General features: G+C 63.4%; 81 protein-coding genes (1 of these 81 running past the window's edge). 42 read left to right on the top strand and 39 right to left on the bottom strand.

The window, feature by feature from the left end; translation table 11 throughout:
- The first annotated feature begins 17 nt into the window (after positions 1-17).
- Both LB545_RS12005 and LB545_RS12000 read left to right on the top strand, forming a co-directional pair.
- Positions 18-1,166: a porin gene (locus LB545_RS12005; protein ID WP_140520696.1), complete on the top strand. Its 1,149-nt coding sequence runs from the start codon at positions 18-20 to the stop codon at positions 1,164-1,166.
- Positions 1,167-1,379: 213 nt separating this feature from the next.
- The gene (locus LB545_RS12000; protein ID WP_224705074.1) at positions 1,380-2,492 is read left to right on the top strand and encodes a pyridoxal phosphate-dependent aminotransferase; all 1,113 of its coding nucleotides are present in this window, start codon (positions 1,380-1,382) and stop codon (positions 2,490-2,492) included.
- A gap of 36 nt (positions 2,493-2,528) precedes the next feature.
- Here the strand turns inward: LB545_RS12000 and LB545_RS11995 are convergent, their stop codons facing one another.
- The gene (locus LB545_RS11995) at positions 2,529-3,533 is read right to left on the bottom strand and encodes a bifunctional helix-turn-helix transcriptional regulator/GNAT family N-acetyltransferase (protein WP_140520698.1); all 1,005 of its coding nucleotides are present in this window, start codon (positions 3,531-3,533) and stop codon (positions 2,529-2,531) included.
- Positions 3,534-3,699: 166 nt separating this feature from the next.
- Here LB545_RS11995 and LB545_RS11990 point away from each other — a divergent pair, with 166 nt between their 5' ends.
- The 6 genes from LB545_RS11990 (at position 3,700) to LB545_RS11965 (ending at position 10,051) form a co-directional block, all read left to right on the top strand.
- Entirely contained in the window at positions 3,700-3,984 is a 285-nt protein-coding gene (locus tag LB545_RS11990; RefSeq protein WP_140494632.1) for an acylphosphatase, read from the top strand.
- 69 nt (positions 3,985-4,053) lie between these two features.
- On the top strand, positions 4,054-4,704 hold the full coding sequence (locus LB545_RS11985; RefSeq protein ID WP_224705072.1) for a TetR/AcrR family transcriptional regulator: 651 nt from the start codon (positions 4,054-4,056) through the stop codon (positions 4,702-4,704).
- 66 nt (positions 4,705-4,770) lie between these two features.
- On the top strand, positions 4,771-5,934 hold the full coding sequence (locus tag LB545_RS11980; RefSeq protein WP_224705070.1) for an isovaleryl-CoA dehydrogenase: 1,164 nt from the start codon (positions 4,771-4,773) through the stop codon (positions 5,932-5,934).
- A 1-nt stretch (position 5,935) separates the two neighbouring features.
- Entirely contained in the window at positions 5,936-7,543 is a 1,608-nt protein-coding gene (locus LB545_RS11975; protein WP_224705068.1) for a carboxyl transferase domain-containing protein, read from the top strand.
- A 1-nt stretch (position 7,544) separates the two neighbouring features.
- Complete coding sequence (locus LB545_RS11970) at positions 7,545-8,108, top strand: O-acetyl-ADP-ribose deacetylase (RefSeq protein WP_140520702.1); 564 nt, start codon at positions 7,545-7,547, stop codon at positions 8,106-8,108.
- Entirely contained in the window at positions 8,090-10,051 is a 1,962-nt protein-coding gene (locus tag LB545_RS11965) for an acetyl/propionyl/methylcrotonyl-CoA carboxylase subunit alpha (RefSeq protein WP_140520703.1), read from the top strand. Before LB545_RS11970 ends, LB545_RS11965 begins: the two co-directional genes overlap by 19 nt.
- 153 nt (positions 10,052-10,204) lie before the next feature.
- On the opposite strand, the gene LB545_RS11960 is transcribed toward LB545_RS11965, so the two are convergent.
- Complete coding sequence (locus LB545_RS11960; RefSeq protein ID WP_140494645.1) at positions 10,205-11,326, bottom strand: branched-chain amino acid ABC transporter substrate-binding protein; 1,122 nt, start codon at positions 11,324-11,326, stop codon at positions 10,205-10,207.
- A 398-nt stretch (positions 11,327-11,724) separates the two neighbouring features.
- Complete coding sequence (locus LB545_RS11955) at positions 11,725-11,991, bottom strand: sel1 repeat family protein (protein WP_010915070.1); 267 nt, start codon at positions 11,989-11,991, stop codon at positions 11,725-11,727.
- Positions 11,992-12,436: 445 nt separating this feature from the next.
- On the opposite strand from LB545_RS11955, the gene LB545_RS11950 reads away from it, so the two are divergent.
- The 5 genes from LB545_RS11950 (at position 12,437) to LB545_RS11930 (ending at position 16,124) form a co-directional block, all read left to right on the top strand.
- Positions 12,437-12,778: a DUF2147 domain-containing protein gene (locus LB545_RS11950; RefSeq protein ID WP_140494647.1), complete on the top strand. Its 342-nt coding sequence runs from the start codon at positions 12,437-12,439 to the stop codon at positions 12,776-12,778.
- A gap of 207 nt (positions 12,779-12,985) precedes the next feature.
- Positions 12,986-13,144: a hypothetical protein gene (locus LB545_RS11945; protein WP_224705067.1), complete on the top strand. Its 159-nt coding sequence runs from the start codon at positions 12,986-12,988 to the stop codon at positions 13,142-13,144.
- 53 nt (positions 13,145-13,197) lie between these two features.
- The gene (locus tag LB545_RS11940) at positions 13,198-13,392 is read left to right on the top strand and encodes a hypothetical protein (RefSeq protein WP_140494649.1); all 195 of its coding nucleotides are present in this window, start codon (positions 13,198-13,200) and stop codon (positions 13,390-13,392) included.
- 101 nt (positions 13,393-13,493) lie between these two features.
- Positions 13,494-14,954 carry an AMP nucleosidase gene (locus tag LB545_RS11935; protein ID WP_224519193.1) on the top strand — a complete coding sequence of 487 codons (1,461 nt, stop codon included), beginning with the start codon at positions 13,494-13,496 and terminating at the stop codon, positions 14,952-14,954.
- Positions 14,955-15,113: 159 nt separating this feature from the next.
- A complete protein-coding gene (locus tag LB545_RS11930; RefSeq protein WP_224680932.1) occupies positions 15,114-16,124 on the top strand; it encodes an endonuclease/exonuclease/phosphatase family protein in 1,011 nt (336 codons plus the stop codon).
- A gap of 13 nt (positions 16,125-16,137) precedes the next feature.
- Here LB545_RS11930 and LB545_RS11925 read toward each other — a convergent pair whose 3' ends face one another.
- Positions 16,138-16,731 carry a DUF922 domain-containing protein gene (locus tag LB545_RS11925; RefSeq protein WP_140580869.1) on the bottom strand — a complete coding sequence of 198 codons (594 nt, stop codon included), beginning with the start codon at positions 16,729-16,731 and terminating at the stop codon, positions 16,138-16,140.
- Between the two features lie 139 nt (positions 16,732-16,870).
- Positions 16,871-18,550 (bottom strand): electron transfer flavoprotein-ubiquinone oxidoreductase, encoded by a 1,680-nt coding sequence (locus LB545_RS11920; protein WP_140517983.1) that lies wholly within the window; start codon positions 18,548-18,550, stop codon positions 16,871-16,873.
- A 220-nt stretch (positions 18,551-18,770) separates the two neighbouring features.
- Here LB545_RS11920 and LB545_RS11915 point away from each other — a divergent pair, with 220 nt between their 5' ends.
- The 3 genes from LB545_RS11915 (at position 18,771) to LB545_RS11905 (ending at position 21,249) form a co-directional block, all read left to right on the top strand.
- Positions 18,771-19,415: a hypothetical protein gene (locus tag LB545_RS11915; RefSeq protein WP_140517982.1), complete on the top strand. Its 645-nt coding sequence runs from the start codon at positions 18,771-18,773 to the stop codon at positions 19,413-19,415.
- 109 nt (positions 19,416-19,524) lie between these two features.
- On the top strand, positions 19,525-20,397 hold the full coding sequence (locus LB545_RS11910; RefSeq protein ID WP_140520708.1) for a uracil-DNA glycosylase family protein: 873 nt from the start codon (positions 19,525-19,527) through the stop codon (positions 20,395-20,397).
- 48 nt (positions 20,398-20,445) lie between these two features.
- Positions 20,446-21,249, top strand: a complete 804-nt coding sequence (locus tag LB545_RS11905; protein ID WP_140559443.1) for a helix-turn-helix domain-containing protein — start codon at positions 20,446-20,448, stop codon at positions 21,247-21,249.
- Between the two features lie 9 nt (positions 21,250-21,258).
- Here the strand turns inward: LB545_RS11905 and LB545_RS11900 are convergent, their stop codons facing one another.
- The gene (locus LB545_RS11900) at positions 21,259-22,161 is read right to left on the bottom strand and encodes a DMT family transporter (protein ID WP_224617863.1); all 903 of its coding nucleotides are present in this window, start codon (positions 22,159-22,161) and stop codon (positions 21,259-21,261) included.
- Positions 22,162-22,443: 282 nt separating this feature from the next.
- On the opposite strand from LB545_RS11900, the gene pepN reads away from it, so the two are divergent.
- Complete coding sequence (pepN, locus tag LB545_RS11895) at positions 22,444-25,089, top strand: aminopeptidase N (protein ID WP_140559442.1); 2,646 nt, start codon at positions 22,444-22,446, stop codon at positions 25,087-25,089.
- 101 nt (positions 25,090-25,190) lie between these two features.
- Here the strand turns inward: pepN and LB545_RS11890 are convergent, their stop codons facing one another.
- Entirely contained in the window at positions 25,191-25,604 is a 414-nt protein-coding gene (locus LB545_RS11890; protein ID WP_140520712.1) for a hypothetical protein, read from the bottom strand.
- Between the two features lie 243 nt (positions 25,605-25,847).
- Here LB545_RS11890 and LB545_RS11885 point away from each other — a divergent pair, with 243 nt between their 5' ends.
- Complete coding sequence (locus LB545_RS11885) at positions 25,848-28,172, top strand: PAS domain-containing sensor histidine kinase (RefSeq protein ID WP_140494675.1); 2,325 nt, start codon at positions 25,848-25,850, stop codon at positions 28,170-28,172.
- 44 nt (positions 28,173-28,216) lie between these two features.
- On the opposite strand, the gene LB545_RS11880 is transcribed toward LB545_RS11885, so the two are convergent.
- The 14 genes from LB545_RS11880 to LB545_RS11815 form a co-directional block, all read right to left on the bottom strand.
- The gene (locus tag LB545_RS11880) at positions 28,217-28,696 is read right to left on the bottom strand and encodes a DUF4179 domain-containing protein (RefSeq protein WP_140559441.1); all 480 of its coding nucleotides are present in this window, start codon (positions 28,694-28,696) and stop codon (positions 28,217-28,219) included.
- Positions 28,697-28,747: 51 nt separating this feature from the next.
- The gene (locus LB545_RS11875) at positions 28,748-31,708 is read right to left on the bottom strand and encodes a bifunctional [glutamine synthetase] adenylyltransferase/[glutamine synthetase]-adenylyl-L-tyrosine phosphorylase (RefSeq protein WP_140559440.1); all 2,961 of its coding nucleotides are present in this window, start codon (positions 31,706-31,708) and stop codon (positions 28,748-28,750) included.
- The gene (locus tag LB545_RS11870; protein WP_140559439.1) at positions 31,708-33,183 is read right to left on the bottom strand and encodes an ATP-binding protein; all 1,476 of its coding nucleotides are present in this window, start codon (positions 33,181-33,183) and stop codon (positions 31,708-31,710) included. The genes LB545_RS11875 and LB545_RS11870 overlap by 1 nt, the downstream gene beginning before the upstream one ends.
- An 8-nt stretch (positions 33,184-33,191) precedes the next feature.
- The gene (locus tag LB545_RS11865) at positions 33,192-33,866 is read right to left on the bottom strand and encodes a response regulator transcription factor (protein WP_181165141.1); all 675 of its coding nucleotides are present in this window, start codon (positions 33,864-33,866) and stop codon (positions 33,192-33,194) included.
- A 343-nt stretch (positions 33,867-34,209) separates the two neighbouring features.
- Positions 34,210-35,754 (bottom strand): Do family serine endopeptidase, encoded by a 1,545-nt coding sequence (locus tag LB545_RS11860; RefSeq protein ID WP_140494686.1) that lies wholly within the window; start codon positions 35,752-35,754, stop codon positions 34,210-34,212.
- Between the two features lie 135 nt (positions 35,755-35,889).
- Entirely contained in the window at positions 35,890-36,357 is a 468-nt protein-coding gene (locus tag LB545_RS11855) for a cytochrome c-type biogenesis protein (protein ID WP_140494688.1), read from the bottom strand.
- Positions 36,354-38,345: a heme lyase CcmF/NrfE family subunit gene (locus LB545_RS11850; protein ID WP_224705064.1), complete on the bottom strand. Its 1,992-nt coding sequence runs from the start codon at positions 38,343-38,345 to the stop codon at positions 36,354-36,356. Before LB545_RS11850 ends, LB545_RS11855 begins: the two co-directional genes overlap by 4 nt.
- A gap of 29 nt (positions 38,346-38,374) precedes the next feature.
- A complete protein-coding gene (gene ccmE, locus LB545_RS11845) occupies positions 38,375-38,818 on the bottom strand; it encodes a cytochrome c maturation protein CcmE (protein ID WP_140494692.1) in 444 nt (147 codons plus the stop codon).
- A 14-nt stretch (positions 38,819-38,832) separates the two neighbouring features.
- Positions 38,833-39,987 (bottom strand): c-type cytochrome biogenesis protein CcmI, encoded by a 1,155-nt coding sequence (gene ccmI / locus LB545_RS11840; protein ID WP_224705062.1) that lies wholly within the window; start codon positions 39,985-39,987, stop codon positions 38,833-38,835.
- A 127-nt stretch (positions 39,988-40,114) separates the two neighbouring features.
- Positions 40,115-40,552, bottom strand: a complete 438-nt coding sequence (locus LB545_RS11835; RefSeq protein ID WP_140494696.1) for a hypothetical protein — start codon at positions 40,550-40,552, stop codon at positions 40,115-40,117.
- Between the two features lie 187 nt (positions 40,553-40,739).
- The gene (locus LB545_RS11830; RefSeq protein ID WP_318012534.1) at positions 40,740-42,128 is read right to left on the bottom strand and encodes an ATP-binding protein; all 1,389 of its coding nucleotides are present in this window, start codon (positions 42,126-42,128) and stop codon (positions 40,740-40,742) included.
- A 28-nt stretch (positions 42,129-42,156) separates the two neighbouring features.
- Positions 42,157-42,822, bottom strand: coding sequence for a response regulator transcription factor (locus LB545_RS11825; protein WP_140494700.1), 666 nt, complete (start codon positions 42,820-42,822; stop codon positions 42,157-42,159).
- A gap of 71 nt (positions 42,823-42,893) precedes the next feature.
- Positions 42,894-43,184 carry a hypothetical protein gene (locus LB545_RS11820; RefSeq protein WP_140494702.1) on the bottom strand — a complete coding sequence of 97 codons (291 nt, stop codon included), beginning with the start codon at positions 43,182-43,184 and terminating at the stop codon, positions 42,894-42,896.
- Between the two features lie 173 nt (positions 43,185-43,357).
- Positions 43,358-43,765 (bottom strand): DUF3168 domain-containing protein, encoded by a 408-nt coding sequence (locus LB545_RS11815; RefSeq protein WP_140494704.1) that lies wholly within the window; start codon positions 43,763-43,765, stop codon positions 43,358-43,360.
- 256 nt (positions 43,766-44,021) lie between these two features.
- Here LB545_RS11815 and LB545_RS11810 point away from each other — a divergent pair, with 256 nt between their 5' ends.
- Positions 44,022-44,810: a 2-keto-4-pentenoate hydratase gene (locus LB545_RS11810; protein ID WP_140520722.1), complete on the top strand. Its 789-nt coding sequence runs from the start codon at positions 44,022-44,024 to the stop codon at positions 44,808-44,810.
- A 45-nt stretch (positions 44,811-44,855) separates the two neighbouring features.
- Here the strand turns inward: LB545_RS11810 and LB545_RS11805 are convergent, their stop codons facing one another.
- The 5 genes from LB545_RS11805 to LB545_RS11785 form a co-directional block, all read right to left on the bottom strand.
- A complete protein-coding gene (locus LB545_RS11805; RefSeq protein ID WP_140580854.1) occupies positions 44,856-45,662 on the bottom strand; it encodes an ABC transporter permease in 807 nt (268 codons plus the stop codon).
- 3 nt (positions 45,663-45,665) lie between these two features.
- Positions 45,666-46,499 (bottom strand): ABC transporter permease, encoded by an 834-nt coding sequence (locus LB545_RS11800; protein WP_140559435.1) that lies wholly within the window; start codon positions 46,497-46,499, stop codon positions 45,666-45,668.
- Positions 46,500-46,515: 16 nt separating this feature from the next.
- A complete protein-coding gene (locus tag LB545_RS11795) occupies positions 46,516-47,628 on the bottom strand; it encodes an ABC transporter substrate-binding protein (protein WP_140494711.1) in 1,113 nt (370 codons plus the stop codon).
- A gap of 69 nt (positions 47,629-47,697) precedes the next feature.
- Positions 47,698-48,792, bottom strand: a complete 1,095-nt coding sequence (locus tag LB545_RS11790) for an ABC transporter ATP-binding protein (protein WP_140494713.1) — start codon at positions 48,790-48,792, stop codon at positions 47,698-47,700.
- 159 nt (positions 48,793-48,951) lie between these two features.
- Positions 48,952-49,848 (bottom strand): LysR substrate-binding domain-containing protein, encoded by an 897-nt coding sequence (locus tag LB545_RS11785; protein ID WP_140494716.1) that lies wholly within the window; start codon positions 49,846-49,848, stop codon positions 48,952-48,954.
- A gap of 75 nt (positions 49,849-49,923) precedes the next feature.
- Here LB545_RS11785 and LB545_RS11780 point away from each other — a divergent pair, with 75 nt between their 5' ends.
- From LB545_RS11780 to LB545_RS11755, 6 genes are all read left to right on the top strand, one after another.
- On the top strand, positions 49,924-51,513 hold the full coding sequence (locus LB545_RS11780; RefSeq protein WP_181167740.1) for an amidohydrolase: 1,590 nt from the start codon (positions 49,924-49,926) through the stop codon (positions 51,511-51,513).
- A 28-nt stretch (positions 51,514-51,541) separates the two neighbouring features.
- A complete protein-coding gene (locus LB545_RS11775; RefSeq protein ID WP_140494721.1) occupies positions 51,542-52,474 on the top strand; it encodes a dimethylarginine dimethylaminohydrolase family protein in 933 nt (310 codons plus the stop codon).
- A gap of 204 nt (positions 52,475-52,678) precedes the next feature.
- Positions 52,679-54,832, top strand: a complete 2,154-nt coding sequence (locus LB545_RS11770; RefSeq protein WP_140494725.1) for a transglycosylase domain-containing protein — start codon at positions 52,679-52,681, stop codon at positions 54,830-54,832.
- Positions 54,833-54,965: 133 nt separating this feature from the next.
- Positions 54,966-55,550 carry a DUF1214 domain-containing protein gene (locus LB545_RS11765; protein ID WP_140517961.1) on the top strand — a complete coding sequence of 195 codons (585 nt, stop codon included), beginning with the start codon at positions 54,966-54,968 and terminating at the stop codon, positions 55,548-55,550.
- The gene (locus LB545_RS11760) at positions 55,543-56,112 is read left to right on the top strand and encodes a DUF1254 domain-containing protein (RefSeq protein ID WP_140672003.1); all 570 of its coding nucleotides are present in this window, start codon (positions 55,543-55,545) and stop codon (positions 56,110-56,112) included. Before LB545_RS11765 ends, LB545_RS11760 begins: the two co-directional genes overlap by 8 nt.
- A gap of 450 nt (positions 56,113-56,562) precedes the next feature.
- A complete protein-coding gene (locus LB545_RS11755) occupies positions 56,563-57,594 on the top strand; it encodes a hypothetical protein (protein WP_140672001.1) in 1,032 nt (343 codons plus the stop codon).
- Here the strand turns inward: LB545_RS11755 and LB545_RS11750 are convergent.
- The 3 genes from LB545_RS11750 to LB545_RS11740 form a co-directional block, all read right to left on the bottom strand.
- Positions 57,572-57,919, bottom strand: a complete 348-nt coding sequence (locus tag LB545_RS11750) for a DUF1491 family protein (protein ID WP_140494737.1) — start codon at positions 57,917-57,919, stop codon at positions 57,572-57,574. The two genes, LB545_RS11755 and LB545_RS11750, sit on opposite strands and share 23 nt — an antisense overlap.
- A gap of 71 nt (positions 57,920-57,990) precedes the next feature.
- On the bottom strand, positions 57,991-58,755 hold the full coding sequence (locus tag LB545_RS11745; protein WP_140671999.1) for a peptidoglycan-binding protein: 765 nt from the start codon (positions 58,753-58,755) through the stop codon (positions 57,991-57,993).
- Positions 58,730-60,475, bottom strand: a complete 1,746-nt coding sequence (locus LB545_RS11740; RefSeq protein WP_140555855.1) for a sensor histidine kinase — start codon at positions 60,473-60,475, stop codon at positions 58,730-58,732. Before LB545_RS11740 ends, LB545_RS11745 begins: the two co-directional genes overlap by 26 nt.
- Before the next feature lie 198 nt (positions 60,476-60,673).
- On the opposite strand from LB545_RS11740, the gene LB545_RS11735 reads away from it, so the two are divergent.
- The 3 genes from LB545_RS11735 (at position 60,674) to LB545_RS11725 (ending at position 61,886) form a co-directional block, all read left to right on the top strand.
- Positions 60,674-60,913: a hypothetical protein gene (locus tag LB545_RS11735; protein WP_140520734.1), complete on the top strand. Its 240-nt coding sequence runs from the start codon at positions 60,674-60,676 to the stop codon at positions 60,911-60,913.
- 95 nt (positions 60,914-61,008) lie between these two features.
- Positions 61,009-61,359, top strand: a complete 351-nt coding sequence (locus LB545_RS11730) for a DUF5330 domain-containing protein (protein ID WP_140517959.1) — start codon at positions 61,009-61,011, stop codon at positions 61,357-61,359.
- Positions 61,360-61,457: 98 nt separating this feature from the next.
- Positions 61,458-61,886 (top strand): SufE family protein, encoded by a 429-nt coding sequence (locus LB545_RS11725; RefSeq protein WP_140495047.1) that lies wholly within the window; start codon positions 61,458-61,460, stop codon positions 61,884-61,886.
- A 184-nt stretch (positions 61,887-62,070) separates the two neighbouring features.
- On the opposite strand, the gene LB545_RS11720 is transcribed toward LB545_RS11725, so the two are convergent.
- On the bottom strand, positions 62,071-62,496 hold the full coding sequence (locus tag LB545_RS11720; RefSeq protein ID WP_095089970.1) for a MucR family transcriptional regulator: 426 nt from the start codon (positions 62,494-62,496) through the stop codon (positions 62,071-62,073).
- A 429-nt stretch (positions 62,497-62,925) separates the two neighbouring features.
- A complete protein-coding gene (locus tag LB545_RS11715; RefSeq protein ID WP_140520957.1) occupies positions 62,926-63,294 on the bottom strand; it encodes an SH3 domain-containing protein in 369 nt (122 codons plus the stop codon).
- A gap of 116 nt (positions 63,295-63,410) precedes the next feature.
- Here LB545_RS11715 and LB545_RS11710 point away from each other — a divergent pair, with 116 nt between their 5' ends.
- The 3 genes from LB545_RS11710 (at position 63,411) to LB545_RS11700 (ending at position 66,769) form a co-directional block, all read left to right on the top strand.
- Complete coding sequence (locus tag LB545_RS11710; protein ID WP_140567669.1) at positions 63,411-65,525, top strand: S9 family peptidase; 2,115 nt, start codon at positions 63,411-63,413, stop codon at positions 65,523-65,525.
- A 67-nt stretch (positions 65,526-65,592) separates the two neighbouring features.
- Positions 65,593-66,219 carry a LysE family translocator gene (locus tag LB545_RS11705; RefSeq protein WP_140517957.1) on the top strand — a complete coding sequence of 209 codons (627 nt, stop codon included), beginning with the start codon at positions 65,593-65,595 and terminating at the stop codon, positions 66,217-66,219.
- 160 nt (positions 66,220-66,379) lie between these two features.
- On the top strand, positions 66,380-66,769 hold the full coding sequence (locus LB545_RS11700) for an SET domain-containing protein (RefSeq protein ID WP_140494748.1): 390 nt from the start codon (positions 66,380-66,382) through the stop codon (positions 66,767-66,769).
- Here the strand turns inward: LB545_RS11700 and LB545_RS11695 are convergent, their stop codons facing one another.
- The 4 genes from LB545_RS11695 to LB545_RS11680 form a co-directional block, all read right to left on the bottom strand.
- Positions 66,770-67,720, bottom strand: a complete 951-nt coding sequence (locus LB545_RS11695) for a cytochrome c (protein ID WP_224705059.1) — start codon at positions 67,718-67,720, stop codon at positions 66,770-66,772. It abuts the gene before it with no gap.
- 9 nt (positions 67,721-67,729) lie between these two features.
- Positions 67,730-68,167 (bottom strand): c-type cytochrome, encoded by a 438-nt coding sequence (locus LB545_RS11690; protein WP_140559431.1) that lies wholly within the window; start codon positions 68,165-68,167, stop codon positions 67,730-67,732.
- Positions 68,168-68,324: 157 nt separating this feature from the next.
- Positions 68,325-68,927, bottom strand: coding sequence for a superoxide dismutase (locus LB545_RS11685; RefSeq protein WP_140567666.1), 603 nt, complete (start codon positions 68,925-68,927; stop codon positions 68,325-68,327).
- A gap of 172 nt (positions 68,928-69,099) precedes the next feature.
- On the bottom strand, positions 69,100-69,978 hold the full coding sequence (locus LB545_RS11680) for a branched-chain amino acid aminotransferase (RefSeq protein ID WP_140494756.1): 879 nt from the start codon (positions 69,976-69,978) through the stop codon (positions 69,100-69,102).
- A 154-nt stretch (positions 69,979-70,132) separates the two neighbouring features.
- Between LB545_RS11680 and LB545_RS11675 the strand changes: the two genes are divergently transcribed.
- Together LB545_RS11675 and LB545_RS11670 are read left to right on the top strand one after the other, a co-directional pair.
- A complete protein-coding gene (locus LB545_RS11675; RefSeq protein ID WP_140494758.1) occupies positions 70,133-70,795 on the top strand; it encodes a haloacid dehalogenase type II in 663 nt (220 codons plus the stop codon).
- A 202-nt stretch (positions 70,796-70,997) separates the two neighbouring features.
- Complete coding sequence (locus LB545_RS11670) at positions 70,998-71,822, top strand: L,D-transpeptidase (RefSeq protein ID WP_140494760.1); 825 nt, start codon at positions 70,998-71,000, stop codon at positions 71,820-71,822.
- An 85-nt stretch (positions 71,823-71,907) separates the two neighbouring features.
- Here LB545_RS11670 and LB545_RS11665 read toward each other — a convergent pair whose 3' ends face one another.
- On the bottom strand, positions 71,908-73,446 hold the full coding sequence (locus tag LB545_RS11665) for a helicase HerA-like C-terminal domain-containing protein (RefSeq protein ID WP_224705057.1): 1,539 nt from the start codon (positions 73,444-73,446) through the stop codon (positions 71,908-71,910).
- A 282-nt stretch (positions 73,447-73,728) separates the two neighbouring features.
- Here LB545_RS11665 and LB545_RS11660 point away from each other — a divergent pair, with 282 nt between their 5' ends.
- The 4 genes from LB545_RS11660 to LB545_RS11645 all read left to right on the top strand — a co-directional run bounded on the left by LB545_RS11660 (position 73,729) and on the right by LB545_RS11645 (position 78,007).
- Complete coding sequence (locus LB545_RS11660; protein WP_140520739.1) at positions 73,729-75,171, top strand: methylmalonyl-CoA mutase subunit beta; 1,443 nt, start codon at positions 73,729-73,731, stop codon at positions 75,169-75,171.
- Positions 75,168-77,288 carry a methylmalonyl-CoA mutase gene (gene scpA, locus LB545_RS11655; protein WP_140517950.1) on the top strand — a complete coding sequence of 707 codons (2,121 nt, stop codon included), beginning with the start codon at positions 75,168-75,170 and terminating at the stop codon, positions 77,286-77,288. Before LB545_RS11660 ends, scpA begins: the two co-directional genes overlap by 4 nt.
- A gap of 111 nt (positions 77,289-77,399) precedes the next feature.
- Complete coding sequence (locus LB545_RS11650) at positions 77,400-77,621, top strand: AbrB/MazE/SpoVT family DNA-binding domain-containing protein (RefSeq protein ID WP_140494768.1); 222 nt, start codon at positions 77,400-77,402, stop codon at positions 77,619-77,621.
- On the top strand, positions 77,618-78,007 hold the full coding sequence (locus tag LB545_RS11645; RefSeq protein ID WP_140517949.1) for a type II toxin-antitoxin system death-on-curing family toxin: 390 nt from the start codon (positions 77,618-77,620) through the stop codon (positions 78,005-78,007). The genes LB545_RS11650 and LB545_RS11645 overlap by 4 nt, the downstream gene beginning before the upstream one ends.
- Before the next feature lie 9 nt (positions 78,008-78,016).
- Here the strand turns inward: LB545_RS11645 and greA are convergent, their stop codons facing one another.
- On the bottom strand, positions 78,017-78,493 hold the full coding sequence (gene greA, locus LB545_RS11640) for a transcription elongation factor GreA (protein WP_140494772.1): 477 nt from the start codon (positions 78,491-78,493) through the stop codon (positions 78,017-78,019).
- A 116-nt stretch (positions 78,494-78,609) separates the two neighbouring features.
- Between greA and LB545_RS11635 the strand changes: the two genes are divergently transcribed.
- Positions 78,610-79,986 carry a TIGR03808 family TAT-translocated repetitive protein gene (locus LB545_RS11635; protein ID WP_224705055.1) on the top strand — a complete coding sequence of 459 codons (1,377 nt, stop codon included), beginning with the start codon at positions 78,610-78,612 and terminating at the stop codon, positions 79,984-79,986.
- 11 nt (positions 79,987-79,997) lie between these two features.
- Here LB545_RS11635 and LB545_RS11630 read toward each other — a convergent pair whose 3' ends face one another.
- The gene (locus tag LB545_RS11630; protein WP_224705053.1) at positions 79,998-81,002 is read right to left on the bottom strand and encodes an asparaginase; all 1,005 of its coding nucleotides are present in this window, start codon (positions 81,000-81,002) and stop codon (positions 79,998-80,000) included.
- Between the two features lie 26 nt (positions 81,003-81,028).
- Entirely contained in the window at positions 81,029-82,195 is a 1,167-nt protein-coding gene (locus tag LB545_RS11625; RefSeq protein WP_140662987.1) for an acetyl-CoA acetyltransferase, read from the bottom strand.
- A gap of 188 nt (positions 82,196-82,383) precedes the next feature.
- On the opposite strand from LB545_RS11625, the gene betI reads away from it, so the two are divergent.
- The 4 genes in view from betI to betA are tightly spaced (at most 3 nt apart) and all read left to right on the top strand, a layout consistent with a single transcriptional unit that may run on beyond the window.
- Positions 82,384-82,974, top strand: coding sequence for a choline-responsive transcriptional repressor BetI (gene betI / locus LB545_RS11620; RefSeq protein ID WP_140624499.1), 591 nt, complete (start codon positions 82,384-82,386; stop codon positions 82,972-82,974).
- Positions 82,971-84,500, top strand: a complete 1,530-nt coding sequence (gene betC, locus LB545_RS11615) for a choline-sulfatase (protein ID WP_140559422.1) — start codon at positions 82,971-82,973, stop codon at positions 84,498-84,500. Before betI ends, betC begins: the two co-directional genes overlap by 4 nt.
- Positions 84,497-85,504, top strand: a complete 1,008-nt coding sequence (locus LB545_RS11610) for a threonine/serine dehydratase (protein WP_224705051.1) — start codon at positions 84,497-84,499, stop codon at positions 85,502-85,504. Before betC ends, LB545_RS11610 begins: the two co-directional genes overlap by 4 nt.
- A 3-nt stretch (positions 85,505-85,507) precedes the next feature.
- Positions 85,508-86,032, top strand: partial view of a choline dehydrogenase gene (betA, locus tag LB545_RS11605; RefSeq protein ID WP_140559420.1) — the 5' end (the start) only. 1,128 nt of this gene lie beyond the right edge of the window; the window shows 525 of its 1,653 coding nt (coding positions 1-525); it begins with the start codon at positions 85,508-85,510; its stop codon lies beyond the right edge, outside the window.

Below are 86,032 nucleotides of genomic sequence, written 5' to 3'. Positions count from 1 at the left end.
TGACTGGAGGTCAGAAAATGAACATCAAGAGCCTTCTTCTCGGCTCCGCTGCGGCCCTGATCGCAGTTTCCGGTGCGCGCGCCGCCGACGCCGTCGTCGTCGCCGAGCCGGAGCCCGCTGAATACGTCAAGATTTGCGACGTCTACGGCGCTGGCTACTTCTACATCCCCGGCACCGAGACCTGCCTGCGCGTCGGCGGCTATGTCCGTTACGACATCGGCGTGGGCGACACCGGCTCGTTCGACGGTGCGAAGGCTGCCGATCACCAGGATGGCGACGACCACAACACCTACTACAAGAACACGCGCTTCACGCTGAAGACCTGGACCGGCCAGGAAACCGAGCTCGGCACGTTGAAAACCTATACCGAGACCCGCTTCAACTTCGGCGACGACAATGCCTTCGACGAGCCGATCAACGCCGCCCACAACCGGGACGTCTCGCTGAACTTCGCCTGGATCCAGCTCGGTGGCCTGCGCGTCGGTAAGGACGAATCGGCCTTCGATACGTTCGTCGGCTACGCCGGCAACGTCATCCAGGATACGCTGGTTCCTTATGGTGACTTCGACACCAACGTCGTCCAGTACTACTTCGATGCCGGCAACGGCTTCTCGGCCGTGGTCTCGCTCGAAGAAGGCACCGGTACCGACACGATCGACAGCTATGTTCCGCATGTCGTCGGCGGCGTGAAGTACACGCAGGGCTGGGGCGCCATCACCGGCGTCGTCGCTTATGACAGCAATTACGAGGAAGTTGCCGGCAAGGTTCGCTTGGACGTCAATGTCAGCGACGCACTGTCGCTGTTCATCATGGGCGGCTACGGCACCGATGACAACCTCAACGACGATGCCGGCAATTTTGTCGAAGCCCATGGTCGCGGCTTCTACAAGGCGTGGGGCGGCAACTGGGCAGTCTGGGGCGGCGGCACCTACAAGTTCAACGAGAAGACCTCGTTCAACCTTCAGGTGTCTGCTGACGACTGGAAGAACGTCGGCGTTGCGGCGAACGTTGCTTATGACGTCGTTCCCGGCTTCACCGTCACGGCCGAAGTCGACTACCTCCATGCCGGCCGGTTTGACGATGCTGGCTTCGTCAACCCATCGTTTACGCCTGCCGATAAGAAGAACAGCGTCGGCGGTATGCTCCGCTTCCAGCGCTCGTTCTAACAGCTATCGCTTCGAATATCGAAACCCGGCGGGCAACCGCCGGGTTTTTCATTGGGGGTTTCGACTGCGCGATTCCGCAGCGGACGATGATTGCTCTGGGATGCATCAGGTGTTTGGATCAGGCGGGCGGCAACGATTGCTCATTGCGCGCAACTTGCACCCGCCTACTGACCGCGCTAGCAAGAAGCCCCTTCCCTCACGCGAGCTTTTGCCATGCGTCTGCGCCCTCCCCTTATGCCGCTCGTTGCAGCGCTTCCGTCGACCGTGCCGTTTGTCGGCCCCGAAGCGCAGGAGCGCGACCGCGGGCGTGCATTCCGCGCCCGCATCGGCGCCAATGAGAGCAGCTTCGGGCCGTCGCCGCGCGTCATCGCCCGGATGGCCGAGATCGCGCGCGACATGTGGATGTATTGCGATCCCGACAATCACGACCTGAAAGTGGCCGCGGCAGCGCATCATAATCTGAAGGTCGAGAACGTCGTGGTCGGCGAAGGCATCGATGGCCTGCTTGGCCTGGTGGCGCGCATGTATGTGGCGCCTGGCGATGCGGTGGTCACCTCGCTCGGCGCCTATCCCACCTTCAACTTCCACATTGCCGGTGTCGGCGGACGGCTTGTCACGGTGCCCTATGCGAACGACCACGAGGATTTGGAAGGGCTGCTGGCTGCGGCCGCCAGAGAGAAAGCGCCGCTGGTCTATCTGTCCAATCCGGACAACCCCATGGGGAGCTGGTGGGAAGCGGCCGAGCTGACGCGCTTCATCGAAGCGCTGCCGGAAACCACCATGCTCGTGCTCGATGAAGCCTATGGAGAATTGGGGCCGGCCTCCGCACTGCCGCCCATCGACGTCTCGCGGCCGAACGTCATCCGCATGCGCACCTTTTCGAAAGCTTACGGGCTTGCCGGCATACGCTGCGGCTATGCGGTCGCCGAGGCCCAGGTGATCAGCGATTTCGAGAAGATCCGCAACCACTACGGCGTCAGCCGCATGGCGCAGGTGGCGGGCGTCGAGGCGCTCGCCGACCAGGATTATCTGGATTCAGTGGTGGCGCGGGTGGCGGCAGGGCGCCGGCGCATCGCGCAGATAGCCGAACAGAACGGGCTGACGCCGCTGCCGTCGGCGACCAATTTCGTTACCATCGATTGCGGCCGCGACGGCGCTTTCGCGCTGAAGATCCTGCAAGGCCTGTTGGCGCGCGACGTCTTCATCCGCAAGCCGATGGCGCCGGGGCTCGATCGTTGCATCCGCGTCAGCGTCGGACTGGACCACGAGCTCGACATTTTTGCCGAGGAACTGCCCGGCGCACTGGCCGCCGCCCGTGGAAACTGAAAGAGCGTTGCCATAGCGGCGACACTTGCCGGCCCGTTAGAGATCGAGCTCCCAGTTCTGGCCGGTGAGTTCCTTGCCGAAACTGTGATGGCGCTCCTGTGAGACCAGTCTGAACCCGGCGCGCTCATAAATCGCGCGGGCGGCGACCAGAATGTCATTCGTCCACAGAACGAGCTTGATGTAGCCGCAGGCGCGCGCCTGGTTCACGCATTCCGCAACCAGGCGCTTGCCGATGCCCAACCCGCGCGCCGCAGCCTCGACATGCAGCAGCCGCAGTTTCGCGACCTCGTCGTCCTGGTGAACCAGAAACACCGCGCCAAGCGGGAGGCCGGCGCGTTCGGCGATCCAGCAGAAATCGCGCCCTGGCTTGAAATTGCGGATGAAGTCGGCTCCGATTTCGGCAACCAAGGCTTCGAACTCGATGCTCCAGCCATATTCCTCGGCATAGAGCTGGGCCTGACGCTGAACCACCCAGCCAATGTCGCCGACGCGATGCGGACGCAACGTCACGACGGGGGGCGCCGCCTGGCCTTCAGCCGCCGGATCGCCCAGCAGCTCCGCTGCCTTGCGCAAGGCGTCGCCGAGTTCGGCCAAGCGGTGGTCGGGCAGGTTCTCGATAAGCCGGGAAGTGTCGCGGTCCGCCGCGGCCTGCAGACCGGCAAGGGCGTCCCGCCCCCTTGCCGTCAGCGACAGGATACGCCTTCGCCGGTCGACCGGATCGGTCCGGGTCTCGGTCAGGCCTTCGCCGGCGAATTTTCGCAGGATCCGCGTCAGATAGGCCGCGTCGAGACGCAGTTGCCTGGCGATGTCGGAGGCGGCCGGGCCGACATCGATGTCGAATGTCTCCGAAAGGAAGCCTCGCTCGCCGGCGATTTCCGCCGCCGCCGGGCGATCCCGATGACCAAGCTCGAACAGGACGCGCGCCTCGGTGAGCGTGAACGGGCTCTGCGTCAAGGTCTCGTCGAGAAGGCCGACAGTGCGGGTGTAGAAACGGTTGAAGTGCCTGATATCGGCCACCAAAGCACTGCGTTGGTCCAGCATCTGCGTTCAGCCCTTGGGTGATGATAGCCACAGTGTTAGAAATTTAGTGGACTGAGTCAATTAAATTCGAGTTCGACTCGGGCCCCCTCCATCCTCGTTCGACCGGCCTGTTGCATTCCCCGTCGCCTGCGCCAGATTCCAGCAGACGAGCCTCGGGAGAGACGCAATGGCTGACGATCGCAAGGCAGTGCGTGTGCGGGCCCACGGCAAGGTGCAAGGCGTCGGCTACAGGATCTGGGTCCGAAGCCAGGCCGCCAGCCTTGGGCTTGCGGGCTGGGTGCGCAATGAAGCGGATGGCTCGGTGACCGCTGAGATTGCCGGCACAGGCGAAGCCGTCTCGACCATGATCGGCCGGCTTTGGAAAGGACCGCCGGGAGCGTCCGTTTCCGGGGTTGACGTCGAGGATGCGGTATCCAGCAATCCTGTTACCGGCTTCCGGATCGATGCCTGATGCGGCTTCGGCATACCTCTTGAATTAATTGAACGTTCGTTTTATTAATTCGCAACAAGGGAGGCTCTTTTGGCGCGCACGACAGGATCCGATGGCGGGAAGACCGAGGCGGCAGCCCGCGAGGCGGCGGTCAACCTGATCGCGCGGCTCGGCTATGAGGCGATGTCGATGCGCCAGCTGGCATCCGAAGTAGGCGTGCAGGCAGCCGCGCTCTATCGCTATTTCCCGACCAAGGAGGATTTGCTGTTCACGCTGATGCGCGAGCATATGGAGGAGCTGATCGCAGCCTGGAACGCCGCACGGCCCGCCGATGCCGATCCGGCAAGCCGGCTTTCGGCCTATGTCGAGAACCACATCGCCTTCCACATCGCCCGCCGCCATGCGACGCATGTTTCGAACATGGAACTGCGCAGCCTGTCGCCCGAAAGACTGACCCAGATACTGCGGATGCGCACGGCCTATGAGAAGGAACTGCGCGCCATTCTGCGTGACGGCGCCGAGGCAGGCGTGTTCAGCGTCGAAGACACCGGCCTCACCGCCATGGCGCTGATCCAGATGATGACCGGCGTCATCGTCTGGTTCCGGCCGGGCGAGCGGCTGTCGATCGCAGAAGTCACAGCGACATATCTTTCGATGACGATGCGGCTCGTCGGGGCGACGATCGACACCTACAGCGCCGCACGTCCGTTTGGACGCGCAAACGACGCTGTAGGATTTTAATTTTGCGCGTGATCCTTTCCGAAAATCCAAGTCGATTTTCGGGGGTCCTGCGGCAGGAGGAACCGGATGTATACGAACACGCTCAGCTTCGGGCATGACGAGGATATCGAGGCGTTGCGCCACCTGGTGCGGCGCTTCGCCCAGGACAGGATCGCGCCGATCGCGGCGGAAATCGACCGCTCGAACGAATTCCCGGCGCATCTGTGGGCGGAACTCGGCAATCTCGGCCTGCTTGGCATCACCGCCGATCCGGAGTTCGGCGGCAGCGGCATGGGCTATCTCGCCCACGTGATCGCCGTTGAGGAGATATCAAGGGCCTCGGCCTCGGTCGGCCTGTCCTACGGCGCCCACTCCAATCTCTGCGTCAACCAGATCAACCGCTGGGCAACGCCGGCGCAGAAGGAGAAATTCCTGCCGCCGCTTTGCTCGGGCGAGCGCGTCGGCGCGCTGGCGATGTCGGAAGCCGGCGCCGGCTCCGACGTGGTTTCGCTCAAGCTGCGCGCTGAAAAGCGCAACGACCGGTACGTGCTCAACGGCACCAAGATGTGGATCACCAACGGCCCGGACGCCGAGACGCTGGTGGTCTATGCCAAGACCGATCCGGAGCGTCATGCGCGCGGCATCACCGCCTTCATCGTCGAAAAGGCCTTTGCCGGATTTTCGGTTGCGCAAAAGCTCGACAAACTCGGGATGCGCGGCTCCAACACCGGCGAACTGGTTTTCGACAATGTGGAGGTGCCGTTCGAGAACGTGCTGCACGAGGAAGGGCGTGGCGTCGAGGTTCTGATGTCCGGTCTCGATTATGAGCGCACGGTGCTGGCCGGTGGCCCGATCGGCTTGATGGCCGCCTGTCTCGACGTCGCGGTCCCATACGTGCATGAGCGCAAGCAGTTCGGCCAGGCGATCGGGGAATTCCAGCTGGTGCAAGGCAAGCTCGCCGACATGTACACGACGATGACCGCCGCGCGCGCCTATGTCTACGCGGTCGCCGCCGCCTGCGACCGCGGCCAGACCAGTCGCAAGGACGCCGCAGGCTGCGTTCTGTTTGCCGCCGAAAAAGCAACGCAGATGACGCTTGACGCACTCCAGCTTCTGGGTGGCAACGGATACATCAACGACTATCCGACCGGCCGGCTGCTACGCGACGCCAAGCTCTACGAAATCGGTGCCGGCACCAGCGAAATCCGGCGATGGCTGATCGGCCGCGAGATCATGGCGGAGGGGGTATAGCATGGCCGTCCTCCGGACCCAGATCTCCCCTTCCTCCGATACCTTCCACACCAATGCCGAACGCATGCGGGCGCTGGTCGGCGATATCGCCGAAAAGGCCGCGAGCGTCGAGCGCGGTGGCTCGGAAGAGGCGCGCGAGCGACACGTCGCGCGCGGCAAGCTGCTGCCGCGCGAGCGGCTGGCGCAATTGCTCGACACCGGGTCGCCCTTTCTCGAGATCGGCCAGTTCGCCGCATGGTCGATGTATGGCGAGGACATTCCCTCCGCCGGCATCATCGCCGGTATCGGGCGCGTCGAAGGCACGGAAGTGATGGTCGTCGTCAATGACGCCACGGTGAAGGGCGGCACCTATTACCCGCTGACGGTGAAGAAGCATCTGCGCGCGCAGGAGATCGCGCTGCAGAACAATCTGCCTTGCGTCTACCTGGTCGACAGCGGCGGCGCCAACCTGCCCAACCAGGACGAGGTGTTTCCCGACCGCGAGCATTTCGGGCGCATATTCTACAACCAGGCCAACATGTCCGCCTCAGGCATCCCGCAGATCGCCTGCGTCATGGGTTCGTGCACGGCGGGCGGCGCCTATGTGCCGGCAATGTCGGACGAGACGATCATGGTGCGCAACCAGGCGACCATCTTCCTCGGCGGTCCCCCGCTGGTGAAGGCCGCCACCGGCGAGGACGTCAGCGCCGAGGATCTCGGCGGCGCCGACGTCCATACACGGCTCTCCGGCGTCGCCGACCACTACGCGCTCGACGACGAGCATGCGCTGGCCATCTGCCGGCGCATCATAAAGAACCTCAATCGGAACAAGACCGTAAGCCTTGCCGTCCAGAAACCGATTCCGCCGCTTCATCCGGCAGATGAGATCTACGGCATCGTGCCGACGGATCTGCGCCAGCCCTATGACGTGCGCGAGGTGATCGCGCGCCTCGTCGACGGTTCGGAGTTCGACGAGTTCAAGCAGTATTACGGCACCACGCTCGTCACCGGCTTTGCCCATCTTCACGGCATGCCGGTCGGCATCATCGCCAACAATGGCGTGCTGTTTTCCGAAAGCGCGCTGAAGGGCGCGCATTTCATCGAGCTATGCTGCCAACGCAAGATTCCGCTGGTGTTCCTACAGAACATCACCGGTTTCATGGTGGGGCGCAAATATGAGGCAGGCGGCATCGCCAAGGACGGCGCCAAGCTGGTGATGGCAGTCGCCACCGCCCGCGTGCCCAAGGTCACCGTGATCATCGGCGGCTCGTTCGGCGCCGGCAATTACGGCATGTGCGGGCGCGCCTATTCGCCCCGCTTCCTGTGGATGTGGCCGAACGCCCGCATTTCGGTGATGGGCGGCGAGCAGGCGGCGACGGTGCTGGCCATGGTCAAGCGCGAGGGCATCGAGCGCAAGGGCGGCGAATGGAGCGCCGAGGAAGAAGCGAAGTTCAGGAAGCCGATCCTGATGAAATACGAGCATGAAGGCCACCCGCTTTATTCCTCCGCAAGGCTATGGGACGACGGCATCATCGATCCGGCCAGGACGCGCGAGGTCCTGGCGCTCAGCCTCTCGGCGGCGCTCAACGCGGAGAGCGAGGAAACGCGCTTCGGCGTGTTCAGGATGTGAGATGGGCGAGGTGCAAGGCAGGATCCGCATTCACTTCGGCGACATCACCAAGCTGGATGTCGACGTCATCGTCAACGCGGCCAATTCCTCGCTGCTCGGCGGCGGCGGGGTCGACGGCGCCATTCACCGGGCGGCGGGGCCGGACCTCCTCGCCGAATGCCGCACGCTCAACGGCTGCAAGACCGGGGATGCGAAGCTGACCAGGGGCTATCGGCTGCCGGCCCGCTACGTCATCCATACGGTCGGTCCGATCTGGCAGGGCGGCGGCAAGGGCGAGGCGGAGTTGCTCGCCTCCTGCTATCGGCGTTCGCTCGAAATCGCCGCCGAGAAGGAATGCCGCTCGGTCGCCTTTCCGGCGATCTCGACGGGCATCTACCGCTATCCGAGGGATGAGGCGGCAGCAATTGCAGTCGGCGCCGTAAATAGCTTCTTGAGCCGAAATACGACGCCGCAGACCGTCATCTTCTGCTGCTTCGACGAACAAATGGCCGAACTATACCGTGAGGCCGTTGCTTCCTCGAGGCGAACGCAGTCTACGGAGGTTTCATGTTCACAAAGATCCTGATCGCCAACCGAGGCGAGATCGCATGCCGGGTGATCCGCACGGCGCGCAGGATGGGGGTGCGCACGGTTGCCGTCTATTCCGATGCCGATGCGAAATCCCTGCATGTCGAGATGGCCGACGAGGCGGTACATATCGGTGCTTCGCCTGTCAGCGACAGCTATCTGCGCGGCGACAAGATCGTCGCGGCCGCCTTGGCGACAGGCTCGCAAGCCGTTCATCCCGGCTATGGCTTCCTGTCGGAAAATCCTGATTTCGTCGACCAGGTGGCGGCCGCGGGGCTCACCTTCATCGGCCCGTCGGCGGCCTCTATCCGCGCCATGGGGCTGAAGGATGCCGCCAAACGGCTGATGGAAAAGGCCGGCGTGCCCGTCGTGCCGGGCTACCATGGCGAGGCGCAGGAGATCGTGATCCTGGCCTCCAAGGCACGCGAAATCGGCTACCCCGTGCTGATCAAGGCGCGGGCCGGCGGCGGCGGCAAGGGAATGCGCCGGGTCGAGCACCCCGATGAGTTCTCCGAAGCGCTGTCCAGCGCACGACGCGAGGCGAAATCCGCTTTTGGCGACGACCGTGTACTGGTGGAAAAATATATCGACAAACCGCGCCACATCGAGGTGCAGGTTTTCGGCGACAATTTCGGCAATGCCGTCCATCTGTTCGAACGCGACTGCTCGGCGCAGCGACGCCATCAGAAGGTTATCGAGGAAGCCCCCGCCCCCGGCATGACCGAGGCGTTACGCAAGGCGATGACCGAGGCGGCGGTGAAGGCCGCCAAGGCGATCAGCTACTGCGGTGCCGGCACCATCGAATTCATCGTCGATGCCTCGCAAGGCCTGACGCCTGACCGCTTCTGGTTCATGGAGATGAACACGAGGTTGCAGGTCGAGCACCCGGTCACCGAGATGGTCACCGGCACTGATCTGGTAGAATGGCAGTTGCGGGTCGCATCCGGCGAGAAGCTGCCGAAAACGCAAGGCGAGATAAAGCTAGCCGGCCACGCCTTCGAGGCGCGCCTCTATGCCGAGGATGCCGCAAGGGAGTTTCTGCCTGCGACCGGCACGCTGCATCATCTGAAATTTCCCGACATGGTTCCCCAAGGGGCCGCCATGCGTGTCGAAACCGGGGTGCGGGCCGGCGACGCCATTTCTCCCTATTATGATCCGATGATCGCCAAGCTGGTGGTGCATGGCGGGGACAGGCCGGCTGCGCTGGAGGCACTCGGCGCGGCGCTTGCGCGAACCGAAGTCGCCGGTTCGATCGTCAATACCGCCTTCCTCGCCGCGCTGGTGACCGATCCGGACTTTTCGGCGGGCGACGTCGATACCGGCCTGATAGGCCGCCACCAGCAGGCGCTGACCGAGATTGCGCCGCCGAGCGGCGAAACGGTCGCGGCCGCGGCCATAGCGGCCTCCGGGGCGGGCGCGCTGCCGGCATCGGACGATCCATGGTCGTCGCTTGCCGGCTACACGCATTTCCATGGCATGGCACGACAGATCCGGCTGAAGTTTGGCGAGGACGATATTCTGGCAAGGGTTTCGGTACGACCAGACCGGCGTTCCCAGGTGACGCTCCATGCACCCTATGACAGCGCCAATTCGCATGACCTTCGCGCCGTTCCTCGCCTCGCCCGCTGGCCAGGCCACATCACGATATTCGAAGGCGCGGCCGGCTATACGTTCGCGGTGCCGGACCCGTTGGCCAGAGGCGATGATGCGGCGGCGGCGTCAGGCAGTTTGCGCGCGCCGATGCCGGGACTGGTCAAGCTTGTGCGGGCGACAAAGGGCGATACGGTGATGAAGGGGCAACCGCTGCTTATTCTCGAGGCGATGAAGATGGAGCACACCATCGCCGCGCCCCATGATGGCGTGATCGCCGAGATCGCCACCGAGGGCGCGCAGGTTACCGACGGCACTGTGCTGGTGCGGTTCGAGGATATGCAAGGCTGACAGCCTCGCTGCCGGACGCCAAGCGTCCCTGTCCTGCCGGACAGAGAGAGGCGCCGTAGAATGTCGACCGCCGTTATATGTCCATGGCAAGACACACAGGCAGAAATGAAATGGCCGGGACGAGCCCGGCCATTTCATCGATATAGGCAGCGATTACGGCTGGATCGGCGCATACTTGCCGTCGTGCCACTGGTTGATGTCGTAGCTGGCGTTCTTGAGGTCGCCCTTCTCGTCGAAGGTGACATTGCCGACAACCGTGCTGATTGGCTGCCCGTTCTTCAGCGCCTCGGCGACCTTGGCCGGATCATCGCTGCCGGCACGCTTGATGCCTTCCGCAAAGGCCTGGATCGTGGCGTAGGAGAATAGCGTGAAGCCTTCCGGCACGAAACCGCCGGCTTTGATCTTCTCGACGGCTGCCTTGGCTTCCGGCTTTGCCTGAGGATCCGACGGGAAGACGAACATGGTCCCTTCGCCGGCCGGGCCGGCAACCTGCCAGAATTCCGGCGAGGCTATCGAATCCGGCATGATCAGCTGGAACTTGATGCCCTGTTCCGCCGACTGGCGCAGGATCAGGCCAGCCTCCGGGTGGTAACCGCCGAAATAGACAACGTCGGCCTTGAGGTCCTTGAGCTTGGTGACGAGCGCCGAATAGTCCTTTTCGCCGGCATTGATGCCTTCATAGTCCACTTCCTTCAGGCCGCCGGCATTCATCGTGGCCTTGACCGCATCGGCAACGCCCTGACCGTAGGCACTCTTGTCATGCAGGATGACGACGTTCTTGCCGGCATACTTCTTCGCGATCCAGGGGCCGATGAAGGCACCCTGCGCATCGTCACGCGTATAGAGGCGCATGATCGTCGGCCAGCCGGCCTTCGCTGCGGCGTCGGTCAGCACCGGGTTCGAGGAGGCCGGGCTCATCATCAGGGCACCGGCTTCGGCATAGACGGCGGAAGCCGGAATGCTCGAACCCGAGCAAGCGTGGCCGTCGATGAACTTGACGCCATTGGCGACGATACGGTTGGCGACCGAAACCGCCTGCTTCGGGTCGCACTGGTCATCCTCGATATCGAGCTTGATCTGGCGACCGTCGACACCGCCGGCAGCATTGATCGCGTCGGCGGCAGCCTGCGCGCCCTGCTTGAACTGATCGCCAATGGTGGCGAGCTGTCCGGTCATCGGACCGACCACCGAAAAGGTGATGTCGTCGGCATAGGCGACCGGCGCGCTCATCATCAGGCCGAAAATGGCCGCGTTCAAAATACTTAATTTTTTCATTGCGGTATGACTCCTCCACTCACGCGCGGCCGCCCCGGCCACGCTTCTTCCAGAGAGGCCGGACAATTTCATCCTTCGTGTGGCCTGTCTAGGCGCATTGGCGGCGCTCGATTAGGCCTGCGGAGCATCTCTGGAGCAAAAAGGCAAAAGCCGCGCCGGCCTTGTTCCGGCCGGTCGCGGCTTTGCCTGTCGAGCTGTTTCTCAAGCGCCCCCGCACTCGAACCCAACTCGCCTTCCCTGTCTTCCTGCTGGCCCTGATCTTTCCGAAACCGGATCATGGCCGCCGCGCCGCTGGCCCTGTCGGGCGTGCCGCGTTCTTGGTTTTGTCACGTGGCCGTCTTACCGCGGCCTTGTCCTTGCCTGGCGGACCAGAAGGCCGCCCTGCCTTATCTCTAAATTCAGTGCATCGTCATCCATTCGCGGGCTTCGCGCAGCGCCTTGGCGATCTCGACCTTCGACATCGCAGCCGACAGTTCCGAACGCAATTCCGCAGCGCGGGCCGAACCCTTGATCGCGGCGATGTTGAACCATTTGTGGGCGGCGACGACATCGGTCTCGCAATCGCGGCCCGTCGCATACATCATCCCCAGTTCGAAAAGAATGTCGGCCTGGGCAGTTGCCCCCATGGCGCCGAAGCCTGCTTCAAGCATTTCAAAACGTGCCATTTTTCAATCCTCTCTTCCGGCCCTGTCTGGCTCCCGAGAGCTGCCTCCGTTTGTCTGCCCGGGCTGCTCTTTCGATGCTTTCGAGAATGCCGCTCAGGCTTGAATCCGTCGTTAAATGGCGTGCTTAATTTGAGGAAAACAAAGCTAAAACAATAGGTAAACGTGGAAATTCGTTAAGGATACAAAGCCAGCGATTCAGCCGGATAGCGCCAAATTTGACGACAATTTTCGCGGGCGGAATCAACACTCTGCTAACCACGCGAAACAAACGCCGCGCATGCATGCATTCATTTCCCTGCCGACATTGCTTCCGTCGGCGCATCTGAATTGCCAAAGCTTCCGCTGCGGCACCGCTTTTGTTTTGCAGGGAGCTGGATTAGCTTACGTTTGCGTAAGCGGCAGACCGGCGAGGCGTAGCCTCCTGCCGGTATCCAAGGGAGGAAAGATGTTTCGAAAAGCAAGCCTGGCCCTGGCGGCCACTTTGATCCTGACCGGTCTGGCCTGGGCCGATCCGATCGAGGGAAACTGGAAGACGCAGGCCGGCGATACCGCGGCCATCGGGGGCTCGGGTTCATTTTCCATCACGCTGAAGTCTGGCAAATATGCCGGCAAGACCATCGGTTCGCTCAAGGCGTCCGGCGACAACAAATACACCGGCAACATAACCGACCCGGCAAACGACAAGACCTACTCCGGCAAGGCGACACTATCGGGCACCTCGCTGAAAATGAGCGGTTGCGTGCTCGGCGGGCTGATCTGCAAGAGCCAGACCTGGCACAAGCTCTGATCGACCCCATCCTTGCGACATGAAAACGGGGCCGGCAGGCCCCGTTTTCGTTTCATGATCCTGGCATGCTGTGCCGGCAGCCATGCTCCTTATGGCCAGCGCCGCCTCAAAATCCATCAACCGATTTGAACGGCAGATGAACGTCGGCATCAGAGCCGGTTCAGTCGTGCCCGGGCATTCTCCTGCGTATTGAAGGAGACACGACCAATGCTCGCCCGCCGCTTCACCATCGTCTGCCTGCTGGTGAGCCTGTTTGGAATGTTCTTCGCCATCCTCGTCGCCGAAGCGGGCCGTCCGGCCCGTTCCTGGAACGAGGCCAGTTCCAGAACCTGCCGCCTCGCCTGCCCGACCACCCTTCGCCCCTGAGACAGAAACCAAAGACCTGACCAAACCAAGACCTCGAAAGAAAAGCAAAGACCATGAACCGCATCGCCGCCAACCTCTTCAAAACCGTTCGGCTTCTGCCGCGGGCGGCGCTCATCCTGGCGTTTCTTGCCGCGCCGGTCCTGGCCGTACCGATGATGCGTGCCGATGCCGGTTCCACGATCGACGCGCCAGCACTGAAGAAGTCGGGCGTCGGTTTCGTGCTGCTGGTCAGCCTGCAGCGCGGATAAATTGCGCCTTCGATCGGGATACCCCTCCCAACCGCCTTTCCAAATCTCTATATTGAGCCATGGAAAAGCGAATCTATCCCCAAGCCATCGAATCTGTCGTCATGCCCGAGCCTTTTGGCCGGCAAAGCTTCGACACCGCAGAAAAGGCCGTCGCGGCGTTGCAAGCCCTTTATGACCGCAACACCAAGTTCCTGCGCGACTCCTTCGCGGCGCTTGCCGCCGGCGGCGACAGCAGCAAGCGCTACCGCGCCTTCTACCCGGAGATCGGCGTCACGACCAACTCGTTCACCCAGATCGATTCGCGCCAAGCCTATGGCCACATGCCGACGCCGGGGCATTTTTCCACCACCATCACCCAGCCGAGCCTGTTCGAAAGCTATCTGGTCGAGCAATTGCGTCTGATCATGCGCAACCACGGGGTCGCGGTCACGGTCTCGGAATCGACAACGCCGATCCCGCTGCATTTCGCCTTTCTCGAAGGCACCCATGTCGACGGAACCGCGGCCGAGCGTATCCAGCGGCCTATCCGAGACCTGTTCGACGTGCCAGATCTCGACGGTACAGACGACCAGATCGCCAACGGCACGTTCGAAGTGGCGTTCGGAGAACCAAGGCCGCTGGCGCCCTTCACCGCGCAGCGGATCGACTATTCGCTCCACCGCCTGTCGCACTATACCGCGACCACGCCGCAGCATTTCCAGAATTTCGTGCTGTTCACCAACTATCAGTTCTATATCGACGAGTTCGTGGCGCGCGCCCGTGACCTGATGGAGGATGGCGGCGGCGGATATGCCGAATTCATCGAACCGGGCAACGTGGTCACCAAAGCCGGGCAGAGCGCCCCGAGCGAAGGGGTGGCGCCGCAGCGCCTGCCGCAGATGCCGGCCTACCACTTGAAAAAGCCGAACCATGGCGGGATCACCATGGTCAATATCGGTGTCGGACCCTCCAACGCCAAGACGATCACCGATCATATCGCTGTGCTAAGGCCTCATGCTTGGGTGATGCTCGGCCACTGCGCGGGCCTGCGCAATACGCAGGCGCTGGGCGATTATGTGCTGGCGCATGCCTATGTGCGCGAGGATCACGTGCTGGACGACGACCTGCCAGTCTGGGTGCCGATCCCGCCGCTGGCCGAAATCCAGGTGGCATTGCAGGAAGCGGTGGCCGAAGTCACCGGCCTGTCGGGGTACGATCTCAAGCGCATCATGCGCACCGGCACTGTCGCCACCATTGACAACCGCAACTGGGAACTGCGCGACCAGCGCGGACCGGTGCAGCGGCTTTCGCAGTCGAGGGCGATCGCACTTGACATGGAATCGGCAACGATCGCGGCCAATGGCTTCCGCTTCCGCGTGCCTTACGGCACGCTCTTGTGTGTCTCCGACAAGCCGCTGCATGGCGAACTGAAGCTGCCCGGCATGGCGACCGAATTCTACAAGCGGCAGGTGGCGCAGCACCTCACCATCGGCATCAGGGCGATGGAAAAGCTTTCGGAAATGCCGATGGAGCGGCTGCATTCGCGCAAGCTCAGAAGTTTTTCGGAAACGGCCTTCCAGTAGCCGATCTGCGCGCCGCCAGAGCCATTCGCCGTCTTGCCGGCGATTCGCCATCTTGCCGGCAATTCGCTATCTTGATTGAGCCGCATTTTTGCCGATAACCGGGCGGGGACCATCGCAGGCAACTCATGCAGATCTGATCCGATGAAACGCAGTCGAGACATGGCGGCTTCACTGGTATTCATCGTGATGATGACGCTCTCGGTCGCGCTGGTGGCCGGCTTCTTAGGCGCGTTGCACCCGGCGCTCGATTCCTTTTCGCATTTCCGCATTCACCTCGCCGTGCTGATGGCGCTTTGCGCGCTGCCGCTGCTGGCGACATCGTTTCGCCTGCAAGCGGCCGCGGCCCTGGTTTTTGCCGTGGCCGCTCTTGCCACCGCTTCGACCGCCTTGCCCCGGCCGTGGCCGGTTCAGGCGGTCGCCAAACCCACCGACCAGGTAGTCTACAGCCTGCTGCAGATGAATCTGCGCTACGACAACCCGACGCCGAAAAAAGTGCTGTCACTGATCGGCCGGACCAATCCCGACGTCATCACCCTGGACGAGGTGTCGGCGATGTGGGCGACGGAGCTTGGCTACATCGCCAGCGCCTATCCATACCGGATCCTCTGTCCCTATCCCAACGGCGTATTCGGCGTCGCGCTGCTCTCGCGGCGGCCCTTTCTCGCCGGCACCGCGCCACATTGCGAGCGCCGGGGCGCAATGGCCGTTGCGACCATCGATTTCGGCGGCAGGAGCGCCGACGTCGCCGCCATCCATCTCAGCTGGCCGTGGCCGCGGGAACAGTATTGGCAGATCGGCGAACTCTCGGAGCAGCTTTCATCGCTCGGCCAAACCGCCATCATGGCCGGCGATTGCAACGCGGTGCCATGGAGCGCCGCGGTGCGGCGCGTCGCCGCTCTCGGCGGACTGACGGTCATGCCGTCGGCCGGGTCGACCTGGATTCACCGGAAGCTGCCCGACTTCCTGCGCCGCTATGCAGGCCTCCCGATCGACCAGGCGTTCAGCAAGGGCGGCGTGACCATTCTGTCGTCAACGCGACTGGAAGATACCGGCTCCGACCATCTTCCCGTACTCGTGGAGTTCTCGCTTCGCCCCGACGACAGGCTGCCCCATGACGAGCATGAGAGCGCGCTCGCGGCGAGCGACCTTGAAAACAATCCGCGCGGTTGATGCTTCGGCATTCTCAGGGTTTGGTCAACGCTTCGACAAGGTGCTCGACAGGCCCGCCGCCGCGATGCTCGCGCGCATCGAAAGCGTTCTGCCTGGCTTCGTATTCGACATAGATGGCCTTGATCCGGCGCCGCGCCTCGAGATGCGTGCCGGTGCAGAACCAGTTGTCCGGGCGCCGCAGGCCGGCAAGCGCGGCCTCGGTGGCCCGCATCATACGCCTCGCGATACCGCCATGCGTCTGCTCGTGCTTGCGAACGCCGATCATGAAACGGTCCCAACGTTCGCGCAGGACAGGGCTTGCCGACGAGAGCCGCGGGAAAGTGTAGGTCAGGTTGAGCGTCCCGTTGGCCTGCCGCAGATGGCAGGCACCATCCTTCCGGACAATATCGAGATCCCAATGCACGGCGTAACCGGTTTCGGCGATGGCGCGCGTCATATAGCCGTGCTTGGGTCCCAGCCGGTCCATCGCCTCGACAAGGGCGGCTCCGGTATTTCCAGCGACATCGTAGGTGCGGATGTGAACGGTGAGCTTTGTGCCCGCCGACGCGGCTGATGCGCAAAGCAGCATGAAGACCATGGCGAGCATCGTGGGGCTGGTCAGGCGCATGTCCGCCTCCTTTGTCGGAGCCGAGCAGACCACACTCGGCGGAAGGCTTCAACGGGCTTGATCGAGGCAGGCGGTCGACGGCGACAGACAAGTCCGCCGCTGCTCGCATGTTCTTCGTGACGGCTTGGCCCGGCACGGCTCACATGTTCTGATAGACCGGGCCTTCGCCACCTTGCGGCGGCACCCAGTCGATATTCTGGTTCGGATCCTTGATGTCGCAGGTCTTGCAGTGGACGCAGTTCTGCGCGTTGATGACGAAGCGCACGTCCTTGGCCGCCGGATCGGCAGCGGCATTGCCGTCCTTGTCGACCCATTCGTAGACGCCTGCAGGGCAGTAGCGCGTCGAAGGTCCGGCAAAGACGTCATGCTCGGAACGCTTCTGCAGCTCCATGTCCGCCACCAGCAGATGCACCGGCTCGTTTTCCTCGTGGTTGGTGTTGGACAGGAACACCGAGGACAAGCGGTCGAAGGTCAGCACGCCATCGGCCTTGGGATAGTTTATTTTCTTGTGCTTCGCGGCGGGCTCTAGCGTGGCGTAGTCGGCCTTGCCATGCTTCAGCGTGCCGAAGGGCGAGAAGCCGAACAAAGTGTTCAGCCACATGTCCAGGCCGCCGATGGCGACGCCGGCGATGGTGCCGAAGCGCGACCACAGCGGCTTGACGTTGCGCACCTTCTTCAGATCCTTGCCGATGTCTGTCGCCCGCCACGCGGCTTCGTAAGCGGAGAGCTCGTCATTGGCGCGGCCGGCGGCGATTGCCTCGGCGACATGCTCGGCCGCCAGCATTCCCGACAACACGGCATTGTGCGAGCCCTTGATGCGCGGGACGTTTACGAGCCCGGCGGCGCAGCCCATCAACGCGCCACCCGGGAAGCACAGTTTCGGCACCGACTGCCAACCGCCTTCGGTAATCGCGCGCGCGCCATAGCCCAACCGCCTGGCGCCCTCGAAAGTACCGCTGATCGCCGGGTGGGTCTTGAAGCGCTGGAACTCCTCGAACGGCGACAGCCAGGGGTTCTTGTAATTGAGGTGGACGACGAAGCCCACCGCCACCTGATTGTCGTCCAGATGATAGAGGAAAGAGCCGCCGCCGGTCTTGAGATCGAGCGGCCAGCCGAAGGAGTGCTGGACGAGACCCGGCCTGTGCTTCTCCGGCTTGACCTGCCACAGTTCCTTGAGGCCGATGCCGTATTTGCCCGGCTCGCGGCCCTCGGAAAGCCTGAACCTGGCGATCAACTGCTTGGCGAGCGAGCCGCGCGCGCCCTCTCCGATCAGCACATATTTGCCCATCAGCGCCATGCCCGGCGCGAAACCCGGGCCGTGTGTGCCATCCTTTTCGACGCCCATGTCGCCGGTGACAACACCGGTGACGGCGCCTTCCTCGTTATAGAGCAGGCCGGCCGCGGCGAACCCCGGATAGATTTCCACGCCGAGCGCCTCGGCCTTGGCGGCCAGCCAGCGGCAGACATTGCCAAGCGAGACGATGTAGTTGCCGTGATTGTTCATCAGAGGCGGCATCATCATGTTGGGCAGGCGGAAAGAGCCGGCGGGGCCAAGCACCAGGAAATGGTCCGCCGTGACCGGCGTTTTGAATGGATGGTCTTGTTCGTCGCGCCAGCCCGGCAGCAACCGGTCGATGCCGATTGGATCGACGACGGCTCCTGACAAGATGTGGGCGCCAACCTCACCGCCCTTTTCCAGCACGACCACGGAAAGCTCGGGATTGACTTGCTTCAGGCGGATGGCGGCGGCGAGGCCGGCCGGGCCCGCACCGACGATCACCACGTCGAATTCCATGCTTTCGCGTTCGATATCGCTCATCAACCCCTCCGCACTGGCTTGTCGCTATTGCGCGTATCTTGCTGGCTCATGCGCTGCATAGCGCATCAAGTCGCGACAGGAAACCGGCGCGTCTGTGACAACGCGGATTTGGCCAAAAAGTCGCGCATCGTGCCGAAGGACACCCGTTTTGCGCCGGCCTGCCCGCAACGCGTACGTTTTTAATTGTTCGACGGCTTGCTTATCGGCCATACTTCGCACCATGCGCATTCCTGGGCCAGCCGGCTTCTCATCAACGCGCTTCCCATCGACGCCCGGCAGGGCCTGCCGGGCGTTCCTTTCGGCCCTCCCCCTGCTGGCGCCGGTCCATGCCTTTGCAGACGAGGTGAAGGTCTGGGCCACCGGTGCCTACTCCTTCTCCGACGAGCTTGGCGGGTTCGAAATCACCGGCGCTTCCGGCACCGGCACCAAGGACGATCCGCTCGTCATCACCGAAGAGCTGAATTCAGCGACGCCGGTGACGTTGACCATCCGTGCAACCAAGCCGATCCAGGCGTTCGGCAAGGCGGGCGAGTTCGCCAACGGCATCATGTATTTGCGCTTGGACGTGCTCAACAACAGCGGCCAGGCCTGGATCGAATTCCAGTTCGAGCTTCAGGAGGTCCTGAATCAGCCGAGCGTCTTCGGCGACGGGCTTTCGTTCGACCAGCGCAACAAGACGCCTGACAATATCTGGTCGAGCAATTTTGCCGATTTCGACCGCGATTTTGAACCGTATGACCGTCTGCTGTTCAAGAACGGCAAGGTCGACCCGCTAAAGACCGCCAGGTTCGAATTCCTGATCACCGACTATACGCCGCGCTGGACCTTTTATCTGGTGCAGGACCCGCGCATACCGACGGGTTAGGTTGCGGTGAGCGTATGACGCTGCCACAGACAGGCCGTCATTGCCCGGTTGTGCCAATGTCCCCAATCACCAACTTGCAATATGCGACCAGTCGAACGATGGTGGCGCCATGACTGCCGCTTCCCCAAACAGCCGACCTGATATCGCCGAGCTGCTCGCCTTCTATGCCAGCGCGGGCGTCGACGAGGCGTTGGAGGACGCGCCGGTGAACCGCTTCGCGGAAGCCGCGCCCAAGCCGGCGGAGCGGATGCCGGCTGCCGCGCCGAGCGATAGCAGAGCACCGGAGCGGCCCGCCCAACCGCGTCTCGATGCGAGCGCCGTGCCTAACGCTCCGCCGGCGCGCCCGCCCATTTCGGCGGTACCCGACGAGGCGCAGGCGGCGCTGGCGCGTGAATTGGCCTCGGCTGCCTCGACGCTGGACGAGCTTCGCCAGCACATGTCGACTTTTGACGGCTGCAACCTGAAGTTCACCGCCAAGAACCTGGTCTTTGCCGACGGCAACCCGGATGCATCGGTGATGCTGGTCGGCGAGGCGCCCGGCCGTGACGAGGATATAGAAGGCCTGCCCTTCGTCGGCCGCTCCGGCCGGCTGCTCGACCGCATGTTGGCCGCGATCGGGCTAGACCGGACATCCGTCTACATCGCCAATGTCATCCCCTGGCGGCCGCCGGGAAACCGCACGCCGACGCCGCACGAAACCGAGATCTGCCGGCCGTTCATCGAAAGGCAGATCGAACTGGTCAAGCCGAAGGTGCTGGTCAATCTCGGCGGGCCCTCGGCCAAAACCCTTCTGAATACGAGCGAAGGCATCTTGCGGCTGCGCGGCAACTGGCGCGCCCACACGACAGCGTCCGGCGTCGTTATTCCGGCGATGCCGACGCTGCACCCGGCCTATCTACTGAGGACGCCGGCGCACAAGAAGCTGGCTTGGCGGGATTTTCTCGAGGTGAAGGCGAAGCTAAGAGCGCTCACCTCTCCATGACCTCGCGGGTAATTGAAATGCGCCTGCCGTCGCCCTAACCATGCCCTCATGATATCTCCTCAAACCTCCGCCGGCAGCCTCATCCGTGAATGGCGCACGCGACGCCGGATGAGCCAGCTCGACCTCGCCACGGAAGCCGATATCTCGCAGCGGCATCTGAGCTTCGTCGAGAGCGGGCGGGCCGCGCCGTCGCGCGACATGGTGCTACACCTGGCCGAGCAGCTTTCGATCCCGCTTCGCCAGCGCAACCAGCTCTTGCTGGCGGCGGGCTTTGCGCCGAGCTTCAGCGAAAGGCCGCTGACCGACATTTCGCTGGCACCGGCCATGGCGGCGGTCGAGACGGTGCTTCGAGGGCACGAGCCGTTCCCGGCGCTCGCGGTGGACCGGCACTGGAACCTCGTTTCGGCAAACGCTGCCATTGGGCCGTTCCTGGCCGACGTTTCCGAGCCCTCGCTGCTCAAGCCGCCAGTCAACGTGCTGCGGCTCAGCCTGCACCCTGGAGGTGTCGCGCCGCGCATCGTCAATCTCGCGGAGTGGCGGGCGCACCTGCTGGAACGCCTGAAGCACCAGAACGACGCGTCAGGCGATCCGGTGCTGATCGAACTGGAGCGTGAGTTGCGCGGTTATCCCTCCGGCCTGAAGAGTGGGCGGCCGGCGCGGGTCGAGCCGAGCGGCATCGTGCATCCGCTGCGGCTTGCCCATGGGGATCAGGTGCTGTCGTTCATCAGCACCATCACCGTGTTCGGCACGCCGCTGGACGTGACGCTGTCGGAGCTGGCGATCGAGTCCTTCTTTCCGGCCGACGAGCAGACGCGGACGGCGCTGGTAAGATTGGCGAAAGAGCGGGCCTAACGGTGCTGATCACCCCTGCGGCGGGGCGGCCTTGCGCGTGCGGGTGCGTTCCAGGCCGAGTTGACGTTCGCGCCAGATGATGAAGATGCCGGCGGCAACGACGATCAGACCGCCGGTCAGCGTGTTCAGCGTGGCGACATCGCCGAAGACGAGATAGCCGACCAAGACGCCGAGGATCATCGAGGTGTATTCGAACGGCGCCACCACCGATGCCTCGGCATGGCGGTAAGCCGAGGTCATCAGGATCTGGCCAAGGCCGCCGCAGAAGCCGGCGGCGACAAGAAGGACCGCCTGCCCCGGCGTCAGCGCCTGCCACCCAAACGGCAGCGACAGCAGCGCCATGACGCTCGCGGTGACCGAAAACCAAAGCACGATCGTGGCGGTGCGCTCGCTTTGCACGAGATTGCGCACGAGCAGCATGGCGACGGCCGAAATCGCCGCCGCTATCAATGCGGCGATGACGCCGAGCACCTCCTGGTCGTCGAGCGCCTCGCCGGAACTCAGGAGCGTCAGCTCCGGCCAGGAGATGATCAGCACACCGACGAGGCCGACGGCGACCGCGCTCCAGCGATAGACACGAATGGCTTCGCCGAGGAAAATCGAGCTGAACACCACCACCAACAGTGGCTGGGCGTAATTCAGCGTGATTGCTTCCGGCAGCGGCAACCGCGTCAGCGCGAAGAAGCCGAGCCCCATGGCGCAGACGCCGACGACGCCGCGCGCGATGTGGTTGAACGGACGGCTTGTACTGAAAGCCGTGCCGAGATTTCCCTTGAAAGCCAGAAAGGCAATGATCGGAAAGATAGCGAAGAAGGAGCGGAAGAAGACGATCTGTCCCGCCGGCACAGTGCCCGCCGCCTTGATGCAGGTCGACATGCCGACGAAGACCGCCACCGAGACGATCTTCAGCATAATGCCAGTGAGCGTGTTGTGCCCTACGGTATTGTCACTGTTGTCGCGGCCTGCTGTCACGCTCCCGCCGCTTCCCGCGTGGTTGCCCAGGTGCGCGCCGGCGTTGCCGGGCTCTCGATATGCCTGACGTCGTAGACGGCGGCCATGACTGCCTCGCGATGCTGGAAAGGAGGGTCTGAATAGACCTTGTCGCAGTTTTGTCGAGGCGCCGGTTCGTGTAAAGAGCGCGGACTTCAAATTTTTGGACGGGCAGGACAGGCCCGGAAAGACAGGAACCACGGAATGCGCACCGACACTGGCCAGGTCTTCAAACTCGAAGACTATCGCCCCAGCGACTATCTCATTCCGGAAACGAACCTTGAATTCCGTCTTTCGCCAGGCGCGACGATCGTCACGGCAATTTTGACCGTCGAGCGCCGGGATGGCGTCGCGGCCTCTACGCCGCTTGTGCTGGATGGCGACGGGCTGACGCTCAGGCGCGTCGAGATCGACGGCAGGAAAGCCAAGCCGACGGATTTTGCCGTGACGCCCGACCGACTGACCATCCTCAGGCCCCCGGCGGCGCGTCGCTTTCGGCTGTCGATCGAGACCGAGCTGGCGCCGTCGGGCAATGAAGCGCTGATGGGCCTCTACCGCTCAAGCAACGTCTATTGCACGCAATGCGAAGCAGAGGGCTTCCGCCGCATCACCTATTTCCTCGACCGCCCCGACATCCTTTCCGTCTACACCGTGCGGATCGAAGCCCGCCGCGACGAGGCGCCGCTGCTTCTGTCCAACGGAAACCGGGTCGACAAGGGCGATCTCGGCGATGGCTGGCACTATGCCATTTGGCACGATCCCTTCCCCAAGCCATCGTATCTGTTCGCGCTGGTCGCCGGCAATCTCGGCCGGGTCGCCGACAGTTTCGTCACCATGTCCGGCCGCACGGTCGAGCTCGGCATCTATGTCGAGCCCGGCAAGGAGAAGCTCGCCGGCTACGCCATGGATGCCTTGAAGCGATCGATGCAATGGGACGAGGAGGCATTCGGCCGCGAATACGACCTCGATGTCTTCAACATCGTCGCCGTGTCCGACTTCAACATGGGGGCGATGGAGAACAAGGGCCTCAACGTCTTCAACGACAAATATGTGCTGGCCGACCGGGAGACCGCGACGGACGCCGATTTCGCCAATATCGAGGCGATCATCGCGCATGAGTATTTCCACAATTGGACAGGCAACAGAATCACTTGCCGCGACTGGTTCCAGCTTTGCCTGAAGGAAGGGCTGACCGTTTATCGCGACCACGAATTCTCCGCCGACCAACGTTCGCGTGCGGTCAAGCGCATCGCCGAGGTGCGCACGCTGCGCGCGCATCAATTCCCCGAGGACCAGGGGCCGCTGGCACATCCGGTCAGGCCGCGCCGCTATCGCGAGATCAATAATTTCTACACGGCGACCGTCTACGAAAAAGGCTCGGAGGTGGTGCGCATGATCCGTACCATCCTCGGGCCTGATAGCTTTCGCGCCGGCATGGACCTCTATTTCGAGCGGCACGACGGCACGGCGGCGACGATCGAGGATTTCCTGACAGTGTTCGAGGAGGTGTCCGGCCGCGACTTGTCGCAATTCGCGCTCTGGTACCATCAGGCCGGCACCCCTAACCTGGCGGTGAGCTCGACTTATAACTGGGCGGAGCGGGAATTCACGCTGGAAATCGAGCAATCGGTGCCGCCAACCCCGTCGGAAAGCCGCAAACGACTGATGCACATACCGCTCGCCTTCGGTCTGATTGGCGCCGGCGGCGAGCCGGTCGCCTATGACGCGGTCGACGGCGCCAGCGTCGAGGACGGCATCATCCACATCCGCAAGCGCCGGCATGTGGTGCGCTTCTCAGGCGTCGCCGAGCGTCCGGCGATTTCGCTGAACCGCGGCTTCTCGGCGCCGATAACGCTTGCCGTCGAGCAGAAGACCGACGACCAGTTCTTCCTTGCCGGCCACGACAGCGACAGCTTCTCGCGCTGGCAGACCTTCAACACGCTGCTTACGGATGCATTGATCTTGGCCTTCCGCCAGATTCTCGACGGCGCCGAGCCTGGCTTCACCGCGCGGCTGACCGAGCTTGCCGGCAGGATCGCGAGCGACGAGACGCTGGAGCCGGCCTACCGGGCGCTGGCGCTTTCGCTTCCGGGCGAGACCGACATAGCGCGCGACATCGGCAAAAACATCGAACCCAACGCCATCTTCGCTGCGCGCGAGGCGCTGGCGCTGGCAATCGCCAGGGCTAACCGCGACGCGTTCGCCGGCCTCTACGAGCGGCTTGCCGACGCCGGCCCGTTCAGCCCGGACGCAGCTTCCGCCGGACGGCGGGCGTTGCGTAACGTCATGCTTGATTATCTCTCGCTGCTGTCAGATGGCGCCGGGCTTGCGGCGGAGCACTTCCGGTCGGCCACCAATATGACTGACCGCGCGGCGGCACTGACCGTGCTCGCGCACCGCCACCATGGTTCGCCGGAGGCAAACAAGGCACTGGCGGCTTTCGAAGCGACATATGCGTCCGACCCGCTTGTGATGGACAAATGGTTCCAGATTCAGGCCAGCGTACCCGGTCCGCAGGCGGTGGAGACGGTTCGCGCCCTGACCACGCATCCGGCCTTCTCGATGGCCAATCCGAACCGGGTGCGCTCGTTAATCGGCACATTCTCCAGTGCCAACCAGACCGGATTCCACCGCGCCGACGGCGAAGGCTACCGATTCTTCACGCAGACCGTGCTCGAGGTCGAAAAACGCAATCCGCAGGTGGCGGCAAGGTTGGCAACGGCGCTCCGGTCGTGGCGTTCGCTCGAACCTGGCCGGCAGGCCAAGGCCAGGGAAGCGCTGCTTTCGATTGCCAATGCCGAAAACCTGTCGGCGGATTTAAGCGATATCGTCGAGCGTACGCTGGCGTGAGCCAGACCCGAGCGGCCACCATGGTGGTCGGCGGCAATGCCAAGGCAACGCCACCGGCCCGTCAGGCTGTGCTTCTGCTGCTCGAACGGATTCCCGCCTCCCTACGCGGGTATCAACATGGCGATGCGATGCACGCCGACCTCGGCGCTCGTATTCGTCGCCTCGTCGGTCTTGCCCTTGGCGCAAGTGTATATGTCGCCTTCCTTGAGCTTGAACTCCTTGTCGGCCTTCTTGATCGTGAATTCGCCCGCAGTGATGGTGCATACCATGTCGTTGTCCATCACCATCGCCGGCGCATGTGTGCCGGGCTGAAACACGACATCGACGATTGAGATGCTTTTGTAGGCAGGAATGTCTGAGTTTCCCGTGCCTACCTCCACCACTCTGATGCCGGGCGCAATCTCCTTGCCCTCCTTCGGGCCGTATGTCCTCGTTTTTACCGACGCCGCCAGGGCGAACAAAGGCGTTACCGCTGCCGCTGACACGCCGAGAGCAATTGCAGTTCTGCGATTCATGCTTTCCTCCCGATGTGCAATCCCGCACGGAATATGCGTGATTTCTAATATTATTCCCTTTCCACGGTAATCGCCATCGCATGCCTCAGCTCGGTTGGCGGAAAAGCCGCTATTTTAGTCGATTTTTAATCTTTTTTCGCCGGACCACTGGACAAGGCGAATCACCTTTGATTCTTTAATGGCGATTCGGAAGTGCGGCGTTTACCGGATCATCAAGCATAGGCAAATCGGGGAGTGCCATTTATGGCGAAGGCGGACGCGTGGGGCGCGCCCGGAGGGATAGCTTTTGCGCGTCGCGAGACGCCGCGAGGCGACGGCCTTGCCGGGAATACGCGGCTCATCGCCGAACCGGCCTACAAGCGGCTTCTGGCGGCGGAGCCATTGCTGCGCCGATCGATACCGGCTCTCATCGTCATCTTCCTGATCGCGATCGCGGCGCTGCGCGTCCTGTCGCTGATGAACGAACGCGACGATATCGAGCGCAACGCCAAGGCGATCCTGATGCTGGCGTCCGGTCAACTGGCGAGTTCGCTGGCCACCACGTCCGACACCGCGCCGGGCGCCATCCAGGACCTGTTGGAAACGACCAGCCGCCAGGGCGCGATGAGCCGCGGCCACGTTCTTGTCATCACCGACAGCGCCTTCAAGATCACCGCGGTGACGCCGCGCTCGATGTCCTGGCAAGGCCGTTCGCTGGATAGCCTCGCCCAGGGCGGCCAGCCTCTGTTCATGTTCGGCGACCGCGCCGGAGTGATGGAGGTCGATATTGGCGGGCAGGACTGGTATGCAGCGGTCAGCCTGACGAACGGTCGCAAAGGCGCGGCAGCGGCGCTGGTGCCGCAGGACGCGGTTTTCGACGCCTGGCGCAAGACAGTCTCGCTGAATGTGACGCTGTTCGTACTGACGGCCGGCGTGCTGATCATCATCCTCTATGCCTATTTCGGCCAGGCGGCGCGCGCGCAGGCGGCCGACCGCATCTATCTCGAAGCGCATCAACGCATCGACATGGCGCTGGTACGCGGCCGCTGCGGCTTGTGGGACTGGGACATGGTGCGCGGCAAGATGTATTGGTCGCGCTCGATGTACGACATGCTGGGCTACGAGCCATGCGACACGATGCTGTCCTTCGGCGAGGTCGACGAGATCATCCATCCCGATGATGGCGACTTGTTCCAGCTCGCCAACAAGATCGTCGCGCGCGAGATCGATCATATCGATCAGGTGTTCCGGATGCGGCATGCCGACGGGCAGTGGGTATGGATGCGCGCAAGGGCGCAGGTCATGGATCCGGAAGCACCCGAAATCCAGTTGATCGGCATCGCCGTCGACGTCACCGAGCAGCGTCACCTGGCGCTTCGTTCCGAGGCAGCCGATTTGCGCCTGAGGACGGCGATCGAGAACATCAACGAGTCCTTCGTGCTGTGGGATGCCGCCGAGCGGCTGATCATGTGCAATTCCAAATACCAGAAGGACAATGGCCTTTCGGACCGTGACGTGATGCCAGGCGCCGTGCGCGCCACGTTGGAAGAGCGCATGCTCGCTTTCGCTTCCGATCGGCGGCTTGCCAACAGCAATGGACCGCAGGGCGGCGCGACGTTCGAACGGCAGCTGGCCGACGGCCGCTGGTTGCAGGTCAACGAACTCAGAACCCGCGACGGCGGCATTGTCTCGGTCGGATCCGACATCACCCAGATCAAGCTGCATCAAGAAAAGCTGGTCGACAGCGAGCGCCGGCTGATGGCGACCATACACGATCTCAGCCTCGCCCGCCGGGCCGAAGAGGAGCGCGCGCGCGAACTGGTCGAGCTCAACCGCAAATACATGAAGGAAACCGAGCGCGCCGAAGCGGCGAACCGGGCCAAGTCCGAATTCCTGGCCAACATGTCGCATGAACTGCGCACGCCCTTGAACGCCATCATCGGCTTCTCCGAGCTGATGGAACAGGGGCTGTTCGGCCCGCTGGGATCGGAGCGCTACGAGGAATACGCCACCGACATCAACAGCAGTGGCAAATATCTCCTGGGCGTCATCAACGACATTCTCGACATGTCGAAAATCGAGGCCGGCCAATTCTCGCTCGACCGCGAAGAGATCGATCTCGGCCCGCTGATCAGCGAGACGGTCAGGGTCGTCTCGCTGCAGGCCGCACAGAAGGCGATCACCGTGGAGACCCGCATCGCCGACGCGCTGACGCTGTTTGCCGACCGCCGAGCGATCAAGCAGATCGTCATCAACCTTTTGTCCAACGCAGTGAAATTCACCGGCCAAGGCGGCCACATATCGGTCAGGGCCCGCAATACCTCAGGGGCGCTGGTGCTGACGATCGAGGATAATGGCTGCGGCATCCCGAAGGAGGCGCTCGGCAAGCTCGGACGGCCCTTCGAACAGGTGCAGAACCAGTTCTCCAAGAGCCATGCCGGGTCCGGCCTCGGCCTCGCCATCTCGCGCTCTTTGGCCGAACTGCAAGGCGGTGCCCTGAAAATCCGCTCAACCGAAGGTGTCGGCACGATTGTGTCGGTGCGCATTCCCGTGAAGAAGGCGACGCCCGTGGTCAAGGTCGCGGCTTAAGCAACGGGCTCCGGCGATGTCGCCGAAGCCCGTGCCGGAAGGCGTTATTGCATGCTGCCGTCCTCGCCTTCGTCATCCCACTGACGGTGTAAGCCAAAGCGGCCGCCCTTTGGCAGTTCGCCCTTCTTGATCTTTCCGTCATTGTTCTTGTCGAGCAGGGCAAAGAGCTTCTTGTCGCGACTGGCGATGTCGTCCGTCGTCAGCGTACCGTCGCCCTTGTTGTCGTAACGCGCGATGATGCGCCTGGCCATGTGCTCGAAGCGGGCCTTTTCCAGCGCTGCGGCGAGCTGCTCCACCGTGAGCTTGCCACCATTGTCGGCGACCAGCTTCTTCAACCGCGAATCCATGACGCTTGAGAACTGGTCGAAGCTGATGGTGCCGTCATTGTCCTTCATCGCCTTGTTGAGGCGCATCATCGTGCGCTCACGCATGTTGGCGCTGTCGATGTTCTCGGCATAGGCCGCAGTGCCGACGGCTCCTGCCAACGCGATGAAGGCGAACGCGAGCTTGGTTGTCTTTCTCATGGTCTTCTCCTGTTGCATCGTCACCCCCGATGCGATCCGCACGGCCGTTGATCACGGCCGCCCGGCACGAAGCAGAAGGTTGAAATCCTTCCTGACCTTCCGCGACGTCTCCTTGAGATGTGCTTCCAGCACACCGAAATCCGGCAAGTCGGTGACCGCCAGAAGCAGATCCGAAAGCCCCGGCGGCACATCGTCCCGCTCGAACTGGCCGGTGAGGCAAAGCCTGATCATCTGGGTCAGCGCCAGATAGAGGCGGTAGGCCTCGCCAAGCTCCTCCCTGACATCGGCGGCTGCGAATTGTGGCGCAAGGCGCGACAATACCTCCGCGGTTGCCGTGACCCTGCGGCCGGACTCGACATTGCCCGTGACGACGGCCACCTGGGCGATGAATTCGAGATCGATCAGGCCGCCGGCAATGAGTTTGATGTCCCAGAGGTCGCGCGGCGGCTTTTCCTTCTCGATCATGGCGCGCATGTCGGACGCTTCCGCTTTCACCTTTGCTGCGTCGCGCAATTGCCCGAGCACCGCCGCAACGTCGGCTTCGACCTCGGCACAGAGCCTGGCATCTCCGGCAATGGCGCGCGCCCGCGACAGCGCCATGTGCTCCCAGGTCCAGGCCTCCTGGCGCTGGTATTTCTTGAAGGCGTCGACGTGGGTGGCCACTGGCCCCTTGTTGCCGGACGGCCGCAGCCGCAGGTCGAGTTCATAGAGCACGCCTTCCGCGGTCGGCGCGGAAACGGCCGAGATGAGGCGCTGCGTCATCCTGGTGTAGTAATGCGAGGGCGCCAGCGGTTTTTCACCGTCGGATTCCTCGGCGTCCGCATCGTGATCGTAGAGCAGGATGAGGTCGACATCCGACCCCGCCGTCAATTCACGGCTGCCGAGCTTACCCATGCCGAGCAGCGAAACCACGCCGCCGGCGATTGTACCATGGCGCGCCTCGAATTCGGCCATAACCGCGCGCAACGCGGCCTCAATGGTGAGGTCGGCCAGGTCAGAAAAGGCGCGGCCTGCGCGGGCCGGATCGATCGAGCCGGCGAGCAGCCGCACGCCGATCAGGAATTTCTGCTCGGAGGCAAAGATGCGCAAACGATCGAGAACGTCCTCATAGGCGCGGTCGCCTTCGAGGAAAGCGGTAAGCCGTGCCGATAGATAGCCACGATCCGGCAATTCGGTGAGAAGAGCGGGATCGAGCAGGCCATCGAACACATGTGGCCGGCGCGTGATGATCGCGGCCAGTCGTGGCGCGGCGCCCATGATCGTCGCCATAAGCTTCAGCAACGCCGGATTGGACTGGAGCAGCGAGAAGAGCTGGATGCCTGCAGGCAGGCCGGCGAGGAACTCGTCGAAACGGATCAACGCCTCATCGGCCCGACGCGTCTGGCCGAAAGCCTTGAGCAGCGCCGGCGTCAGTTCCGTCAGTCGCTCGCGCGCCTCAGCCGACTGGGTGACGCGGTAGCGACCGAAATGCCAGCCACGGATCACGCGGCAGATGTCGCTCGTTCGCTGGAAGCCGAGACCGTGCAACGTCTGCAGCGTATCGGGGTCGTCGACGTCGCCGGTGAAGACCAGATTGCCGATGCCTGCCGAAAGCTCCGGCGCGGTTTCGAACAGCGCCGCGTAGTGACGTTCGACCTGCTGCAGCGAGGCGCGGAAGCCCAGGGAAAAAGCAGCCGCATCGGCAAAGCCCAGCATGCGCGCGATTCGCTCCAGCCCTTCATCATCCTCCGGCAGGGTGTGCGTCTGCTCGTCGGCCACCATCTGGATGGCATGCTCGACCCGGCGCAGGAACCAATATTGCCGGGCCAGTGCGTCGCGTGCCTCGGCGGTGATCCAGCCGCGCGCGGCCAGTTGGCCGAGCATCGGCACGGTCTCGCGGCCTCGCAGTTCCGGGAAGCGGCCGCCGGCGATGAGCTGCTGCGTCTGGACGAAGAACTCGATCTCGCGGATGCCGCCGCGCCCGAGCTTGACGTTGTGGCCCTTGACCGCGATTTCGCCATGCCCCTTGTGGGCGTGGATCTGGCGTTTGATCGAGTGGACGTCGGCGATCGCGGCATAGTCCATGTATTTGCGCCAGATGTAAGGTTGGAGCTCCTTGAGGAAAGCGGTGCCGGCGTCCAGATCGCCGGCCACAGGACGCGCCTTGATCATGGCAGCGCGCTCCCAGTTCTGGCCGCGCGCCTCGTAGTAGCGCAGCGCCGCCTCGACCGGGATCGCCAGCGGGGTCGAACCGGGATCGGGACGCAGCCTGAGGTCGGTGCGGAAGACATAACCATGTTCGGTGCGGTCCTGCAGGATGCGCACCAGACGGCGCGTCAGCCGCGAAAACAGCTCCGTCGCATCGAGCGGATCGACGACGGCCGACGCTTCCGGGTCGAAGAAGACCACGAGGTCGATATCGGAGGAAAAATTGAGCTCATGCGCGCCAAGCTTGCCCATGCCGAGCAGGATCCAGCCCGACCGGTTCGAGGGATTGGCGGGATCCGGCAACTTCAGCTTGCCCTGGCCATGCGCGTCGCGCAGCAGAAAATCGACGGCGGCGCGCGTGCACGCATCGGCAAGGTCGCTCAACCGCCGCACCGTAAGCGAGGTCTCGGCCTCGGCGGCCAGATCGGCCAGCGCGATCAGGAAATGCGCATCGGCCTTCCATTGCCGCAGTTCCATCATCAATCTGGATTCGGAGATCGTCTCGGAGAACGATGCCCGGTCGATCGCCACGATGATCGCCTTCAGCCGGGCCTCGACCGGCTGGTCGAAAAGCCCATCCAATATCTGCGGCCGGCGACGCGCCATGTCACGCAGGAACGGCGACAGGTCGAAGACAGCGGCCAGGAAGTCCTGCGCCTCACCCGTTCCAGCCAGGAATTTCGCCAGCCGTGTCAATCCTTCTTCGCGTGCCAAGGTGGCGATCTCGGCCAGCTCCTGCCGGGCCCGGCTGTCGTCCAGAGGAGCAAGCCTTGCCGCGGGCTTCAACAGCCAGTCCTTCGCCGTCCGCTTTGCAGCCGCCGTCATCAATGATCCTCCCGCGCGGGAAAACTCATGACCACGGATAATCCGGGATTACCAGGCAACAGATCAAGCCGGCCATAGTGGAATGTCATGACCGCCTTTGCGAGGCTGAGGCCAAGCCCGGAACCTGGCTGGGAACGGCTCTTCTCGAGCCGCACGAACCGTTCGGTCGCCCGGGCGCGATCGGCATCGTCCGGAATGCCCTGGCCATTGTCGGCGACGACAAGCCTGATTTCGCCATGCGTGCGTTCGAGCGTCACGCGGACAGTCGGCTTGGAGGTGGAATCGGTCGAGTACTTGATCGCATTGTCGACGATGTTAGACAGCGCCTGGCCGATCAGCTCGCGGTTGCCGTCGACAAGGAATGCGCCATTGACCGCGGCTTCGAGCGAAACGCCAGCCTCTTCCGCCACCGGCTCGTAGAGTTCGACGACATCGCGCACGGCTGCGGCCAGATCGACGCGACTGGTGCTTTCGGAGGAATAACCCGCCTCCAGCCGGGAGATCATCAGGATGGCGTTGAAGGTCTTTATGAGCTGGTCGGACTCGGCGATGGTGCCTTCCAGCGCCTGGCGGTAGTCCGATGTCTTGTGCTTGCCCGAAAGCGTCGCCTCGGCGCGGTTGCGCAGCCGGGTCAGCGGCGTCTTCAGATCATGCGCGATGTTGTCGGAAACCTGTTTCAGCCCCTCGTTGAGCATGGCGATCCTGGCCAGCATGGCGTTGAGGTTCTCGGAAAGCCGGTCGAATTCGTCACCGGCGCCGGTCACCGGCAGCCGGCCCGAAAGATCACCGCCCATGATGCGGCGGCTGGCTTCCGAAACGCCATCGATGCGCTTCAGGGCGGCGCGGCCGACGAAGAACCAGATCAACAGCCCGCCCAGCCCCATCATGCCGAGCGCCAGCATCAGGGAGCGGCGGATGACGGCGCGGAACCGCTCAGGTTCGCCGAGATCGCGGCCGACCAGCATGATCATCTGGTTCGGCAGGCGCAGCACCAGCGCGATCGCATTGTGGCCCTTCTCACCTTCGGATCGGACCGCCGTATCGCCGGCTTGGGGCGTGGTCTGATCGGAAGGTGTGCTGCGCTGCCGGTCGAGCTCGCCTTCGCCGAAACGACGGTAGGAGAACGGCTCGGTCGTCCAGCCTTCGGTTTCGATGACCCCCGGCTCCAGGCTCTGCACGTTGCCGGTCAGGATCTGGCCGTTGGCGTCGGCGATCAAATAGAGATTGGCGCCGGGCTGGCGCGAGCGCTGCTCCACCACGCGCACCAGGACCGGCAGGCCGCCGCGCTGGTAGGCGCGGGCAAGGCCGAGCACCTCGTCGTTGATGGTCTCCTGCGTCTGCGCGGTCAGCATGCGCGCCGAAAGCGAGGTCATGTAGAGGACAAGCAGCACGGCGCAGAGTGCGAAGAGCAGGAGATAGAGCGCCGAAAGCCGCGCAGCCGTCGTCTTCATGATGGCAGGCACGGAAAGGGCCATGCCGCCGCCTAACCGGCCCTAAGCATGTAGCCGGCGCCGCGAATCGTATGCAGGATGGGCTTGTCGAAGCCTTTTTCGATCTTACCGCGCAGTCGCGAGACATGGACGTCGATAACGTTGGTCTGCGGATCGAAATGATAATCCCAGACATTTTCGAGCAGCATGGTGCGCGTCACCACCTGACCGGCATGGCGCATCAGATATTCAAGCAGGCGGAACTCGCGTGGCTGCAGCGTGATCTCGCGTCCGGCGCGCCTGACCGAATGCGAAAGCCGGTCAAGTTCGAGATCGCCGACGCGGTAGACGGTTTCGGCTTCCTTGGCGCTGGCCCGGCGGTTCAGCACCTCGACGCGGGCAAGCAGCTCGGAAAAGGCATAGGGCTTGGTCAGATAATCGTCGCCGCCGGCGCGTAGGCCGGTGACCCGATCGTCGACCTCGCCCAGCGCCGACAGGATCAGCACCGGCGTGGCGTTCCCCCTGGAGCGCAGGCCGGCGATGACCGAAAGGCCGTCCCGGCGCGGCATCATCCGGTCGATGACCATCACGTCGTAGTCGCCGGCATCGGCGAGCGCGAAGCCGGTCTCGCCGTCACCCGCGACATGCGCGGTGTGCCCGGCCTCGGTAAAGGCTTTCTGCAGATAATCCGCAGCCTCGCGATCGTCTTCTATGACGAGAATCTTCATAGGACCGTTATACGCGATTTCGCTGGAAGATTGAGTAGCCGGCATCTGCATTTTAGCCTTCGCCAAAGCGCATCGCGATCAAGATGATCCAGGCCGCGCGCGATAAAGTCTTGGTTCTCTGGTGTTACTGGCCCAGACATGCTGCCGGCATGCCGTTGCCACCAAAGCGCTCCGCTTGTTCACTCAGCCTGAGCGCATGGTCCGCGGGCGGAGTGCGGCAGCGGGCGATGGGAAGCCCGCTGCCGCCGGAGGGGAGCACGATGACTGACTAACGTGCTCGGCTCCATACTTCCCGTGCGGCGGCTCGGGGGTGTTTGAAACCACCGCACTGGAAAAGTCGTTGTCAGCCCTTGGCGACGGGCAGCGCCACGAAGCGGTTGTTGTCGTCGCGGGTAATCTGCATCAGGACGGCCTTGCGCCCGGATTTCACCGCTTCGTCCATGGCCTTGGTGACGTCGTCGGTGCCGTTGACTTCCATCGAATTGACCGCGGTGATGATGTCGCCCGGCTGGATGCCACGGTCGGCGGCATCGCTGTCGGGATCGACATCGGTCACCACCAAACCCTTGCCGTTCTCGGATTTGGTGACGGTCAGACCGAGATCGGCGAGCGTATCGGCCTTGGCCGGAGCCGCAGGCTTATCGTCGGCCGAGGCCTGCTTGTCGCTTGAAGGCAGCTTGCCGAGCTCGACCTTGACGCTCTGGCTCTTGCCGTCGCGCCAGACCGTGACGTCAACCGACTTGCCCGGCGAATAGGCGCCAATCAGGCGGGCGAGTTCCTTCGGCGAAGCAACATCCTTGCCGTCGACCTGGGTGATCACGTCACCGGCGGTGATGCCGCTCTTCTTGCCGGGGCCGTCGTCCTGAGCGCTGGATACCAATGCGCCGTTGTTGGACTTCAGGCCGAGCGATTCGGCGATGTCTGATGTGACCGGCTGGATCTCGACGCCGAGCCAGCCGCGCTGCACGGCACCGCTCTTCATCAGATCCTCGACGACCTGCTTGGCGGTCGAGGCAGGAATGTCGAAGGCGATGCCGACGCTGCCGCCGGAAGGCGAGAAGATAGCGGTGTTGATGCCGACCACCTGACCGCTGAGGTTGAAGGTCGGGCCGCCAGAATTGCCGCGGTTGACCGAGGCGTCGATCTGGATGAAATCATCATAGGGACCGGCGCCGATGTCACGGCCCCGCGCCGAGACAATGCCGGCGGTGACGGTGCCGCCGAGACCGAAGGGGTTGCCGACGGCCACGACCCAATCGCCGACCCGAACCTTGGAGTCGTCGGCGAAGTCGACATAGGTAAATTTGCCGCCACCCTCGACCTTGAGCACCGCGAGGTCGGTGCGCGGGTCGGTACCGACCAGCTTGGCGTCGAGTTCCTTGCCGTCATTGGTCACCACGGTGAAGGCGGTGCCCTCTTCGACGACATGGTTGTTGGTGACGAGATAGCCATCCTCGGAGATGAAGAAGCCCGACCCTTGAGCCACCGGGCGCGGCTCGCCATTACCGCGGTCACGATGCCCGAACCGGCGGTGGCCATCGTCGTTCTGGCCGCCCTGATCGCCAAAGCCGCGGAATTCCTTGAAAAAGCGGCGCAGCTGCGGATTGTTGGGCAAATTGTCGAAACCGTCCTGGTCGTCGGAGCCGTCATCGGCGGTGGGCTGGACCTTGGCCTTGACCTTGACGCTGACAACGGCGGGCGAAACGCGCTCGACGACATCGGCGAAGCTGGGGACCTGCGGCGCCTCGACGCGCACGGCATCGGCCAGAACGGGGCTGGTTCCGCTGGTCAACGCGCCAACGCCGATCGCGCCGGCAACGGCGACGGAAGCGACGGCAGCCAGGAGACGCTTGCGGGTGCGGGAATATGAATTGGGGGCAATATTCATGGGGTCTCGTATCCTCTTTTCGAAGGGACGCGCCTTGTCGGCATCCTGAGGAAGAGAATTAGAGCGGCGTACATTACGACGCCATTTCCGACGCATGAAACTTTGGTAATGTTGGCGAACGATCGCCGCCTGCACTCAATCGCGGCGCAGGATCGCCTCCAGTGCCGCCCGCTCATCGGCGGAGAGGGATTTTGTCGCCAGTGTCCGGCGCGATCTCGCGCTGAGCACGACGAACAGGCCACCGGCCAAAAGCAGGATCACCGGCGTGCCCCAAAGCAGAGCGTTGCGCAGGTCGAAGCGCGGCTTCAGCAGCACGAACTCGCCGTAGCGCGAAACCACATAGTCCATCACCTGCTTGTCGGTATCGCCAGCGACCAGGCGCTGGCGCACCAGAACGCGCAGGTCACGGGCAAGATCGGCATCGGATTCGTCGATCGACTGGTTCTGGCAGACCATGCAGCGCAGCCCTTCCGACAGCGCTCGCGCTCTCGCTTCCAGCGTCGGATCGGCAAGCATCTCGTCGGGCTTCACCGCCAGCGCCGTGCCGGCAAAGGACAGCGCCAGCACCATCACGAGCGACGCGATGGACAACTTCGCCTTCATGGCAGGCCCGCGGGGCTCATGGCGTCGGCCTGCTTGCGGCGGCGCGAGGGTGCGCCGACGCGCAGGCGCCTGTCCATCAGCGACATGGCCGCACCAACCATCATGACCAGGCCGCCGCCCCAGATCAGCGTCACCAGCGGTTTCCACCACAGGCGCACCACGACCGATCCGTCATTGCCCTCGTCGCCGAGCGAAATGTAAAGCTGCGAAAGGCCCATCGTCCTGATGCCTGATTCCGTCGTCGTCGTCTGGCGTACCGGATAGAAGCGCTTGGCCGAGCTGATTTCGCCAACCGGACTGCCGCCGACACCGATCAGTTGGAAGCGACCGCGATCCTCGCTGTAATTCGGTCCCTGCGCCGGATGGAGCCCGACGAAACGCAGAGTGTGGCCGGACAATTCGACGGTTTGCCCGGCATGCATCGACAGGATCTTCTCGGTGCCGAAGCAAAGCGTGCCGACGATGCCAAGCGTGGTCAAGCCAAGACCGAGGTGGGCAAGCGCTGTGCCGAAGACCGAGCGCGGCAGGCCGAGCAGGCGCCTGACCATGACCCTCGCAGCCACATTGCCGAACCCCGCCTTGACAGCGAGGTCGGTGAGAGCGCCGAGGATCAGCCAGACGGCAAGACCCACGCCAAGGGCTGCGAATACCGAAGCGCCGTCGATGAACAGGGCGGTTACCAGCGTTGCCAGAAGCGCCGCCGCGAAGGCCGCCATCAGGCGCTGCGCGACGGCGAAGACGTCGCCGCGCTTCCAGGCCAGCAGCGGCCCGAACGGAACCATGGCCAGCAACGGCACCATGAGCGGTCCGAAGGTGAGGTCGAAGAACGGCGCGCCGACCGAAATCTTGTCGGCCGAAAGGGCCTCGACCGCCAGCGGATAGAGCGTACCGACGAGTACGGTGGCGGTGGCCGTGGTCAGGAACAAATTGTTCAGCACCAGCGCGCCTTCGCGCGAAACCGGATGAAAGAGGCCGCCGGCCGTCAGCCTCGAGGCCCGCAGTGCAAACAGCGTCAATGATCCACCGATGAACAGCGTCAGTATGCACAGGATGAAGATGCCGCGCGTCGGATCGGTGGCGAAGGCATGCACCGAGGTCAGGACGCCCGAACGCACCAGGAAGGTGCCGAGCAACGACAGTGAAAAGGTCAGGATGGCGAGCAGCAGCGTCCAGATCTTCAGCGCCGAACGCTTTTCCATGACGATGGCCGAATGGAGCAGCGCGGTGCCCGCGAGCCAGGGCATGAAGGAGGCGTTCTCGACCGGATCCCAGAACCAGAAGCCGCCCCAGCCGAGCTCGTAATAAGCCCAGTACGAGCCCATGGCGATGCCGCCGGTCAGGAACATCCAGGCGACCAGGGTCCACGGCCGCACCCATCGCGCCCAGGACGCATCGATGCGTCCGTCGATGAGCGCGGCTACCGAGAAGGAGAAACAGATCGAGAAGCCGACATAGCCGAGATAGAGCAGTGGCGGGTGCACTGCGAGGCCGAGATCCTGCAGGATGGGATTGAGATCGCGCCCTTCGATGGGCGCCGGTGAAAGCCTGGCGAAGGGATTGGATGTTGCCAGTATAAACAGGAAGAATGTCGCGCCGATCGCACCCTGCACGGCAAGCACGTTGGCGCGTAGCGTCACCGGCAGGTTGGAGCCGAAGGCGGCGACCAGCGCACCGAAAAAGGTCAGGATCAGCACCCAGAGCAGCATCGAGCCTTCGTGATTGCCCCAGGTTCCAGTGATCTTATAGATCATCGGCTGCAGCGAATGGGAATTTTCCCAGACGCTGGCGACCGAGAAATCGGAGCTCGCATAGGCGCTGAGCAGTGCGGCGAAGGACAGCGCCGTCAGGGCAAAGCCGGTGATCGCGACGGGAGCGCCGACCGCCATCAGGCGCTGATTGTTGGTGCGGGCGCCAAACAGCGGCACCACCGTCTGCACCAGCGCCAGCGCGAAGGCCAGGACCAGCGCGAAATGTCCGGTCTCAACCATGATCGCCAACCCGGCTATATCGAGCCTGCCTATTCACTCTTGCTCTCCTGCCAAACGCCCTTGGCCTTCAGCCCATCGGCCACTTCCTTGGGCATGTAGCGCTCGTCGTGCTTGGCCAGAACGCTGTCGGCCACAAAGACGCCATCCGGGCCGAACGTGCCTTCGGTGATGACCCCCTGCTCCTCGCGAAATAGGTCAGGCAGGATGCCTGTATAGGTGACCTTGACCGATTTATGGGTGTCGGTCACAGAAAACGCCACTGTCGCCCCCTGCCCGCGCTGGATCGTGCCTTTTTCCACCAGGCCGCCCAGCCTGATGCGCTGGCCCGGCTGCACCGTCGCCGTGGCCAGATCGGCGGGCATGTAGAAATAGGACGCCTTCTGGCCGAGCGCATAGAATGTCAGGCCGGTGGCGGCGCCGAGGAAGGCCAGGCCGCCCGCGATCACCGACAATCGTTTCTGTTTGCGTGTCATTGTCCGGTCCAGCCCTATTGCGTCGCCGTCAGGCCGAGCGAAGCGGCAAAAGCGGTGAATTTCCTGGCTTCGTCACTGTCGGCTCCAAAGACGGCAATAGCTCGGCTCAACGCCTCGCGCGCCTGGTCGGCCTTGCCCAGCACGATGTATGAACGAACGAGCCGCATCCATCCTTCCGGGTCGCGCGGATTCTGCCGCAGCTTCTCGTCGAGCCCGGCGACCATGGTGTTGATCATGGCTTCCCTGTCCTGCGGCGACATCGATGAAGCGGCATCGATATCGCCCGCGGTCGCTCCGTTTGCCGGCTCGCTCGAAGCGACGCCTGCATTGTCGGCGCCGGAACTACCGGACTTGGCCAGCGCCTGCTCGATCGCGCCGCGCCATGGCGAATCCTTCGGCAGTGTGCCCAGCATCGCCTGCCAGGCCGCGGCCGCCTCCTTGCTGCGACCCTCCTGGGCCAAGGCCATGGCAAGGTAGAAGCTGGCTTTGGCATTGGCCGGGTCAAGCTTCAGGGCCGCTTCGAAAGCCTCCTGGGCATCCGCCGAAACGATGCCGCCGGCGGCGCTGGCGATCGCCTCGCCGAGACCGGCCCGGCGAACGGCGCTGTCGCCGTCGAGGCGAATGGCGTTGCGATAGGCGGTGACCGCGTCGGAAAAGCGCTGCATGCGCAGATAGACCGGCGCCAGCACGTCCCATCCCCTGCCGTCGGACGGATTGGCGGCAAGATGGGCTTCGGCGCGAGCCACAAGTTCGTCGACCGAGCTGTCGGCCGGATTCTTGGCCAAGCGCTCGCTGAGCGGCTGCGAGGGCAGATCAGGCGAGCCGATGTTGATGTAGAGGCCCCAACTGACCAGCGGCACCGCCAGCACGGCCGCGGTGGCGACAAGCCGCGTCGCGACGGATGTGCGTCCGACGGATGCGCTGCCGGCCTGGTCCGCATTGTCGAGGCGAAGGATGCGCCGGGCGATCTCGGCGCGCGCCTCATCGGCTTCGGCAGGCTTGATCAGGCCACGGGCGGCGTCGCGGTCGAGTTCGGACAGTTGATCGCGATAAACTTCCAGATCGTGCTCGCCGCTCGAAGACGCGCTTCTGGCGCCACCGGCCAGCGGCAGCAGCACCGCCAGGCTGGCGCCCAGCGTTAGGATTGCGGCTATGACCCAGAACAGCATGGTTCTTCCAATAACGTCAGAGCCTTGCCCTGCCAACACAAGCATACTGCGACGCTTTGACGGCGGGCGCGCCGCATATCCTTCATCGACATCAACCGGCCGGGTCCGAAATGGACCGGCTAGCCTGTCAGGTGAGCGGCGTCCAACTGCCATCGGCGTTGCGGCAAGCCGTTCCACGCGCCGTGACCCCTGCCCCGCCGGTAAAGACGGTCTGCGTGTACTGGCGGCAGTCCTGTGAGCCGACGCGGTAGGGCTGAGCCGGAACCACTTCGCCATAACGGGACGCCTGGGTGCCCTTCCACGTCACCTTCTGGCCGCTCGTGGTGTATTCGAGCGCCTTGTATTCAGCCTCCAGCGCGCTGCGCTTCTCGGCTTCGCTAAGGCCGCTGCCGACCGCCCCGCCGATGAGGCCGCCGCCCATCGCCGAAATGATCGTCGTGGCGACTTTGCCGCTGCTGGGTGGCGTGGAGGCCGGCGTCGCAGCGATGGTGGGAGCCTTGCCGCCCAAGGTGGTGCAGCCGGAAACGGCCATCAATGCGGAAACAAGCGCGACGCGAATCTTCATGCCAACAACCGGTTTTCTTGAGCTGGAGCCTGTCATGGATGAGCCGGGGGCCGCGTCATCGGAGAAGTCGGCGAGCCTATAATGTTGATATTTGTCGGAAATTTGGCCGTTGGGCCCGCTACGGAGCCAATCGGTGCGCCGCCATAACATGCCCAGCCCGTCAATGTCGATCGGCCGGGGAAAGGCATCACTGAAGGCTCCGCAATCGCACTACCGCCTTCAATCCGCCCATGCCGGACCGTTCGAGCAGCAGTATGCCTCCATACTCGTTGACGAGGTCGGCGACAATGGCCAAGCCGAGACCCGTGCCCGGCTTGGTCTCGTCCAGGCGTCGTCCGCGTTTCAACGCTTCGCGCGCTTTTTCCTCGGGTATACCCGGTCCGTCGTCTTCGATGGCGATCTCGAACATGTTGTCGTCCTTGTCACCCACGGGAACGACGGAAATCGAAACCGCGCTCTTCGCCCATTTCATCGCGTTTTCGAGCAGATTGCCGAGCAACTCCTCGAGGTCCTCGCGCTCGCCGGCAAAGACGATCTCGATCGGCGGCAGCGACAACGACAGGTTGGTCTGCGGATTGAGCTTCTGCAAGACCCTGACCATGCGCTGCACCAACGGCGCTATCGGCGTGCGATAGACGACGCTGTCGCGCTGCGCCGCGACGCGGGCGCGCTGGAGATAGTGATCGACCTGCTTCTGCATGGAAGCGGCCTGTTCGGCGATCAGTTGCCCCTTGGCGCCACCAAGCGCCCGCCCCTCGTTGAGCAGCACCGCCAGCGGTGTCTTCAGGGAATGGGCGAGATTGCCGACCTGAGTCCGCGAGCGCTCGACGATACGCCGGTTGTTCTCGATCAAGGCATTGGTTTCGTTGGCAAGCGGTTCAATCTCGGCTGGAAACTGGCCGTCAAGTCTTTGCGCGGTGCCTTCGCGCACCATGGCGAGCGCGTTCCTGACCCTTCGCAGCGGTTGCAGGCCGAGCAGGATGGCGATGGCGTTGATGGCGATCATGCCGACGCCGAACAGGGAAAGGTAGGTCAGGAGGCGGCGCTGGAAGGTGGCGATCTCCTGTTCCAGTTCGGTCTTGTTGCCCATGACGCGAAAGCGGGCGGCGCGGTTCTTGGCATCGAGAACGAATTCGCTCTCGAACACGACCAACTCCTCGCCATCGATGCCCTGCGCCGCGTAGCTGCGCTGGAAATTGGCGTTGAAGGGAACGTCCGCCACATCGGGCGACGGGATCGTCCTGGTCATCGACGATGAGTGGAGATTGCCGTGCACCCCTTCCGAGGCGGGTTCGACGGACCAGTACCAGCCCGAATTCGGTTCCGAGAAGCGGAGGTCGCCGAGATCCGGAGCGCCGGTGAGCGCGCCGGTGTCGGAAATGCCGATGGAGCCGATCAGGTTGAACAGATGCGCAGAAAGCAGGCTGTCGAAACCGCGCTCGCTGGCCTGGCGGTAGAGCGTGGTAATGAGGGTGAAAATGACGATGAGGGTCAGGATCGCCCAGACCGTGGAAAAGGCGATGACGCGGAACGTCAGCGAGCGCGGCCACAGGCGCAGCGAGAGCCGCTTGCTCACGGTTGGGTTGGTAGGGAGCGGTTTCGCCTTACGCCTCCGGCTCACGCATGCGATAACCCATGCCGCGCACGGTTTCGATCATGTCGATGCCCATTTTCTTGCGGAGCCGTCCGACAAACACCTCGATCGTATTGGAATCGCGGTCGAAATCCTGGTCGTAGAGATGCTCTACCAGTTCGGTCCGCGAGACGACCTCGCCCATGTGATGCATCAGGTAGGCAAGCAAGCGGAACTCATGCGATGTCAGCTTCAACGGCACGCCGGCGACGTCGGCCTTCGAGGCCTTGGTGTCGAGGCGCAGCGGCCCGCAGGTCAGTTCGGATGAGGCGTGGCCGGCGGCGCGGCGGATCAGCGCCCTGACCCGCGCCAGGACTTCCTCGATGTGGAACGGCTTGGTGACATAGTCGTCCGCGCCGGCGTCGATGCCGGAGACCTTGTCGCTCCAGCGGTCGCGGGCGGTCAGGATCAGCACCGGCATCTTGCGGCCGCCGCGCCGCCAGCGCTCGACCACGCTGATGCCGTCCATCTGCGGCAGGCCGATGTCGAGCACGACCGCGTCGTAGGGCTCGGTGTCACCGAGAAAATGGCCCTCCTCGCCGTCATATGCCCGGTCGACAACATAGCCGGCGTCGACCAGCGCATCCGATATCTGCCGGTTGAGATCCTTGTCATCCTCGACGACCAGTACGCGCATGCGAAGACCACTGCCTGTTGACCGATTGCTTCAGCTATAGGCCGATTCCGCCGGCCTGGGAAACGACGGGGTCAGTTCTGCGGGACGACGATCTCGGAGCGGCGCGGACGCTGCCCGTTCTTGCCCGGAACGAGCACGACGATGACGCAGACCGGCTGCCCGCCTCGCGTCGACTGCGAGGCCTTGGCAAGCGTCCCGCCATTCTGCTCGGCCACCTGCTGGCCGATCGCGTAGCAGTCGGCCGCCGCCACGACAATCGATTCATCCTGCGCGGCTGCCGGCGCAACGCTTGCCGGCACCGCAAGCAGCCCGGCGCAGAGCGCCAGGGTCGCGGTTCGGAAATGGGAGCGAAGCGTTCTCATGGCCAGCGTTGTAACGCATCGGCGCTGAACGTGAAATGAACGGTGATCGCCGCTGAAACCATGCTCGCCACCCCTGCAATGCGAGACAAACAAATTGAGATTTCACCGCCCAACCCGATGAAACCCATGAAGTTCCAGTCTAGACTCCGTTTCGTTCATATTGAAAGCTCGCGTCAGGCGTTTTCCTGGGTCAGCGCCCGAAAACGCAGCAGGCCGTGATGGACAAGCAGTTCCTCGTCATAGCGCGCCTCGCTGAATTCGAGCGACAGGCGTGTCTGGCCGCGAGCGCCGACCTCCAGCACCGCGTCGGCAAGGCGCGCCTCGATGGCATCCATGATGGCGCGCGTTTCGGCTTCGCCATGGGCCTTCGACCAGACATGCAGCGTAATAAGTTGATCGTCGCGGTTCTCGGCGCCAGTGTCCCAGTCAAAGGCGCAGGTCTGGCCGCATGTCACATAGGGAAAGGCGACGTTGTCGGTTGGTTGTTCGCGCAGTCCGGCGCCGCCCAGCAGAGCCGACAGGGACGGATCGCTTTTCAGCCTCAGGAACAGTGCCTGTTGCAAATCGCCGGGCGCCGTCATCGCTTCTCCCTCACCCGGTGCGCTATCGACCCTGCTTGCCAGAAGCTCTTCCGCACTCCAGACGCTTTGCCTTATATAGCCATTTACCGAACGAACACGATTGCCGATTCGTTGTCACGATGATGAATGTCGATGATCTCGAAAATACGACTTCCCGACAATCTCGTCAGCGACGATGAATAGCGGGTACCCTTTGCGAACCGCAAGCATCAGCAACGCCCGGCAGCGCCGCATTTCCTAATTTCAGGAGCTGATCATGCTCGATCCAGAAAAGGCCAGGGCCGCGTCGCGCCTCCTGGTAGGCCATTGGGACAAGGGCACCCGCCTCGACGCTATACCCGAGGAATTGCGGCCGAAGACGCGGGCCGAAGGCTACGCCATCCAGTCGCACGTCATGGATCGCTCAGTGGCTCCGCTCTTCGGCTGGAAGATCGCGGCAACCAGCCTGGCCGGCCAGCGGCATATCAACGTTGATGGCCCGATGGCCGGGCGCCTCCTCGCCGAGAAGGCGGTCGAGGTTGGAGGCTCCGTTTCCCTGGCGACAAGCAAGATGCGTGTCGCCGAGATCGAATTCGCGTTCCGGTTCGGCCGTCAGTTGCCGCCTCGCCCGGCGCCTTATGAAATCGGTGATGTAGTGGACGCCGTGGCGAGTTTGCATCCGGCGATCGAAATACCGGACTCCCGCTATGACGATTTCTGCGCTGTCGGCGCGCCGCAGCTCATCGCCGACAATGCCTGCGCCAATCTGTTCGTCATCGGCGAGGCGGCGGAAGACGATTGGCGTGACGTAGATTTCGCGAAGCACCCGGTGGCCGCTTCTGTCTCTGGAAGGTCGCAGCATATCGGATCAGGAGCAGCCGTGTTGGGCGATCCGCGTGTTGCGCTGACCTGGATCGTCAACGAATTGTCGGGGCTGGGCATAACGCTCCAGCCGGGGCAAGTGGTGATAACCGGCACCTGCGTGACGCCGATAAATGTCGAGGCCGGCGACGAAGTCATCGGCGATTTGGGCAGGTTCGGCCGGGTCTCGGTGCGCTTCTGCTAGCAGTTTTACCCCTGTGACAATCCCCTGAGGCAGACAGGCCCCCGGTCATTGTCCTCCACGCAGCCGCACCACAACGCTGCGCACTGCAAGCACCAGCACGGTGATGACGATCAGGATCACTGAAAGGGCCGCGATCGCCGGGTCGATATTGTCGCGCAGACCCATCCACATCAACCTGGGCAGCGTGATGGCGTTGACCGAGGTGATGAACAGCGTGACGCCGATTTCCTCCCAGGAGAGCACGAAGGACAGCAGTGCCGCGGTGACGATGCCGAATTTGATGTTGGGCATGATGATGCGCGTGGCGCGCTCCCAGACGCTGGCGCCAAGGCCACGCGCTGCGAGGTCGATACGGCGGTCAAGCTGGCTGAGGGAGACCAGGATCAGCACCGTGGCGAAGGGCACCGTCATCACCGAATGCGCCATGGCCACACCCAGCCAGGTGTCGTAGCCGAAAAAGGAACTGACGCCGGAGATCGAGGTGAGCAGGAAATAGAGCGTCACCGCCGAGACCACCGGCGGCACCACCATCGGCAACAGCACGAAGCCGACCAGAGCCGCGGTGAAGCGCGGCTGGAACATCCACACGCCAAGGCTGAAGCACAGTGCCAGCACCGTCGAGATAACACTGCTGACGATGCCGATCCTGATCGAGAGCAGGATGGACTGAAGCCAGCGCGGATCCTCGACCAGCGAGCGGTAGTGGCGCAGCGACAACTCGCCCGTTGGCATCGCCAGCATCCGGCTGGGCGTCAGCGAGACCGGGATCACGGCCAGCAGCGGCAGGAGCAGGAACAGCGCCACCATGACGGCGAGGGCAAGCGAGACGGGACCGGGGCGATAGGTCGGCATAGGCTACACCAATTGCTTCGGTCTGACGTAGCGGAAGAGCAGCGCCATCAGGATGCCGACGAACAACACCAGCACCACGCTGATGGCAGCACCCAGCCCCCAGTCCGGGCTCTGGAAGATGCGGAGATAGATCAATTCGGCGATCATGACGCTGCGGCCACCGCCAAGGATCGCCGGCGTAACGAAGAAGCCGAGCGAGAAGACGAAGACGATCAGCGCGGAGCCGATGATGCCGGAGCGCGTCATCGGCACGAACACCGTCCAGAAGGTGCGCATGCGGCTGGAACCCAGCCCGCGCGCGGCGAGCAGCACACGCTCGTCGAGGCTGCGCATGGAAGACGCCAGCGGAAAGACGGCGAAAGGAATGAGGAAGTGCGTCATGCCGACGATGACGCCGAATTCGTTGCGCACCAGCGTCAGCGGTTCGCTAATGAAGCCGATCGACTGCAGCCAGGTGTTGATCAGGCCGCGGTTGGAGAGAAGCGCCACCCAGCCGAAGGCGCGCGTCAGCACCGATATCCAGAACGGCACCAGGATGCAGAATTCGGCCAGCACCCGCTGCGCCGGGCTGCCGCGCACCCAGACCACGGTGATGGCGTAGGCAGCGGCAACCGACACAACGGTGACGATCGCCGCGATGCGCAGCGTGCGGACGAACACCGACTGTACCAGCGGGTCGGTTATCAGCGCGCCGTACTGGCCAAGCCCCGGCGTCGGCAGTGTGAAGCTCCACTTCACCACGCCGAGGAACGGCCAGGCATAGGCGAGGCCAAGGAACAGGAGCAGCGGCGCCATCAGCAGCGCCGCGCCCATCCTATCCGAGAGAACGCCTCTCATGTCAGCCCAGCGCCGGTCAGGCGGAGATGATCTTGGTATATTCGTCCAGCGCCGCCCCGTAATTCTTGGCGTACCAGTCCATGTCGAGCGGGATCTGCTTCTTCATGTTCTCGGGATCGACCGGGTTGATGCGCTTCTTGTCGGCGGGAACCAGAGCGTCGGCAGCCGGGTTGGCCGGGCCCTGACCGAGCTTGTCGAACATGACAAGCTGCTTTGCAGGGTCCTGCGCGCTGGCGATGAACTTCATCGCCGCGTCCTTGCCGCCGGGGTTGTTCTTCAACACGGCCAGTGCGCCGGGCGAAATCAGGCCCTGGTCCCAGATGAACTTGATCTGACCGCCCGAATCCTGCTCGATCAGCGAGGCTCGCGTCGACCAGACGATCGCCATCGAGGCTTCGCCGTTGAGCAACACGCTCTGGCTTTCCGCGCCGCCGCCCCAATAGGCGACGACGTTCTCCTTGAACGCGGCGATCTTGTCATGCGCGCGCTTGAGGTCGAGCGGATAGAGCGACGCCGGCGCGATGCCGTCGGCGAGAAGAGCCGCCTCCCAGCTCGACACGCCCCATTTGTAGAGGGAGCGCTTGCCGGGGAATTTCTTCACGTCGAAGAAATCGGCCATGCCGGTCGGGGCATTGCTGCCGTATTTCTGCGAATCGTAGGCGATCACATAGGAGAAGAAATAGGTCGAGGCGGCGTAATCCCAGCCGAAACCCGGCCGCATCTTCTTCTTGTCGACTATTGTGTAGTCGATCGGCTCGAGCATGCCTTGCGCGCCAAGCGTGATGGCCGAGAACGGGTCGACGTCGACAAGATCCCAGGTCGGCGCACCGCTTTTAAATTGTGCCGCGATGGCCCCTTCGGTCGGGCCGGAGCCATCCATCTTGACGGTGATGCCGGTGTCCTTGGTGAAAGCCTGGCCATAGGCGGCGTCGTAAGCCGTGATGGCGTCGCCGCCCCAGTTGACCAGCACCAGTTCCTTCGCGGCGGCGAAGGACTTGGTCGAGCGCAGCAGCAGCGGCGTGCCGGCAAGCACGAGGCCTGCAAGTTGCGTGAATTGCCGGCGCGAGATCTCACCGCGCCTTGTCCTTTCGGAGAGCGTTTCGATGGCCTGTTTCTTGGTATCGTTCATGTTAGTTCCCCTTTGTTTTCGTTGATCGAATCCGGAATCCGGTGCGGCGAATTCAGGCCGCGCCGGTGCTCATTGCCCTCCGTCCGGAAGGAGGAAACCCTTTTCCGCCGGCCAGGTCAGCCAGACGGAATTGCCTTTGCTGAGTGCCGCGGCCGCGACCTCGTTCGGCACAGAGACGGTCACCTTCGCACCTTGGCGTGTCGTAAGGTCGAGTTTGGTCGCCGCGCCCAGATAGGTCGATCCGATCGCGGTGGCAGCTATGCCGTTCTCGCCTGCCGCCGCCTCGCGCGCTATCGACATATGTTCTGGCCGGATCGCCAGGATGGCATTGCCATCCACTGCTTCGGCGTTGCCGCGCAGCTTGATTGCCCGGTCTTCGCAGAGCGCGGTCGCGCCATGGTCGGCGACGCGCACGCCCTTCAGCGGCAGCATATTGATCTCGCCCAGGAACTCGGCGACGAAGCGGTTGGCGGGCCGGTCATAGACCTCGTCAGGCGCTCCGACCTGCAACAATTTGCCATGGTTGAAGATGGCGACACGCGAGGACAGCGCCAGCGCCTCGCTCTGGTCGTGGGTGACGAAGACGAAGGTGGTGCCGGTCTCCTGGTGCAGGCGCTTCATCTCGGCCTGCATCTGGCCGCGCAGGCTCTTGTCGAGCGCCGAGAACGGCTCGTCGAGCAAAAGCACGCCCGGCTCGAACACCAGCGCGCGGGCCAGCGCCACGCGTTGTTGCTGGCCGCCGGAAAGCTGCGCCGGCAGCTTCTTCTCGTGGCCGAGCAGACCGACGCGCTCTATCATCTCGCCGACGCTACGCTTGATCTCGGCGGCAGATTTCTTGCGCACCTTGAGGGGAAAGGCGATGTTTTGCTCGACGCTCATATGCGGGAAGAGCGCATAGCCCTGGAACACCATGCCGGCGGCGCGCTGCTCGGCCGGCCGGTCGGTAATGTCGACGCCGTCGCTGAACAGGCGGCCCTCGCTGGGCTGCAGGAAGCCGGCCAGGATCATCAGGAAGGTGGTCTTGCCGGAGCCGGAGGGGCCGAGCAGCGTCAAAAACTCGCCGCGGCCGATATTGAGCGTCAGATTGTCCAGCGCACGGAACGAGCCGAAGCTCTTGCCGATCCCGTTCGCCTTGATCTCTGCGGCCCGGCCGGGTTGCTGCATCCTGCCTCTTCCTTGGTGGCTGGGGGAAATCGTAGGCAGCGCGAAGGCTCACCGCAACCGAATAGTTTTCGCCTGATCGGCAAATTTGATTCATCTATGGCGAATGCCGGCGACGCTGGAGCCGCGAAATTCACCTCTCCTGGGGGAGATCAGTTGATCTCAATATGTCCGCAACCTGTTCTCCGATAGCTTCGACCTCAACCATCCCCCAAACGCCTCCAGCACAGGGTGACCCGCCTTGGCGTGCTCGGAAACCAGGAAATAGGAACGCGGCGACGGGATCGAGGTCTCGAACGGCTTGACCAGCCGGCCCTCACTCAGCGCCCGGCGGCTGGTCAGCTCGTCCCCCATGGCGATGCCCTGGCCGGCAATCGCCGCCGAGAAAACGAGGTTCATGTCGGAAAAGAAGATGCCGCCCTCGGTGTCGGGGTTCTCGACCTTGGCCAGCGCCAGCCAGCGCGCCCAGTCCTCCGTATCGCCAAGATGCAGCAGGTTGGCGCGCAGGACGTCGGCGGGCTTGGAAAAGCCGCCCACTTTGTTGAGTAGCGTCGGGCTGCAGAGCGGCGTGAACGAGATATCGCACAGCAGTTCCACCACGCGGTTCGGCCAGTTGCCGACGCCAAAGGCAATGAAGGCGTCGGCGTCCGGATTGCTGACGTCGTCGAGCCGCCGGGGCGTCAGTATGCTCAGCGCCACGTCCGGATACATCTGCCGGAACTCGCCGATATGGGTGCACAAGAACAGCGAGGCGAAGCCTGGTGTGCATGAGACTGCGAAGGAGCCGCCGACCCCGGTGCCGGCGTTTTGCGCCACCGCGTCGCCGAGCACGGTCAGCGCCTTGCGCACGTCCGCGGCATAGCGCTGGCCGCGCGGCGTCAGCGCCACGCCCTTGCCGATGCGCTCCAGCAGATCGAAGCCGAGGTCGCGTTCGAGCAAGCGCAATTGATGGCTGACCGCACTGCGGGTGAGGTGCAATTCGTCGGCGGCGCGCCAGACGCTGCCATGACGGGCGAAACTGTCGAGGGCGCGCAGCGCCTGCGTCGATGGAATTCTCAAGAGGTGAACCGAATTTGCACGAACCGGGAAAACATATCACTTTTTGGCAAGCCGCTTCACTGCTTTCTTTGGCGCATGGAAAAACCGGTGACGACATCGGCGCAAGAAACCGCTCTTGCCTGCCTCGACGGCATCCAGCCGCTGCTGTCGGCCTGGACGCGCACCATCTTCGACTTCGGCGAGACCGCCTGGCGCGAGTACCAGTCGGCAGATTGGTATGTCGATCGGCTGAAGCGCGAGGGGTTTGCGGTCGAGGAAGGCTCCGCGGGCATGCCGACGGCCTTCTGCGCCCACTGGACCAATGGAGACGGTCCGACCATCGGCATGTATGCCGAATATGACGCCGTGCCCGGCAACTGCCAGAACGCTGCCACGGTGAAGCGGCCCCGCCCAGGGCTCGGCTCCGAAGCCGGCGGCCATACCGATCCGCACTCGGGCCTGGGCATGGCCAGCCTGGGCGGTCTGCTCGCCACAAAGGCCGCCATGCAGCGCCACGGCATTGCAGGCACGCTGCGCTTCACCGGCGAGCCGGCGGAGAAGGTGCGCGGCTCGAAACCGATCCATGCAGCCAAAGGCTATTATGACGGCCTTGCCGGCATGATCTCCTTCCATCCCTTCTACATGCTGCCGCTCTGCAACACTGCGCGCTGGGACACCCATTGCGGCGCTGCCTACGCGATGATCTATCGCTTCATCTGCGATGAGCCCGAGAATTGGGCACGCGCCGCCGGCGACGGCGCCCCGATCCCGCAGGCACATTCGGCGGTTCGCGCGCCCGGCGCCAACGACGCGCTGATGACGATGTACATAGCCTCCAAGGCGCTGCGCGATTCCATGCTGCCGCACCAGGGCGGCTGGTCGATCAGCGAGGCGATCCTGACGGCGGGCCAGGCCACCGCCGACAATCTGCCGGCAGGCCTTGCCGAGATCCAGTACATGATCCGTGTTCCGACCATCGCCATGGCCGAGCAGGTCACCGCCGTGCTCGACCGAAACGCCTCGGCCGCCGCCGCGATCAGCGGCTGCCGCTACGAACGGCACTGGGTTTCGAAGTCGCGGCCGGGGCTGGCCAATCATGCCATGGCCGGGATCGCCTATGAGGCGTTGGCGAGCGTCGGCCCGCCCCGCTGGGACGAGGCGGCGAAGAAGATCGCCCGCGAGATCCAGGTCAATGCCGGTGGGGTGGCGAGCGAAAACCCCTTCATCGACGAGCTGGAGCGGCTGATTGCACCACAGGAGGCAGAGGCGATCCTGCGCCGCGACCTGCCGCCGTCGCAGGTGAACTCGACCTCGGACGACTACACCGATATGAGCTGGCACGCGCCGACGGCGCGTTTCTATGTCGCCCGCCCTGCCCTGCGTTCGGCAAACGGTCATGTTTTTCCAGCTTGGGCGATGAACGCGCTGGGTGGCATCCCGGCGACCATCGACCCGATGGTCATCTGCGCGGCGAAGACCGTCGCGCTATCCGCCCTTCGCCTGCTGGAAGACAAGGCCGCGCGCGACATGGCGATGGACGAGTTCGTCACCCGAACCGGCGGCGGCATTGGCGGTTCGACCTGGATCGCCCCGCTCTGCGACTACGATCCGCCCATCAACTTCCGCTGGCCGGAATATGTCACCACGCCGCGCGGCCGCGACTGGTGGATACCAAGCAAGCAATGACCGCAAACGCCCATACGAGGAGAACCGCATGACCGTTCATGACCGCATCATCGCCGAGCCGTTTTCGCTGCAGCGCCGCAACCCGGCCGGCGGCACCAAGCCGCTGACATCATGGGGTTTCGCCAACGAGACCGACGTCTTGACCGACGTGCTGCTCGGCTCGCCCAATTTCCTGCGCCATCTCTCGACCAGCTCCCTGTCGCGCAAGCACCTGCGCGAGGCGCCCTGCAACATCCAGATCGCGCAGGCACAACACAAGGATCTGGTCGCGGCCTACGAGCATTTCGGCGTCAACATCCACTGGCACGAGCCGACGCCGGAGCTGCCGATGCAGGTCTACTCCCGCGATTCCAGCGTAATGACGCCGTACGGCGCCATCATCACCGCCATGGCCAATTGGTGGCGGCGCGGCGAGAATTACGCCGCCATCCGCACCTATGAAAAACTCGGCATCCCGATCTACGACATGGTCACCGCAGGCACCTTCGAGGGCGGCGATTTCAACGTCATCGAGGATGGCGTGGTGCTGATCGGCTGCGGCGGCGCCCGCACGCAGGAAGAAGGCGCCCGGCAGGTGCAGGCCTGGTTCGAAAAAGAGGGTTGGGAAACACGAATCGCCTTCATCGACGAGTACTATGTCCATATCGACCTGATGGTGGTGCCGATCGCGGAAAAGCTCACCGCCGTCTGCCTCGCCTGCACCGAGCCGGGGATCGTCGACTGGCTGAGGGGCAAAGGGCACGAGATCATCGACGTGCCGTTCCAGGACACGATGGCGCTCGGCTGCAACTTCATGTCGCTGGGCAAGGACAGGGTGATCGCGCCGACATCCAGCCAGTCGCTGATCGGTCAACTCAAGGCGCGCGGCTTCGAAGTGGCGGCCGTCGACATGAGCGAGATCTCCAAGACCGGCGGCGGCATCCACTGCATGGCGCAGGCGTTGAAGCGCGAGGCGGCCTGAGCCCGGAACGGCAACCCCATCTTCGCCCGCCTGATCAGCGTCAGGCGGGTGAATGGCGGTTTGTACCGCCCCCATCAACAAACCCTGCAGGTGTGTCCTCGCCACCCTTGTGGGCGTCCGCAAATGGATGAATAGTCAGGGCGGCGTCGCCCTGAAACTGCCCGCTTGGTTTTCAGGCCGCGCCATAGCCGTCCGGGTTTTTGAATGGTCAGTCCTGAACCACGCAAGAGAAGAGGTGCGATCGCCGCCCGGCTGCTGGCGCTCGACGCATGGATCGATTCTTCTCTCTACGAGATCGGGTTCAAGGCGCGCCAGTTCTGGGAGGGCGCGACGATTTTCTCCCGGCGTTTCCGCGTCAACGGCTGGCGCCGTGGCATCGTCGAGCTTTTGAGCGAAGGTTTCACGCTTGGCGCCGGCGGCATCGTCGTCATGCTGGCGCTGGCTATTCCCGCCTTCCAGGACACGGCCGGCGACTGGCGCGCCCAGGGCGACTTCGCCGTTACCTTCCTCGACCGTTATGGCGACGAGATCGGCCAGCGCGGCATCATCCAGCGCGATTCCGTGCCGGTCGACGAAATGCCGGACCACGTCATCAAGGCGGTGCTTGCCACCGAGGACCGGCGCTTCTTCGACCATTACGGCATCGACGTTCTCGGCCTGTCGCGCGCAATCTTCGAAAATGTGCGGGCAAACTCGGTCGTCCAGGGCGGCTCCAGCATCACGCAGCAGCTGGCCAAGAACCTGTTCCTGACCAATGAGCGCACCTTCGAGCGCAAGATCAAGGAAGCCTTCCTGTCGCTGTGGCTCGAAGCCAATCTGTCGAAGAAGGAAATCTTGCAGCTCTATCTCGACCGCGCCTATATGGGCGGCGGCACGTTCGGCATCGAGGCGGCGGCGGACTTCTATTTCGGCAAGAGCGTCAAGGACCTCAATCTCGCCGAGGCGGCGATGCTTGCAGGCCTGTTCAAGGCGCCGACCAAATACGCGCCGCACATCAACCTGCCGGCGGCGCGCGCGCGCGCCAATGTGGTGCTGTCCAATCTCGTCGATTCCGGCTTCATGACCGAGGGCCAGGTGCTGCAGGCAAGGCTGCATCCGGCCGATGTCGTCGACCGCGGCGAACAGAAGAGCCCCGATTATTTCCTCGACTGGGCCTTCGACGAGGTCAAGAAGATCGCCAAGCCCGGGCAGCACTCGCTGGTGGCGCACACCACCTTCGACGCCAACATCCAGAAGGCGGCAGAAGAGTCGGTGGAGTTCCACCTGCGCCAGTTCGGCAAGGAGTACAACGTCACCGAAGGCGCCGTGGTGGTCATCGAGACCAACGGCGCGGTGCGCGCGATCGTCGGCGGCCGCGACTATGGCGCCAGCCAGTTCAACCGCGCCACCAAGGCACTGCGCCAGACCGGCTCCTCCTTTAAGCCCTACGTCTATGCAACGGCGATGGAGCACGGCTTTACGCCGAATTCGATCGTATCAGGCGGGCCGATCAGCTGGGGCAACTGGTCGCCGCACAATTACGGTGGCGAGTCGGCGGGCAAGGTCCCGCTGATCGTGGCCATGGCCAAGTCGATCAACACGGTGCCCGTGCGGCTTGCCAAGGACTATCTCGGCATCGGGCCGATCAAGGCGATGGCGGAATCATTCGGCGTGGAATCGCCGCTCGAAGCGCACAAGACCATGGTGCTCGGCACCTCGGGCATGACCGTGATGGACCAGGCGACGGGCTACAGCGTGTTCGCGCAGAACGGCTTCGTCGGCTCCAGGCATGGCATCACGCAGCTCGTCACCCGCACCGGCGAGGTGGTCTACGATTTCGCCAAGGATGCGCCGCCGCCGCACCGCGTGCTGTCCGAGCAGGCGCTGAAATCGATGAACACCATGCTTGTCGCGGTACCGGCGATGGGTACCGCCAGGCGCGCGCAGATCCCCAACATCGTCGTCGCCGGCAAGACCGGCACGACGCAATCCTACCGCGATGCCTGGTTCGTCGGCTTCACCGGCAACTACACGGCGGCCGTCTGGCTGGGCAATGACGATTTCACCCCGACCAAGAACATGACAGGCGGCTCGCTGCCGGCGATGGTGTGGCAGCGGCTCATGGTCTATGCGCATCAGAACATCGACCTCAAGCCTATCCCCGGCATCGACAAGCCCTTCGTCGACGAGGAGATCGCGGCCAAGGCCGCGGAAGCGCAGAAGAAGAGCGAGGAACAGGCAGCGGCCGATGCCGCCGCCGAACGGCCGCCGGTGCTGTCCAGCCGGACGACACAGACGCTCAGGGACATGACCCACCTGTTCGAAACGGCGCGCAGGCTCGGTGCATCGGCTCCGCCCGAAACGCTGTCGGCGCTGTGATCGCGGCGCCTCTTCCCTTCTGCCTTCGGGAAGATGGAAAAGCCACACCTTGCGAATCCGCGTCCTGCGGCTTGCCACACGACCCCGCGCCGCGATATCCCCGAGCGGCAATTCTTCATGCGCCCGGCCTTTCATGCTCAAGAACGCCTTCCTGACGCTGCTTTCGCTTGCCATAGCCATCGGCGGCGGCGGCGCCAGCGTCTGGTATGCGCTGAAAATGCAGGACGGCGTCGGGGCGATCAGGATCGGCCAGTGGACCGCCTTTCCCGATATCGGCACACCCGCAGCCGACCCCTATTCCAAGGCCCGCGTGGCGCGCGAGGGCGTGCTCGCGCTCGGCCGCGCCGAAGGGCTGTCCTTTGTCGCCGAGGACGACGCAGCTGGCGGAGAACTCAGGCGCGAATGTACCTACACGATCGAAGGCGGATTTCCGACCGCCCGATTCTGGACCCTCTATGCCGCCGACCAATCGCTCAGCGTGGTCGAGACCGGCAAATCGCGGGTTGCCGCGCTTCAATCCTATGGCGTGCTGCGCCAATCCGACAATTCGGTGCTCATTTCCGTCGGCCATCACCCGATGCCCGGCAATTGGCTGCTGACCGACGGTTCCGGCAGGATGTATTTCGTTTTGACATTCTACGACACGCCGATCGCCAGCAGCACCGGCCTGTCGGATGTGTCGCTGCCCAAGATCACCAAGGTCAGCTGCGATGCGTAGTGTCTATGCCGCGACGCGCAGACTTCTACATGCCGTCCTGCTCGGCCTCGTCGGCGCCGGCATCGTGCATATCGTCGTGCTGCTTCTGGTGCCTGAATTCTCGGAACGCGATGCCTGGTCACGGCTGTCGATGGCGTCGGATCTCTACCGGATGACCCGGCTCGATGCCGAGGCGGGCGGCGCGCCGGTGGTGAAATCGGTCGACCCGCTGTTTTATGCGACGGCTTGCCGGTTCGACCTCGATGAGGGAATGGTGAGGATCAGGGCGCCGGGCAATGTGCCCTTCTGGTCGGTGTCTGTCTATGACCGCAACGGCCACAACATCTATTCATTCAACGACCACACGGCGACCGGGGGCAAGCTGGATGCCGTGGTGCTGACGCCGGCGCAGATGATCGACATACGCAGGGACCTTCCCGAGGAGCTTCAGGGAGCGATCTTCGTCGAAGCGCCGATCGACGAGGGCATATTCGTCATCCGCAGCTTCGTGCCGGACGACAGCTGGAAGTCGATCGTGTCGCGCTTTCTGGAGCAGAGTTCGTGCGAGCTGCAGGACTTTTAGACCGCGGCCCGGACAGTCAGCATCACAACAATCAAGGGCGGTGCCGCAGGGATGATTCCCGCCTCGGCCTCAAGAACGTTCAGTGGTGCGGCACTGGCGTGCGTGGCGATCCCGGCTTGTCAGGGCCGGCAGGCCGCGCTTCCCCCGCGGCGGACCGCTCATAGCGGATACCGGGAAAGATGATCACCGCCGCCGGTATTTCGGTGGTTTGCTTTGCTCGATTGGTCGGTGCCGTTCTCGGCACGAAAGACAGTACCATGCCCATGGTTCGCGTATTCCTCTCGGTTGCCCCGGAGCACAACGCAACGCCTCCAAATATCATTAAGGCCGGCAGAGGGTTAACGGAGCGCTAACGGATCCCAGCTAACTTGATCTTTGTTTTTGGCAATCGCGAAACCGACATGGTTCCGAGCATGGTCAAGCGTGTATAGAGTATCGGGCGTATCCCTCGTGTCATCTTCGGACTTCAGGCAAATCGCGGCAAGGACGGAATCAGGAAAGGCCGAAAGGCTGTTCCGCGCAGCGGTGTCTGCGTTCTGCTCGCTCACCCGGCCATCCCGCCGTGAAATTGGCCAGCTCGAAGATCTGACGCTGCCGCTGTTCGACAACGTGTCCGCCGAATCGCGCCGCTACGTGGCGGCGGCCCTCTCTGAATGCGAATATGCTCCGGCCGGGCTGGTGCGGCGCCTGTGCGAGGAGCCGGTGGGCATCGCCGCCCCCTTGCTCATCCGCTCGCGCGCAGTCAGTGACATCGACCTCATTGCGCTGATCGGCCGGCACGGACTGCCGCATGCGCGCGCGATCGCGCGCCGCAAGAACCTTAATCCGACTATCGCCGATCTGATCAGGGCACTGGAAAGGCCGACGCTGGTGCGGGTGCGCGATCCGGAAGCGGAAGCCTCTCCGGCACAAACCGCTCCCTCGAAGGCGCCGGCCGCCGACAGCGTGGCGAAGCAGCAGACGCCGGGCGTTGGTGCCGAAAATGCGCGGCGCAGACTGCGCTCCATGATGCGGACCGGCGAGGAGGCGCAGGCGGCGCAGGTCGATCCGTTCACCGGAGCCGACACCTATGCCAAATTGCGCGAGACGGCGCTGACCGGAAACGCCGCCTTCTTCCAGACCGCGCTCGCCGATGCGCTCGATATCGATTTCTCGACGGCCAGGTTGCTGACGGCGAACCAGAATTACATGCCGCTGCTGGCGGCGCTGCGCTCGCTCGACCTCAGCGAGGACCGGGCATTCCTGATCACGGTTGCCGTCTACTCCCGCGAGTTTCCGCATCCGCAGGCGATCCGCACCTTCCTCGATCGCTACCGGCTCCTGCACCGCGACGCGGCGCTGGACAAGGTGCGGGAATGGAAGGCCGTGACCCTGTCCGATGTGGTTCGCGACGCCGCCCCCACCAACAGCGCCAGCCGCGAGGCGTCGAACAGTGACGATGCAGCGGCCTTCCCTGGCCTCAGGACATCTTCACGGAAATAAGCTCCTCGACAGGAACAGCGCCGGCCTCGATCTCAACCACCCAGATGTCGGGATCGAATTTCTTCTCGCGTTCCAGCCTGGCGTCCAGCACCGAAGCATCGGCGGCGGTGGCGAGAAGGCTAAAGAAACGGTCGTCGGGCTTGGCCGAATCGTAGCTCGTCTGTGGCGCCGGCCCATAGAGAGCGATTTCACCAAGCCGGCTCCGCGTCAGAACGAACACGGCGCCGGCTTCGGTCGCGCCGCGCTTGACCACGGCGGCAAATCCGCCCGCGCCGAAAACCCGACGCAACAGGGCCGATACCCACAGATCCGTGGTCACGCGCATGAGAAAAGTCCGGACAGCATGCGGGCTATCTATCGGTATTTACACCGCTGGGCGAGCCGTTGTTTGCGCCGTCAGTTGGTCAGGCCGATCTCGCGCATCTTGACATAGACCAGTTCGTCGGGCTCGCCGGTCTGCGGCAGGCCGAACAGCGACTGGAATTCCTTGATGGCCGCCTTGGTACGGGCGCCGACGACGCCGTCGAGCTGCATGTCGTCATTGCCGAAGGCCTTGAGCCCGGCCTGTATCTTGACAATGCGAGGATCCGGCGCTTGGGAAGCCGTATCGGTCTGCAGCGACACTGGAACCGCCTGCGACACTTCGGGACGCGGTTGCGGTTTCGGCACGGCGGGGGTTTTCGGGGTCGCGCCCAGCTGATCGAGCAGCAGCGCGTCGATCTCGCCGGACGTGTTGAGCCCAACCTTCTGCTGATAGGCCTGGATCGCCTTGCGCGTGTTGGGTCCGGAAATGCCGTCGACCGTGCCGGCGTAGAAATCGAGATCCTTCAATATGCCCTGCACCTGCTCCACCACCGGATCGCCCTTGACCGGCGCCGGCGCGGTACCTGGCCGCACGATGTTGAAGGTGGTCTCCGGCTCATCAGCGGCCGCGTGCGGAACGCCCTGCATGCTGCGGGTCGCGAAGAAGGCGCCGGCATGCGGAAAAGGCTGGTACCACAGCGCATTCGCCGAAACGTAGAACAGCGTCACCAGGAATGCCGTCGACCCTCCCACCAGGACGGGATTGCGCGAAATCATGCCGCCGATGGCGACGGCTCCGTCCTGAAAGGCGTTGCTGCGGCGCTTGGCCGCCTTAGGCTGTTTTGCGGAGCGCGCCATTTCCGTCCCCTTTCGCCCTGGCCAGCGGCATCGTCAGCACCCCGGCCTTGTCCGCCGGCCGCCCTTTCGGCCCGTTCACCGGCAGGCTGATGGTGACCGTGGTGCCCTCGCCCGGCATGCTTTCGATCGACATGGTGCCTTCGTGCAGCGCCACCAGTCCCTTGACCAGCGACAGGCCAAGGCCGGTCCCCTCGAAACGACGGGTATAGTCGTTCTGGATCTGCATGAACGGCTTGCCGAGATTGGCGAAATCTTCCTCGGCGATGCCGATGCCGGTGTCCCGCACCCAGAAATGCAGGCGCGAACCGATCCGCTTGGCGCCGACGACGACATCGCCGCCATCGGGCGTGAACTTGATCGCATTCGAGACGAGATTGATGAGGATCTGCTGCACGGCGCGCCGGTCGGCGTTGATTTCGCCGGCGTCCGGCGCGATCTGCGCCTTGAGATCGATGTTCTTGGCCTGCGCCTGGAGCCGCATCATCTGCTGACACATGTCGACGGCTTCCATGAAGCGGAATGGCTCCGGTTCGGTCGCATAGACGCCCGATTCGATCCGCGACACGTCGAGAATGGAGGTTACGACGGCAAGCAGATGCTGGCCGGAATCGCGCACCAGACCGACATATTCCTTCTGCCGTGGATCCTTGAAGGCGCCGAACATCTCGTGCAGCAGCATGTCGGAGAATCCGATGATGGCATTGAGCGGCGTGCGCAGTTCGTGGCTCACCACCGCCAGGAAGCGCCCTTTCGCCACTTCGGCGGCGGCGGCCGCGTCATTGGCGGCGCCGAGGTCTTCGCGCAACCGGGCGACCTCGTCGTTCTCGCGCAGCACAAGCGTGAAAACGTCGCCCTGCTCCTGAGCACGCATCAGTTCGAGCGAAAACGGCCGATAGTTGTCTGCCGGGCCATTGCCATTCTGTCCATTGCCGTCCTGCGGCAGCCTGACGCGCAACTCCAGCCTCCGCGACAGCGCCCCGTCTCGCATGTCGGCCAAGGCACTGAGATAGGAGACGCGATCCGAGAGATGCACGCGATCGAAAAGCCCGGTTCCGCAAAGCAGTTGCGGGGGCAGTTTCAACAGCGTACGCGCCTTTGCCGAGGCATCGATAACCTCGCCATGGCGGGCGACGCGCAGGACCACCGCGTCGATCATGTCTTCCAGACGATCGCCGGTGTCCCCTACGTCGGCCGCAGCCGCCGTGTTGCGAACCGCCGATATACGCGGCACCAGCGTCAGCGCCCAGGCCAATGGCAGCAGCCAGTGCCACGCGGCGATCGGCACCGCGGCATGCGGGAGGACGGTTGCCGTCACAGGCTGCAACAGAATGGCGACGACGGCGCAGACGGCTCCCCACAGCGCCGCGCGGCGCGAGGCGCCGATCCACCAGGCTTCGAACGGCAGCGCCACGAAAAGCATCGCGACCGGAGAGCTCAGCCCGCCGGCAGCGGCAACAAGACCGGCGAGCGCAAGTCCCGCGATCGCCAGCGCGGCCCGGCCGGCCAGATCCATCCTGCCGGTCGCGGCCACCAGCAAGGCGATGAACCAGCAAAGACCAAAGGCCGCGAAGATGGCGGCCACGGTGACGGCTGCGCCCATGCCTGACGTGACGAGCGTGACGGCGGCACCGGCGGCAAAGAACGGAGCGGCCAGCATGGCGCCGATAAAGCGACGCTGACGCTCGCGGTCGTCCAGCCCAAGAATGGAGGGATGGACCATACGTTCACAACCGGCGGCCATTGCCCCAGGCAATTCAACGTATCTGGCCTTGATCGGCATCAACTCAACGCACCCGCACTCGTCGTGAACAGCTCTGCTTTTGCAGATCGTTTTGATTGACTCTGAAACTCGCACCCAGCCTTTAAAGAATGGATAAGGCAGGGCCGACCCAAGGCCCGGCCCACGGCGAATATCGGGATGGGAGCGCCCGAAAAGGCGGGCAAATGCCACCATAGTAAACGGAGGGTTATCCGCAGGGGCCGCCCGCAGCGTGGCCAGCCGCAGCGCACCGACCGCCTGATTTTGTGGAAAACGCAACAGAAACAAAGGAATATATGGCTGATGGATGATAAGAAAAATGGTTCCAATCTGAGACAAATCGACAGCAAAACGCTTCGTTTCGAATTTGCCTCAAATTTGAAGAAAATTCTCGGCTAACCCGCAAGCCGTCCTTTGCGCCTGTGTGCCAATATCCCGCCCACAAAAGAGGTCATGCTCATGGCTGCATGATCCGGTCACGACAAGAGGCGAGCATGTTCTTCCTGATGAGAATGGCTTTCTGGTTTTCGCTGGTGCTGCTGGCACTGCCGCTGGGCGTCGGTCCCGGCGAGCCGGGCCAGGAAAGCGTAGGACCGATCCAGGCCCTGTTCGCAGCCCGCGACGCGGTCGGCGACATCGCCGGTATTTGCGAACGCAAGCCCGATGTCTGTGAGACCGGCAAGTCGGCAATGCACACCATCACCGCAAGGGCCAAGGAGACAGCCAAGATCGCGGCCGCCATGCTGGACGACAAGTCCGCAGGCCCCGACATCTCCACAATGACCGGCAGCGTTCCCGAAGAAGTCGTCTTGCCCGAGACAGTCAACCTGCCGGTAAAGAATTAAGCCGTTTCGACGGCGCACCGCGGGCAGTCTGCCTCTCGACGCCCGCGGTGTTTTTGTTTTTCCGTGACGCGGCGACGGTGGATGACTATATCCCTGTCATGACGACCACGATCCAGACGATCCGCGACGACTTCTCATTCCTTGACGAATGGGAGGACCGCTATCGTTATGTCATCGAACTCGGCGAGGCGCTGCCGCCATTCCCGGATGAGGAACGCACCGCCGCCAACAAGGTGCCGGGCTGCGTCAGCCAGGTCTGGCTGACCACCGAACGGGGACCGGGCGGCGATCCGGTCATCACCTTCAGGGGCGATTCGGACGCCCATATCGTACGCGGGCTGGTGGCGATCATGCTGGCGCTGTTCTCCGGCAAGACCGCCAGCGAGATCCAGAAAATCGATGCGGAAGCGACGCTGAAGGCGCTCGGCCTGGACGAGCACCTGTCGCCGCAGCGCGCCAACGGCCTTCGTTCGATGGTCAAGCGCATCAGGCGCGACGCAGAGGCCGCACTCGAGCAGACGGCCTGATATCGCCTCCGCGATCAGCCGATCGCATCATACCGCGCACTGGTACCAGCGCTGTCCGGCCCGGCCGGCAAAGTAAAACGGCGCCCGAAGGCGCCGATGTCGATCGTTGAACCTTCCGTCCGGCTCTATCTATCGTTTGAGCCGCATTCTGCGATACCAAGTGTACTCACCTGGCAGCAAATGCTTAGCGGGCCTTGCGCTTGCGGCCGAGCCCCATCTTCTTGGCGAGCTGGGAGCGGGCGGCCGCGTAGTTCGGGGCAACCATCGGGTAGCTCGGGTCGAGGTTCCACTTTTCGCGATACTGATCCGGCGTCAGATCATAATGAGTCATCAGGTGACGCTTGAGCGACTTGAACTTTTTGCCGTCTTCAAGGCAAACGATGTAGTCGTCATGAACCGAGCGCTTCGGGTTCACTGCCGGCTTCTGCTTGTCGGCGGGCGGCTGTTCGGCGGTTCCGCCCACACGCCCGAGAGCAGCATGGACATCGGAGATGAGGTTCGGCAGTTCGCCGACCGGCACGGGATTGTTGCTGACATAGGCGGCCACCACGTCGGCGGTCAGCTCGATCAGCGCGTCGCTGTTTCTGGAAGGTGTTTCGACAATATCCATGGTCTTCAGGCCCCAACGAGAGTTAGTTTAGTGCGCCCTTTTTTACAGGCAAGGCATTGCACGAATTTTGTGCAGACAGAGCTTCTGCGATTCGTGTCGCGGGGGCATCAATGAACCTACCTAGCAAGTAAGTCAATTCGATCCTTGCACTATATTGAACGATGTTGATCAAATATTTTCGGATCAGCTTCAATCTTTCGTGCACGATGTAATTTTTCGATATTTCCCAGGCGAAACCAGCGACCGGTGACGCAGCGTTAGCTAACCGTTACATTCGCGCTAACTCACAAAGCATCTCCGAGTGCTTCGCTTTGCTTGGCGATCGCGCCGGCAATCTTGGTTGCTCACCCCCTTTCACAAAACCATAGGTTGCCCCACCTCGGCCATTGCCGGCCCTCACGCGTCGTGCAGCCGACCAGCTCGGATCACTCAATACGGGGCGATGTATTTGCCATAGGCCCACCCGGTGACAAAACCGCCGTTCTTCGCCGGATCATGCCAGACTTCGCACCAGCGATAGCGAACCGCCTGCTGCTGCTTCCATGCCGGCTGATTGGCGATGTCGAGCAGGTTCGTCCCGCCAGTGCATCGTCCGGTCATCTGCAAAACGGTGCCGTTCGGATATGCGGCCTGTTTCTGGGACGTGCCCGAGGGATATTTGCGCACGTTGAGCGTGTCGCCGAACGGCACGTTGGCCACTTGCCAAGCGGCGAATACGGTCGCATGAGATTGGCCGGCGATGGCCATAGTTGCGGAAACGACGGCGAGAGCCGCGACGGTGCGAGCATAGATATACATTATTTCTCCTCCCGGCCCGCTTTCTGGAGCCCGGCGCAGCAATAAGACCCGGCTCTTGAACCCGCGCTGATCGGCGTGTTCATTGGCCATTCAGGACATTTCCAAAGCGAGACGCAATGACCAAAACTTCTGCATTCCCGGATGTCACCCCGCCAACGCCCGAGAAGCGGCCGGTTTTCGACACGCATCACGGTATCACGCGAACGGACGACTATTCCTGGCTGCGGGCCGACAATTGGCAGGAGATGTTCAGGGACCCCGCATTGCTCGATGCGGGCATCCGCGCCCATCTCGAAGCCGAGAACGCCTACCAGTCGAAACTGATGGCCGACACGGCCGATTTGCGGAAGCGGCTGTTCAAGGAGATGAAGGGTCGCATCAAGGAGGACGATTCTTCCGTGCCGATGAAGGACGGACCCTACGCGTATGGCTCCTCCTTCAAACTCGGCGGCGAGCAGCCGCGCTATTTCCGCATGCCGCGGGACGGCGGCGCGCAGCATATCCTGCTCGACGGCGATGCCGAGGCCGAAGGCAAGGCCTATTTCCGGCTTGGCGGCGTCGATCATTCGGCCGACCATGGCAAGCTTTTATGGGCGTTCGACGACAAGGGCTCCGAATTCTATACGCTTCGGGTGCGCGACCTCTCCGACGGCAAGGAACTCGCGGACACGGTTCCAGACACCGGCGGTTCGGGGGTGTGGAACGCCGCCAATGACGGGTTTTTCTACACCCGGCTCGACCCCAACCACCGTCCCTCCAAGGTGCTGTTCCATGCGCTTGGGCAGGATCCGGCAAGCGACCGGCTGATCTATGAGGAAAATGATCCCGGCTTCTTCATGAATGTCGGCGGCACGCGCTCCAATGAATGGATCATGGTTGCCATCAACGACCACGAGACATCGGAATACCGGCTGCTGAGCGCGGGCGAGCCGTTTGGCGAGCCGAAGCTGGTGGCGGCGCGCGAGACCGGTCTTCAATACGAGATGGAGGAAGGCGGCGACATTTTCTTCATCCTGACCAACGCCGATGGGGCCAAGGACTTCAAGATCATGACGGCGCCGGCGAGCGATCCGATCCGCGCCAACTGGCAGGAACTGGTTCCGCACGAGGCCGGCCGGCTGATCCTGTCGGTGATCGGCTTCAAGAACCATATGGTCAGGCTGGAGCGCAAGGAGGGCCTGCCGCGCATCGTCGTGCGCGACCGTGCAACCGGCGAGGAACACCTGATCTCCTTCGACGAGGAGGCGTTTTCGCTCGGCCTGTCGGGATCCCTGGAATACGACACCGAGATCATGCGCTTCACCTATTCATCGATGACGACGCCGGCGCAGGTCTTCGACTACAACATGCGCACCCGCGAGCGCGTGTTGCTCAAGACCCAGGAGGTGCCGTCCGGCCACGACCCGGAGCGCTATGTCACGCGTCGGCTGATGGCGCCCGCGGCTGATGGCGAATTGGTGCCGGTCTCGCTCTTGTACCGCCGCGATACCCCGCTGGACGGCTCCGCGCCTTGCCTGCTTTACGGCTACGGTTCCTATGGCATCACGGTGCCGGCGGCCTTCAACACCAACTGGTTCTCGCTGGTCGACCGCGGCTTTGTCTTTGCAATCGCCCACGTCCGCGGCGGCAAGGACAAGGGCTATGGCTGGTACGATGACGGCAAGCGGGCGCACAAGATGAACACTTTCACCGATTTCATCGCCTGTGCACGCCATCTGGTCGCCGAACGCTACACTGTGCATGACCGCATCGTCGCGCAAGGTGGATCCGCCGGCGGCATGCTGATGGGCGCGGTCGCCAACATGGCGCCGGACTGTTTCGGCGGCATCGTTGCCGAGGTGCCTTTCGTCGACGTGCTCACCACCATGCTCGACGCCAGCCTGCCGCTGACCCCGCCGGAGTGGCCTGAATGGGGCAATCCGATCGCGTCGGCGGACGATTACCGGACGATCGCCGCCTACTCGCCCTATGACAATGTCGCCGCGCTCGGCTATCCACCGATCCTGGCGCTAGCCGGTCTCACTGACCCGCGCGTCACCTATTGGGAACCGGCCAAATGGGTGGCGCGGCTGCGCGAGCGCAAGACGGGCGACAATCCGGTCCTGTTCAAGATCAACATGGAATCGGGCCATGCCGGCGCGTCCGGCCGGTTTTCCCGGCTGGAGGAGATCGCCTACACATATTCATTCGCCTTGAGAGTGACAGGCAAGGCAACAGGGCCGCAGGGCTGAAGCGGTCATTGCCCTTCGGCCCCTGGCGTGACTTGATCGGCGACGAACGCCGAGGAGGATGCGAGCAATGATCGACCTGGCCACATTGACCACCTATGTCGCCGTGGTGCTCGGTTTTGTGTTTATTCCCGGCCCCGCCACGCTGCTGACGGTCGCGCGGGCAACGAGTTCGGGAACCAAAGCCGGCATCGCAACCGGCGCAGGGATCGCGGCCGGCGACGTGTTTCACACCTTCACGGCCATGGTCGGCATCTCGGCGATCGTCGCCGCATCGGCGGTGTTGTTCAGCGCCGTGAAGTATCTCGGTGCGGCATATCTCGTTTATCTCGGCATTCGCGCGATCATGGAAAAGACGCCGGCCGATCTCGCCGCCGGCAGGTTCCCAATCTCAGCGGGCAAGGCGTTTCGGCAAGCCATACTGACTGAGATGCTCAACCCCAAGACGGCGCTTTTCTTCCTCGCGTTCCTGCCACAGTTCGTCCGGCCCGAAAACGGATCGGTCATGCTCCAACTGGCGGTATTGGGGATCATCTTTGTTCTGCTGGGCCTCTTCAGCACAGTGGTTTTCGCGGTGAGCGCAGGCGGGCTTGGCACTTTCCTGCGTCGAAATCCCACGGTGTTAAAATGGCAGGGCAAGATTGTCGGCGGCATCTATTGCGGTCTGGGCGTGCGGCTGGCGCTTCAGCAGCGCTGACGCGAAACGGTGACCGGCGCGGCCTTCTCGGCGAGCCGGGCAATCATTGGTTTTTGAATTCCGTGTTGCTGGTTTTCGCTCGCAATTGCGATGCCCGCGCGCTACCCAAGGCGCGTTTTGTCCCGGGCCATGACAGCCCACAATCGCACAAGGGCCTGCCATGCTGCTCGTCGACGTCTATCTCGACAAATCCCCCATCCAGGGCATTGGTGTCTTTGCCAAGAATCCCATTTCCCGCGGCACGATGATCTGGAAGCTGGATCCGAGATTCGACCGGCTCATCGAGGTCGAGACCTATGAGAGCCAGACAGGACCGGTGAAGAGCTATCTCGATCGCTATGCCTATCCGGACAGGCGAGATCCGAACTACATCGTCTTCGAGGCCGACGATGCACGCTACATGAACCACGCCGACGAGCCGAATTGCGACGTATCCTCGCCGGAGGAAAGCTTTGCGTTGCGCGACATCGCGGCCGGCGAGGAACTGACCTGCAACTACAATCATTTCTTCGCGGCGGGCTTCGACTTCCTGGGCGATCGCCACCCGTAGTCAGCTCGCCGGTTTTTTGCGCGCCGGATAGCCGTTCGGATGCGGCGGAACCGCCTTGAGATAGGCCGCGATCGCCGCGCGGTCCTCGGGCGCCAGTTCGGCCATGTTCCTCTGCACGTCGACCATGGCCCCGCCAACGGAATCGAAATCGGGCGTGAAGCCGGTTTCGAGATAGTTGGCGATATCGGCCTGCGACCAGTCGCCGATGCCGCCCTCCCCGGAGGTGATATTGGGGACGATGCCGCTGCCTTCGGCGGCTGTGGCTCCAGCCAGCCACTCGCTCTTCTTTGTCCCCCCCGCAAGGTCACGCGGTGTGTGACATTCGCCGCAATGACCCGGTCCCTCGACCAGGTAGCGACCGGCAATCACAGGACCAGGCGCGCCTTCGGGCAGGGACACAACAGGCTGCTCGCTGAGATAGAGCCGTTTCCACAAGCCGATACCGCGACGGATGTTGAACGGGAAACTCAATGAATTGGCCGGCGCTCGGCCGGCAACCGCCGGCAGCGTCTTCAGGAAGGCATAGAGATCGGCAATGTCGGCGGGCTTCATGCGCGCGTAGGACGTATAGGGAAATGCCGGATAGAAATGCTCGCCCGACGGCGAGACACCCTTCAGCATGGCATTGGCGAGATCCTCGGCCGACCACGCGCCGATGCCGTCCTTGGGGTCTTGCGAAATGTTGGGCGGCACAAACATGCCAAACGGAGTCTTGAGTTCAAGGCCGCCGACAAGTTCGAGCCGCTCATCGCCTTTCGAACCGGGTTTTGCATGGCAGGAGGTGCAGCCGCCGGCATAAAAAATGCGCTTGCCCCTGGCCGCGTCACCAGGCGCGAGCTTGGCCAGGGTTTCCGCATCGAGCTTCACCGGCGCCGAAAGCGTCCACGCGGCAACCGCGCCGACGCCGCCGAGCACGAGTGCGGCGCCGACAAACTTCCTCAGCCATGCCATGGCCGGCGATTAGCCTTTCTTGACCCTGTAGCCCTTGTGGCAGGTGCCGCAGTCGGAGCCGATGACGCCGATTTGCGTCTTCAGGGAATCCACGTCGGCTGGGGCCGCGGCGACCGCGGCCTTGACGTCGGCAAGATACTTGTCTTCTGTCGCCTTGAAACCGGCCATGTCTTGCCAGATCTTCGGCGCCGCCGTGGTGTCGCCCGTGTCGCTGCCCGCCGGGAACAGGACGTCGGCGTCGAATTTTTCCGCGTTCGCCTGGAGCGCCTGCAGCGCAGTCAGTACTGCGGCGGCATCAAAGGGCTCCTCACCCTTGACCACTTTCGACAGGCCGCCGACGATCTTCCCGCGTTCCTTCATCAGGGCCTGGCGGTCGAGGATCGGGTCGGCAAAGGCCGCCGAACCGGCGAACGCGAGCATAGAGATGGCGACGACAAGCTTTCTCATTCAATTAGCTCCATGATGAGGGCATTTCGGGACAGGACGTTAACGGACGTGGCGGGAGGAATATTCCCTTCCCCCGACGATTTTGCAGACCTTTGCTGTGGGATCTCGGCACAGAAAAAGAAAAGCCCCGGGGGTGCCGGGGCTTTCTGAATCTCGATCAGGCTTTCGCTTTTTCGTAGAGTTCGAGAACATGATCCCAGTTGATCAGGCTGTCGACGAAGGCCTCGAGATATTTCGGCCGGGCGTTGCGATAGTCGATGTAATAGGAGTGCTCCCAGACATCGACGCCGAGGATCGGCGCCGCGCCATGGACGAGGGGATTCTCGCCGTTCGGCGTCTTCGAGATCGCCAGCTTGCCATCCTTGACCGAAACCCAGGCCCAGCCGGAACCGAACTGGGTCGTGCCGGCGGCGATGAAGTCGGCCTTGAATTTGTCGTAGCCACCCAGATCGCTGTCGAAAGCCTCCTGCAACGCACCCGGCAGCTTGTTGCCGCCGCCGCCCTTTTTCATCCACTTCCAGAAATGGATGTGATTGTAGTGCTGGGCGGCATTGTTGAAGAGGCCGGCATTCTTGCCGAACGACTGCTTGACCACCTCTTCTACCGACAGATCGCCAAGGCCGGCTTCGGCGGCAAGCTTATTGCCGTTGTCGACATAGGCCTTGTGGTGCTTGTCGTGGTGATATTCCAGCGTCTCTTTCGACATGTAGGGCTGCAAGGCCTCATAGTCGTAAGGCAGAGCGGGCAATTCAAAAGCCATGGAAGGTACTCCCTCAAGGAAATCCGGTGTCGATACCGGACTAAGATAGGTCTGGATTGGGTTCGGACAACTCCGAAAAGTGAAGCGCCGGGTGCTCTTTCTAAGCGGGTTCCGGAGAACTGTCACACAGTTTCCGGAAACCGGGCGCATTGCGACGAAAAGCCTGGACGGATCAGCCCGCCGACGTCGAATGCGCCCAATCCCAATAGAGCTCCCGCGCCTTCTTGGCCACCGGCCCGGGCTGCAGGCTGCGGTCCTCGATGCGCGTGATCGGAATGACCTTGGAATGGTTGCCGGTCGAAAAAATCTCATCCGCTTCGAGGAATTCACGCACCGACAGCGCCTTTTCCGTGGTCTTGAACCCGTACTCGCCAAGCAACGTCATCGTGCGCGAGCGGGTGATGCCCGACAGGAAGGTGCCGTTCGGCGCCGGCGTCAGGACGTGGCCGTCCTTGACCAGGAAGATGTTCGAGGTTCCGGTCTCGGCGACGTTGCCCAGCATGTCGAGCACCAGGGCGTTGTCGAAGCCGCGCATCTTGGCTTCGAGGATGGCGCGGCCATTGTTGGGATAGAGGCAGCCGGCCTTGGCGTTGGTCGGCATGGTTTCGATAGTCGGGCGCCGGAACGGCGAAACCGTCACGGAAAAGCCGGTCGGCGAGATCATCGGCGATTCGTAGAGGCACAGGCAGAAACGGGTCGAGGCGGGATCGGCCGGCACGCCCATATAGCCGCCGTGCTCGGCCCAATACATCGGCCTGATATAGACAGCCGTCTTGCCATCGAATTTCTTCAATCCGTCCCAGGTCAGCCCGACGATCTTCTCGGCCGTCATCGAAGGCTTGAGACCGAGCGCGATCGCCGAGGCATTCACGCGCGCGGCATGAAGGTCAAGATCGGGAGCGACACCCTCGAACCAGCGGGCGCCGTCGAACACGCTGGTGCCGAGCCACATTGCGTGGCTGCGCGGGCCCAAAACGGCGACATTGCCCTCGTACCAGTCGCCGTCGACGAAAGTCCATGTCGCGGAAAGTGCGGCAGCCGCCAGTGTCATTGCTTTGTCCCGTTCCGATCAATCTCGTGTTGCAGCATTGGATGACGCTTTGGCCGGCGTCGTCAACCAGCATCGGGGAGTTTTGTTGAGGCCACAGACGGCGCGCTGCAATCAAGACTTGCACCTTGCCCCGCCTCGCCTCAAAACTGTTGCCATGCAATACGCCGCTTATGTTTTCGACGCCTACGGCACACTGTTCGATGTTCATGCCGCCGTGCGCCGCCACGCCGACGCCATCGGACCGGACGGCCAGTTGCTGTCCGAGATCTGGCGCGCCAAGCAACTCGAATATTCCTGGGTGCGTACGTTGATGGGCGCCTATGCCGATTTTTGGCAACTCACCGAGCAGGCACTTGATTTCGCGTTGCACAAGGTGCCCTCTGCCGATCCCGGCCTCAAGGCGGCATTGCTGGATGCCTATTGGCGGCTGGACTGCTATGCGGAAGTGCCCGCCGTGCTGAAGGCGCTGAAGGCGTCCGGCGCCAAGCTGGCAATCCTGTCCAACGGTTCACCGGAAATGCTGGAGGCAGCCGTTAAATCCGCGGCGCTCGATCAGGTGCTGGACGATATCTATTCCGTCGATGCGGTACGGCGCTTCAAGACCGATCCGTCGGTCTACGACATGGTCACGACAGGCTGGCGCCTCTATCCGGGTGCGGTCTCCTTCCAGTCGTCCAACCGCTGGGACATTGCCGGCGCGACCAAGTTCGGCTTCCGCACCGTGTGGATCAACCGCTCCAACCAGCCGGAGGAGTATCGGGATTTTCCACCGGCCCTGATCCTGCCGTCGCTCGATGCCCTTGTCACAGGTGGCTAACGCATGCGGCCCAAAAGTAATCCTGGTTTTCGCTCCTGTGACCGTAGCGCCACAGTGGCGACGCGGTCACAGCTTCGCCTTTGTTTGTCCACCTTGAGGCCAGATTCGGAACCGCCTATCGCGCCCAAGTGTTGATCAGGCACCCTCGCAACGGTCGGCATATTCATGCTTTGTTGCGATTTCAGACTTAAAGAAGGCAACCATGTTCCCAGCCGAAATCGAATCCTATCGCCTGAGCCGTCGCGGCTTTCTCAATGCCGCAGCCCTGGGCGCCGCCTCGATCGCGGTTTCCGCATGCGCCACCACCGGGTCCGGGCCAGTCGAGCCACCGCCACCGGCCTATGTCGAGCCGCCGCTCGCCGACTACGTGACGATGTACGCCGCCGTCAGCGATGGCGGTTTCGAAGTGCCGGCCATTCCCGTCGACAGGATCGATCCGCAATTCCTGCGCCAGATCGTGCCCGACCCGACCGGCCAGAAGCCGGGAACCATCGTCGTCGATACGACCGGCCACTTCCTCTATCTGGTTCGTCCGGGCGGCCAGGCGATCCGCTACGGCGTCGGCCTCGGCCGCGCCGGCTTCGAATGGTCGGGCGATGCCGTCGTCCAGTGGAAACAGAAGTGGCCGAAATGGACGCCGCCGGACGAGATGATCGCCCGGCAGCCGGAACTGAGGCAATACAGCGCTGACAATGGCGGTATGCCGGGCGGGCTGAAAAACCCGCTCGGTGCACGTGCGCTCTATCTCTTCCAGGGCAACGTCGACACGCTCTACCGGCTGCACGGCTCGCCGGAATGGCGTTCGATCGGCAAGTCGGTGTCGTCGGGCTGCGTGCGCCTGATGAACCAGGACATTATAGACCTATATGATCGCGTGCCTTCGAAGACCCCGGTCATCGTGACCAGCGACGCCAGCCAGCCCATGGTGGCGACCGCGAATCACAAAGCCATCCCGATCGATGCCGGCGTGCCGGACGGATCGGTGCTGCTTGGCCCGGTGAAAGCGGTGAGCGACGCGATTTTCTGATGGGAGCGAGGGTGAATGCGGCGACTCGCCGCCTTCACCTCCACATCAGCCTATCCCTGCATGGCCGTTGCGCGATCGCGCTTCCCTATCTGCCCCTCGACAGACTCCCGAGTATCCCGCGCACGATGGCGCGGCCGACCGACGAGCCGACAGAGCGCACCACCGACTTGATCGCGGCTTCCGCCACCGTCTGGCGGTTGGACGGGCGCGGTTGAGGCGGGCGTCTGCCGCCGGGTTGCGGCGGCGGAGCATCATTGCCGAAGCCCGGAATGGTCCAGCGTGAACGGCCGGCGTCGGCCTGCTGTGCCTCGGCATCCGCCGCGTCCTTGGCCTTTTTCTGCAGCATCTCGAAAGCCGATTCGCGATCGACACCCTCATCGTACTGACCGATCACCGGGCTTTCCTGGATCAGCTTCCGCCGCTCGGCTGGGGTTATGGGCCCAAGTCGTGACGATGGCGGACGGATCAGCGTGCGCTGGACCATGGACGGGATGCCCTTGGCTTCCAGCACTGAAACCAGCGCTTCGCCGGTGCCCAGTTGCGTGATCACGGTCGCGCAATCGAAATCCGGATTTGGCCGGAACGTCTCGGCCGCGGTCCTTACCGCCTGCTGCTCGCGCGGCGTGTAGGCGCGCAACGCATGCTGGACCCGGTTGCCGAGCTGGGCCAGAACCTTCTCAGGAATATCCAGAGGGTTCTGCGTGACGAAATAGACGCCGACGCCCTTCGAGCGGATCAGACGCACCACCTGCTCGACGCGGTCGATCAGCACCTTCGGCGCGTCGTCGAAAAGCAGATGTGCCTCGTCGAAGAAGAAGACCAGCTTCGGCTTGTCGGGATCGCCCACTTCGGGCAGCTCCTCGAACAGTTCCGACATCAGCCAAAGCAGGAACGTCGCGTAGAGTCGCGGATTCATCATCAGCTTGTCGGCGGCCAGCACGCTGATGGCGCCGCGGCCGTCGCGGGTGGTGCGCATGATGTCGGCGATGCGCAATGCCGGCTCGCCGAAGAAATTCGCCGCCCCCTGCTGTTCCAGCACCAGCAGCGTGCGCTGGATGGCGCCGACCGAGGGTTTCGTCACATTGCCGTAGCGGGCGCTGATCTCTTCGGCGCGCCCGGCGATATTGGCGAGCAGCGCCTGCAGGTCCTTGAGGTCGAGCAGCAGCAGGCCTTCCTCATCGGCGATGCGGAAGGCGATGTTCATGATGCCTTCCTGGGCTTCGGACAAATTCATCAACCGCGACAAGAGCAGCGGGCCCATCTCGGAGATGGTGGCGCGGATGGGGTGGCCCTGTTCGCCGAACAGATCCCAGAAGATGACGGGGAATTCCTGGAAGTCATAGGGGTCGAGCTTGACCTGCTCGGCGCGCTTGACCAGGAAATCCTGCGCCGTGCCGATCATGGCTATACCGGAGAGATCGCCCTTGATGTCGGCGCAGAACACCGGCACGCCGGCATTGGAGAATCCCTCGGCCAATATTTGCAAGGTGACCGTCTTGCCGGTGCCGGTGGCACCGGTCACCAAGCCGTGACGGTTGCCATATTGCAAAAGCAGGTTTTCGGGACGCTGATAGCTGTCGTCGGGCTTGCGGCTGGCGCCGATGAAAATGGTGTCGTCAGCCATATGTCCGGTCTCCGCAACTGCTGTGTATAAAACCAGCCCTTCGCCCGAAGGTATAGTGGGGGCCTTGCACAGCGACAATGGCGATCGGCGAAAATGGCCTTTTTTGGAGCTTGCGGATTTTGCCCATGTTTGGCAATCGTTCATGCTTCGTGCTCGAAGGCTGGTGTACGCTCGAGGGATCGAATTCGAGTCTTGGAAGCGCATTGCATTGCGGTATCGCACCGGGACCCGTAGACTGAAGTGCTCCAGGCTGATGCGGCCGCATAGTGACGAGGACAGTGGATGAGCGCCGGAGCCTTGACCAGGGATAACGAAGTTCCGAATGCCGACCGGCAGCGATGGCTGGCCCTGGCTGAAAAGGCGCTCGCCGGCGCATCTTTCGAGGAAAAACTGATCTCGCACACCGATGACGGCATCCGCGTGGAACCGCTTTATGAGCGCGCGGCGGCGGCCGAGCCGATCGTGCGCGCCAACCCCGGATCGCCGTGGATCGTCAGCCAGCGCATCGACGATCCCGACATTGGTCGCGCCAAAGCCCAGGCGCTGGAGGACGTCGCGCAGGGCGCGACGGGATTGTCGCTCGTCTTCGAAGGTGCCCCGAACGCCTTCGGCTACGGCCTGCCGAGAACGGCGCAGGCGCTGGAGACGGTTCTGGACGGCATCCCGTTAAACCGCATCCAGATCCGGATCGACGCCCACCCATGGAGCCGCCCCATGGCCGACTGGCTGGTGGCGTTCCTTGGCAAGCGCCGCTCCGATCCGGCAAAGCTCAACCTCTCCTTCGGCATCGATCCGGCGGCGATCCTGGCCGGAACCGGCCGGTTGCGCATGTCGATCGAGGCGCTGCAGGAATCCATGCCGCAATCGCTGGCACATTTCTTTTCAATGGGCGTGCCCGGCGTGCTGCTCGAGGCGGATGGGCGGGTGTTCCACAATGCCGGCGCCACGGAGGCGCAGGAGCTTGGCATCATGCTCGCTTCGGCCGTCTCCTATCTCAGGATGTTCGAGAAAGCGCGGCAACCGCTCGTCTACGCAGCGCCCCATATCGGGTTTGCGCTGAGCGCCGACCAGGATCAGTTCCTGTCGATGGCCAAGGTCAGGGCCTTGCGCAGGCTGTGGGCTCGCGTCCAAGAAGCCTGCTCGATCCCGACTTCGACGGCCAATATTCACGCCGAGACGTCGTTTCGGATGATGACGGCATTGGACCCGGAGACCAACATCCTGCGCACGACGATCGCCTGCTTCGCCGCGGCGGCGGGCGGAGCCGATTCGATCGCTATCCTGCCGCACACCGTCGCGCATGGCCTGCCGGCGCCTTTCGCACGCCGCGTGGCCCGTAACGCGCAGTTGATCATGGGCAATGAAAGCCACATCGATCAGGTCGCCGATCCCGCCTGCGGCTCCGGTGGCGTCGAAGCGCTCACCGCTGGCCTCTGCGAAGCGGCCTGGTCCGAGTTGCAGGCGATCGAGGCCGAGGGCGGCGTGCTGTCCAGCCTTCAGGACGGACGCATACAGGAACGTGTTCGCACCGCCGCCGCCCAGCGTGCTGCCGCCTTCCGATCCCGCGAGCGCGCCATCGTCGGCGCCACGCTCTATCCGCAGAAAACCGAGCGCGCGGTCGAGACGCTGGCCGCGGAGCGGCGATCTGCCTTCACGGAAGGCATCGTCATGTGCGAGCCGCTGTTTCCGGTCCGCATCGATCAAGCGATCGGAGCCGCTTCTTGATTCCGGATTTCAGCCAGGTCGGCTGGGCGCCGCCTCGGCGGGCGCCGGTCGAGATCAAGGGCCAGCGGATGACGCCGGAAGGCCTTGCCGTCAAACATCTGTACAATCAGGGCGATCTCAAGGGGCTGCCGCATCTCGACACCTATCCGGGCATGCCGCCCTTCGTGCGCGGACCCTATCCGACCATGTATGTCCAGCAGCCGTGGACGATCCGGCAATATGCCGGTTTCTCGACGGCGGAAGAGTCAAACGCCTTCTACAGGCGCAATCTTGCCGCCGGCCAGAAAGGTCTGTCGGTCGCCTTCGATCTCGCCACGCACCGCGGCTATGACAGCGATCATCCGCGGGTGGCCGGCGATGTCGGAATGGCGGGCGTGGCCATCGATTCCATCCTCGACATGCGCCAGCTCTTCGACGGCATTCCGCTCGGCGAGATGACGGTGTCGATGACCATGAACGGCGCGGTGCTGCCGATCATGGCGCTCTACATCGTGGCGGCCGAGGAACAAGGGGTTGCGCAGAAGGATCTCGCAGGGACCATTCAGAACGACATTCTGAAGGAGTTCATGGTCCGCAACACCTATATCTATCCGCCGAAGCCCTCGATGCGGATCGTGTCGGACATCTTCTCCTACACATCCAGGCACATGCCGAAATTCAACTCGATCTCGATCTCCGGCTACCATATGCAGGAGGCCGGCGCGACGGCGGACCTGGAGCTCGCCTATACGATTGCCGACGGAATCGAATATGCCCGCGCCGGCGTCGCGGCCGGGCTCGACATCGACCGCTTCGCCCCGCGCCTGTCCTTCTTCTGGGCTGTTGGCATGAACTTTTTCATGGAAGTCGCCAAGCTCAGGGCGGCGCGGCTGCTGTGGTCAAGCCTGATGATGAAGAATTTTTCGCCGAAGGACGAGCGTTCGCTGTCCTTGCGCACCCACTGCCAGACTTCTGGCTGGTCGCTGACGGCGCAGGATCCCTACAACAACATCATCCGCACGATGATCGAGGCGATGGCCGCCACACAGGGCCATACACAATCGCTGCACACCAATTCCTTCGACGAGGCCATGGCGCTGCCGACGGATCATTCGGCCCGTATCGCCCGCAACACGCAGCTGATCCTGCAAAAGGAATCCGGCACCACGCGCATCATCGATCCGTGGGGCGGTTCGGCTTATCTCGAGAGGCTGACGCATGATCTGGCAGCGCGTGCGCTTGCCCATATCGAGGAGGTCGAGGCGCTCGGCGGCATGGCCGCGGCCACCGAGAAGGGCATTCCCAAGCTGCGCATCGAAGAGGCGGCCGCCCGCACCCAGGCGCGCATCGATTCAGGCGAGCAGGTGCTGGTCGGCGTCAACGCGCACCGGCCCGGTGCGGATATCGAAGTCGACGTCTTGAAGATCGACAATGCCGAGGTAAGAGCCCGGCAGCTATCGAAGCTGCAGCGGCTGAAGGGCACGCGCGACGTCGCGGTGCTCGAGAATGCGCTCGCAGCGCTCTCCCGCGCGGCCGAGAGCGGCGAGAACCTGCTCGAATTCGCCATCCACGCCGCGCGCGCCAATGCGACGGTCGGGGAGATTTCGCTGGCGCTGGAAAAGGTCTTTGGCCGCCACATCGCGTCGGTGCAGACGATTTCCGGCGTCTACCGCCAGGCGCTCGGCGACAATCCGGCCGTCGACCGGCTGCAGGAGAAGATCGGCGCGTTCGAAAAGAAGACCGGCGGCAAGCCGCGCATCCTGGTCGCCAAAATGGGACAGGACGGACATGACCGCGGCCAGAAGGTGATCGCCACAGCCTTTGCCGACCTCGGCTTCGACGTCACCGTCGGCGCCATGTTCCAGACGCCGGAGGAGATCGCGAAGCTCGCCCACGAGCAGGATGTGCACATTGTCGGCGCGTCGTCGCTGGCGGCGGGACATCTGACGCTGATCCCGGAACTCAGGGATGCGCTGAAGAGGCTCGGCCACAGCGACATGCTGATCGTTGCCGGCGGCGTGATCCCTCCGCAGGACTATGATGCCGTGCTGCAAGCGGGTGCGGCGGAAATCTTCCCGCCCGGTACCGTGATCCCGCAAGCAGCGGAGCGGCTGATCGACCGGCTGCTGGCGTCCTGAGTTATCGGCAACGAGTGTGTCCGGGCCTTCCTCCCATTCGTAAGTTATAATATCTGTTGCAACGGTGCGGCGGTCGAGTTATAATTGACGTTGCAACAGGAGCAATCCAGCATGAACACCACCATTCGCAAGATCGGCAATTCCGAAGGTGTGATCCTGCCCAAGGAGCTACTCGACCGCCTGAATCTCAAAGCCGGTGATCAGCTTCAGGTTCTCGAAACAGACAAGGACATCGTCCTCAAACCGGTCGACGATAGTTTCGAGCGGCAGATGGAAGCTGCTCGCAAGGTCATGGACAAGTACAAGGTCGCGCTTCAGAAGCTCGCCGAATGAACTGGGAGTTCCTGTCGCGCCGCGCGGTGGAGGCGATGCATGCCGAACAATTGCGCCGGCATGGCGGCGCACAAGGTTTGCGGGATGAAAATGCACTTGAATCGGCACTGGCCCGGGCCGAGAACAAGGCTAATTACGGCACTCCGTCGATTGCAGATCTTGCAGCAGCCTATGTCTTCGGCATTGCCAGAAATCATGCCTTTGTCGACGGCAACAAACGCACGGCTATTGTCGCCGCCGGCGCCTTCCTGATCGTCAACGGTCAGGTCCTGACGGCGGACAACGGCACGCTTTATGAATTCGTGATGGCTATCGCCGCCGGCGAGATCGATGAAGCGGGTGCAGTCGCGTTCTTTCGCGACCACATCGTGAAGACCGAGGACTGATGTTGGGGTTCAGCCGCCCGCGCTCAGCTTGACGATTTCCCATTCCTTGCCATTGACGGTGGCGACATCGCCGACCTTCTTGCCAAACAAAGCAATCGCCATTGGCGATACATGGGAAATGCTGCCTTTCGATGGATCAGCCTCGTCCTCGCCGACGATCTTCCAGTGCACCTTCTTGCCGTCGTCGGCTTCGAGCGTGGCGCCCATGCCGAAGCGGATGACGTCGCTCCCGGGCTCGGGCACCGAAAGCTCGGCACTTTCGCGCCGCGCGGTCCAATAGCGCAGGTCGCGAGATACCAGTGCGATGCGCTCGCGGTCTCCCCGCCGCTCGGCTTTGGCCAATATGTCGCGCAGATCGGCCAGATTCTCGTCGATCATTGCCAGGCCACGCTCCGTCACCAGGTTGCGGTGTTGACTGATCGGCCGTTCGCCGACGCCTGCGATGGCGTTTTCGCTGTCTTCCTCGCGGGTAAAGGCTCTGCTCATTCCTTGAACTTATGCCCGCCCTCACGACTTCACAAGTCATTGCCCTCGCCGGGGACGCAGGTGCCTGACTGGCACGAATCCTGCCACTAGACGGGCAAAAGCCAGGACCTGTGCCGATGTTGAACAGACGCAAGCTGCTTGTCCGGACAGCCGGTTTTGCCGTGTTCGGGCTTTCGCTGGGCAAGGCAGCCGCCGCGAGCTTGCCCGGCGTCGAGAAAGCCTCGATGCGCGGATCGATCAACGCCACCGAGCTTGGCGTGCAACCCGGCACCTTTGACGATCAGAGCAAGGCTTTCGCCAAGCTGCTGCGCGAGGCCAGCGATCGCGACATGCCGGTTTTCCTGCAGCCCGGCACCTATGTCGTGTCCAACCTGACGCTGCCCGGCCGGGTGCGCCTTACCGGCGTGCCTGGCGCAACGCGCATCGTCTATGGTGGCGACGGCCACCTGTTCATGGCCGAACAAGCCGATCACATCGAGCTCAGCGGCCTGGTCCTCGACGGCTCAAACCGCTCGATGGGCGACTACGCGCAAGGACTGCTCGATCTGCGCCGCGTGGCGCATCTCATCGTCGATAATTGCCAGATAACCGGCAGCGGCAAGAACGGGCTGGCGCTCGAGCACGCGGCGGGCCGGGTCGAGCGCACGGAAATATCCGGAGCGGCGGACGCCGGCATCTATTCGGTCGAGGCCGCAGGGCTGGCGATCACAGGCAACACCGTCTCCGACTGCGCCAATGGCGGCATCCTCGTGCACCGCTGGCAAGCGGCGGAGGACGGCACCATCGTCACCGGCAACCGGGTCGAACGCATCGCGGCGCGCGGCGGCGGCACTGGCCAGAACGGCAATGGCATCAATGCCTTCCGCGCCGCCAACGTGATCGTCTCCGGCAATATCGTTTCGGACTGCGCATTCTCCGCCATCCGCGCCAACAGCGCCAGCAATCTGCAAGTATCGGGCAACACTTGCATGCGTTCCGGCGAAACGGCGGTCTATTCCGAATTCTCGTTCGAGGGCGCCGTTATCAGCAACAACATCGTCGATGGTGCCGCCAACGGCATCTCGATCGTCAATTTCAACGAAGGCGGACGCATGGGTGTTTGCTCGGGCAACATCGTGCGCAACCTGTCGACATCAGGCCCCTACCCCGCCGACCCGCCGGGATTCGGCGTCGGCATCAGCGTCGAGGCCGACACCACCGTGTCCAACAACGTCATCGAGAATGCGCCGCTCTACGGCATGTCGATCGGCTGGGGACCGTATCTGCGCAACGTCGTGGCCACCGGCAACATCATCCGCAAAGCGGGCACCGGCATCGTCGTCAGCGTGGTCGACGGTGCCGGAACCGCCATCATCTCCGACAATGTCATCGACGGCGCACGCAATGGCGCCATTGTCGGGCAGCGCTGGGCCGACCCGGCCACGGGCGATCTCGCCGCGTCAGCCGACACCGGCTTTCCGCATCTGACCGTCGAGCGCAATCATGTCAGTTGAGAGCGTCCGGCTCAGGCCAGTGCCGCCGTCGGCCTGAGCGCACCGACCTTGGCGCCTATCCGGCTTTCGATGGGTGCATTCGCCATTTCGAGCAGCTTCGCCGCCAAAACCTCGTCCGCGCGCAGCAGTCGGGCGATGATTGCGGCCACCATGGATTCGGCGGCCCGGCCGGCACCATCATCGCATTTGAGTGCGATGCCGAGGCCAAGCTCGGGAAGCGCCGCGCAATGGACCCCTTCGGCGCCGCCCTTCGCAAATATTCGGCCAGGCGCCGCCTGCATCAGCGCGAGATCGGCGCGGCCTGTGCCGGCGACGAAGAACGGCTCGGCCATGCAAGCCGACAACAATCGCTTTGCCGCCCTGGCGCGCCCGGGCGCGAAGCCCCTGCCGGTCACCATGCGGGCAAAGCCAAGCGCAAAACTCCTGAGCGGCACCGCGTAGGTCGGGATCGAACAGCCATCGGTTGCGCGTTCGTCGGCGCCGTGGCGAGCTCCTGTCACCGCCTGCATGGCGTCGCGCACCATTTCCTGCAAGGCGTGATCCGCCCTGACATAGCCTTGAGGCTCGATGCCTGAATGGACGCAGGTGCAAAGAAAGCCGGAATGCTTGCCGGAGCAATTGTTGTGCAAGGCGTTCGGGGAACCGCCTGCGCGGGCGAGTGCGATCGTCGCGTCGTGGCTCGACGGCCAATGCGCGCCGCATTCAAGCGCCGACCCGTCCAGCCCGGCCCTGGCGAGCATCGACCGCGCCAGTTCGACGTGGGCCGGTTCGCCCGAATGAGAGGCGCAGGCCAGCGCCAGTTCGCGGTTACCGAAGCCGTAGGCATCGGCAGCACCGCTTTCGACCAGCGGCAGCGCCTGGATCGCCTTGACCGCGGAGCGCGGAAACACCGGCCTCGATGTGTCGCCAATCTCGAGAACCGGCCTGCCATCGGCGTCGAAAACCGCGACCGCGCCTCGGTGCGCGCTCTCCACGATGGCGCCACGCAGAACTTCGATCAGAACCGGATTTGTCATGTTGCCCCCGCGGATGCGGGTCGCTTTTACCGAATCCGATCGAGAATGGAAACGTAGTTGGCGACCGCCGCGCCGCCCATGTTGAAGATGCCGCCAAGCTTGGCGTTGGGCACCTGGATGCCGCCGGCCTCACCGACGAGCTGCATGGCGCTCAGCACATGCATCGACACGCCGGTGGCGCCGATCGGATGACCCTTCGCCTTCAGGCCGCCGGACGGGTTGACCGGCAGCCGCCCGTCCTTTGCGGTCGTGCCGTCCAGCGCCAGCCTCGCGCCCTCCCCAGGCTTCGCCAGGCCCATGGCTTCATATTCGATCAATTCGGCGATGGTGAAGCAGTCATGCGTCTCGACGAAGGAGAGATCATCAAGCGTCACGCCGGCATTCCTGAGCGCCCGGCTCCAGGCCTGCTCGCAGCCTTCGAAGGTCAGGATGTCGCGCTTCGACATCGGCAGGAAATCCTGCACGTGCTCATTGGCGCGGAAGGTGACGGCGCGGCGCATCTTCAGTGCCGTCGCTGTGTCGGTGAGGACGAGAGCGGCGGCACCGTCGGAGACCAGCGAGCAGTCGGTGCGCTTCAGCGGGCCAGCGACGAAGGGGTTCTTCTCGCTCTCCTGGCGGCAGAATTCGTAGCCGAAATCCTTGCGCATCTGCGCATAGGGATTGTCGACGCCGTTCTTGTGATTCTTGGCGGCAATCATGGCAAGCGCATCCGACTGATCGCCGTAGCGCTGGAAATAGGCTTGTGCGATCTTGCCGAAGACGCCGGCAAAGCCGGCCGGTGTGTCGCCATCCTCGGGCAAATAGGAGGCTTTCAGCAGGTTCCTGCCGATCTCGGGGCCGGGCGTCGTCGTCATCTGCTCGGCGCCGACCACCAGCACGATGCGGGCGGCATTGGCATCGATGGCGCGGACGCCTTGCCGGACAGCGGCCGAACCGGTGGCGCAGGCGTTCTCGACGCGCGTCGCCGGCTTGAAGCGCAGCCGGTCGTCGGCCTGGAGGACAAGGCTGGCGGTGAAATCCTGTGCGGAAAAGCCGGCGTTGAAATGTCCGAGCACAATCTCGTCGACGTCGTCCGGGCCAATGCCGGCATGGTCGAGCGCCTCGGTTGCCACTTTGACGATCAGGCTCTCCAATGTTTCGCCTTCAAGCTTGCCGAAGCGCGAATGCGCCCAGCCAACGATGCATGCGGTCATGGCAACCTCCATTTGCCGCGGATCCTAACACGTCATATCGCGGCCTGAGCACTCAATATTGTTCAACAATGAACCGTTTTCCAGTCCGCGGGATGAGCCAGAGCCGACAATCGGTTGTTGTTTGGGCTGAATTTTTGTTGATTGACCCGTCAATAAAAAATAATCTTCACCGAAACAATGGGAACAGCATGCCGAAAGTCGGAATGGAGCCACTGCGCCGCAAAGCGCTCATCGACGCGACGATCTCGGCGATCGGCGAGCGCGGCTCGCTTGACGTGACGATGTCGGAGATCGCCGGGCGCGCCGGCGTGTCGTCGGCGCTGGCCCATCACTATTTCGGCGCCAAGGATGAGCTGCTGTTCGCGACGATGCGGCATATCCTGGCCGAACTGACCACGGACATGCGGCGCGCGCTTCAATCCACCGGTTCCCCACGCGAACGCGTCTCCGTGGTGGTGGCCGTCAATTTCTCCGAGATCCAGTTCCGGGCCGAAACGATCGCCGCCTGGCTCGCCTTCTATGTCGAGGCGCAGAAATCGGCTGCGTTGCGCCGGCTGCTCAGGATTTATGCGCGGCGGCTGCATTCGAACCTGATGAGCGGGCTGGCCGGCATCCTGTCCCGAGCAGAGGCCGACCGCGTCGCCGAAGCGACGGCGGCCATGATCGACGGGCTCTACATCCGGCGCGCGCTCAAGGACGGCGTGCCCGATGCCGCGACCGCGATCGCATTGGTCGAAGACTATCTCGAAACGAAACTCAGCGGACGGCAGACGCAGTGACACGCAAGCACCCTAACTTCCTGATCGTCATGGTCGATCAGCTCAACGGAACTTTCTTTCCGGACGGGCCGGCTGACTTCCTGCACGCGCCGCATCTGAAGGCGTTGGCCGCCCGCTCGGCGCGCTTCCGCAACAATTACACCGGCTCGCCGCTCTGTGCGCCGGGCCGTGCCTCGTTCATGAGCGGCCAGTTGCCGTCGCGCACCGGAGTCTATGACAATGCCGCCGAGTTCGCCTCGTCGATCCCGACCTTCGCTCATCATCTGCGCGCCGCCGGCTACCATACTTGCCTGTCGGGCAAGATGCACTTCGTCGGGCCGGACCAGTTGCACGGCTTCGAGGAACGGCTGACCACGGACATCTACCCCGCCGATTTCGGTTGGACGCCGGATTATCGTAAGCCCGGCGAGCGCATCGACTGGTGGTATCACAATCTGGGTTCGGTGACCGGGGCCGGCATTGCGGAAACCACCAACCAGATGGAATATGACGACGAGGTCGTGTTCCTCGCCACGCAGAAGCTCTACCAGCTTTCGCGGGAGCAGGACGATGAGGAACGCCGGCCCTGGTGCCTGACCGTTTCGCTGTCACATCCGCACGACCCCTATGTCGCGCGTAAGCAGTACTGGGATCTCTACGAAAATTGCCAGGCGCTCGACCCGGAAACCAATTTCATTGCGTATGACGAACAGGATACGCATTCGCAGCGGCTGTATGTCGCCAGCGATTATCCGTCGTTCCAGATCACCCCTGAGCAGGTGCGCCGTTCGCGGCGTGGCTATTTCGCCAATATTTCCTATGTCGACGACAAGCTCGGCGAGCTTCTGGACGTCCTCAAGCGAACGCGCATGCTTGACGACACCACCATCCTGTTCTGCTCCGACCATGGCGACATGCTCGGCGAGCGCGGCCTATGGTTCAAGATGAGCTTCTTCGAGGGCTCGGCGCGGGTGCCGCTGATGATTGCCGGCAGGGGCGTTGCGGCCGGGCTGATCGAAGCGCCGGTTTCCAATCTCGACGTGACGCCGACGCTTTGCGACCTCGCCGGCATCGACATCGATGCCGTCGCGCCATGGACCGATGGCCAATCGCTGCTGCCTCTGATCGACGGTGAGCGGCGCAGCGCGCCTGTGCTGATGGAATATGCGGCTGAGGGTTCATACGCGCCTCTGGTGGCTATCCGCGAGGGCCGATACAAGTTCGTCCATTGCGAGCTCGATGCGCCGCAACTGTTCGATCTCCAATCCGATCCGCTGGAGCGGGAAAACCTCGCGGCAGATCCGGCCAACGAACCGCTGGTCGCGGCGTTCATGGACAAGGTGCGGGCGCGCTGGAACATGGCCGCCTTCGACGCTGCGGTGCGCGAAAGCCAGGCGCGCCGCTGGGTCGTCTATCGGGCGCTGCGCAACGGCGCCTACTACCCTTGGGATTTCCAGCCGCTGCAGAAAGCGTCCGAGCGCTACATGCGCAACCACATGAACCTCGACAATCTCGAAGAGAGCAAGCGGTATCCGCGAGGCGAATGATGACTACGCTTGTCCCCTCACTCGACCACCTGAAGCAAGCCTATGCGGTCACCGCCAAGGCGACGCAGATCACGCCGCTGCTGGAATCGGCGGCGCTCGCTAGGGAAACCGGCGCCGCTCGCGTCTTCGTCAAGGCGGAATCGCTGCAATGGGCGGGATCGTTCAAGGTTCGGGGCGCCTATTGGCGGCTGAAGCGGCTGTCGCCCGACGAAGCCAAGAAGGGCGTCGTCGCTTATTCTTCCGGCAATTTCGCGCAAGGACTGGCGGCTGCGGGCCAGGCGCTCGGCATTCCCGTCACCATCGTCATGCCGATCGACGCGCCGGCCGCCAAGCGCGACGCCACAGCAGGCTACGGCGCGCGCGTGGTGCTTACCGATCACGGCGAGCGCGCGCGTGAGGAAGTCGCCGCCGCCAAGGCGCGCGAGATCGCCGAGACCGAAGGGCTGACATTGCTGCATCCCTTCGACGATCCGGAAATCGTCGCCGGCCAGGCAGGTGCCGGGCTGGAGGCGCTGGAGCAGCTTTCTGCCAACGGCGCGAAGGCGGACGTGCTGTTCTGCTCGGTCGGCGGCGGCGGCCTGATCGGCGGCGTTTCGCTCGCTTTCCACTATCTGTCGCCGGCCACGGAAATCATCGGCGTCGAGCCCGAAGGTTTCAACGGCATGGGCGCCTCGTTGGCGCATGGCAGCATCGAGACCATGCCGCTCGCCCCGAATTCGATCTGTGACGGGCTGATGTCGCGGCGGCCCGGCGACGCGCCGTTCGCGGCGGTCAGAACCGCCGGCGTTCGCGGCATCACTGTCGACGACGCCTTGGTGCGGCGGGCAATGAAAATCGCCTTCGAGCGGATGAAGCTGGTGCTTGAGCCGTCCGGAGCTGCCTCGCTGGCGGCACTGCTCGGCGGCAAGGTGGATGTGGCCGGCAAGACCGTCCTTGTGGTGGCTACCGGCGGCAATGTCTCGCTCGCCGATTTCATCACACATGTGAACGATGGGCGCATATGAACAATGCTTGAAGCGGATTTCGTCATCATCGGCTCCGGCTCCGCCGGCTCGGCCATGGCCTATCGCCTGTCGGAGGATGGCAAGCACTCGGTCATCGTTATCGAATTCGGCGGCTCCGATGTCGGGCCGCTGATCCAGATGCCATCGGCGCTGTCGATCCCGCTCAATATGAGCCTCTACGACTGGGGTTTTGCCAGCGAGCCCGAGCCGCATCTCGGCGGCCGCGTGCTGGCGACGCCGCGCGGCAAGGTGATCGGAGGCTCGTCCTCGATCAACGGCATGGTCTATGTGCGCGGCCACGCCCGCGACTTCGACCACTGGGCCGAACAGGGAGCCGCCGGCTGGGGTTTCGCCGACGTGCTTCCCTATTTCAAGCGCATGGAAGATGCGGAGGGCGGCGAGGACGGCTGGCGGGGCCGTGGTGGGCCGCTGCACGTGCGGCGCGGCACGCGGAAAAACCCGCTCTATGGCGCCTTCGTCGAGGCGGGCCGCCAAGCCGGCTTCGAACTGACCGACGACTATAATGGC

Origin of the sequence: Mesorhizobium sp. BR1-1-6, assembly GCF_020165355.1 — a bacterium.
Classification (GTDB): domain Bacteria; phylum Pseudomonadota; class Alphaproteobacteria; order Rhizobiales; family Rhizobiaceae; genus Mesorhizobium.
This window is presented reverse-complemented; position numbering and strand designations above follow the sequence as displayed.

Excerpts from the sequence above, each read along its gene's own strand:
- LB545_RS12005 (WP_140520696.1), top strand. The coding sequence starts at position 18 with ATGAACATCAAGAGCCTTCTTCTCGGCTCCGCTGCGGCCCTGATCGCA.
- LB545_RS12000 (WP_224705074.1), top strand. The coding sequence starts at position 1,380 with ATGCGTCTGCGCCCTCCCCTTATGCCGCTCGTTGCAGCGCTTCCGTCG.
- LB545_RS11995 (WP_140520698.1), bottom strand. The coding sequence starts at position 3,533 with ATGCTGGACCAACGCAGTGCTTTGGTGGCCGATATCAGGCACTTCAAC.
- LB545_RS11990 (WP_140494632.1), top strand. The coding sequence starts at position 3,700 with ATGGCTGACGATCGCAAGGCAGTGCGTGTGCGGGCCCACGGCAAGGTG.
- LB545_RS11980 (WP_224705070.1), top strand. The coding sequence starts at position 4,771 with ATGTATACGAACACGCTCAGCTTCGGGCATGACGAGGATATCGAGGCG.
- LB545_RS11975 (WP_224705068.1), top strand. The coding sequence starts at position 5,936 with ATGGCCGTCCTCCGGACCCAGATCTCCCCTTCCTCCGATACCTTCCAC.
- LB545_RS11970 (WP_140520702.1), top strand. The coding sequence starts at position 7,545 with ATGGGCGAGGTGCAAGGCAGGATCCGCATTCACTTCGGCGACATCACC.
- LB545_RS11965 (WP_140520703.1), top strand. The coding sequence starts at position 8,090 with ATGTTCACAAAGATCCTGATCGCCAACCGAGGCGAGATCGCATGCCGG.
- LB545_RS11960 (WP_140494645.1), bottom strand. The coding sequence starts at position 11,326 with ATGAAAAAATTAAGTATTTTGAACGCGGCCATTTTCGGCCTGATGATG.
- LB545_RS11955 (WP_010915070.1), bottom strand. The coding sequence starts at position 11,991 with ATGGCACGTTTTGAAATGCTTGAAGCAGGCTTCGGCGCCATGGGGGCA.
- LB545_RS11950 (WP_140494647.1), top strand. The coding sequence starts at position 12,437 with ATGTTTCGAAAAGCAAGCCTGGCCCTGGCGGCCACTTTGATCCTGACC.
- LB545_RS11945 (WP_224705067.1), top strand. The coding sequence starts at position 12,986 with ATGCTCGCCCGCCGCTTCACCATCGTCTGCCTGCTGGTGAGCCTGTTT.
- LB545_RS11940 (WP_140494649.1), top strand. The coding sequence starts at position 13,198 with ATGAACCGCATCGCCGCCAACCTCTTCAAAACCGTTCGGCTTCTGCCG.
- LB545_RS11935 (WP_224519193.1), top strand. The coding sequence starts at position 13,494 with ATGCCCGAGCCTTTTGGCCGGCAAAGCTTCGACACCGCAGAAAAGGCC.
- LB545_RS11930 (WP_224680932.1), top strand. The coding sequence starts at position 15,114 with ATGGCGGCTTCACTGGTATTCATCGTGATGATGACGCTCTCGGTCGCG.
- LB545_RS11925 (WP_140580869.1), bottom strand. The coding sequence starts at position 16,731 with ATGCGCCTGACCAGCCCCACGATGCTCGCCATGGTCTTCATGCTGCTT.
- LB545_RS11920 (WP_140517983.1), bottom strand. The coding sequence starts at position 18,550 with ATGAGCGATATCGAACGCGAAAGCATGGAATTCGACGTGGTGATCGTC.
- LB545_RS11915 (WP_140517982.1), top strand. The coding sequence starts at position 18,771 with ATGCGCATTCCTGGGCCAGCCGGCTTCTCATCAACGCGCTTCCCATCG.
- LB545_RS11910 (WP_140520708.1), top strand. The coding sequence starts at position 19,525 with ATGACTGCCGCTTCCCCAAACAGCCGACCTGATATCGCCGAGCTGCTC.
- LB545_RS11905 (WP_140559443.1), top strand. The coding sequence starts at position 20,446 with ATGATATCTCCTCAAACCTCCGCCGGCAGCCTCATCCGTGAATGGCGC.
- LB545_RS11900 (WP_224617863.1), bottom strand. The coding sequence starts at position 22,161 with ATGCTGAAGATCGTCTCGGTGGCGGTCTTCGTCGGCATGTCGACCTGC.
- pepN (WP_140559442.1), top strand. The coding sequence starts at position 22,444 with ATGCGCACCGACACTGGCCAGGTCTTCAAACTCGAAGACTATCGCCCC.
- LB545_RS11890 (WP_140520712.1), bottom strand. The coding sequence starts at position 25,604 with ATGAATCGCAGAACTGCAATTGCTCTCGGCGTGTCAGCGGCAGCGGTA.
- LB545_RS11885 (WP_140494675.1), top strand. The coding sequence starts at position 25,848 with ATGGCGAAGGCGGACGCGTGGGGCGCGCCCGGAGGGATAGCTTTTGCG.
- LB545_RS11880 (WP_140559441.1), bottom strand. The coding sequence starts at position 28,696 with ATGAGAAAGACAACCAAGCTCGCGTTCGCCTTCATCGCGTTGGCAGGA.
- LB545_RS11875 (WP_140559440.1), bottom strand. The coding sequence starts at position 31,708 with ATGACGGCGGCTGCAAAGCGGACGGCGAAGGACTGGCTGTTGAAGCCC.
- LB545_RS11870 (WP_140559439.1), bottom strand. The coding sequence starts at position 33,183 with ATGGCCCTTTCCGTGCCTGCCATCATGAAGACGACGGCTGCGCGGCTT.
- LB545_RS11865 (WP_181165141.1), bottom strand. The coding sequence starts at position 33,866 with ATGAAGATTCTCGTCATAGAAGACGATCGCGAGGCTGCGGATTATCTG.
- LB545_RS11860 (WP_140494686.1), bottom strand. The coding sequence starts at position 35,754 with ATGAATATTGCCCCCAATTCATATTCCCGCACCCGCAAGCGTCTCCTG.
- LB545_RS11855 (WP_140494688.1), bottom strand. The coding sequence starts at position 36,357 with ATGAAGGCGAAGTTGTCCATCGCGTCGCTCGTGATGGTGCTGGCGCTG.
- LB545_RS11850 (WP_224705064.1), bottom strand. The coding sequence starts at position 38,345 with ATGGTTGAGACCGGACATTTCGCGCTGGTCCTGGCCTTCGCGCTGGCG.
- ccmE (WP_140494692.1), bottom strand. The coding sequence starts at position 38,818 with ATGACACGCAAACAGAAACGATTGTCGGTGATCGCGGGCGGCCTGGCC.
- ccmI (WP_224705062.1), bottom strand. The coding sequence starts at position 39,987 with ATGCTGTTCTGGGTCATAGCCGCAATCCTAACGCTGGGCGCCAGCCTG.
- LB545_RS11835 (WP_140494696.1), bottom strand. The coding sequence starts at position 40,552 with ATGAAGATTCGCGTCGCGCTTGTTTCCGCATTGATGGCCGTTTCCGGC.
- LB545_RS11825 (WP_140494700.1), bottom strand. The coding sequence starts at position 42,822 with ATGCGCGTACTGGTCGTCGAGGATGACAAGGATCTCAACCGGCAGATA.
- LB545_RS11820 (WP_140494702.1), bottom strand. The coding sequence starts at position 43,184 with ATGAGAACGCTTCGCTCCCATTTCCGAACCGCGACCCTGGCGCTCTGC.
- LB545_RS11815 (WP_140494704.1), bottom strand. The coding sequence starts at position 43,765 with ATGACGGCGCCCGGCGATTTGCAACAGGCACTGTTCCTGAGGCTGAAA.
- LB545_RS11810 (WP_140520722.1), top strand. The coding sequence starts at position 44,022 with ATGCTCGATCCAGAAAAGGCCAGGGCCGCGTCGCGCCTCCTGGTAGGC.
- LB545_RS11805 (WP_140580854.1), bottom strand. The coding sequence starts at position 45,662 with ATGCCGACCTATCGCCCCGGTCCCGTCTCGCTTGCCCTCGCCGTCATG.
- LB545_RS11800 (WP_140559435.1), bottom strand. The coding sequence starts at position 46,499 with ATGAGAGGCGTTCTCTCGGATAGGATGGGCGCGGCGCTGCTGATGGCG.
- LB545_RS11795 (WP_140494711.1), bottom strand. The coding sequence starts at position 47,628 with ATGAACGATACCAAGAAACAGGCCATCGAAACGCTCTCCGAAAGGACA.
- LB545_RS11790 (WP_140494713.1), bottom strand. The coding sequence starts at position 48,792 with ATGCAGCAACCCGGCCGGGCCGCAGAGATCAAGGCGAACGGGATCGGC.
- LB545_RS11780 (WP_181167740.1), top strand. The coding sequence starts at position 49,924 with ATGGAAAAACCGGTGACGACATCGGCGCAAGAAACCGCTCTTGCCTGC.
- LB545_RS11775 (WP_140494721.1), top strand. The coding sequence starts at position 51,542 with ATGACCGTTCATGACCGCATCATCGCCGAGCCGTTTTCGCTGCAGCGC.
- LB545_RS11770 (WP_140494725.1), top strand. The coding sequence starts at position 52,679 with ATGGTCAGTCCTGAACCACGCAAGAGAAGAGGTGCGATCGCCGCCCGG.
- LB545_RS11765 (WP_140517961.1), top strand. The coding sequence starts at position 54,966 with ATGCTCAAGAACGCCTTCCTGACGCTGCTTTCGCTTGCCATAGCCATC.
- LB545_RS11760 (WP_140672003.1), top strand. The coding sequence starts at position 55,543 with ATGCGTAGTGTCTATGCCGCGACGCGCAGACTTCTACATGCCGTCCTG.
- LB545_RS11750 (WP_140494737.1), bottom strand. The coding sequence starts at position 57,919 with ATGCGCGTGACCACGGATCTGTGGGTATCGGCCCTGTTGCGTCGGGTT.
- LB545_RS11745 (WP_140671999.1), bottom strand. The coding sequence starts at position 58,755 with ATGGCGCGCTCCGCAAAACAGCCTAAGGCGGCCAAGCGCCGCAGCAAC.
- LB545_RS11740 (WP_140555855.1), bottom strand. The coding sequence starts at position 60,475 with ATGGTCCATCCCTCCATTCTTGGGCTGGACGACCGCGAGCGTCAGCGT.
- LB545_RS11735 (WP_140520734.1), top strand. The coding sequence starts at position 60,674 with ATGGGAGCGCCCGAAAAGGCGGGCAAATGCCACCATAGTAAACGGAGG.
- LB545_RS11730 (WP_140517959.1), top strand. The coding sequence starts at position 61,009 with ATGTTCTTCCTGATGAGAATGGCTTTCTGGTTTTCGCTGGTGCTGCTG.
- LB545_RS11725 (WP_140495047.1), top strand. The coding sequence starts at position 61,458 with ATGACGACCACGATCCAGACGATCCGCGACGACTTCTCATTCCTTGAC.
- LB545_RS11720 (WP_095089970.1), bottom strand. The coding sequence starts at position 62,496 with ATGGATATTGTCGAAACACCTTCCAGAAACAGCGACGCGCTGATCGAG.
- LB545_RS11715 (WP_140520957.1), bottom strand. The coding sequence starts at position 63,294 with ATGTATATCTATGCTCGCACCGTCGCGGCTCTCGCCGTCGTTTCCGCA.
- LB545_RS11710 (WP_140567669.1), top strand. The coding sequence starts at position 63,411 with ATGACCAAAACTTCTGCATTCCCGGATGTCACCCCGCCAACGCCCGAG.
- LB545_RS11705 (WP_140517957.1), top strand. The coding sequence starts at position 65,593 with ATGATCGACCTGGCCACATTGACCACCTATGTCGCCGTGGTGCTCGGT.
- LB545_RS11700 (WP_140494748.1), top strand. The coding sequence starts at position 66,380 with ATGCTGCTCGTCGACGTCTATCTCGACAAATCCCCCATCCAGGGCATT.
- LB545_RS11695 (WP_224705059.1), bottom strand. The coding sequence starts at position 67,720 with ATGGCATGGCTGAGGAAGTTTGTCGGCGCCGCACTCGTGCTCGGCGGC.
- LB545_RS11690 (WP_140559431.1), bottom strand. The coding sequence starts at position 68,167 with ATGAGAAAGCTTGTCGTCGCCATCTCTATGCTCGCGTTCGCCGGTTCG.
- LB545_RS11685 (WP_140567666.1), bottom strand. The coding sequence starts at position 68,927 with ATGGCTTTTGAATTGCCCGCTCTGCCTTACGACTATGAGGCCTTGCAG.
- LB545_RS11680 (WP_140494756.1), bottom strand. The coding sequence starts at position 69,978 with ATGACACTGGCGGCTGCCGCACTTTCCGCGACATGGACTTTCGTCGAC.
- LB545_RS11675 (WP_140494758.1), top strand. The coding sequence starts at position 70,133 with ATGCAATACGCCGCTTATGTTTTCGACGCCTACGGCACACTGTTCGAT.
- LB545_RS11670 (WP_140494760.1), top strand. The coding sequence starts at position 70,998 with ATGTTCCCAGCCGAAATCGAATCCTATCGCCTGAGCCGTCGCGGCTTT.
- LB545_RS11665 (WP_224705057.1), bottom strand. The coding sequence starts at position 73,446 with ATGGCTGACGACACCATTTTCATCGGCGCCAGCCGCAAGCCCGACGAC.
- LB545_RS11660 (WP_140520739.1), top strand. The coding sequence starts at position 73,729 with ATGAGCGCCGGAGCCTTGACCAGGGATAACGAAGTTCCGAATGCCGAC.
- LB545_RS11650 (WP_140494768.1), top strand. The coding sequence starts at position 77,400 with ATGAACACCACCATTCGCAAGATCGGCAATTCCGAAGGTGTGATCCTG.
- LB545_RS11645 (WP_140517949.1), top strand. The coding sequence starts at position 77,618 with ATGAACTGGGAGTTCCTGTCGCGCCGCGCGGTGGAGGCGATGCATGCC.
- greA (WP_140494772.1), bottom strand. The coding sequence starts at position 78,493 with ATGAGCAGAGCCTTTACCCGCGAGGAAGACAGCGAAAACGCCATCGCA.
- LB545_RS11635 (WP_224705055.1), top strand. The coding sequence starts at position 78,610 with ATGTTGAACAGACGCAAGCTGCTTGTCCGGACAGCCGGTTTTGCCGTG.
- LB545_RS11630 (WP_224705053.1), bottom strand. The coding sequence starts at position 81,002 with ATGACAAATCCGGTTCTGATCGAAGTTCTGCGTGGCGCCATCGTGGAG.
- LB545_RS11625 (WP_140662987.1), bottom strand. The coding sequence starts at position 82,195 with ATGACCGCATGCATCGTTGGCTGGGCGCATTCGCGCTTCGGCAAGCTT.
- betI (WP_140624499.1), top strand. The coding sequence starts at position 82,384 with ATGCCGAAAGTCGGAATGGAGCCACTGCGCCGCAAAGCGCTCATCGAC.
- LB545_RS11610 (WP_224705051.1), top strand. The coding sequence starts at position 84,497 with ATGATGACTACGCTTGTCCCCTCACTCGACCACCTGAAGCAAGCCTAT.